A 114,388-nucleotide genomic window follows, 5' to 3' on the forward strand; every position below is an offset into this window, starting at 1 on the left:
GACGCCTCGGGGGCCCGGCCGGCCCTCGAACTGGTCGACGCGGAGGGGGCCGGGGTGACCCTGCGCGGGCCCTCCGTGGACTGGACCGGCTGGCGGGAGCTGAACCTCCCCCTGCCCGCCACCGCCGAGCGGCCCCTGGCCCTCACCCGGCTCTCGGCCGAGGGAACCCGCCCGGGCCGCCTGGTCCTGGACACCCTCACCGCCCCGACCCCGCCCACCGGGCCCGCCGTGCCCGGCCCCGTCCGCCCGGACCCCGTCGTGGCCTCCGCAGCCGACGTACGGGCACGGCCTTGGCGGTTCGCCGTCGCCCCGGCCACCGCCCCGGGGACGGCCGTACCGGCCGGGACCGCGGACCTCGTGCTGACCGGCGCCGAGCTGCGACCGTTCGTCCACCGCGGCGTACGGTTCCTGCCGCTCGACACCACACGTCGGACCCTCGACGGCGGCGGCCTCGCCCGGATGCGCGCCCTGACCGCGGCCCTCGGGGCCGCCGCCCGGGAGCCGTACACGGGGGCACTGGCCGTAGTGGCGCCGTACGCCCCCCACGCCGTCGACCGCAGGGAGGCGGCCCTCCTGGCCGGGCGCCTCGCGGAGTTCCGGCGCGGCACCGGCAAGAACGCGGTGCTCATCACCCCCGGAGCGCCCCGCTTCACCGCCGGCCGCAGCGAGGGCGTCCCGACCGTCGCCACGATCCGTACGGCCCGGACCGTGTTCGGCGTCGACGCCTTCCCGCCGCCCGGCCGCGACTGGCTGTCGGTGCGTCAGGAACACCCGTAGCGCGTCGGGAACCTCCGTGGCGGACCCCGGGAACGCGGCCCGTACATGCGGGGGACCGCACGGCCCTGGCCCCTCGTGCGAGCCGCGACCTACCATGCCCGCGTGGACCCGAACCCGGACCCGACCCCCGACGGGAACCCCGACGCGCCCCCCGACGGAAACCCGGAAGTGGACCGGCAACTCGTGGCCCTGGCGCGCTCGGCAGAGCTCACGCCGGCGTTGCTGTGGCGGCTCCTGCGGCATCCGGAGGCCCGGCGCGAAGCGGCCCGCGTTCGGCCGGACCTGACGGAGGACATGGCGGCGGAGATCATCGCGTGGGGGTCTGCGCGGTCGCTCGCCATCAACGCGGGCCTGCCTCCCGCGGTCCGCCGACGGTTGGCCGCCGACCCGCAGGAAGCGGTGCGCGCCGCGCTCGCGGCGGCGGCGCCCGACGATCCACCGGGACTGCTCGCGGGACTGGCCGCCGATCCGTCCGCGTTCGTACGGCGCTTCCTCGCCTCCAACGGCTCCCTGCCCCCGCCCGTCCTCGCGCGGCTCGCCGGGGACCCCGAACCCGAGGTTCGTGCGGAGATCGCGGCCTGGCAGCCGGACGCCCCGCAGGAGATCCGCGTCGCCCTGCTGACGGACCCGGAGGCAGCCGTCCGTTCCAGGGCCTGCCGGGCGTACGCGCCGCCCGCCCCCCTCCTCCCCGCCCTGCTCGCGGACCCGCGGACGCGGCGGGAGGTGGTCAGGCACCTCGAACTCGCCCCCGACCTCGCGGGACGGCTGGCCGGGGACCCGGACAAGCACGTACGCGCAGAGTTGGCCCGCCGGCACCCGGACCTGCCCCGCCCCCTGCTCGACGCCCTCGCCACCGACCCGGAACCGGCGGTCCGCGCCGCGATCGCCGGACGCCGGGAGACCCCGCCGGCGGTACGCCGGTCCATCGAGGCCGATCTGCGCGCCGGCGTCGACCGGTTCCTGGCCGACCCGGCCGGGGCGAGCGCCGAGGACCGGGCCCGCTACGCCGCGTCCTTCGGCCTGCACGGCTGCCCGCCGCCCCGCCCACCTGACCCCGTCCCGCCGCAGCCCTCCCGAGCGGAGGTGGAGGCACTCCTGACCCGGGCCGGCCTGTGAACGGGACCCCGACGGAACGGCCTACAGCCGGACGAGGGTGACCTCGGTCGCCTTCACACTCGTCCAGACGGACGCTCCGTCGATCACGCCGAGTTCGGCGGCCGCCTCCGGGGTGATCTCCGCGACCAGGTCGGGCGCCTCGGCCGAGGCGATCAGCACGCGCAGCCGACTGCCCACGGCGGTGATCTCGCGGACCGTGCCGGGCCACACGTTGCGCGGGCTGCCGCTCGGGCGGTCCCGGTGCACGGACACCGCCTCGGGGGCGATGATCGCGAGGGCCTGCGCCCCTTCGGGCAAGGTCTCCGCGACCACCAGCCGGCCGCCGGCCGCGAGGGCGAGGCCGTCGGCGGACGCGGTCCCGGGCCAGGCGTTGCGGCCGAGCATCCGCGCCACCCAGGGGGACCTCGGATGCCGGGTGACCTCGGAGGGCGCCGCGTCCTGGAGGGTCCGGCCGTCGGCGAGCACGAGGACCCGGTCGGCCAGCGACACCGCCTCGACCGGGTCGTGGGTGACGATGAGGCAGACGCCACCGAAGCCGGCCAGGTGGGTGCGCAGCGTGTGGCGCACCCGGGCCCGGGTCGTCTGGTCGAGGGCGGCGAGCGGCTCGTCGAGCAGCAGCAGTCGGGGGCGGGCGGCCAACGCCCGCGCCAGGGCGACGCGTTGTGCCTGACCGCCCGACAGTTGGGCGGGCTTGCGCCGGGCGAGGTGACCGACCCCGAGCCGGTCCAGCCAGGCCTGCGCCTCGCGGCGGGCGGCCGCCCGGTCGGTGCCGCGCGCGCGGAGCCCGTACGCCGTGTTCGCGAGGGCGGTCAGGTGCGGGAACAGGGCCCCGTCCTGCGGGACCCAGGCCACCTGCCGCCGGTGCGGGGGCAGCGCGGTGACGTCCGTGCCGCCGAGGGTGAGCACGGCGTGGGCGCGGGGCGTCAGGCCGAGCAGGGCGCGCAGCAGGGTGGTCTTGCCCGCGCCGTTCTCTCCGACGACGGCGATGGTGGTGCCCGGCGCGGCGTCCAGGGTGAGCTCGTTGAAGCCGGTCACCTCGGCGTGCAGCGGCCAGCGCCCCCCGTCGGGCTCCACGGACCCGCCGGCGCCCTTCGCCCCGTCGGGTCCGCCCGTGGTCACCGGCCGGTCCGGGTGCGGGGCGGCGGGTTCCTCCGCCACGGGCGGCACCTCCGCCGCGTCGCGGGCGACGGGGGTACCGGTCCATCGGCCGCGCAGGGCGATCAGGACGCCCATGGCGATGGCGAGCAGCAACAGCGACACCGAGGTGGCGGCTTCCGGCTGGTCCTGGAGCAGCAGGTAGACCTGGAGGGGCAGGGTCTGCGTGGTGCCCGGCAGGTTGCCGGCGAAGGTGATGGTGGCGCCGAACTCGCCGAGTGCGCGGGCCCAGGTGAGGGCCGCGCCCGCGATCAGCCCGGGGGCCACCATCGGCAGCGTCACGGTGAAGAAGACCCGGACCGGCGAGGCGCCCAGGGAGGCGGCGGTCTCCTCGTAGCTCTGCTTGAGGCCGCCGAGCGCGCCCTCCAGGCTGATGACGAGGAAGGGCATCGCGACGAAGGTGGCCGCGACGACGGCGCCGGAGGTGTGGAAGGGCAGCGTGATGTCGAAGGTCTCCTCCAGCCACGGCCCCAGCAGTCCGCGCCGCCCGAAGCCGAGCAGCAGGGCCACGCCGCCGACGGTCGGCGGCAGCACCATCGGCAGCAGGACCAGCGAGCGGACGAGGGCCTTGCCCTTGAACTCGACGCGGGCCAGCAGCCAGGCGAGCGGCACGCCGAGGACCAGCGACAGCCCGAGCGCCCAGAGGGACACCACCAGCGACAGCTTGAGGGCCTCGACGACCCCGGGGCTGGTGAGGTGGGTTCCGAGTTCCCCCCACTGGGTTCGGGTGAGGATGCCGATCAGGGGCAGCAACAGGAACCCGATGGCGAGCAGCGCGGGAAGCGCCAGCGTCACGGGCGGCCGGTTGCGGGTACGGAGTCTGCTCATGGGGGTTCCTGGCTGGAGCTGCTGGGACTGCGGGGACCGGTACCGGAGGGTGCCGGGGACGAAGCCTACGAAGTACGCGCGGCGCGGGCACGAACCTCGGGCACGGCGCTCGCGACGGGGACGCCGTACGGCGCCGAGGGGGGCTGCCCGTCCCCCCGGACCGGGCAGCCCCCCCCCCGAGGACCTGTCGTCGTACGGCGTGGCGGTTACGGCTGCTGGAAACCGGCGTCCTGGAGGATCTTCTGCGCCTCGGGGCTGTTCAGCCAGGTCACGAACGCGGCAGCGGCCTCGGCGTTCTTGGACTGCTTGAGCGTCGCGGCCGGGTAGGAGGCGACGGCGTTCTGGTCGTCCGGGATGTCGACCGTGACGACCTTGTCGCCGGACTTGGCGGAGTCGGTCTTGTAGACGAGGCCGGCGTCGGCCTCACCGAGCTCGACCTTGCTCAGCACGGCGCGGACGTTGGGCTCCTGGGAGACCGGCTTCACCTCGACCTTCTGGGCGTCGAGGATCTGCTTGCTGTAGCGGCCGACGGGGACCTCGGGCGCCGCCAGGACGACCTTGAGCTTGGTGTCGGCCAGGTCCTTCAGGTCGTCGACCTTGAACGGGTTGCCCTTGCCCGTCGCGATGACGAGACGGTTCTTCGCGATCACCGCGGGGTCGTTGGTCTCGGCCTTGAGGCCGTCCATGGTCTTGGTGTCGGCGGTGACGAGTGCGTCGGCCGGGGCACCCTGCTTGACCTGGGCGGCCAGTTCCTGCGAGCCGGCGAAGGAGAACGTGACCTTCGTGCCGGGGTGGGCCTTCTCGTAGGCGGCGCCCGCGGTCTTGAAGACGTCGGTGAGCGAGGACGCGGCGAGGACGGTCAGGTTCGCGGCCTTGGCCCCGACCGGCGCGGAGGCCGAAGCGGAGGCGGCGGCGGACGCGCCGGTGTCGGTCTTCTTGTCGTCGCCGCTGCCACAGGCGGACAGCGGCAGGAGAAGGGCGGCGGTGAGCGCGGCGGCCGCGGTGCGGCGGTTGAGCATCGGGGACATGGCTGGGTGCTCCTCGGTCGGGTCGGCGGCCGGCAGGGCGCCGGAACCGCGTGGTGGTGACCCGCGCCGGTGACGGGCGGAGCGGGTGGGGAGGTCTGGGGAGAGCGGGATCGAGAACTGAGGAAAAGAGCGGGAAGCAGGAGCGGAACGCGGGGCGCGCCGTGCCGGATCAGGCGCGGTCGACGTGCACGCTGGTGGACTTCACGCGGGCGGTGGCCCGCATTCCGACCTCCAGCCCCAGTTCTTCGACGGCCTCGCGGGTCAGCAGGGAGACCAGGCGGTGGGGACCCGCCTGGATCTCGACCTGGGCGGACACGTCACCGAGCTTGACCGCCGTGACGATGCCCGGGAAGGAGTTGCGCACCGAGGTGTACGGCTCCCCGTCCTCGATGTGCGCGCCCTGGCCCATCTCCACGGAGAAGGAGGCCAGATCGCGGCCGTTGATCAGGCGACGGCCGGCCTCGTCGCGATGGGTCGCGACCCGGCCGGCGTCGGCCCAACGGCGTGCCGTGTCCGGGCTGACGCCCAGCAGGCGCGCCGCCTGTCCGATGGTGTAGGACTGCATGTGCGACAAGGTAGGGGCATGGCTTGGGCATTTGCAATTCGTTTGGGATGATCTCCATCGCAGATGCCATGCGCATTGTGTTATCCGCCAAAAGTCATTCCGTCTTCGGCTGCCGTGCTCGGTAAAGTCGGGGCATGGCTGACGAAAAGACGCAGGAGCCGTCGACGACGGCGACGCCCCCGTCCGGGGCGGCGGAAACGGGCAGCGCCAGGGTGGACGCCTGGATCTGGTCGGTCCGGCTGACGAAGACCCGTTCCGTCGCGGCGACCGCCTGCCGGGCGGGCCACGTGAAGGTCAACGGGGAACGGGCCAAACCCGCGCAGACCGTGCGCGCGGGCGACGAGGTACGGCTCTTCCACGCGGGCCGCGAACGCATCGTGGTCGTCCGGCGGCCCGTGACGAAGCGGGTCGGTGCGCCCGTCGCCGCCGAGTGCTTCATCGACAACAGTCCGCCGCCGCCCACGCCCGTGGAGGCCGCCGTGGTCGGCATCCGCGACCGGGGGACGGGTCGGCCGACGAAGCGCGACCGCCGGGAGATCGTGAACCTGCGCGGCCGCTGACGGTCCCGCCGCACCGGCGCCGCCCGGCCCGAAAGGGCCCGGGCGGCGCCGGTGCGTCCGGCTCAGCACCGTCCGGCCGGGCCCGGGCCCGGGCCGTCTCCTGCGGACCCCGCCGGTCAGGCCTTGCGGTACGCGTACGCCTCCCCGGCCGCGGCCACGACCGCCTCCAGGTCCGCTCCGGCCGAGGCGGCGACGACCGCCGCCACCGCGCCCTCCACGAAGGGCGCGTCCACCAACCGGCACCCCGCGGGCAGCTCGTCCTCCTCCAACAGCGACTTCACCGTCAGCACCGAGCTGCCGAGGTCCACCAGCAGCGCGACCCCCGCGCCCCCGTCGACCGCCGACGCGGCCGACAGGATCAGGTCCGCGCTCGTGCCCAGCCCGCCGTCCGGCGTACCGCCCGCCGGGGCGATGGGTGCCACGGCCCCGCCCCCGGCCAGTCCCCGCGCCAGCTCCGCCACGGACTGCGCGACGGCGGCGCTGTGCGACACCAGCACGATCCCGACCAGCGGCCCGGCGCTCACGCGGCGCCCTCCGCGGTGTCGGCCAGCGCGTCCAACAGCAGGGCGGACGAGGTGGCCCCCGGATCCTGGTGCCCGACGCTGCGCTCGCCGAGGTAGCTGGCCCGGCCCTTGCGGGCGATCAGCGGCACCGTCGCCCGGGCGCCGTTCTCCGCGGCGTCCGCGGCGGCCCGGTACGAGGTGCCCAGCGCCGCCACCCCCGGCAGCAGCGCGTCCAGCATCGTCTTGTCGCCCGGCGCCGCGCCGCCCAGCCCGGCCACCGCGGCCACACCCGCCGACAGGGCCTCGCTCAGTTCCTCGTCGGAGACCTCGGCGGCTTCGCCGAGCTCCTTGCCGGTGCGGCGCAGCAGCGTCCCGTACAGCGGCCCGGACGCCCCGCCGACCGTGGAGATCAGGGTCCGCCCGGCGAGCTGGAGCAGGGCGCCGGGCGGGGCCGCCGGTTCGGCGCCGGCCAGGGCGCCCCGTACGGCCACGAACCCGCGCAGCAGGTTGCTCCCGTGGTCGGCGTCCCCGATGGGGGAGTCGAGTTCGGTCAGCCGGTCGGCCTCGCGTTCCACCGCCGCAGCGGTGGCGTCCATCCAGCGCCGGAAGAAGTCTGCGTCACGCACCGGGTCTCCTCGCCTCGCCTGGTACCCGCCTGGGCCCGTCCCCTCCACCCTACGACCGGGCCTCCGCCCGGCGCCCGCGACGCAGCGCCGCATCGCGCACTGCGCGGGGACGCGGGCGTGGGGCAGGGGCGCGCGGGACAGGTCAGGGGAGGGCAGGGGAGGGCGCCCTCGGGCGGAACCGGCGGCGACCCGGGTGCGGCCGGGGCACGGTACCAGCCTTTCGGGGGGTTCCCCGGATGTCTATCCGATGGTGATTGCCTTGATGTCCCGTCACCACGGGCGGCACTAGCGTCCCTTGGCACCCGGGAGTGCGGATGCGTCCGGGCGGCCCGTCGTGGCCGCCGGTGCGGCCCGCAGCCCTCCTGGCCCCCAGAGCAAGGAGGTACTGTGCCGTCACTGCGTCGGTCGTCCGTCGGCAGCATGTCGCTCGCTTCGAGGCACGTGATCGGGACGGGCATCGTCATCGGTGCCCTCGCCTTCACCCTGATCGCCTTGCTGATCCCCGTGGACAAGTTCGGCGGTACGTCCGCCTCCGCCGCCACGGCCACGGCGGATGACGACGGCGCCGGAACCCTGAGCACGGCCTTCGGGCCGCTGACCCCCGCGGACCGGGACTTCGTCCGCAAGGTCCGGCTCGCCGGTCTGTGGGAGCTCCCCGCCGGCCGCCAAGCCCAGCAACGACCCACTCGCCCCACGGTGAAGACCGCCGGTGAGCACCTCGTGGAGGGTCACACCGAACTGGACCGCCGGGTACTGGAGGTGGGTCAGGCCCTCGGCGTCGAACTGCCGGACCGGCCCAGCACGCAGCAACAGGACTGGCTCGACCAGCTCGACCGGGCCCAGGGCGCCCAGTACGAGCGACTGTTCGCCCAACTGCTGCGTCGGGCACACGGCAAGGTCTTCGCCCTCGTGGCCCAGATCCGGTCCCAGACCCGCAATTCCATGGTCCGCGCCCTGGCCACCGATGCCAACGCCACCGTTCTGGACCACATCTCGGTCCTGGAGGACACCGGGCTGGTCGATTTCGACGGCCTCGCGGACGCCTCACCGGCTCCCTCCACCGTTTCCCGATCGACGAAGTGAAGTGATCGCATGAGTCAAAAGGGCCACAAACGCCGTCTCCGACCCGCCCACAAGGCCCTCGCCGTGGTGGCCGCCCTCGTCATGGGCGGCGGCGGGGTAGGTCTCCTCGCCCAGGGCGCGTCCGCCGGGCAGGACGACAGGGCGGCGATGACCGCCACCATCGACTGCCCCGACGTCGGCGACAAGCTCCGCGACGTCCCGGAGCAGGCGCGCAAGGAGGTCGACGAGAACCTCGCCCAACTCGACACCCAGGTCGCCGACGCCTACGCGAAGCTCTCCTCCGGCCGGGCCAAGGGCAACGCCCTCCTCGGCGACCTGAAGAACCAGCGCGGCCGGACCATCGGCCGCCTCTCCGACGCGATGGCGAAGTCGGGCTCCCGCCCCCAGGGCCTGGACCCGCTCAGCGCCTGCTCGATGCAGGAGGCCCCGGCCGCCGACGCCGCGGACGTGAAGAACGCCCAGGCCGCCGGTGCCGCGCCGGCCGCGAACAAGGGCGCCGGCGGGCCGGCGCGCAGCGACTTCGTGGCCATCGGCACCGTCCGGCCCAACGTGCGCAAGCCCGCCGCCCGCGGTGGCGCGTCCACCGGAACCTTCTCCGTGCAGTGCGGGCGCAACGAGAACGGCCACTTCAACCCGGACAACGTCATCGTCGCGCCCGGCGTCAGCAACGGCGCGCACCACATGCACGACTACGTCGGCAACAGGACCACGGACGCGTTCTCCACCAACAACAGCCTCGCCGCGTCCGGAACGACCTGCACCAACGGCGACCAGTCCACCTACTACTGGCCGGTGCTGCGGCTGCGCAACGGACAGAAGGAACGGGACGCGGCCGCGCCGGGCGGCGGTCAGGACGGGAACGTCGGCACGATCCTCCAGCCGAAGCAGGTGACGATCGACTTCAAGGGCAGCCCCGCGAGCAAGGTCACCGCCATGCCGCGGTTCCTGCGCGTCATCACCGGTGACGCCAAGGCGTTCACCAACGGCACGGCCAACGCCAACGCCTCGTGGAGCTGCACCGGGTTCGAGAACCGGCAGTTGAAGGACAAGTACCCGATCTGTCCCAAGGGCAGCGACGTCGTGCGCACCTTCAACTTCCAGAGCTGCTGGGACGGCCGCAACACCGACAGCGCCAACCACCGTACGCACGTGGCGTTCGCGGACAAGAACGGCTCCTGCCCGAACGGTTTCAAAGCCATCCCCCAGCTCGTGCAGCGGATCGTGTACGGGGTGCAGCCCGGCGCGAAGTTCGCCGTGGACAGCTTCCCCGAGCAGTTGCACAAGCCGGTGACCGACCACGGTGACTTCATCAACGTCATGTCGGACGGCCTGATGGCCGGCGCGGTGCGCTGCATCAACGGCGGGCGCACCTGCCGCTGAGAACCTCGGGGTGCACGCCTCCCCTCCCGCGCGTCACCTCGAGAGCGGTGCCGGCCCGAAGCCGACTTCGGGCCGGCACCGCGCGTTCGCGCGTCCGCGCGGAGGAGGGGAATACGCGCGCCCGGGCGGCGGCGGGGCCGTGGGAGCGGCTCGGGTGGGAGTGCCGGGCGAGCTGTCAACCCCGTTGAGTGGGCGAGGTCGTACGGGTCCCCGCAGGCCCTCGGTGAATCCGGCGCGTCCCCCCAGGGGGCGTGCCTCCGTACGGTTGCCAGGCCCCCGACGGGTTCCGAGTGCCCCACTGACCCCGTACGTCCCACCAGGGCCCTCCCGTAGCGCCCGGAGCGGGCCCCACCGCCTCGGCGGGGGAAAGCATCGGCGCCCGGACCCTCGGGGGAGGGACCGGGCGCCGGGAAGTCTGTGGGGGGAGGTGAGCGGAAGCGGTGTGGGGGAGGGTTACAGGCCGTTCACGCGGGCCATGCGGCCCACGCCGAGCGGTCCGAAATCGGTGGCGACGGCGCGCGCCCTGCGGCCGACCCGGGAGTGCTGGCGGCGGACCTGGGCCATGAGGCGGCGGCTGCGCAGGGCCAACTCCAGTTCGAAGCGGGTGCGGGGGTCGCGCAGTCCGGGCCCGAAGAGCTTCTCCAGCTGGCGCATGCGGTAGCGGACCGTCTGGGGGTGCACGCTCAGGGCCTTGGCGGCCTCGGGCGCCCCACCGCCCTCCAACCAGGCGAGGAGGGTCACTTCGAGGCGCTCGCTCTGGCGCGGGGTCAGGCTGGCGAGCGGGCGCAGCCAGCGGGCGGCCAGGGCGTGGGCCAATGGCTCGTCCTGGAGGAGCAACAGGGTCGAGAGGTGGTCGTCGACGAAGACCGCCCGCGCCTCCAGGCCGGTCCGGGCGGGGGCGAGGGTCAGGAGCCGCAGCGCCCAGCGCAGTGAGGACGCGGTGTCCCGTACGGCGACGGGATGCCCGACGGCGGCGACCCGGCCGCGCAGCACGGCCTCCAGGGCGGTGCGCGCCTCGGGGTCGGGGCTGGGGACGAGCAGGCAGGGCTGGGCGCCGGCCAGCCCGGGGAGGCCGTCGTCCAACGCGGCGGCCAGCTGCTGGACCTCTCCGATGGTGGTCATGGCGATGGCCCGGACCGCCGAGGGGAGGGGCCAGTTGGCGGCCGCGGCCAGTTCGGCCAAAGCCAGGTCAGACATGGACATGTCACCCGTAAGGGCGGTGAAGAGCTCACGCCGGGCGCGTTCGGTGGCGGGGCCGGGCCCGCTCGTGGGGACGACGGTCAGCGGGGCGGACCGGCCGCGCCGATGCGGCGTCCCGTGCTCATCCGGAGCGGAGCCCGCCGCGGGGCCGTCCCCGGGCCCGCCGGCGGGGCCGGAGTCGGGCCGGGAGGCGGGGCGCACCGGAACGGGTGGTCCGCAGTTCTCTGCCGCCGCGTGGTCCGTCTCCGGGCCGGCGCACTCGTCCTCCACTCCTCCCCCTTCGACCGGACGGTCGTGATGGGGCACCGTGGACTCGCGGTAGCCGAGAGTGGTGAGCAGGCCCGCCTCCACCTGTCGTCTGACCACCTCCTCGCCGACCTCCTCGACCAGTTCGGCGAATCCGGGGATGCCTTCCCGGAGTTCCTCCACTATCCCGGCGGCCAGCGCGGGTAGTTCCCTTCGTAGGACGCGGGTCCATTCGCCGCGAGGGCGGGACCAGATGCGGTTCAGAAGTTCGCACATTTGTTACCTCGTTCATGCCGGGGTACGGCCTGTCCCGTGGAGGGGTGACCAGCCTCGTGGAAGCTGCCTCCCTCCCCCTCGGCGCCAGTGCCGAAAGGGGAGTCCAGCACCTCTACTCCCTCCAGGAGCGTGCCATCCACTTGCAGTCCCGCAGCTTTGCCTCGATTTTGCCGACGGGTAGGTGTGGCGGCCGACAAGACGTGAGCCCGGTCGGCACCGCACCGTTGGAAGGGAATCTTCCGGGGGTGTTCGAGCTGATGATGCCGTGGCCGCGAGAAGTTGTCACGATTAGATAAATACTGTGGAGGGATTGCGAACCTCCACGATGCTTCTGCACTCCGGCCCCCGCTCCCGGCCGGCGAGGCATCCATCTCCCGCCCGCCGCGGAGCAGTTCCGACGACTACCCCCGGGCGCCGAGTGCGAGGTGGAGTGCTCGGGCCCGGGCGTATGGGAGAACCCGATGCCCCTGTCCCAGACCCGTATGCCACGCTCTCACCGGGCCCGACGCACCAGACGGCATGCCGGTGCGGCCCCCACCGAGGCCGGTGGCCGAAGGGCCTTCCGACGCCCGCCCCTGTTGTCCGCCGCCGGAGGCCCGCACCCCGCGGCCGTATGCGCCGCCGCCTTCGCCGCCCTGCTCGCCCTGGCCGTCGCGGCCAGGGCGGGCGCCCTGACGCGCCTGTTCGACTTCCTCGACTACGGCGCCGGCGTCCTCTCCCTCGTGTCGCTCACCTCCGCCGTGCTGTGGGGCCTCGCAGCCACGGACCGTACGTTGCTGACCTCCGGTCACCGGATCCTCGCCCAGGGGGCCCACCGCGGTCTCGCGGTCTCGGGGCTCGGCTTCCTCGCCCTGCACGTCTGGGTCAAGATCGCGGAATCGCAGACCGAGGCCACCGCCGTGTTCCTACCGTTCACGGACCGGGAACAGCCCGTCCTCATCGGACTGGGCACCCTCGCCGGCTACCTCTTCGTCTCCGTCGCGGTTTCCGGTGCGGTGCGCAGCGCCTTCGCCACCAAGGGCCGGTCCATGTGGTGGCGGGCCCTGCACATGGGCGCGTACCCGGCCTGGGGGGCCTCGCTGGTACACGGGTTGAAGGCGGGCCGTCCGGCCAGTGCGTGGGTGACCGTGGCGTACGGGCTGTGCCTGGCCGGCGTCGCGGGCGTGCTCTTCCTGCGGATGCGGGCACGGTTGCGGGCGGCCCCCGCGCGCCCCGCCGCCGCGCCGCCCACCGCTCCCCAGTCGCCGGGCCAGGCGCCGCCGCGCAACCCGAAGCCCTTCGTGCGCCAGCCCGCGGAGCAGTCCGGGGAGCGACTCACGGCCCGCATCGCGAGGCAGTTGGACCGCCGCTCCGGATCTGCCGCCGCCGAACAGGAGGCCGTGCTCGCCGCGTTCGCGGAAGCGGCCACGGCCCCGATGCCCCCGGTCCGGCCCGCGTACGTCGATGCTCCCGCCGGACAGGGCGCCCCGCCCCAGTTCCCGTTCACCCAACCTGACGTCCCCCAACCGGTCTTCACGCAAACGGCCTTTTCGCAGCCCCTTCCCGCCGAACCCGCCTTCGCGCCGGCCGGCGTCGTCCCGCCCGCCTTCACGCAGAACGCCTTCGGCCAGAACGCCTTCGGGCAGTCCGGACCGGCTCAGCCGAACTTCGGGCAGCCCGGATTCGGTCAACCCGGTTTCGGTCAACAGGGCTTCGCTCAACCGGGCTTCGCTCAACAGGGCTTTGCTCAAGCCGGCTTCGGTCAGCAGGGCTTCGACCAAAGCGACGTCGGTCAATCCGGTTTCTCCCAGCCGGGGTTCGCGTCCACCGGTCCCGCGCAGCCTCCCGCCGGCGCGCCGGGCGTTGCGCCCTCGTTCGCCGGACAGCCCGTCGGACGGGAGCAGTTCGCCGTGCCCCCGGTGATCCCGCTGCCGGGCATCCTCTCCCAGGGTGCGGACCCGCTCGCCGACACCCTGCTGATACCGACGGGGGCCGTCGGCCCCGTGGTGGCCGCGCGGGCGGCCCCGCCGTCCGGGCCCGAAAGGGCCCCCTACGCCATGATGTTCATCCCGGGCGGCACCGCCGCCACGAACGACCGCCCGGGCGCCCCGTTCGACGGCGGACGGGGACGCGCATGACCGGCGTGACCCGGCCGGCCCTCGGCTGCGTCGGACAGCCCCGCCTGCTCGCCGGACTCGACACCGCCACGCGCCTCGACCGCGAGGCCCACCTGAGCGTCCACGGCCCGCTGCCTCCGTACCGCCCCGACGAGCTCACGGAACTGGCCGAGCGCATCGACCTGCGGGGCCGGGGCGGAGCGGGATTCCCCTTCGCCCGCAAGCTCCGGGCGGTCACCCGGACCGCCGCCGGCCGCGAGGGGCGCACCGCCGTCGTCGTCAACGGCAGTGAAGGGGAGCCGAGTTGCCTGAAGGACACCGCCCTGCTGCTGCACGTCCCGCACCTGGTGCTCGACGGAGCGCTGCTGGCCGCCGCCGCCCTGGGCGCGGAGGACGTGGTCGTCGGCGTCACCCGGGACGACGTCGAGCAGTCGCTGCGCGCCGCCGTCGCCGAACGCGGGCCGGTCGGCAGCCGGGTCCGCGTCGCCCGCCTCCCCGAACGCTTCGTGACGGGCGAGGGAACCTCCCTCATCAACGGCATCGAAGGCGGTCCCGCCCTCCCGTCCGGGCGCAAGGTGCGCACCAGCGACCGGGGCCTCGGCGGCCTGCCCACACTGCTCTCCAACACCGAGACCTACGCCCAACTCGCCGTCGCCGCACGGCTCGGCGCCGACGCCTACTGCTCGGTCGGCACGCCCGCCGAACCGGGCACCATCATGCTCACCGTCGGCGGCGCCACCGCCGTCGAGGTGCCGACCGGGACCTCCCTGGCCTACGTACTGGAACTGTGCGGGTCGGATCCCGGCCAGGGAGTCCTCGTCGGCGGCTACCACGGCCGGTGGTTGCCCCCTGCGGCGGCGCGTTCCGTGGCGCTGTCCCGCCAGTCCCTCGCCGCGTACGACGCCGTACTGGGCGCCGGCGCGGTCCTCCCACTGCCCGAGGACACCTGCCCGGCGGGCGAAGTGGCCCGGGTCACCCGCTGGATGGCGGACGAATCCGCGGGGCAGTGCGGACCCTGCGTCCGAGGGCTGCCCTCGCTCGCCGACGCGGTGGAGAAACTCGTGGGCGGCGGAGGGCGGGGCGCCCTGGAGGCCGTGGAGGCCCGCATGCGCGCCGTACGCGGCCGCGGCGCGTGCAGCCACCCCGACGGCACCTCCTCCTTCGTGGCGTCCGCGCTCGCCACGTTCCCCGAGGAACTGCGCGACCACGCCCTGGGCAGCGGATGCGGGCGCCGCGTCCTGGGAGCCCTGCCGCTCCCGGCCGACGAGAACCCCGAACGCCTCGTCGTGGACTGGACGCTCTGCAAGGGGCACGGTCTGTGCGTCGACCTGCTCCCCGAGGTCGTGCGGCTCGACGCCGACGGGTACCCGTCGCAGGCCGTCATGCCCGTACCCGGAAGGCTGCGCCCGAAGGCCCTGCGCGCCGTGCGCCGCTGCCCGGCCCTCGCCCTGCGCATTCAGGAATGAGCCCGCTGTGAACGGGTCGCGCGATACGGAGTTCAGGCGTTAGCGCGATCTGACAAATTCACGGCCATCCGAATTCGGCGGACACCGCAGGCCCTATGAATGACCGAGGACGCAAAAGCGCCGGGCAGGAACCGAAGGAGTGATCGTGATCAGCAAGCGTCGTGCGATATCTGTCGGATCGGTGGCCGCGGTACTGATGTTCGCGGCAGGCTGCGGGGGCGGTACGACCGCCACCGGAAACGTGAATTCCGTACAGCCGGTCGGAGACGGAAAAGCCATCGGGAACGGGAACGACTCCGGATACGGATCGGGCGGATACGGATCGGACGCCGCGGCCGGCTCGGGGTCCGGGTACGGATCGGCGTCCGGGGGCTCCGCCGCGGAGAAGGCGGGCGCCGCCGGGAAGCTCGCCGTCCGGGCCATCGCCTCGGTGGGCAGCGTGGTCACCGACAGCGCCGGCGCCACCCTCTACCGCTTCGACAAGGACACGCCCAAGCCCCCCAAGTCCTCCTGCGACGGGGACTGCGCCACGGTGTGGCCGCCGGTCCCGGCGGACGACGCCACCGCCTCGGCGGGTATCGAGGCCGGCCTCCTGGGCGAGGTGACCCGTACCGACGGCAGCCGCCAGCTGACCCTCGCGGGCTGGCCCGTCTACCGCTACGCCAAGGACACCAAGCCGGGCGAGGCGAAGGGCGAGGGCGTCGGCGGTACTTGGCACGCCCTGGCGCCGGACGGGAAGAAGGCCATCGACGCGAAGGGCGGTGCGAAGGGCGGCGGCGCGGGCGAGGGGGCCGACGAGGCGCCGGGCAACGCCGAGGGCGGGGCGACGGGAGGAGCGACCGGCGACGCGGCGAAGCCCGGGACGGGCGACCAGGGTGGAACGGGTGGCGCGAAGCCCGGAGCCGCCGTCGAACTCGCCGTCGCGTCCAACGAAAAGCTCGGCAGGATTCTCGTCGACGGAAAGGGAAACACCCTCTACCGGTTCGACAAGGACAGTGCGTGGCCGATGAAGCTCGGCTGCCTCGGGGCCTGCCTCGATACCTGGAAGCCCGCGCCGGTCGTGGACAAGACGAAGGTGTCGGGAATTCCCCAGGAATGGATCGGATCGGTGAAACGACCTGACGGCAGCATGCAATTGACGATCGACTGCTGGCCGGTCTACACGTTCACCGGTGACACCGCTCCCGGGCAGACGAACGGCCACGGCAAGCAGAACCTCTGGTTCGCGGTCAACGACGCCGGCAAGAAGGTCGCGCCGGTCCAGTAGGCCCAGCCGGAGGTGTCCACCCAGTCCGCGCCGGACCCCAGTGAGGCAGACGTGTCCGACTCACCCCGCATCACCGCCCGCCACCTCCTGCCGTGTGCCGTCGTCCTGCTCGCCTCCCTGTTGTGCGGCGGGTGCGCCGGTCAGCACGAGAAGGCGGACCAGGGCGCCGGGACCACGCGCCAGGACCTCCCCGGAGACCTCGGCCCGGTGTCCACCGCCCGCACCGCCACCCTCCAGGAGATCGCCGCCGTCCTCGGCTGCACGGCCGAGGTCACCGTCGACGCGGAGGAGCTCAAGGAGGCGGCCTGCGGGGCGGGGCCGGATTCCTACCGCATGACGACCTTCGCCGCCGACCAGGGCCAGCGCGCGTGGCTCGCGGAGTCCGCGATGTACGGCGGCACCTACCTCGTCGGCAACCGCTGGGTCGTCACCGCCGCCACCGCCGAAGCCCTGGCGCCCCTGCGCGAACGCCTCGGCGGCACCGTCACGAACGGCGCCTCGCACGCCGCGCCCGGGCCGACGGAGGGCCACGCGGGGGAGCACGGCGCGGAGGGCCACGACGCCGGCTCCGAGGGGCCGGCCCCCCGAGCCGGGGGCCACGACGCCGGAGGCCACGGCCCCGGCTCCGCCCCGCCGGAGCCCGCCGCCCCCTGAGCCGTCCGCCCACGGGGCGCACCCGTACCTCCCACCGGGGTCTCCTACCAGGCCCCGGTGGGAGTCCCGGCGCGTACGGCGGGCTCCGCCCTCCCGGTGGCGGGACCCGGAACCGGCCCGGGCGAGCGGCCCGGGCGAGCGGTGCAGGCGCCCGCGATCAGCACCGCCGAGGACGCGTTCCGCGCGTCAACGATGGGTCGGATGTCACTCGGGTGGCTGAATGGCCAATCCGCCGACCGGATGGCACCGAAGACCGGGTGTGAGGATCAACCGCAGCACCTTCGCCCGCACCGCCTCGGCGGCGCTGAGCGGCCTGCTCTCCGGCTACGCGGCCTTGGCGGTCGCCGAGCCGGTCTCGGCCGCCGTGCGCCCCGAGGCCGGTCCGGTCACGGCGGTGGGCGGCGCGGCCATCGACCGGACGGCCACGGTCAAGGACTGGGCCATCCGTCAGTTCGGGACCGCGGACAGGCCGGTCCTCCAGCTCGGGATCCTCGCCACCCTCGGCCTGCTCGCTGTGGCGCCGGGCCTGCCGGCCCTGCGCCGCCGGCGCACCGGCGCGGCCGGGGTGCTCCTGTTCGGCCTCGTCTGCGGTGCGGCCGCCCTGACCCGCCCGGACTCCACCGGCCCGTTCGACGCCCTGCCCTCGCTGGTGGGCGCGTTGGGCGGCGCCGGGTTGCTGTATTTCCTGATCGGGCGGCCGACCGTCGTGCGGCAGGAGAGCGCCGGGGCGGACGGCTGGAGCCGCCACGGCTTCCTCGTCGCCGCCGGGGCCGCTGCGCCGGCCTCGACGGCGGCGGGTGCGCTCGGTCGACAGCCGAACTCCTCGCGGGTCCGGGGCGCCGAGGCGTCCCGGGCCGCCGTCGGGCTGCCCGCCCCCGCGCTGCCCGCCCCCGCGTCACCGGCCACCCCACTGCCCCGCGGGCCATCCCTGCGCGTCCCGGGCATCACCCGCTTCACCACCCCCGACGCGGACTTCCACCGCGCCACCGACGGCACGTGCGCGCTCCGGACCGAGCAACGGGCCCGGACCATCCCCGACGGCGCCCGCGGATGGCACTCGGCCGTCGTCGGCGTCGCCTGAGCCCGGGTCGACCGGGCCGCCCCCCGAACCACCTGTCCCCGCTTCTTCCCCCGCTTCCTTCCCTCCCGTTCCTCTCCCCTTCCAGACCGTTCCTTTCCGCCAGTGAAAGTCCACAGGAGAACCGTGATGAACACCCGTCAGTTCCGTCGTACCGCTGTTGCCGTCACCGCGGCCGCCGTCCTTCCCTTCGCCCTCGCCGCCTGCTCGGAGTCCGGCAAGGACTCCGCCGCCGGTCCGGCCGCGGACACCACCGCGTCCCAGGCGGCCACGCCCGAGGCCTCCGCCGCGGCCGACGGTCCCTTCGGCCCGGCCTGTGCCGGCGTCCCGAAGGACGGCGCGGGCAGCTTCGACGGCATGGCCAAGGACCCGGTCGCCACGGCGGCCTCGAACAACCCGGCCCTGTCCACGCTGGTCGCGGCCGTCAAGCAGGCCGGCCTCGTCGACACCCTCAACAACGCGAAGGACGTCACCGTCTTCGCCCCCACCAACGACGCGTTCGCCAAGATCCCGAAGGCCGACCTCGACAAGGTCCTCGCGGACAAGGCCATGCTGACCAAGATCCTCACCTACCACGTCGTGGGGCAGAAGCTCACCCCGAAGCAGCTGGAGAACGGCTCCTTCGAGACCCTGGAGACGGGCAAGATCACCACGGCCGGTTCCGGTGAGGCCTACAAGGTCAACGACACCTCCGCCGTCGTCTGTGGCAACGTCCCCACGGCCAACGCGACCGTCTACATCGTCGACACCGTCCTGATGCCGAAGTAGCGCCGGCGGCGCGTACGCGCCCAACGCGGCGCATCTGAACGGACGCTGCGTGGCCCCGGGGAATGGGCCGCGCAGCGTCCTCCGTACGGCCCCGAGCCGTCGGGCCGTTGCGGCCCCGAGCCGTCAGACGATCCGGTCGGCGGGCCTTCTGGCGGCCTGGGCCGCCGCGTGCAGGGAGCGCAGGGCGAGCAGGAGCACGCCCACGTCGTCGAGGTAGACCGGGTCGGGGATGAGGTCCACCGGGGAGATGGTGTAGACGACCGCGACCCAGAACAGGGCCTTGTCGCGCAGCGGGATCCCGGCGTCCAGCAGCAGCTTCCGGGCCGCGAACACCCGTACCAGCAGTACCGCGGCCACGATCGCCAGGGCGACGGCGAGGACCGCCGCGATGACCAGCCAGACTTTTCCGTCCATGGGATCCCCTTACCCGCTCAGGCGCCCTGCTCCCGCAATCGGCGGCCGACTTCCCCCAGACCGACCGAGAGCGCGTCGAGCTGCTCGGGGGTCAGGACGTCGACGAGGATCTCCCTGACCGTGCTCACGTGCCCGGGGGCCGCTTCCTCCAGCCGGGCCCGGCCGGCGTCGGTGAGGACGGCGAAGACCCCGCGGACGTCGGAGGGGCAGCTGCGGCGCCGGACCAGTCCGGCCTTCTCCATCTGGGTCACCTGGTAGGTCAGCCCGCTCTTGGAGTTGATGAGCCCGTTCGCGAGCTCGGTCATCCGCAGTTCCCGGTCGGGCGCCGCGGCGAGCCGTACGAGGATCTCGTACTGGGGGTGCGACAGCCCGGAGTCGTCCTTGAGCTGCTGGTCGAGACGTCGGTTCACCAGGGCGGAAGCGGCCAGGAAGCCGTTCCAGGCCCGCATCTCACGCTCGTCCAGCCATCTCGTCCCGTCCATGGCCCCAGCCTACACGGGTTGTTCCAATTTGAATCAGTGGCTAGGGTCGGGGCTGCCGGTTCGAATTTGAACTACTCCTGCCGAGCCGGCCCGACCGGAAGGAACCCCCCATGACCAGCGCCTCCGCCACCTCGACGAAGGCCCCGGCCACCGCGCCCTACGACGCAGGACTCCTGCTCCTGCGCGTCGTGCTCGGCCTGACCGTCGCCGCCCACGGAACCCAGAAGCTCTTCGGCTGGTTCGGCGGCGGCGGGATCGAGGGCACCGGGCAGTTCTTCACCTCCGTCGGTTACCCGGCCGGAGACGCCATGGCCGTCATCGCCGGCCTCACCGAGACCCTGGGCGGCCTCGGCCTCGCCGCCGGTCTGCTCACGCCGCTGGCCGGAGCGGCCGTCACCGGCACGATGATCAACGCCCTCGCCGTCCACGGCACCGGCTCCTTCTTCGCGCCCGAGGGCATGGAGTACGAGCTGCTGCTGGCCGTGGCCGCCGCCGCCCTCACCCTCACCGGCCCCGGCCGCCTCGCCGCCGACCGCGCCCTGCCCGTGGCCGCCCTGCGCTCCCACGGCCTGAAGCAGGGGGCGTTGGCCCTCGCCCTGGGCATCGTCCTCGCGGCCGTGACGCTCTTGATCCGCAACTGATCGCGCGAGCTGATTGGCCCCGGGAAATTGGGGGAACAGCGGATGAATGACGCACCCCACACAGGCGATCGAAGACTACGCACTCATCGGCGACCTCATGACCAGCGCACTGGTCGGCCGGGACGGGTCCATCGACTGGCTGTGCCTGCCCCGCTTCGACTCGGCCGCCTGCTTCGCCGCCCTCCTCGGTGACCAGGAGAACGGTCACTGGCGCATCGCCCCGAGCGGCGTCGCCGACGGAGAACCGTGCACGCGCCGCGCCTACGTCGACGGCTCCCTCGTCCTGGAGTCCTACTGGGAAACCCCGGACGGCACGGTCAAGGTCATCGACTTCATGCCGCAGCGCGACACCGCACCCGACGTGATGCGGATCGTCGAAGGCGTGTCCGGCCGGGTCACCCTCCACAGCACGCTGCGCCTGCGGTTCGACTACGGCCACGTCGTCCCCTGGGTCCGGCGCAGCGAGGGTGACCGGGTCGCCGTCGCCGGACCCGACTCGGCCTGGTTCCGCAGCGAACCCCCCGTCCGCACCTGGGGCGAGGAGAACAGCACCTGCTCGGAGTTCACCGTCGGCGCGGGGGAGAAGGTCGCCTTCGTGCTGACCTGGCACCCCTCCCACGAGCCGCGCCCCGCGCCCGTGGACCCGTACGCGGCACTGGAACAGAGCCTCGCCGACTGGCGGGAGTGGGCTTCCCAATGCCACTACGAGGGCCCCTACAAGGAGGCTGTGATCCGCTCCCTGATCACCCTCAAGGGCCTGACGTACGCGCCGACGGGGGGCATCGTCGCCGCCGCGACGACCTCCCTGCCGGAGGAGCTCGGCGGGGTCCGCAACTGGGACTACCGCTACTGCTGGCTGCGCGATTCCACCCTCACCCTCGGCGCCCTCCTCGCCACCGGGTTCCTCGACGAGGCCCGCGCCTGGCGGGCCTGGCTGCTGCGGGCGGCGGCGGGCGACCCGGCCGACCTCCAGATCATGTACGGGATCGCCGGCGAGCGACGGATGCCCGAGACCGACCTGCCGTGGCTGCGCGGGTACGCCTCCTCCGCGCCGGTGCGCGTCGGCAACGCCGCCGTGGACCAGCTCCAGCTCGACGTGTACGGCGAGGTCATCGACTCCCTCCACCTCGCCCGCTCCTCCGGACTCCCCGCGGAGCGGCACGCCTGGCGGATCCAGCTCGCCCTCCTCGACTTCCTCGAGAAGAACTGGCGCCGGCCCGACGAGGGCCTCTGGGAAGTGCGCGGACCGCGCCGGCACTTCGTGCACTCCAAGGTGATGGCCTGGGTGGCCGCCGACCGGGCCGTCCGCACCCTTGAGGGCGACCCCGGGATCCCCGGCGACGTGGAGCGCTGGCGGGCCATAAGGGACGAGGTCCACGCCGACGTCTGCGAGCACGGATTCGACGCCGAACGGGGCACCTTCACCCAGTACTACGGCTCGCGCGAGCTCGACGCGGCGACCCTGCTCATTCCCCGCGTCGGTTTCCTGCCGCCCGACGACCCGCGCGTGATCGGCACCGTCGACGCGGTCCGGGAGGAGTTGGGCCGCAACGGCCTGGTCCGCCGCTACAGCACCGAGGGCCCGTCCGTGGACGGGCTGCCCGGCGACGAAGGGGCCTTCCTGGCCTGCTCGTTCTGGCTGGTCGACGCCCTGCACATGACGGGCCGGGGCAAGGAGGCCCGGGAACTGTTCGAACGACTCCTGGGCGTGTGCAACGACGTCGGCCTGCTCGCGGAGGAGTACGACCCAGTCGCCGGACGCCAACTCGGCAACTTCCCGCAGGCGTTCAGCCACGTCGGCCTGGTGAACAGCGCCCTGACCCTGGCCGGCCGGGACGTGGCGCAGTGAGCCGGCCGCACTGACGCCGGTCGGGACCGCCGTCGGGTGGTCCCGACCGACGTCCGTGGCCCGCGCCCGTAGCAGCCGCCACCGCCCTACGGAGACTTCGTGCGGGACGCGAGGAGGAGGGCGATGTCGTCGGGCCGGTCGGCCGTGCTGCCCGCCTCGCCGACCAGCCGGTCGGCCGTCTCCGTCAGCGGGGACGGCCGGGCGGCCGCCAGGGCGGCCCGCAACCGCTCCACGCCCGCGTCGATGTCCGTGCCCGGCGTCTCCACCAGCCCGTCCGTGTACAGCGCGAGCACCGCGCCCGGCTCCAGCAGCAGCTCGGTCACCGGATACTCCCCGCCCGCGTCGATGCCGAGGACCACCCCGCCCGGCAGGTCCAGCACCTCGGTACGGCCGTCGGCGTGGCGCAGCAACGGCTGCGGGTGGCCGGCGCGGACGGCCAGGGCGCGGCCGGATTCCGGGTCGAGCACGACGTAGCAGCAGCTGGCGAACTGTCCGGGGTCCAGATCGATCAGCAGTTGGTTCGTGCCCCGCATGACCTCCTCCGGCGTGTTGCCGCTGAGCGCGAAGGCCCGTACCGCGCTGCGCAGCTGGCCCATGGTCGCGGCGGCGGACACCCCGTGACCCTGGACGTCCCCGATCACCAGGGCCAGCAACCCCGCCCGGGTGACGATGACGTCGTACCAGTCGCCGCCCACGTCCATGCCGTCGGTCCCGGGCAGGTACCGGGCCACCGTGGCCACGTTCGCCAGCACCGGCAGCCGGTGCGGCAGCAGGGCCGCCTGGAGCCCGCGGGCCAGCGCCGCCTCGTTGTCGTAGCGCCGCGCCCGTTCCAGGGCCTGGGCGATCAGACCGGCCAGCGCGGTGAGGACCGTACGCTCCTCGGGGCTGAAGCCGCGCGGGGCGTCGAAGCCGAGGATGCAGGAGCCCACCGGGCGGCCGGAGGCGATCAGCGGGAGGAACGCGCGGGCTCCGACGTCCGCGTCCATCGGGATTCCCGGGTAGGCGGCGGCCAGGTGTTGCATCGACTCGAAGAACATCGGCCGGCCGGAGGTCAGGGTCTCCACCCCGGGCAGCCGTATGTCCAGGGAGACCCCGTCGAAACGGTCGAGGAAGCCGGAGGGGAAACCGGTCTCCCAGGCGAGGTACAGGTGCCGTTCGTCGAGGAGGTAGATGGCCAGCTGGCGGCCACCGAACGCGGGCAGCAGCTCGTCGGTGACCACGGCCGACACCTGGCGCGCGGTGACCGCCTCGGTCAGGGCGATGGCGAGGGCCACCGGCCGGTACAGGGCCGCGGCGCGGTCGGCCGGCGAACCCAGCCCGGAGCCGGGACTGGCCACCGACTCCGGCGCGTAGGCCGGTTTCTCGGCGGTACCGATGGTCACCGTGACCCCGCCCGGCCCCGGGAGCAGGCCCACCGACAGCCACTCCCGCTCGGGATCGATCGTGCCCCGGGCGGCGAAGTGGACCGGCTCGACCGACAGGAACACGGCCCTGAGGTGGTCCTCGTAGGCGGGATGCCCCAGCCAGGGCAGGGCCTCCCACAGGACCCGGCCCCGCAGCAGGCTCTCGCCCAGGCCGAGCAGTTCCTGGGCGGCGGTGTTGGCGAAGCCGATCCTGCCCTGCCGGTCCACGGACAGGACCGCCTGCGCGAGGTGGTCCAGTGCCTCCCGGGCGTCTCCGGGAGCCATGGGTGACGGCAGGCAGATCGGGTCCGCGTTCCAGGACACCCGCTCGCCGTCGGCCGCCAGCGCGGCCAGGTCCCAGGCGAGCCGGTCCGCGGCCCTGCGCAGCCGTTCCCGGTCCTCGGTACCGACCGGCACCCCCGGGGTCGCCGGCCGCATCACCAGCAGCACCCCGAACCGTTCGGGCCCCGCGGTGACGGGCTCGTAGAGGGAGGCGAACGTGAACGGCAGGCCGGCCATCAGTTGCGGGAAGCGCCGCATGGACGCCTCCCCGTCGTGCAGGTGCACCGACTGGCCGGAGCGGTAGGACTCGGCGACCGGATACGGCCGGTTCACATGCATCCGCCACCAGGGCCGGAACAACTGCCCCGGCAGCCCGGCGAGCACGGCCATCCGCAACATGCCCTCGCTGTCCGAGCGCAGGTACACGCCGCCCGCGAACCCGCCCAGGTCCTCCACGGCGCCGACGGCGGCACGCGCGAGCAGCCCGGCCATGGCGCCGGAGGCTGGGCCGCCGCTGTCCGGTCTCGCCGTCACACAGTCAGCATGCGCCATCGCCGCCGCGACCTGCATCCCGGCGGAGCCGGCCGCCCGCGGATCCGCCCGCCCGTCTCCCTGCCCCCGCCCCGTACGCCGTACCGACTGACCCGAACGCATCCCCCGTCCGAGGGACGCACCCGGCACCCCGGCCGTCACCCGGCCGGCGGCGGGGAGGCATGCCGGCATGCACCAGCCGTACGACACCCTCGCGCACCCCGCGCCCGGCACGGCCTTCTCGGCGGCCGACGCCTTCACGCTCCGCACGGCCCTCGACGCCCTCGGCGGGGTCCGCGACCTCGACACCCTCGACGTCGCCTGCGGCCACGGCGGCTCCGCCGGGCTGCTGGCGAGCGGCGGAGCCCGGCGGACCGTGGGCGTCGACAACTGCCCCGACCGCGTCCGGCTGGCCCGGGAGCGGCACGGTGCGGGCGCCCCGGGCCCGGTGGAGTACGTCGTCGCCGACGCCGCCTCCATGCCGCAACTCGGCCCCTTCGACCTCGCCACCGCCGTCTACCTGTTCAGCCACGCCCCCGACCGGGCCGCCCTGCACGCGATGTTCCGCGGGATCCGGGCCAACCTGCGGTCCGGCGGTCGGCTGCTCTCCCTCGTCCGCAACCCCGGCGCCTTCCCGCGCGTGGACTGGTCCCCGTACGGGATGCGCATCCTCGACCGGGTGCCGGACGGGGAGGCGCCGGCGCTGCTGAAGGCGCAGTTCCTCACCGAACCGCCGCTGCACTTCGAGTACCGGGAATGGGCGCACGCCGACTTCGCCGAAGCCGCCGTCGACGCGGGCTTCACCACGGTGGGCTGGCAGCCCAGCCGCACCCCGCCCGCCGACGCCTCCCGCGACGAGGCCTACTGGACGGCCTACCGCGCCTGGCCGGTCAGCTCCCTGATGACCTGCACGGCCTGAAGCGAAGGCCCTCCGATGCCGCCGACACCGGTGCGGGTGGGCGACCGTACGACGCTAGGCCGATCCGTCCGCGGCCGATGCCCGCACCAGTTCCACGATCCGGTCCCGGGCCGTCCGGCCCTCCGGGACCGGCATGAGGGGGTAGCCGTGCGGCAGGCCCGGCTCCTCCTGCCACTCCACCTCCACCCCGGCCTCGCGGGCACGGCGCAGCAGCTCCCGGCTGTCGGTCGTCAGCACGTCCCGGGTGCCGGTGAACACCGTCATCGGCGCGAGTCCCGCGAAGGAGCCGTGCAGCGGACTCACCCGGGGATCGTCGGGGGCGAGGACGCCCGCGTACAGCCGGCCCGCCTCCAGCAGGCCCGGGCGGGCCAGCATCGGGTCGCCCGCCTCGATCGCGGCCTGGCCCGGATGGCTCATGGTCAGGTCCAGCCAGGGGGAGATCAGCACGATCCGGGACGGCTGCGCACCGGTGCGCTCGCGCAGCCGCTGCGCGGCGGCCAGCGCCAGCCCGGCGCCCGCGGAGTCCCCGATCAGCACCGTGCCGCCGGCGCCCCCGCCCTCGATCAGACCGCTCAGCAGGTCGGCGGCCACCGGGACCGTCCGGTCGGCGGTGCCGCGCGGGGCGAGGATGTACGCCGGTACGACGACCCGGGCCCGCGCCCGGGTCACCAGGGTGCGGATCATCGACCAGTGGGGTCGGACCAGCTCGTTGATGTACGCGCCGCCGTGCACGTACAGCACCCGTGTCACGGGCTCCTCCCCGCGCGGGGAGACGTCGTACACGGGCCAGGCTCCGACGAAGGTCCGCGAGACCTCGGCGACCCGGCCCAGCGACCGCGGCGGCAGGTGCGACGACGGCCTGCGGGCGGATTCCGCCACCCGGGCCCGCACCGCTTCCGCGCTGGCGAACCGTCTTCGCCGCCCCGTCGCGATCAGCGCGGCCGAAAGCGCCCTGCTGCGCAGACTCGGCACGCCCCTCACCTCCCCTTTTCCCCTGCCCCGGATCCCGGTCCCGGGCCCCTGCCCCCGTCACCCGAGGAGCATAGGCGTGAAGCTGCGCTGTCGACCCGCTTAAGAAAGTCTCGATGGACCGATCACCTTCCGAATCGGCACATTGGTGCACGTCAACGACGCCACCCGGACCCCACCGGCCCCGGCGCCCCCTTCCGCATGCCTGGAGCCACCCCATGAAGGCACTCGTCAAGCACAAGGCCGAGCCCGGGCTGTGGCTCATGGACGTTCCCGAGCCCGAGTACGGCCCCGGCGACGTGCTGATCAAGGTGCTGCGGACCGGCATCTGCGGGACGGACCTGCACATCCGCTCGTGGGACGGCTGGGCGCAGGGCGCGGTCAAGACCCCCCTGATCCTCGGCCACGAGTTCGTCGGCGAGGTCGCGGCGCTCGGCGCGGACGTCCGCGACATCGAGCTCGGCGCCCTGGTCAGCGGCGAGGGCCACCTGGTGTGCGGAAGGTGCCGCAACTGTCTGGCCGGCCGCCGGCACCTGTGCCGCAGCACGATCGGCCTCGGCGTCGGGCGCGACGGCGCCTTCGCCGAGTACGTCGTCCTGCCCGCGCAGAACGTGTGGGTCCACCGGACGTCCGTGGACCTGGACGTCGCGGCGATCTTCGACCCGTTCGGCAACGCCGTGCACACCGCGCTGTCCTTCCCGTTGGTCGGCGAGGACGTCCTGATCACCGGCGCGGGCCCGATCGGCATCATGGCGGCGGCCGTGGCCCGGCACGCCGGCGCGCGCAACGTGGTCATCACCGACGTCAGCCCGGAGCGGCTGGAGATCGCCCGCAAGGCGGGCGCCACCCTCGCGGTGAACGTCGCCGACTCCTCCATCGCCGACGCGCAGGCGCAGCTCGGCCTGCGCGAGGGCTTCGACATCGGCCTGGAGATGTCGGGCCGCGCCGAGGCCATGCGCGACATGATCGACAACATGACCCACGGCGGCCGCATCGCCATGCTGGGCCTGCCGGCGCAGGAGTTCGCCGTCGACTGGGCGAAGGTCGTCACCTCGATGATCACCATCAAGGGGATCTACGGCCGCGAGATGTTCGAGACCTGGTACGCGATGACGGTGCTGCTCGAGGGCGGGCTCGACCTGTCCCCGGTCATCACCGGCCGCTACTCGCACCGCGACTTCGAAGCCGCCTTCGACGAGGCCGCCACCGCCCGCAGCGGCAAGATCATCCTGGACTGGACGGCCTGAGCCGGCTCAGGATCGCGCCACCCCCTGACCATCTCCCTCCGGCCGGGCCCCGCACACCCTCCCCCCTCCGCGGGGCCCGGCCCCCCTTCGCCGCACAAGGAGCACCGCACATGTTCGAGTCCGTCCGCGACGACCTGCGCACCACCCTCGACGAGATCCGCGCCGCGGGCCTGCACAAGCCCGAACGGGTCATCGGCACCCCGCAGAACGCGGCCGTCGCCGTGACCGCGGGCGGCGCTCCGGGCGAGGTCCTGAACTTCTGCGCCAACAACTACCTCGGCCTCGCGGACCACCCCGAGGTCGTCGCGGCCGCGAAGGACGCACTGGACCGCTGGGGCTACGGCATGGCCTCCGTCCGCTTCATCTGCGGCACCCAGGAGGTGCACAAGGAGCTGGAGGCGCGGCTGTCCGCCTTCCTCGGCCAGGAGGACACCATCCTCTACTCCTCCTGCTTCGACGCCAACGGCGGCGTCTTCGAGACCCTCCTCGGCGCCGAGGACGCGGTCATCTCCGACGCCCTCAACCACGCCTCCATCATCGACGGCATCCGGCTGTCCAAGGCCCGCCGCTTCCGCTACGCCAACCGCGACCTCGGCGAGCTCGAAGCCCGTCTGAAGGAAGCCACCGAGGGCGGCGCCCGCCGCAAGCTCGTCGTCACCGACGGCGTGTTCTCCATGGACGGATACGTCGCCCCCCTCGCCGAGATCTGCGACCTCGCCGAGCGCTACGACGCCATGGTCATGGTCGACGACTCGCACGCCGTCGGCTTCGTCGGCCCCGGCGGCCGCGGCACCCCCGAACTGCACGGCGTCATGGACCGCGTCGACATCATCACCGGCACCCTCGGCAAGGCCCTCGGCGGCGCCTCCGGCGGCTACGTCGCCGCCCGCGCCGAGATCGTCGAGCTGCTGCGCCAGCGCTCGCGCCCGTACCTCTTCTCCAACTCCCTCGCCCCGGTGATCGCGGCGGCCTCCCTCAAGGTCCTCGACCTGCTGGAGTCGGCCGGTGACCTGCGCGAGCACCTCGCGGCCAACACCGCGCTGTTCCGCTCGAGGATGACGGAGGCGGGCTTCGAGATCCTGCCCGGCGACCACGCCATCGCCCCCGTCATGATCGGCGACGCGGCCGAGGCGGCGAAGATGGCGGAGCTGCTGCTGGAGCGCGGCGTGTACGTGATCGGCTTCTCGTACCCGGTCGTCCCGCTGGGCGCGGCCCGCATCCGCGTGCAGCTCTCGGCGGCCCACTCGACGGCCGACGTGGAGCGCGCGGTGGACGCCTTCGTCGACGCCCGCTCGGCTCTCGCCGCTGCTCAGGGCTGACATCATGGGGGCGTGATCGACCCCCGCCGGCTGCGCATCCTGCGGGCCGTGGCGGACCACCGTACGGTGACCGCCGCGGCCGCAGCCCTGTACCTCACCCCGTCCGCCGTCTCCCAGCAGCTCGCCGCGCTGGAACAGGAGACGGGCCACACCCTGCTCACCCGCAGCGGCCGGGGCGTACGGCTCACCGCCGCCGGGGAGATCCTGCTGGGCCACGCCCACGAGGTGCTGGCCCAGCTGGAGCGCGCCGAGGCCGAACTCGCCGCGTACGCGGGCGGTGCGGCGGGCGAGGTCACCGTCGCCGCGTTCGCGACGGGCATCGCCGAGGTACTGGCGCCCGCCATCGCCCGGCTGGGACGGGAACACCCGGGCATCAGGCTCCGCGTCCGGGACGCGGAGGGCGACCAGAGCCTGCCGATGCTGCTCGACGGGGAGGCGGACGTCGCCCTGGCCGTCGAGTACCGGGGCGGACCCGGCGCCGACGACGCCCGGCTGTCGGTGCTCCCGCTGTACGCCGAACCCTTCGACGCGGTCCTGCCCGCCGGTCACCCCCTCGCCGACCTGCCGACCGTGGCACTGGCGGACCTGTCCGACGCCGACTGGGTGGGGCAGTACCCGGGCAACCCCTGCTACGACGTGACCCTGCTGGCCTGCGAACTGGCGGGCTTCCAGCCCCGGTTCGTGCACTCCTCCGACGACTTCCGCGCCGTCACCGCCCTGGTCGGGGCCGGCGCCGGCGTGGCCCTCGTCCCGCGTTCGGCGCTGCGCGGCATGGACCTCAAGGAGTCCCGCGTCCTGCCCGTCGCCGGGCCCGCCGCGACCCGCCGCGTCTTCGCCGCCACCCGGCGCGGCGCCGAGTCCCACCCGCTGATCGCCCCGGTCCTCGCCGCCCTGGTCCGTGAGGCGGAGCGGCTGCCGACGCACTGAGCCGGGGTCGCCGGCAGGGCGGGGACGGGGCCCGGGGCGGACGGGTCGTACGGCTCGTCCCGTGCGGGTCCGGCCGTCGCCGTCGCTGATGCCCGGTCACAGCACCGGGTCACCCGGTTCCCGTCGTCACTCGTTCTCCGTCAGGATGCGGAACGCCTCGTGCCGTACGTCGGGTCGCGGATGCCGGCGCAGCGCGCGCAGCAGCGCCCGCCACTCCTCGGGCCAGCTCAGCACGGTGCCCGTCCCGGCCACGAGGGCGGCGGCCAGCAGGCCGGCGCCGACCCGGCCGTCACGGGCCAGCCGGTCGGCCACCGTCAGCAGGGTCGCGGCGTGCCGCGGCAGCGCGCGGTGCCCCCAGTGGGGCCGCATCCGCCCCGCCACCTGCCCCGCGACGACCACGCCGGCGTCCTCCAGAGCCGCCGCGAGGTCGTCCATGCGGCGCGTGAGGTCCTCCGGTTCGGTCCGGAGGTCGACCAGGGAGTACAACAGGTCGGCGCGTTCCGAAGCGAGCAGGGGTTGCCCCGCCAGCTGTCCGGCGAGTGCCTCCAGCAGCTCGGGGCCGCTGTCGTGCGTGACGGACGGTCGCACCAGCGAGCGCAGTCGTTGCAGGGCCGGCAGGTCGCGGTCCTCTGCGGCGTCGCGACCGCCCTCGGGGCCGTCCAGCGAGGCCAGCAACTCGGCGACCGCGCCGTGCAGCACGCTGCCCGGGGCCGCGCCGCCGAGCGGGTGCGGCAGCGTCGAGGAGGCCAGGTCGCGCAGCACCGAGGCCACGCCCGCCCAGCGCGCCCGCCGGTCGAGGTCGCAGACCGTACGGGAGAGCCGTACGGCCAGTCCGGGGGCGTACGCGGCCCAGTCGCCCAGGCTCCGGATCGTCGAGTGGCCCGCGAGGCCGCTCGCGGTGTGCGTCAGCACGGCGTCGTACAGCGAGTCGACGAGGGCGGCCCAGCGGGCGCGATGCTCCCGCGGCAGTTGCCGGGGGCCGACCGCCACCAGGGCGGCGAGCACGGCGGGGTCGCCCTCGCGGGCGGCCTCGTCGAGCAGGCGCCACGCCTCCGGGACGCCGAGCAGCACGGGCAGGGCCCGCACGACGGTGGAGCGGACGTCCGGGTGACGGTCGGGAGCCCGGAACGCCTGCGCCAGCAGGGCCGTCGTGCGCCGCGGGGGCAGGTGCAGGGCCGCGAGACGTATCGCCTCCTTCCTGGAGGTCACCTTCGCGGGCTGCTCACCGGTCAGCAGCGGGCCGAGCAGCAGGGCAAGTTCGGAGGGGGCGGTGAGGTCGGCGGCGCGCGCCGCCGCGTACACGGCGACCCGTGCCCGGTCGGTGCCGGCGTGCTCCAGCAGGACCGCCACGGCGTCCCGCGGTCGGTCGGTGCGGGCCAGCGCGCCGAGCGCGGCCTCGGCGAGGACCACGTCCGGGGCGTCCGCGTGGGCCGACACCTGCGCGTACCCCAGCTCCGGGACCGGGGCGGCGGCCCGGATCGCCGCCGCCCGGTCGGCGAGCGGGAGGGAGACGTCCGCGGCAGCGGTGGCGGCGATCCGCAGGGCCGCCGCCTGCTGGCGGGGCAGCCACCGGCCGCCGTGGTCGAGGTCCGGGAGCGGGCGCCGGGAGCCGGGCGGCAGGAACCGGCCGTGGGGCGGGGCGTCGTCGAGCAGTGGGTCCAGCAGGTCCGTGCGCGACCGGGACACGACGTCGAGTACGGGCGGCAGGACGACCGCCGAGGGTTCCAGGGCGATGATCGAGGCCACCCGCTGTCCACGGGTGCCGGGCGCGTCCAGCCGCAGTTCCACCGCCGCCCGGAACGTGGCGTCGTCACCCCGCTCCAGCGCGGTGACCAGCATGTCCTGAAGGGCGGGCATCCGCCTGGCCCGGGGCCCGAAGGCGCGGGCCAGGCCCAGCAGGAGGCGGAAGTCGGCGCGTGCGGCGGCGGCTTCGAGCCAGGGGCGCAGGGCGTCGAACACCTCGTGTTCCTGGCCGCGGCGCAGGACCCGGTACAGGGGGCCGAAGGAGGGGACGCCCTCCAGGCCGGTGATCCGGCCCAGGGTGCCCAGGGCCCAGGACGACAGCGCCGTGTCCCGACCGGTGGCGTGCTCGACCAGTACGCGTTCGGCGAGCGTGCGCAGGGCCGTCCGGCTGCCGGCCGAACCGTCCGGTGCCTCCAGGGCGTCGGCGGCGATCCGTTCCAGCGCCGCCACGTCATCGGCGTCGAGGACGCGGGGCGCCGCGGTCGCCAGGGCCTGTAGCGCGGCGCGGCGCACCGGGTCCCGGTCGTTGCGCAGGCGCCGCGTCGCCTCCAGCATTTCGACGATCGCCGCGCGGTCCCCGTCGCGGGTGGCGCCCGCGACGAGCAGCGGCCAGGCGATCTCCCGGTCGTCGGCGTCGGACCGCCGGACGGCGGCGAGCAGGGCCGTCCGCGACCGCGCGAACGGGCCGTGGCCGAGCAGGGCCAGGTCGTCCCACCAGCACTCCTCGGCCGGGTCGAGCTCGGCCTCGGTCCGTCGTACGGAGGCCCAGCGCTGTTCCCGCGGCAGCAGGGCGAGCACGTCCACCTGCGGCCACGTGCCCGGCGCTTCGGGGGAGGTTTCCGCGTGGAAGGCCTGTCGGCGGCCGGGGGGCAGGGCCTTCAGGAGCGCCGCGTAGTGCCGGTCGCGGTGTCCCCAGTGGCGGCCCAGTGCGGTCAGGGACGCGGGTGCGGCCCGGGCCAGCCGGCGCATCACCCGCGGCGGCGGCACCGGCTCGTAGCGTTCCTCGCGGCGGTCGGGGGAGACGATCCAGCGGACGACCCGCTCGGCGTCGGCGTCGACCAGGGCGCCCAGCCCGTCGTGCAGCGGGTGCGGCAGGCCGGCGGGCCCGTACCGTTCCAGCAGGTCCAGCACCCGTGCGGGGCGTCGCGGCGCCAGGGCCGAGACCGCTGTGGCGTGCACCCGCCACCATTCGTCCCGCTCGCGGCCGGGAGGGAGTTCCGCCAGGGCCGTCCCGAAGTGGTCCAGCACCGGGTCGGGGTGGCGGCGCGCGAAGCCCGGCCAGCCGTTGACGGCGTGCGCGAGGGAGGGCAGGTGCCGGGCCACGAAGGACGCCGAGCAGGCCGGTAGGAGCCGCGCCGCCTCGGCGTCGCCCCACTCGCCGCGCAGCCGCTCGACCAGCCGTTCGGCGAGCGCGGTCCGGTCGCCGCAGAGCAACAGGCGGGCCAGCCGGTGCCGCAGCGCGCTCGGGGCGTCCTCGTACGCGGCTTCGATCGCTCCGTCCGGGACGGGCAGGCGGAGGGCCGCGCGCAGGGCGTAGGAGGCCACGCACCGGTCGGGGTCGGCCAGGCGCGCGGTGAGGAAGCCGGTGTCCTGCCCGGCGAAGGCCGCGAGTGCGGCGAGGCGTCGCTCGTACGGCCCGAGTGCGTCCAACTCAGCCAGGAGCGGCGCGAGTTCCCCTGCGGCGGCCAGCCGGTGGGCGGTTCGTGCGGTGAGGGTGAGGCGTGCGGGGAAGGACAGCGGTTCGAGTACGGAGAGCAGCTGCTCCGCGGTGGTGGGCATCCGGCGATTGTGCCCGGGGTGATCCGTACGCGCGATCGAATATGGCGGGGCCGGGGCGTTGCCGAGGGCGTGCTCGGCCTCCGGACGGGGGCAGGCATCCGCCCGTACCTGCGCGGCGTTCCCGGGGCGTGTTCGGCGTCCCCGGCGATGTGCGCGGCGTTCGGAGGGGAGGCGGCCCGCGTTCGGAGGGGGTGTCGCCGGCGGCCCCCGGGCGTGTTCATGCTCCGGAGGGGAGGTGGCCGCCGTCCGCCCGGGGCGCGTTCGGCGTCGCGGGGGTGCGCGCGGACGGGGTGCGGCAGGCGGCCGTGCGGGTGGGCTCGGGGCCGGGACGGGGCCCGCGCCGTCTCCGAAGGTCAGACGCGGACCACCTGGACCCCCGCCGCCTCGAACTCCGCGGCGACCTCGGCCGGCAGGCCGGTGTCGGTGACCAGGACGTCGACGGCGGCGGTCGGGCAGATGCGGGCGAACGCGCGGACCCCGAGCTTCGAGGAGTCCGCCGCGACCACCACCCGGCGTGCCCGCTCGCACAGCAGGCTGTTCACCGCCGCCTCGTCCTCGTGCCGGGTGGCCGCCCCGTCCGTCGGGTCGAACGCGTCGACCCCGAGGACCGCCGTGTCCACCGTGAGCCGGCCGAGCGTCTGCTGGGCCAGCGGGCCCGTGAGCTCGTACGACTGAGGCCGGGCCACCCCGCCCGACACCACGATCTTGAACTGGGGTCGGATGACCAGCTCGCCCGCGATGTTCAGGGCGTTGGTGACCACGGTGAGCGCGGGGGAGCCCGTGGCCAGGTCCGGGCGGGCCGCGAGCGCGCGGGCCACCTCCGTCGTCGTGGTGCCGCCGGTCAGGCCGATCACCTCGCCGGGGACGATCAGCGCGGCGACCGTCTCGCTGATCCGCTGCTTCTCGGCGGCCCGGCGCGACGTCCGGTAGCGCAGGGGCAGTTCGTACGACACCCCGTGCGGCACCGCCCCGCCGCGCGTGCGGACCAGGAGCTGCTGCTCCGCGAGCTGGTCCAGGTCGCGGCGGATCGTCGCGGCGGACACGCCGAGCACCTCGGCGGCCGGCTCCACCTCCAGCCCGCCCCGCTCCACCAGCAGGTCCAGCAGTCTCTGCCAGCGTTCCTTGCGGGTCATGGCGCCCTCCCGAGTTCTCCCCTGGCCGCCGCTTCGGCCCAGTCGTCGAGATTAACCCAGGCCGCCACTCCGAAGATGCTTGAAGTTGCGCGAAAGAGCCCGCTACCTTGCAGGAACACGCACCCAACGCGCAGGGAGCCCGCATGAGTCACGTCGCGAACGAGTTGGCCACGCAGCCCGAATGCTGGGAGCGGGCCGCCGAACTGGCCCCGTCCCGGCGGGCCGTACTGCCGAAACCCGGGGAACGCACCGCGATCGTCGGGTGCGGAACCTCGTACTACATGGCACAGGCCGCCGCCGCGCTGCGCGAGGAAGCCGGACAGGGCGAGACCGACGCCTTCCCCGCTTCCGAGTTCCCCCGCCACCGGCGCTACGACAGGGTGGTGGCCCTGACCCGCTCCGGCACCACCACCGAGGTGCTCGACCTCCTCGCCGGGCTGAAGGAAGCCGAGGTGCCCACCACCGCCGTCATCGGCGATCCCGACACTCCGGTGATCGCCCTCGCCGACGAACTGGTCGTCCTCGACTTCGCCGACGAACGCTCCGTCGTCCAGACCCGGTTCGCCACCACCGCCCTCACCCTGCTCCGGGCCCACGTCGGCGCGCACACCCCGGCCGCCGTCGCCGACGCCCGCACCGCGCTCGCCGCCCCGCTGCCGGCGGGAGCCGAGACCCGGGGCCAGTTCACCTTCCTCGGGCGCGGTTGGAACGTCGGCCTGGCCCACGAGGCCGCCCTCAAGATGCGCGAGGCCTCCCTGTCGTGGGCCGAGTCCTACCCGGCCATGGAGTACCGGCACGGCCCCGTCAGCGTCACCGGCCCCGGCTCCGTCACCTGGTCACTGGGCGGCACCCCCGACGGCATCGCCGAACTGGTCCTCGGCACGGGCGCCGCCTGGGTGGCCGGCACCCTCGACCCGCTCGCCGAACTGGTCCGCGTACACCGGCTGGCCGTCGCCGTCGCCGCGCACCGGGGCCTGGACCCCGACGCGCCCCGCAACCTGACCCGCTCGGTCGTCCTCACCCACGCCGAGGGAGCCGTCCGATGACCCTCACCACCACCGGGACCCTCGTCGCGGACGCGGCGGCCGCCGGCCGCGCCGTGGCCGCCTTCAACATCATCACCCTGGAGCACGCCGAAGCCGTGGTCGAGGGCGCCGAGCGTGCCGGGCTCCCCGTCGTCCTCCAACTCAGCGAGAACGCCGTGAAGTTCCGCTCCGGCGCCCTGTTGCCCATCGCCCGCGCGGCCGTGGCCTGTGCCGAGGCCGCCCGGGTGCCCGTCGGCCTGCACCTCGACCACGTCAAGAGCCCCGACCTGCTGCGCCGGGCCGTGGACGCCGGCTTCGGGTCGGTGATGTACGACGCCGCACACCTGCCGTACGCCGAGAACCTGGAGGCCACCCGTTCCGCCGCCGACTGGGCCCATGTCAACGGGCTGTGGATCGAGGCCGAACTGGGCGAGGTCGGCGGGAAGAACGGGGCCGCCCCGCTGGACCCGCACGCGCCGGGCGCCCGCACCGATCCGGACGAGGCGCGCAGGTTCGTCGCCGACTCCGGGGTGGACGCCCTGGCCGTCGCCATCGGCAGCAGCCACGCCATGACCCGCCGCACGGCCGCACTGGACCACGCACTCCTCGCCCGGCTCGCCAAGACGGTCGACGTACCCCTGGTCCTGCACGGCTCCTCCGGCCTGCCGGACTCCGAACTCGCCGCGGCGGTGGCCGGCGGCATCCGCAAGGTCAACATCGGCACCGCCCTGAACGTGGCCATGACCGAAGCCATCCGCGCCCACCTGACCCCGGCGGACCCACGGCCCTACCTCACGGCCGCCCGCACCGCGATGGCGGACACGGCCGAGGCTATGATCGGCGCCCTGAACTGACGGGACGAGGCGTCGGGCGCGCCCGGCCGTGGCGGACCCGGTGGCCGGCGGCGGGTGAGCGGGGGCGGGGACCATGGACGACCAGCGGGACCGCGCCCCCGGCCGTGGCGAGCGCCGCCGGTTCCTCGCGCTGACCGGCGGGGCCGCGCTGCTGCTCGCCGCCGCCGGCGCGGCCGCCCTGTGGCCCGACGCGGAACCGGAGTCGGAGCCCGACCGGCGGCGCGTGCGTACCGACACCGAACCGCTGAACCGCCGCTTCGAGCAGGCCCTCGGGCCGCTCTCCGATCCCCACTGGCTCGGCTACGACGTCGACGCCTCCTCCGCCGACCGCTTCCTCCCCGGACCGGACTCCCGGATCCGGCTCGTCGGCATCGCCCGGACGCGGCCCGGAGCCGCCTCGCGGATCCTCGAAGGCTCCGGGCACGCCTTCGTTCCCGCCGGGCTTCCCGACCTGCCGGCCCGCCTGCGCACGCACGTGCCGACCGGTGCGCGATGGCAGGGCAGTCCGGGGTTCGACACGGCCGCGAACCGGCCCGGGCCCTCGGTCGTACCGTCGGGCACCTACCGCCTCGACGCGGCCCGCGACCTCGCCTGGTTCGACGTCGTCCTCCTCCACACCTGAGTGGACCGCCTGGGCGGACCGCCTGAGTGGGCCACCGGGGCGGCGTCCCCGGAACATCCCACTGAGCGGGAGGACGGCGGCCCGGGCATTGAAGACGCGGGGCGGGCGGTGTTTCGTCGGACGGCCGGGACTTCGCCGACCGAAGGGCACCGCCCATGCCACAGCCCTACCTCCCCACCCGTTTCGGGGTGTTCCTCGCCCCCTACCACCGCCCCGATCGCGACCCGGCGCTCCAACTCCGCCGCGACCTGGACCTGGTGGCAGCGCTCGACCGGCTCGGGTACGAGGAGGTGTGGGCCGGAGAGCACCACTCCGCCGGCTACGAGATCATCGCCTCGCCGGAGCTGTTCCTGGCCGCCGCGGCCGAACGCACCAGCCGGATCATGCTCGGCACGGGCGTCAACTCACTCCCGTTCCATCAACCGTTGATCCTCGCCGACCGGATCTGCCAGCTCGACCAGCAGTCCCGCGGCCGGGCCGTGCTCGGTGTCGGCCCCGGGCAACTGCCCTCCGACGCCTTCATGACGGGCGTCGACCCGCGGCGCTCCCGGGCGATGATGTCCGAGTCCCTCGACGCGATCGTCCGGTTGCTGCGCGGCGAAACCGTCACCACGGCCACCGACTGGTTCACCCTGGAAGAGGCCCGCCTCCAGCTCGGGCCCTACCGGGGCAGGGAGTTGGAGGTTGCCGTCGCCTCCGCCGTCTCCCCGACCGGCGCCGTCCTCTCCGGCCGCCACGGAATCTCCATGCTCTCGCTCGCCGCCGCCGACCCGACCGGATTCGCCACCCTCGACACCAACTGGGCGGCCCACGAACGGGCCTGCGCCGAGAGCGGGCACCTCCCCGACCGCACGGGCTGGCGACTGGTCACCCCCGTGCACCTCGCCGAAACCCGCGAAGCGGCCCTGAAACAAGCGGAATTCGGCGCCCCCGACCTGGTGGCCTACATCGAGGCGCTCGGCGGCAGCAGACTCGAAGGCTGCGCCACCCCCGCCGGGGCCGTCGAGCGCTGGACCGCAGAGGGGCTGCCCACCTTCGGACGGGCCGTCATCGGCACCGCCGAGGACGCCGTCGAGCGGATCGCCGAACTCGCCGAGAAGACGGGCGGCTTCGGCACCTTCCTGATCCTCCAGCTGGACATCGCCGAACCCGCCGCGGCCCTGCGCAGCCTGGAGATCTTCGCCGAACGCGTCGTCCCCCGGCTCACCGGAACCGCCGAGGCGCGTCGCGCGAGCCTCGACTGGGCCGCCCGCAACAGCGAGCGCTTCGTCGGAGCCCTGCGGCAGGCCACCTGGGAAGCCGTCGCCCGCAAGGGGGAGGTCCGATGAGGGCGGCGGTGTTCCAGGACGGGCGGTTCACCGTGGGGGAGCACCCCGATCCCGTACCCGGCCCCGGGCAGGCCCTCGTCGAAACCCACGCCTGCGGGATCTGCGGGTCCGACCTCAGCGCCGTCGCGCACACCGCGGAGTTCCTGCGGGCCTCCCGGGACAGTGGCACCACCGGCTTCCTCTTCGACCCGGCACGCCCCCTGGTGATGGGCCACGAGTTCTCCGGCCGGGTCCTGGCCTACGGCCCGGGCGCGAGCGGACCCGAACCGGGCACCGGGGTCGTCGCCCTGCCCTGGGCGCTCGACGCCGGCGGGGACGTCCGTACCGTCGGCTACAGCAACGAATTCCCCGGCGGGTTCGGCGAGCGGATCGTCGTCCAGGCGCAGGCCCTCCTGCCGGTCCCGGGGTCCCTGGACCTGACGCTCGCCGCGCTCACGGAACCCCTGGCCGTCGGCTTCGGCAACGTCGCCCGCAGCTGCGCCGGGCCGGGCACCCCCGCCGTCGTGATCGGCTGCGGGCCCGTCGGGCTGGGCGCCGTCGCGGCGCTCCTGGAGCGCGGCGCCGGACCCGTCGTCGCCTCCGACCCGTCGGCGCTGCGGCGGGCGTCGGCGGCCCGGCTCGGCGCGCACGCGGTGGTGGACCCGTCCGCGGACGGCGCCGATCCGATGATCCGGTGCGCCGAACTCGCGGGACCCCGGCCGCTGCCGCCGGTGGTGGTCAACTGCGTGGGCGTGCCCGGCATGCTGGACCGGCTCCTGCACACGGTGCCCCGCGGCACCGAGATCCTCCAGATCGGCGCGGTCATGACGCACGACGCGATCCGCCCCGTGGTCGGCATCTACAAGGACGTCACCCTCCGGATGTGCCTCACGTACCCGCCGCGGGAGTTCGGCGCCACCCTGGCCCGTCTCGCCGACGGCCGCCTCGACGCGACGGCCCTGATCACCGGTGAGGCGGGGTTCGGGGGCCTGGACGCCGCGTTCGCCTCCCTGCGGCGGCCGGAGGAACACGTCAAGGTCCTGATCCGCCCGGGCCGCACGGGCGCGGCCGTCACCGCCCCGGCGCGGGACCGGCCGGACACGGCGGGCGGCGGGTCGCGGTGAGGGCCGTGCCCGCGCGACCCGGCGGCCGTCCCGGGCGTCGTACGTCCCCCTCGCCGGCCTGCCCGGCGGCGTTCGGGCGGTCGTTCGGGTCGGCGCGATGATGGGGGCATGGACACCGAACGTCTGCTGCTGCTCGCCCCGCGCCCCAACGACACCGCGCCCCGCCTCGGCGCGGCAGCCACCCGTCGGGGGATGCGCGCGCTGACCGCGACGGACTGGCAGGTGCCGGCCGGGACGCCCGACGGCGTACGGGCGCACCTGTACGGCGGGCCGCTGCTCGCCGACTCGGTGGCGGGGGAACTCGGCGTCCTCGCGCTGGAACCACCGGTCGACTGGCTGGCCCGACTGCCCCGGGCGCTGTCCGGGCGGCAGGTCGAATCCGTCACGCTCGCGCAGGCACGCCGGCTGCGCAGGCCGGCCTTCGTCAAGCCGCCGACCGACAAGTTCTTCCCGGCCCGGATCTACCCCGACGGCTCGCGGCTGCCCGGACCCGACGCCTTCGACGACGACCTGCCCGTACTGGTCAGCGACATCGCCGGTTTCGCCCGCGAGTACCGGCTGTTCGTCCTGGACGGCGCGGTGCACACCGGCAGCCGTTACGCCGTCGGCCCCCTCCTCGATCCGCTTCCGCTCGACGAGGACCCGTACGCCGCCGGGGTGCGGGCCTTCGCCGTCGAACTGCTCGCGGATCCGGCCTGCCGGCTGCCCTCGGCGGCGGTGGTCGACGTGGGCCTGCTCCAGGACGGTGGCTGGGCGGCCGTGGAGGCGAACCCGGCCTGGGCGAGCGGGGGTTACGCCTGCGACCCGGAGCGGGTGCTGGACGTGGTGTGCCGCGCGGCGGGCCCCGCCGCGCAGGCGGCGGTGGCGGACCGGGCCTTCGCCCGACCGGTGCCCGGGGGTGGTCCGGCCAAGCCGTGACCTGGGCCGCCGCGCCGTCGGTGCGTCCGCGCCCGTACTCCCGGCAGTCCGGGCCTTCCGAATTCTTGTAACGGGTTCTAGTCTGACCGCCGCCACCACAGAGACCGGCTGGACCGCGAGACTCCCGGAGGGGCCGTGCACCTCGAATACACGCCTGAGCAGCAGCAGTTGCGCACCGAACTGCGTGCCTACTTCGCCGAGCTCGTGCCGCGGGACGTCTACGCCCGCTACGAGGACCCGGCCGCCCAGAAGCGTTTCTACCGGGAAACCATCCGCCGGCTCGGAGCGGACGGCTGGCTCGGCGTCGGGTGGCCCGAGGAGTACGGCGGGCGAGGCATGTCGCCCATGGACCAGTTCATCTTCTTCGACGAGGCCGCGCAGGCGGTCGTCCCGCTGCCGCTGATGGCCCTCAACACCGTCGGCCCCACGATCATGCAGTTCGGCACCGAGGAGCAGAAGGCGTACTTCCTGCCCCGGATCCTGGCCGGTGAGATCGACTTCGCCATCGGGTACAGCGAGCCCGACGCCGGCACGGACCTGGCCGCGCTCAAGTGCAAGGCCGTGCGCGAGGGGGACGAGGAGAGCGGCACCTACGTGGTCAACGGCCAGAAGATCTGGACCACCAACGGCGACACCGCGGACTGGGTCTGGCTCGCCGTCCGCACGGACCCGGACGCCCCCGCGCACAAGGGCATCACCATGCTCCTCGTGCCGACCGCCGACCCGGGGTACTCCTGCACCCTGATCAACACCCTCGCCTCGCACGACACCACCGCCAGCTACTACGAGGACATCCGCGTCCCCGCGAGCCGCCGCGTCGGCCAGGAGAACAAGGGCTGGCGGCTGATCACCAACCAGCTCAACCACGAGCGGGTCACCCTCGCGGCCCACGGCACCATGGCGATCCGCGCCCTGCACGACGTACAGCGCTGGGCCGCCGGTACCAAACTCGCCGACGGCCGCCGGGTCCTCGACCTGCCCTGGGTGCGGGGCCGGTTGGCCCGCACCCACGCCCGTCTCGATGCCATGAAGCTGCTCAACTGGCAGATGGTGAACGCCGTACAGTCCGGCACGCTCACCCCGCAGGACGCCTCCGCCGTCAAGGTCTACGGCTCCGAGGCGCGCAGGGACGCGTACGCCTGGCTGATGGAGGTGGTCGGCGCGGCCGGGTCCCTCAAGGACGGCTCCGCCGGGGCGGTCCTGCACGGCGAACTCGAACGCGGCTACCGCAGCGCCGTGATCTTCACCTTCGGCGGCGGCAACAACGAGATCCAGCGCGAGATCATCTCCTGGATCGGCCTGGGCATGCCCCGCGTCCGCCGCTGACCCGGTGTGACGGCGGACGTGGTCCGTGCCGCGGGCACCCCACGGGCTCCGCCCTCACGACTCCCGGAACTCTCGCGACTCTCGGAACGGGACGGGGCTGCGCGTCTCTTCGTGGTCGGGCTCCGGTAGTGGACCCCGTTTCTTTCCCGCAGCGGGCAAGGAAACCAGCAGCACGGCTGCTCCGAGGAGGGTGATGACCGCGATCCAGCCCGCGCCGACGTGCATGGCATGGATGAACGCGTCATCGGCGGCCCGAGCGAGAGCGGGCCGGTGGATGGCGGCGGCGACGTGGCGGGCCTGTTCGGCGGAGACGCGCGCCTGATCCCGGACCGGACCGGGTGCGCCCTCCAGCGAAGGTTCGATGGCGCGGCGGTACACGATCGACAGGATCGTGCCGCCCACCGCGATGCCGATGACGCTGCCGGTTTGTCGCACGGTGTTGGTGACGGCCGAGCCCGCACCGGCCCGTTCCAAGGGCAGGTCGCTGAGCAACGCGGCCGTGACGGGGCCGATCACCATGCCGATCGCGAGCCCCTGGAGCAACAACAGGATCTCGATGAGGGCGAGCGGAGTGTGGAGTCCGAGGAACCCGTACCCACCCATGGTCAGCGCGGCCATGGTCAGCGCCGGCACGGTGACCAGGCGTAGCGACAGGCGCCGAACCAGGCGGGGGGCGAGGGACGCCCCCGCGAGCGCGCCGAATGCGGTCGGGACATTGGCCAAGCCCGCCTTCATCGGCGAAAATCCGAGCGCGCCCTGTAGGTAGAACGCGTTGTAGAAGGTGATGGCGGCCACGGCGAAAAGCAGCAATCCGAGCGCCGCATTTCCGCCCCCGAAGGTACGTTGCGCGAGCAGTCGCGGATCAAAGCCGGGCACCTTGGCGCGCAGTTCGACGCATGCGAATGCGGCCAGCAGAACCAGACCCGCCACGATCGGCGCCCAGACGTCGGTAGGGCTCCACGCGGCCACCTGCCCCGCTCGGATCAGCCCGTAGGCCAACGCCGCGAGCCCGCTGGTCGACAGCAACATTCCGGCGGGGTCCAGAGCCCGCGGATCGGGGCTGCGGAAGTTCGGAACCAGCACGACGAGCCCGACCAGGGCCACTATCGCGACCGGGACATTGATCAGAAAGACCGAGCCCCACCAGAACCGATCGAGCAGGAATCCTGCCAGCACCGGGCCCACAGCCATTCCGACACCGGCCGACGTCGAGAAGACGCTGATCGCGGCGGTGCGCGCGGGGCCGGTGAAGGTCCACATGAGGATGGCCAGGTTGGCGGGCGTGATGAGCGCGCTGCCCACCCCCATGGCGGCCCGAGCCGCGATCAGCTGCCCTGCGTCGCCGGCGTACGCCGCCCACAGCGAGGACCCGGCGAAGATCACCAAGCCGCCGGCGAACACGGTCCGGTGACCGAACCGATCGCCCAACGCGCCTGCGGTGAACATCAAGGTGGCGAAGGCCAGCGTGTACGAACCGGTCGCCCATTGCAGCTGACCGGGATCGGCCCCCAGTCCGCGGACCGGGTCCGCAAGGGTCTCCAGCGTGATACTCAGGACGGTATTTTCCAGCCACATCAGCAGCGAACACGACATGAGAACGGAAAGAATCAATTGTTGCCTGAACTTCGGCAACGTCACAGGCGCGGTCATGAACACCTTCGGATAGCGATCTGCGGGAACCGAACGACTGGACCATAAGCAAACTCCACGACACCGTCAAGCTTGGAATTCTTTATCAACTCTGTTGCGGTTGAAGGGATTTCATGTCCTCGACTGGATTTGCCGGCCGGGCAATTTCGTGCCCTGCGACGGATGTGCGGCCTGAAGGAATGTGGAAATTCCGGGGGGTTGTGGCCGATCGGATTTCATGCCCTCGCCGGTGGCGCGGTGCTGTGGAAGACCATCCGGCGAAGTGTCCGATCAATATCGCGGCCGGGTGCCGACCGGCGTCCGCGGTGACGCCACTTCCGTATCGCGGCCCGTCGAGCCGCCTCTACTGTGGCGACGTGATGACTCAGGTGATCGTTCTCAACGGTGGTTCCAGTTCGGGGAAGTCCGGGATCGTGCGGTGTCTGCAAGCCGTCCTGCCGGGACCGTGGTTGGCCCTCGGGACCGACACGTTGGTCGACGCGATGCCCGCGGACCTGCGGGCGTCGGACGCCGGGATCGAGTTCGCACCGGACGGAGAGGTGATCGTCGGTGCGGAGTTCCGGACGCTGGAGGCGGCGTGGATCGCGGGCGTCGCCGCGATGGCCCGGGCAGGTGCGCGGGTCGTCGTCGACGAGGTCTTCCTGGGCGGAGCGGACTCGCAGCGGCGTTGGCAAACGGCCCTGCACGACGTGCGGGTGCTGTGGGTGGGCGTCCGGTGCGACAGCGCGGTCGCCGCCGGCCGCGAGGTCGCACGCGGCGATCGGATCACGGGGATGGCCGCGTCCCAGGCCGACCTGGTCCACCGCGGTGTGGCCTACGACCTGGAGGTGGACACCACGCACGCGGAGGCGATGGACTGCGCACGCGCCATCGCCGCACACGTGAGCTGATGGGCGTCCCGGTGGTCCGCCGCCACGAGCGGGACGCCGTGGCGATCAGCCGGTCATGACCCCGTGGGGGACAGGTGGGTCGGGGGAACCTGGGCGTCGGTCCGCGGTGGCGTGAAGCCCGGGATCCGCTGCGCCGGCGTTCGGTGGTACCTCCTGATACGTCCGTGATCGGGCGTGCTGCGCAAAGGTGTACCGCACGGTTGTGAAGTCGCGCGGCGGCCGTCGAGGCGACCTGGGGCCGCCCGTTCGAGTCAGGATTCAGGTGCGGGGGGCCGACGGCTTCCCCGCCCGCCGAACCCCCCTGCGCGAGGGATTCGGCGTCCATCCCCTTGGACCCGCCGCGGCTTCGCCATGCCCGTGTGCGGTGAGCAACGGGACCCGTACCGCTCCGACCAGGGGCCGAACAGCCCGACCCGCTCGACGGGTGGCGCCGGCAGTGACGCGCAGCCCCGCCGGCCACACCGGATCCCAGGAAGACATCATGAGCTCAACTGCCTCACCGCGCGCCGAAGCGCGCACCATCCTCATCATCGTCGCGATCGTGCAGTTCGTCATCGGCGGCTGGTTCTCGTGGTCGGCGTCCCGCACGGCACCGCACGACCTGCCCGTCCTCGTGGTCGCCGGCCGGGGTGCCGACCAACTCGCCGAGCGGCTGCGCGCGGGCGCACCGGGCGCGTACGAGGTCAAGGGCGTCGACACCGTCGAGGCCGCGGACGCCGCTCTGCGTCAACGCAGGGCGTACGGAGCCCTGTCGCTCACCGCGACCGGTCTCGAGCTCCACCTCGCCTCCGCCGCCTCGCCGGCCGTCGCGCGGAACCTGGCCGGCCGGGCGCAGGAACTCGCCGCGGGGCCCGTCCGCACCACCGACGTGGTGCCCGCGGACCCCGACGACCCGCACGGAGCGGGCCTGGCCATGGGGTTCCTGCCGCTGCTCATCACCGCCGTCATCGCCGGTCTGCTCTTCGCCCTCAAGGTGCGGTCCGCCGCCGCCAGGTTCCTGGGCGTCGTCGGGTTCGCGGTCGCCTCGGGCCTGCTCAGCTCCCTCATGCTCACCCACCTGAGCGGCGTCCTGCCCGGTGACTACTTCGTCAACGCCGGCATCGTCGCCCTGCTGGAACTCGCCATGGTCGGTGTCGTCACCGGTCTCGGTTCGCTGATCGGAGCGCCCGGCATCGCCGTCGGCGCAGTCCTCATGTTCGTCGTCGGCAACCCGCTCTCCGGCCTGACCTCGGCGCCGGAGATGCTGCCCCAACCGCTCGGCGCTCTCGGCCGGTTCCTGCCCGCCGGCGCCGCCGCCGGTCTCCTGCGCACCGCCGGTCCCTTCGGCGGGGCGGGCGCCGGAGGCCCCGTACTCATCCTGCTCGCCTGGGCGTTGATCGGTTTCGGCCTGCTTTGGGCGAGCTCCCGCCGCAAGCCGGTCGTCCCGCCGCAGGGCGCCGCACGCGACCTCGCCCCCGCGGGCGAGCAGCGGCCCGAGACGGCCCCGGTGTACTGACCTCCCGGCGCCGCCCACCGCCGGACGCGCGGGTTCCCGTCCCTGTCGAGGACGGCGGTGGGCGGGATCGTGTGCGTACGTTCCCGCGACCCCGCGACCCCGCGACCCCGCGACCCCGCGACCCCGAACCGATCGGACCGGTCGAGGCTGCCGGGTCAGGTCGACAGGCGTCCGCCGTCCGGCTCGCGGCGTTCGTCCCCGGGCAGCATCCCGGTGGTCGCGATCAGGTAGCCGAGCTGGGCGCGGCTACGGCTCCGCAGGGCGGCGGCGATGCGGCTGACGTGGGCGGCGACCGTGCGTCGGCTGGTGCCCAGCCGACGGGCGATCGCCTCGTCCGTGTGTCCGGCGACGAGCAGGCGCATGACGGCCCGCTGGATCTCGTCGGCGATACCGGGTTCCACGGTGCGCGAGGAGCGCGGATCGCAGGAGCGCGGAGCGAGCGAGGTCCCCCGCTCCCACGCCTCCTCGAAGACCTGGACGAGGAAGGAGACGAGGGACGGCTGTCTGATCTCCAGCGCGGAGGTGCGGGCCCCGATGCGGCCCGGTACGTAGGCCACGGTCCGGTCGATGATGATCAGCGGGTCGATGACGTGGTCGAGGGTGCGGACCTCGCAGCCGGCTCCGACGAGGCGCTCGATGTGGCGCAGGGTCGCGGTGTGGGTCCGTACGGCGTGCTGGTGGAGGGCGCGGTGTCGGGCCGGTCTGCGGACGTGGTCGAGTCCGTCGAGGTCGTAGGAGAGCCGGGAGCCGCCCGGTTGAACGGTCATCAGCTCCTCGCGGCACTCGCGGACCGCGTGGGCGAGGGTGGCGTGGATGGCCTGCTCGCCGTCGATGGTCGTGGCCCAGCCCGTGTGTTCGCGTTTCGCCGCCGTGTAGATGGCCCCGACCGGTACGAAGCTGTCCGCGATCGCCTGGGCGTCCAGGCGCTGCTTCTCCAGCGACTGCTCGATGGGTCGCACCAGTTCGGCCTTGGCGACGTCCGGCGATACGGGCACCAGCACGGTGGGGTCGTCCGGCGGCGGGACCAGCAGCCCCATCCGCAGCAGACAGGCCGGTGCGCCCTCCCGGTCCGTACACCCCTTCACCACGGCCTTGCGGTACACGGTCAGCCCCTCACCGCATACGCCGCTTCCTCGGTCCGCGGAGTCGCCACGATGACAACATTCCTCCGGGTACCGCCCTGCGTGATCCTGCATGGCCCCATTATGCACTTCGAAATGAAGCCAATTGGGCGATATCGTTCGGTACTTTGATGCTCGTACCCCATCTTGACCATGGAACCGTGGTGGGTGTGAGGGGGCGCACCGACTCGGCGTACCGGCCTCCCTGCCGGCGGCCGTCCCGGCGGGTCCGCCGGCGCCGCGTCCCACGCCTGAGCCCGGCCCCCGCCGGGTAGGCTCCCAGCCCCGGAACGGGCCGGGCGGTCGCGGCGGGAGGCGGACCATGGACGCAGTGCCGTACGGGGACGCCGACCCCGGCCTCTACGGGCCGGACTCCGTCACCTGGCAGTGCCACGGCGACCCGGTCATGTGGATCGCCGGGGTCCGCGCCCTCTACCTCCAGGCCCTGCACCCGCGCGCGGTGCGCGGCGTGATGGCCAACAGCGCCGCCTTCGACGGCCCGGGCGGCCGCGCCGACGCCTGGGGGAGGCTGCTGCGCACCGCCGACTTCGTCGGCACCCTCACCTACGGCACCACCGAGGCCGCCGAGGCGGCCGGAGCCAGGGTCCGCGCCATCCACCGCAGGCTCTCCTTCACCGACCCCGGCACCGGCGAACGCTTCCCCGTCGACGACCCCGCCCTGCTGCTCTGGGTGCACTGCGCCCAGATCGACAGCTTCCTCCACGTCCTGCTCCGCTCCGGCGCCCCCCTGACCCCCGCGCAGGCCGACCGGTACGTGGACGAGAACCGGGTGAACGCCCGCCTCGTCGGCCTCGACCCGGCCGACGTGCCCGCCGACACGGCGGCGCTGGCCGCGTACTTCGAGAAGGTCCGCCCCGAACTCGCCGCGGGCGCCGACGCGCGCGCCGTCGACGACTTCCTGCGCGCGCCGCCGGTCCATCCCCTTCTGGTCCCTGGCCGAAACCTGTTGTGGGGCCCCCTCGCCGCGATCGCCTACGGCTCCCTACCGCCCTGGGCGCACGCGCTCTACGGCAGACCCGCGCCGCCTCCCCGCAGCACCACCCGACGCCTGCGTCGCACAGGTCGCATGCTGCGCAGCATTCCCGCAGGTCTGCGATGGCAGCTGCCGCCAGGTCACATCTTGAAAGCGATGCGTCGACTGGGCCCCGGGAGCCGCCCCTCCGCGTACACACTGCGTACATCAGCGGCCATACTGGACCGGCCGGGGAGGGCGTGGCACGACGACGGGGGCGACTTCAAGACATGGCGGAGTCCAGACTGATCCAGGGCCGGTACCGGTCGCTCGATCTGATCGGGCGCGGTGGCATGGGCGAGGTGTGGCGCGCCCGTGACGAATCGCTGGGCCGGCAGGTCGCCGTCAAGTGCCTCAAGCCGGTCGGGCACGACCAGGACGCCCACTTCACCCAGGTCCTGCGCGAACGCTTCCGCCGCGAGGCCCGCGTCGCGGCCTCCCTCCAGCACCGCGGCGTCACCGTCGTCCACGACTTCGGCGACGACAGCGCGGCCGGCGGCCCCCTCTACCTGGTCATGGAACTGTTGGAGGGCCGCAACCTCAGCCAGCTGATGGAGGACAACGAGGCGCGCCCGCTCCCCGTCGACGTGGTCCTCGACATCGCCGAGCAGATGGCCGCCGCCCTCGGCTACACCCACGACCAGGGCGTCGTCCACCGCGACCTCAAGCCCGCCAACATCATGCGGCTCACCGACGGCACGGTGAAGATCTGCGACTTCGGCATCGCCCGCCTCGCCCACGACATCGGCTTCACCGCGAAGCTCACCGGCGGCGGCATGGCCATGGGCACCCCGCACTACATGTCGCCCGAACAGATCGCCGGCGGCGAGGTCGACCACCGCAGCGACCTGTACTCCCTCGGCTGCGTCCTCTACGAGATCGCCACCGGCGCCCCGCCCTTCGACCTCGGCGACTCCTGGTCCGTGCTCGTCGGCCACCGTGACAACACGCCGGTACCGCTGCGCGAGCACCGCCCCGAGTTGCCCGCGCACTTCGAGCAACTCGTCCTGGAACTCCTCGCCAAGCGCCCCGAGGACCGCCCCGGCGACGCCCGCCACCTGCACCGGCGCCTGATCGAGGCGCGGTACGGGCCCGTGGGCCCGGCGGCGGTCCGGGCCCCGCTGCCCGCGTGGGCCGAGGGCATGACGGCCGGCCGCAAGGCCGGCATCGAGGCCCGGCCCGCCAGCGGCGCATGGGCCGTGCTCACCGGGTCCTGGACGGCCGCCCGCCCCGCCGGACGGACCGCGCACACCTCCGGCGAGCAGCGCATCACGCGGCCCGCGCCCGCCGAGGACCCCCGGCTGACCAGCGTGTACGGGCTGCCGCGCGCGCCCCTGCCCGCCCCCGGCGACCCCGGGCACCCCGACGCGCTCGCCGCCGGGCACACCCGCGCGTTCGCCCTCAGCCGGGCCGGCCGCAACGAGGAGGCCCTCGCCGTCTACGCGGCCGTGGCCCGCGGCCGGGCCGAGGTGCTGGGCCCGGACCACCCCGACACCCTCGCCGCCCATCAGGAGGAGGCGTACGAACTGTCACGGCTGCAACGCCACCGCGAGGCGTACGAGATCTACGGCGCCGTCCTCGCCGCCCGCACCCGCGGCATGGGGCCCCGCCACCCCGACACCCTGCGCTGCCGGCACAACCTCGCCTGCGCCCTGGGCGCCCTCGGCCGCCACGCCGACGCCCACGCCGCCGCCGTCGAAGTGGCCGCCGACCGGGCCGCCGTACTCGGCGCCGAGCACGCCGACACCCTGCTGACCCGCTACGAGGCCGCATACGCCCTCGGCCGCCTCGGCCGCTGGGAGGAGGCGCTGACCGGTTTCCGGCACGTCGCCGCCGCCCGCGAACGCACCCTCGGCCGCGACCACCCCGACGCCCTGGCCGCGCGCTACGAGACCGGCATCGCACTGGGCCGCACCGGCCGCCCCGCCGAGGCCCTCGACGTGTTCCGGGCCCTGGTCGCGGACCGCACCCGGGCCTACGGCGCCGCCGACCCGGAGACCCTGCGCGCCCGCCACGTCCTCGGCGTCAACCTGGGCCGCCTGGAGCGCTGGGAGGAGGCCGTCGCCGAGGCCCGCGAGGTGGGCGCCGCCCGGGCCTCGGCCCTGGGCGCGGAACACACCGACACCCTGGTCAGCCGCCGGGAACTCGCCGTCGGCCTGGGCCGGCTGGGCCGCTGGGACGAGGCGCTGCCCATCTACCGGGACCTCTCGGGCATCCGCGAACGGTCCCTCGGCGACGAGCATCCCGACACCGCGCTCGCCCACGCCGACGAGGCACACTGTCTGGAGCGGCTGGGCCAGGTGTGTTACCAAGAGCCATGACAGCCACCACGGGCTCCACCGGTTTCGCGCACGACGTGTACGACGCGGTCATCGTCGGAGGGGGCCACAACGGCCTGGTCGCCGCCGCCTACCTGGCCCGGGCCGGCCGTTCGGTGCTGGTCCTGGAAAGACTCGGACACCCCGGCGGGGCAGCCGTCTCCACCCGCCCCTTCGTCGGTCTCGACGCCCGGCTGTCGCGGTACTCGTACCTCGTCTCCCTGCTCCCCGCGAAGATCGTCCGCGATCTGGGCCTGCGGTTCGCGGTCCACCGACGCACCGTCTCCTCGTACACGCCCGTCGAACGCGCCGGCCGCCCGGGAGGCCTCCTCGTCGGCGGCGGCGAGGCCCGCACCCGGGAGTCCTTCGCCCGGCTCACCGGCTCGGACCAGGAGTACGAGCGCTGGCGCGCCTTCTACGGGACCACCACCGAAGTCGCCCGCAAGGTCTTCCCGACCCTCACCGAACCCCTGCCCACCCGCGACGAGCTACGGGCCCGGATCGGCGACGAGGACGCGTGGCGGATGCTGTTCGAGGAGCCGCTGGGCCGGGCCGTGGAGCGGCACTTCGAGGACGACCTGGTCCGCGGGGTCGTCCTGACCGACGGCCTCATCGGCACCTTCGCCGACGCCCACGACCCCTCCCTCGCCCAGAACCGCTGCTTCCTCTACCACGTCATCGGCGGCGGCACCGGTGACTGGGACGTGCCCGTCGGCGGCATGGGAGCACTCACCGACGCGCTGGCCGACGCCGCGCGGACCGCCGGCGCGGAGATCGTCACCGGGCACGAGGCACTGCGCATCCACCCGGACGGCTCCGCCCCGGCCGAGGTCACCTTCCGCACGGAGGCCGGGGAGGGCAGCGTCGCCGCCCGCACCGTCCTGGTGAACGCCTCGCCCCGGGCGCTCGCCGAACTCCTCGGCGAGGACCCCGGCGCCGGACCGGACCCGGAGGGCGCCCAGCTCAAGGTCAACATGCTGCTGAGCCGACTGCCCCGCCTCCGGGACACCGCCGTCGACCCCCGCGAGGCGTTCGGCGGTACCTTCCACATCGCCGAGGGGTACGAGCAACTGCGACGGGCCCACGCGGAGGCGACCGCGGGCGAACTGCCCTCCGTACCGCCCTCGGAGATCTACTGCCACTCGCTGACCGACCCGTCGATCCTCGGCCCGGAACTCGTGGAGCAGGGCTACCAGACGCTCACCCTCTTCGGACTGCACACCCCGGCCCGGCTGTTCGAGAAGGACAACCGGCAGACGCGCGAGGTCCTGCTGACCGCGACCCTGGCCCAGTTGGACGCCCACCTGGACGAGCCCATCACCGACTGCCTGGCCTTCGACGCCGACGGCCGACCCTGCATCGAGGCCAAGACCCCGATCGACCTGGAACGCGAACTGCGCCTGCCCGGCGGCCACATCTTCCACCGCGACCTGTCCTGGCCGTACGCGGACGCCGGCGCCCCGGGCCGCTGGGGCGTGGAGACCGCCCATCCCAACGTCCTGCTGTGCGGGGCGGGCGCCGCCCGCGGCGGCGGCGTCAGCGGCATCCCGGGCCACAACGCGGCGATGGCGGCCCTGGGTCGCTGACGCCACGCGCCCGGGGGGACCGTGGAGGTGCCGGACGCCGGTCGGGCGGACGATCAGGCGGTGGGTCAGGCGGACGGTTCGATGACCACGATCGGGATCTCGCGGTCCGTCTTGGCCTGGTACTCCTCGTACGCGGGCCAGTGGCCGACCATGATCGGCCAGAACGCGGCGCGCTCCTGCGAGGTCGCGGTGCGGGACGTGCCCCGCACGACCTTCGGGCCGACCTGGACGCGGACCTCGGGGTGTTCGGTGAGGTTCCGGTACCAGAGCGGGTGCGCGTCGTCGCCGCCCTTGGAGGCGACGACCAGATAACGGCCCCCGTCCTCACCGTAGATGAGGGGGGTGCGGACGGGCTTGCCGGAGACCCGGCCGAGGGTGGTGAGCAGGAGGGTCTGCGTACCGTTCCAGTGGTGGCCCTCCGCCCCGCCCGAGCCCACGTACAGCTTCACGTGGTCCAACTGCCAGGTGCCTTCCCGGGGGTCGCTCGGGTGGTCCCAGTCGATGTCCGTGGTCATGGGCTTCGCCTGCCTTCGTGTGAACGGTCGATGAGTTCGACAACGACGCTCAACGCCCCCGGGTGCGCCGGTTATGCCGGGTGCGGCGCCGGGCCGCCCGGAAGGGTGAATCCGTCGAAGAGGTCGTCCAGGGCCCGCCGCGCCGCACGGGCGGGTGTCGCCCGGAGGGCGAGGTCGCGGGCGGCGACGGCCACGGGGTGCGTGAGGGCCGCGATCCGGCCGGCGCGACGGGAGCGGACGCGGAGGGCGTCGGTGCGGGCGAGCCGGGCCCGGGTGTACGCGGCGAGCGCCGCCGGCGCGGGCAGCGCGTCCAGCAGGTGGGCCAGGACGACGGCGTCCTCGACGGCCTGGCAGCCGCCCTGGCCCAGGTTGGGGGTCATGGCGTGCGCGGCGTCGCCGATCCAGGCGACCCGGCCGTGGTGCAGGCGGGGGAGCGGACCGGCCAGGTCGTACAGGTCGTGCTGGAGCACGGCCGCGGGGTCGACGCGCTCCAGCAGGGCGGGGATCGGGTCGTGCCACGTGCCGTGGTGGCGCAGCAGCTCGGTACGCACGTCCCCGGGCCGATACCCGGCCGGGACGACGGCGGTGGCGTAGAGGTAGGTCCGACCGTCGGCGAGGGGGACCGCCCCGAAGCGTCGGCCGCGCCCCCAGGTCTCGGCGGCCTCGGTGACGGCGCCGCCCGACGGGAGCACGGTGCGCCACGCGGTCTCCCCGCTGTAGCGCAGGCCGCGATGGCCGGGGAAGTACCGCCGGCGCAGCGGGCTGTGGATGCCGTCGGCGGCGATCACCACGTCCGCGGCGAACTCCCCCCGGGAGGTACGGACCACCGGCCGGTCCCCGTCGGCACCGGTGACCTCGGTGACGGCGGCCCCGTACCGCAGGGCGTCCGCGGGCAGGACCGCGGTCAGGGCGGCGGCGAGGTCGCCGCGGTGCACCGCGAGCGGCGGACCGCCGTAGCGGACGGTCATGGTCGCGGTGTCGGCGCGGCTGAGCCAGGCGCCCGACGGCCGGCGCAGCCCCATCGCGGCCGGCACGGCCCCGCCGCCGTCCCGGGTGGCGTCGAAGCCGATGGCGTCGAAGGCGCGCAGGGCGTTGGGGGCGAGGACGATGCCCGCGCCGACGGCGGACGGCCCGTCGGCCCGTTCGCAGACGGTGACGTGCCAGCCCCTTCGGTGCAGGGCGAGGGCGGCGGTGAGTCCGCCGATCCCGCCACCTGCGATGACGGCCCGGCGTCGGCGTTCGGGCATGGCACGGCCTCCTGTTGCTCGCGGGACCACTCGCAGATCTCCGAACCTCTACATCCGTAGAGGGCGCACCGTCACTCTACAGCTGTAGAGTGACGACATGTCCACCCCCGACGCCCGGCCGCCCGCCCCCGACCGCAGGACCCTCATCGCGGACACCGCGATCGGCCTGGTGGCCGCCGGAGGGTTGCGGAGCCTCACGCACCGCGCCGTCGACGGGGCCGCGCGGCTCCCGGCGGGCAGCACCTCGTACTACTTCCGTACGCGAACGGCGCTCATCGGCGCCTGCTACGGGCGCCTGGTCGAGCTGGACCTCGAAGACCTCGAAGGGCGCGACGGCGACGCCCAGGCCGGCCCGCTCGACCGGGACGGGGTCGCACGGATCCTCGGCGCCCTGCTCCACCGCTGGCTCACCGAAGGCCGCGCACGCCAACTGGCGCGCTTCGAACTCAGCCTGGAAGCCGCCCGGAACCCGGAACTCGAACCCGAACTCCACCGGGCCGGTCTGCGCGCACGGGCCCGCGCGGCCGGCGTCCTCACGGCCCTGGGCGCGGCCCGGCCGCAGGAGTCCGCCGAACTGCTGGCGGCCTGGACGGACGGCCTGCTCTACGACCGTCTCGCCGGCTCCCTGGCCCGCTCCCGTCCCGCCCCGGATCCGGCCGAACTCACCGCCACCGTACGGCGGATGCTCGACGCGGTCCTGGCGCCGTGAGCGGGCCGGGCCACCGGCCGGCCGTCTAGGATTCCGCCATGATCGCTGAACTGCAGTGCGTGGTCCTCGACTGTCCCGATCCGCTGCGACTCGCCGAGTTCTACGCGGCGTTGCTGGGCGGCGCCGTCAACCGGCCCGACCCGCGGTGGACGGTGGACGAGCGGTGGGCCACCCTCCACACCCCGACCGGGGCCGTCCTCGCCTTCCAGCAGGCCCTCGACCACCAGCCGCCCGCCTGGCCCGACCCCTCCCGCCCCCAACAGATCCACCTGGACCTCGCCGTCACCGACATCGACCGCGCCGAGGAGCAGGTGCTCGCCCTCGGCGCCACCCTCCTCGACGCCAGCCGCGACGCGGAGGGTTGGCGCGTCTACGCCGACCCGGCCGGACACCCCTTCTGCCTGATCAACGACTGAGGCCCCCGCCCCGGGCGGAGACCTCCCGCTACGGGGTCGGAAAGGTGAGCCGGGGCGTGTCGGCGCCGATGTGCAGGACAGCGTCCGACGCGTCCGCGGTCGCCCGATCGAGCGGGGAATAGCCCTGTTCCGGGCGGATGTCGGCCCGGGTGCGCGCGGCGCCGAGATCGCGGGCCGGGGTCAGGCCCCAGGCGTCGACCCGGCGCTGCAGGAGGCCCTCGTACGTGTCCGGTTCGGGCTCGGGCAGGCCGAGTTCCTCGCTGAGGCCGAGGCTGCCGGCGACGTAGGCGTACCGCTCACCCAGCAGGGAGCCCACGATCGCGCCGGCCCCCGACCACACGAGGTCCCCGTCGGGCAGGTGCCAGCGGCTCGGGTTCCGCTGCAGGTGGAGGTTGTGGGAGAAGACCAGGGTCGGTCCCCGTCCCGCCTCGATGGTGCGGATGGCGAGCAGGTTCTGCGCCATGAGCGCGTCCCGGGCGGCCAGTTGGCGCGTGAACCGGGCGTGCCCCTTGCCGGGCAGCGCCGACGTCCTGTGGTAGCGCAGCAGGCCGACTCCGGTGGTGAGGTGCGCCTCGGCCCGGAACCAGGCGGCGCGCGAGGTGGCGGCGATCAGCTCCGGTGCGCGGGCGTGCAGCGCGAGGAGCAGGTCGTCGGCGATCGCCCGGAGTCCGTCCGCCTCCGGGCTCGACCCGATCGGCGCGGCCGGGTCCGTGGCCGCCTTCGGGTCGCTCCACCGTTCGTCGGGGCCGGCGAGGCGGTCCAGGTCGAGGGCGTCCGGATCGAGACCGTTCGGATCGAGGGCTTGCCGATCGAGGCCGGGCCTCAAGTAGTCGCGTACCCGCACGAGATGGGGGCGGGGGCTCGGTGCGCCGGTCATCTCCGTCGGGATGTCGAAGCCGTGGAAGGCCAGCCGCTCCCGCGCGGGCCGGCCCTCGTTGTACGCGCGCATCCAGGCGACCAGTCGCCTGTTCGCCTCCAGTGCGCCGAAGCCGTGGGTGAAGCCCTCGGCCATCACCGCGTCGAGGGTTCCCACGCCGTCCCGGACGAAGTCGTCGACGGCGAACGCGGTCACCCGGTCGGTCTCCAGGGCGATCGACCGGAAGCCGAGGCCCACCAGCCGGGCGAAGAGCGCGTTGCGGGCCCGCGCGAAGACCGTCGCCCGGTGGGTGGGTTCGCCCAGCGCCAGCAGCTCACACGACGGGGTCACGAAGTCTCGGATGTCCTGAGTCATGTGCCACAAGCGTATCCTTGAAAGTCCGGTGGAGACTTTCGGCCGGCGAGTACCGGGAAAATGCGCCGATCCGGGTCCACAACCTTAAAACAGGGGGAACCCGCATGAGACCGGCCGACCTCGCGCGCGAGCACGGCATCTCGACCCAGGCCGTCCGCAACTACGAGCGGGACGGGTTCCTCCCACCGGCCGCGCGCACGCCCAGCGGCTACCGGATCTACACCGCGCGCCACGCGGCAGCGCTGCGCGCCTACCTCGCGCTCGTTCCCGCCTACGGACACCGGGACGCGGGCCGGATCATGAACGCGCTCCACCACGGCGGCCCCGACGGCCCCGACGCGGCGCTGGCCCTCATCGACCGCGGCCACGGCAGCCTGCTGCGCGACCGCGACACCCTCGACGCGGTGAAACGGGCGGTGGACCACCTGACCGCCGACCCGGGCGCTGCCCCGGGCGACCCCGCGACGGGCCCCGGCCCCCGCACCGTCGGCGAGCTCGCGCACCGGCTCGGCGTCACCCCGGCGACGCTGCGCACCTGGGAGGTCCTCGGCATCCTCACCCCGACCCGGGACCCCGCCACCGGGTACCGCGCCTACCGCGCCGACGACGTCCGCGACGCCGAACTCACCCACCTGCTGCGGCGCGGAGGCTACCCGCTGGACCACATCGCCGCCGTGGTCCAGCAGGTCAGGGGCGCCGGCGGCGCCGAAGCGCTGTCCGACGCACTCGCCGACCTGCGCCGCCGACTCACGGCCCGGGGCCGCGCCATGCTCGCCGCGGCGACCCGCCTCAGCCCCTACCTGGACCTCCTCGACGACGCCGCCGCGCCGCCCCGGGAGCCCCAGGCCGACTCGGGTCACCAGGCAGTGTCTGACGAATGATCACGGGCTGGTTCGCGGAGCCGGAGGACACCTCCGTCAACTCGCCTCGACCTGCCACGAGATCGGTTTTCAGGCGGGCCTTGGAGGTCGCACAAATAGGCGACAGTCAGGACGGCTTCGCGGGCGTGCGCTCCAGCTGGTGGACCGTCCCGGTCGAACTGTGGCCGGTCATCGAACCGTTGCTGCCCGAGCCGGGGCCAAAGCTGGTTGCGGGCCGACCAGCGATGATCCAGGACCGCGCTGGCAGGCACCCGTGTATCTGCTCACCAAGCACCTTGAGGTCGACACGGCGAGCGTCACCCCTGCGGGGGACGCCGCTCAGTACAGCCTCATTCGCGCGGGGGGAGCAGTTCGGCCCCCGGGGATGATCCCTGGTTGTGCCTGCTTCACGAGGATGAAGCCATGAAGCTGGAGATCCTTCACACGCCCCCGCCCGTCAGTGACACCGAGCGGCCCGTTCCCCGCTGGGCTATGCGCCTGGCCCATGCGCTTCCGCTGCTTCTGCTGCCGTCGTGCCTGTGGCGGCTGCCCTTCGCTCTGCACTTCGACATGGGGCAGGTTCAGGAGGCCGGCATGCCGGCCTATTGGGTGAGCGTCCCGTATGTTCTCGGGCTCAGCGTGTTATCGGAAGCGATCGCGATCTTGACCATCGGGCTGGTCCGAGGCTGGGGAGAAGTGGCACCCGCCTGGATCCCGATCATCGGCGGCAGGCGCATCCGACCGATGGCGGCCACCGTCCCCGCTGTCCTCGGCGGATTGATTCTCACCCTTCTGTTCACCACTATCCCGATCGGCAACGGTCGTGAGCTCACCCCCTACGGCATCATCGACACTGTCGAATACACCAACGATGCCTGGGAGACGCTTGCGACGTTGTGCGTCGCCCCCATCGCCGTATGGGGTCCCATCACCATGGCTCTAGCGATTGCCCACTACCGCCGCCGGACCGCGCCGGCGCCGGGTTAGCTTGGCTCGGAAGATCATCATCCAGACCGCTGTGAGGGGGCCACGGCCGTCACGTACTTGATGCTCGCGCGCCTACCCGAAGGGGGCTTGGGCGACTTCGACGCTATGGAAGCGCCATCCTGCCACTCCTTGCCGAGTGTGGAGGGCGTCCTCAGCGCCGACCGCGCACGCTGGACGATCGGGTCGAGGCCCACCTTGTGACCTTTCCCAACGGCGAGGTTCTCGCTGCCTTCCGAGCGGATCCCCGGCGTTCTACCGCTGCACCGTTGCTGGAGTCATCCGGGGCAGTGGTCGAACTACTCGCGGTGCGCGACGTGCAGTGAAGGGGTGGGGCGGCAGATGAGCAGGCACGGACTCCGTGATCACGGAGTTGCGACGCTCTTTGATCACTGGGGAGACCTGTGCCTGCACTGCCGCCATGGCTGACCGAGCCGCTATGGGACCGATTCGCGGCTCTGCTGCCAGGGCGCCCGGAGTTCGATCCGGCCCATCCGCTGGGCTGCCACCCACGCCGGATCGGCGACCGGATCGTCTTCGACAAGCTGCTGCAGATCCTGCGGTTCGGCTGTTCGTACGAGGCGATCGCGGACGCGACCTGCTCAGCCACGACCATCCGCAACCGTCGGAACGAATGGATACGCCTGGGCATCTTCGCCCGTCTGAAGCACATCTCACTCGACGCCTACGATCGCATGGTCGGCCTCATCCTGGACCAGATCGCCGTCGACGGCTCCATCACCAAGGCCCCCGGCGGGGGCGAGGCAGCCGGACGCTCCCCGGTGGACCGGGGCAAGCAGGGCCTGAAACGCTCGCGCATGACCGACGGTTACGGTATCCCGCTCGGCCGCGTCTTGGCCGGAGTCAAGTGCCACGACTCCCCACTGCCGGCCCCAACCCTCGATCTTCTGACGGACCTTGGGTCGCTGCCAAACGAGATCACTGTGCACCTCGACGCCGGCGCCGACACGATCATCATCGTGCGTAGCCTGATCCACCGAACCCGGACCACCTACCGCTGGGACAGCCGGCCACAACGCCGACCATGAGCCGGCCCCTATCCGCGCGACCTCTTAGACATCGTTTCTTTTGGCGTGGTCGTTCGTTGAACGGTGCATGGCGGATCTGGTTGAGCGGTTGGTGCCGGACGAGTTGTGGGTGTTGTTCCGGCGGGTGGTGCCGCCGACGGAAGTAATACGTCCGCAGGGTGGGGGCCGACGGCGTGCCGGTGACCGCGAGGCCCTGGCCGGGATCGTCTTCGTGGCGACCTCGGGCTGCACCTGGCGCCAGCTCCCACCGGTGTTCGGTCCGAGCTGGCAGACGGTCTACCGGCGCTTCGCTCAGTGGAGTCGGGCCCGTGTCTGGGCCCGGCTCCACCGCGTCATCCTTGATGAACTCGGTGCCCGCGGACAGCTGGACTGGTCGCGGTGCGCGATCGATTCCGTCAGCCTGCGGGCCGCAAAGGGGGGCCACTGACGGGACCGAATCCGACCGACCGCGGCAAGTTGGGATCGAAGATCCACCTGATCACCGACAGGAACGGACTGCCGCTGTCCCTGGACTCTCCGGCGCGAACATGCACGACAGTCAGGGCCTGGAGCCTCTCGTGCTCGGCATCCCACCGATCCGGTCCCGCCGCGGCCCCCGGCGCCGACGGCCGGCGAAGCTGCACGCCGACAAGGGCTACGACTACGGCCACCTGCGCCGATGGCTCCGCCGGCGTGGAATCCGTCACCGCATCGCCCGCAAGGGCATCGAGTCCTCACACCGGCTGGGCCGACATCGCCGGGTCGTCGAGCGAACCGGGTCCTGGCTGGCCGGCTGCCGAAGGCTCCACCGCCGCTACGAGCGCAAGGCTGAGCATTTCCTCGCCTTCGTCGGCATAGCCGCAGCCCTCACCGGCTTCCGCCGACTCACCAAGTCACACGACGTCTTGGTCAGTTCGAGGTAGCGCTAGCGCTGACTGAGCATCGGCTCGACAACCTCCGAGAAGGCGCCTGACAGGCGGTACCGGTCAACCGAAGTCACCTATCCATAGGATATTTTGACTGGCCTTCTGTCTCACACGACATCTATAACGAACCAAGGGAGAACATCATGAGCATCACCAGGACCGCACGTAGGACGCGGGTCAAGGTCGCCGCGTCCATCGCGGCCCTGGCCGCGGGCTCACTCATACTCACCGCCTGCAGCGGAAGCAGCGACAGCGCCAGCAAGCTCGACGGTACCTACTACGTCAAGGACATCAACGGCACGTCCCACCTCGGCCAGCTGGTCGTCAAGGGCAACAGTGTCTCGCATCATGAGTACGACTGTGATGGTGTCTACCAGAAGCCGGGCGTGACCAGCACCGGCGAGTTCAACAAGGATCAGTCCCAGATCATCTGGACGGTCGTCGGAGACGACACCCGCAACGAGCGGACCGGCAGCGAGTCCGTCGCAACCAGCGAAACCTCGATCAGCATCAGCGGTAGCGCGTACGTGCGTGACAACTCCGATGCTGGCAAGGCTCTGCTGGACGGCTTCAAGACCAAGTGCAAGAAGTAGCGTCGACGTCCCGCTCGGCCGGCGAAGGGCATCGCGTCCACGGGCTTCTGTCCTTCCTCGTCTGGTCAAGCCTCTGACGCCTGCTCCTGAAGCTGCTGCGCCCAGTAGTCCTCGATGGTCTCCGGCGGCTGGTCGTACTTCGGGGCATGCTGCTCGACCAAGATGTCGTGTGACTTGGTGAGTCGGCGGAAGCCGGTGAGGCTGCGGCTATGCCGACGAAGGCGAGGAAATGCTCAGCCTTGCGCTCGTAGCGGCGGTGGAGCCTTCGGCAGCCGGCCAGCCAGGACCCGGTTCGCTCGACGACCCGGCGATGTCGGCCCAGCCGGTGTGAGGACTCGATGCCCTTGCGGGCGATGCGGTGACGGATTCCACGCCGGCGGAGCCATCGGCGCAGGTGGCCGTAGTCGTAGCCCTTGTCGGCGTGCAGCTTCGCCGGCCGTCGGCGCCGGGGGCCGCGGCGGGACCGGATCGGTGGGATGCCGAGCACGAGAGTCTCCAGGCCCTGGCTGTCGTGCATGTTCGCGCCGGAGAGTCCAGGGACAGCGGCAGTCCGTTCCTGTCGGTGATCAGGTGGATCTTCGATCCCAACTTGCCGCGGTCGGTCGGATTCGGTCCCGTCAGTGGCCCCCCTTTGCGGCCCGCAGGCTGACGGAATCGATCGCGCACCGCGACCAGTCCAGCTGTCCGCGGGCACCGAGTTCATCAAGGATGACGCGGTGGAGCCGGGCCCAGACACGGGCCCGGCTCCACTGAGCGAAGCGCCGGTAGACCGTCTGCCAGCTCGGACCGAACACCGGTGGGAGCTGGCGCCAGGTGCAGCCCGAGGTCGCCACGAAGACGATCCCGGCCAGGGCCTCGCGGTCACCGGCACGCCGTCGGCCCCCACCCTGCGGACGTATCACCTCCGTCGGCGGCACCACCCGCCGGAACAACACCCACAACTCGTCCGGCACCAACCGCTCAACCAGATCCGCCATGCACCGTTCAACGAACAACCACGCCAAAAGAAACGATGCCTTAGTCCGCCGACCGGGTCCACCCGACGGCTTCGAGGCGGGTCGCGTCGGCCGGGCGGTCCTCGGCGAACAGCAGGCGGCCCGGTTCCGCCACGCGGAGGACGTCCACGTACACCCCCCGCCCGACGTAGCGTCCGGTCGCCGAATGGCGGAACCGGAGCCGGACCTCACGGCCCGGCCCGGCGGGCAGGGGCGCCTCCAGCCGGTGCCACATGCGGCCCGACCAGCCGCCCGCGGAACCCGTGGGCCACTGCTCGGACGTACCGCCCGTGGTCCGTACGGTGGTGAAGGGCAGGGGTTCCCAGGTCTCCCCGTCGACGCAGACCTCCAGGTGGAACGCACCGGCGCCGGGAACGGTGTCCCACCACACGGCGCAGCGCAGTCGGGCGGTCCCGGTGGTCGGGGTCAGCGGTGGCAGCGTCAGGGTGCCCGAGCCGCCGGTCTCCATGCCCGAGTACCAGGCGGGGCCGCCGTGCTTCGTACGGACCGGCACGGCCCGGGCGAAGCGGTTGCCGACGGCGACCCGGGGCGCGCTGCCCGCCCGCCACGTCCGTACGGGGTGCACGGAGTTGCCGAGCAGGATCAGGAAGGAGTCGGTGGAGGGGTCGAGCACCAGGGAGGTGCCGGTGAAGCCGGTGTGTCCGGCGGAGTGCGGTGTGGCCATCGCGCCCATGTACCAGTGCTGGTAGAGCTCGAAGCCCAGGCCGTGGTCGTCGCCGGGGAACGCGGTGTTGTAGTCGGTGAAGAGCAGTTCGACGGAGGCGGGGCGCAGGATCCGCTTGCCCGCGTAGACCCCGCCGTCGAGCAGGGCGCGGGCGAGGACGGCCAGGTCCCAGGCGGTGCCGAACACCCCGGCGTGGCCGGCGACGCCGCCGAGGGCGTGGGCGTTCTCGTCGTGCACCTCGCCCCACACCAACCCCCGGTCGAGCCCGGACCAGGGAGGGCGCTGCACCTCGGTCGCGGCGGTGACCCGGCGCCAGGACAGCGGGGGGTTGTAGCGCGTGCGGTGCATCCCGAGCGGAGCGGTGATCTCGTCGTGGAGCAGGACGTCCAAAGTGCGAGCGGTGATCCGTTCCAGCAGCAGTTGGAGCGCGATGAGGTTGAGGTCCGAGTACCGGTACACCGTCCCCGGCGTCTCCTGCGGACGCACCGACCACAGCAGCCTCAACCTCCCCTCACGGGTGGGTTCCTGGTAGAACGGCGCCCACGAGCGCAACCCCGAGGTGTGCGTGAGGAGCTGTCGGACGGTGACCAACTCCTTGCCGCCGCCGGTGAACTCCGGCAGGTAGCGGTCCACGGTCGCCTCCAGGTCCAGGCGTCCGCGCTCCATCTGCTGCACGGCCAGGATGGAGGTGAACAGCTTGCTCAGGGAGGCCAGGTCGAAGACGGTGTCCTCGGCCATCGCGATCCGTTCGGCTGCCGGGAACTCCCGGGGCCGGTCGGTCCGTCCGTCGTAGTCCGCGTACCGCACCGCGTCGCCCATCGCCCGGTGCAGCGCGATCGTCCGGCCCCGCCCGGCGAGGACCACCGCCCCTGCGTAGTAGGGGCGTTCGGGGGAGGGGCCGAGGAAGCGCCGGGCCTCGTCCGCGACGCCCTCCAGGTGCTTCTCCAGCAGCCCGGCCTGCCGGGCCGACCCGTACCGCAGCCGGAGCCCTTGCAGGGCCCGCCGCTCGGCCGGGTTCCCCGCGGCCCCGGCGCCCTGGCCGGGCAGTGCGGCGTGCAGGACGAGGACCCCGCCGAGCGCCAGCAGCCGCGCCCCGAGCCGCCGCCGGCTCAGGCCGCCGCCGCCGCCGTCACCACCGACACCGACGCCGTCACCACCGACACCACCGCCGCCGCCGTCACCCGGGCCGGCGTCGGTCGGCGGCCCGGGCGCGTACGTTCCCCGCGCCCCAAGGGGTCGTGTCCCGGCGGCAGTCGGGGGCCCCGCGGGGGGCGGTACCCGGCCCGTGCCGTCGTCGTGATCCGTGGCCCGTGGAACCGTGCCACGAGGCACCCCGTCACTCGTCGCCGTACCGCCCATGTCCGGCCCTCCTGTTCCTGCCCGCGCACGCTACTGGGTATCTGCCCGCCCACCCGGCACCCTCCGCACCGACCGGCCCGCAAAGAATCTGACACTGCATCAGAAAACCCCTTCCCTCGACCGCCGCCCTGCGGCATCCTCACGCCCATGGAGACGGAGCTGAGCAAGAAACTGGGCATCGAGCACGCCATCTTCGGCTTCACGCCCTTCCCCGCGGTCGCCGCGGCCATCACCCGCGCGGGCGGCCTGGGCGTGCTCGGCGCGGTGCGCTACACCGCGCCCGACGAGCTCAAGCGCGACCTCGACTGGATGCAGGCGCACACCGACGGCAAGCCCTACGGCCTCGACGTCGTCATGCCCGCCAAGAAGGCGGTCGACGGCATCTCCGAGGCCGACATCGAGGCGATGATCCCGGCGGCGCACCGCGAGTTCGTCCGCGACACCCTCGCCAAGCACCACGTACCCGAACTGGCCGAGGGCGAGGCCTCCGGCTGGCGGATCACCGGCTGGATGGAGCAGGTCGCCCGCAACCAGCTCGACGTCGCCTTCGACTACCCCATCAAACTCCTGGCGAACGCCCTCGGGTCCCCGCCCGCCGACGTCATCGCGCGCGCCCACGACCACGACGTCCTCGTCGCGGCCCTCGCCGGCAGCGCCAAGCACGCCCGCCGGCACGCCGAGGCGGGCATCGACATCGTCGTCGCCCAGGGCTACGAGGCCGGCGGCCACACCGGCGACATCGCCACCATGGTCCTGGTCCCCGAGATCGTCGAGGCCGTCGCCCCGCTCCCGGTACTCGCCGCCGGCGGCATCGGCAGCGGCGAACAGATCGCCGCCGGACTCGCCCTCGGAGCCCAGGGCGCCTGGCTGGGTTCCCTCTGGCTCACCACCACCGAGGCCGACCTGCACTCCCGCGCCCTCACCGAGAAGCTCCTCGCCGCCGGCTCCGGCGACACCGTCCGCTCCCGCGCCCTCACCGGCAAGCCGGCCCGCCAACTGCGCACCGAGTGGACCGACGCCTGGGACGACCCCGACGGCCCCGGGGCGCTCCCCATGCCGCTCCAGGGCCTGCTGGTCGCCGAGGCCGTCTCCCGGATCCAGAAGCACGAGGTCCGGCCGCTGCTCGGCACCCCCGTCGGCCAGATCGTCGGTCGGATGAACAGCGAACGCGGCGTGCGGGCCGTCTTCGACGAGCTCACCACCGGCTTCGAACGCGCCATCACCCGCATGAACCGGATCGCCGGCCGCACCTGAGCGTCCGGCGCCCGGGCCGTCACCGCCTTCCGCCCGGGCCGTCACCGCCTTCCCCGGCGCCCGGGACAGGGCCGGGGGTCACCGGAGCGAGCAGAGGAGCGAGCAGCAGCATGACCGACCAGCAGCAGGGCCAGCCCCCGAACGGCTTCTGGGCCCAGGCCGCCGCCGATCCCGACCGCACCGTCCTCGTCGCCCCCGACGGCGAGGAGTGGAGCGCCGGCCGGCTGCACGCCGACGTCAACCGCCTCGTCCACGGGTTGCGCGCCGCCGGGCTGGAGCGGGGCGACGCCTTCGCCGTCGTCCTGCCCAACGGCGTCGAGTTCCTCACCGCCTACCTCGCCGCCTCCCAGGCGGGTTTCTACCTCGTCCCGGTCAACCACCACCTCGTCGGACCCGAGATCGCCTGGATCGTCTCCGACTCCGGCGCGAAGGTCCTCGTCGCCCACGAGCGGTTCGCGGACGCGGCCGGCGCCGCCGCCGACGAGGCCGCACTGCCCGCGGAGCGCCGCTTCGGCGTGGGCTCCGTCCCCGGCTTCCGCCCGTACGCCGAACTCCTCGACGGACGGCCCGCCTCGGCGCCGGACGCCCGCACCCTCGGCTGGGTGATGAACTACACCTCCGGCACCACCGGCCGCCCCCGAGGCATCCGCCGGCCGCTGCCCGGCAAGCTTCCGGAGGAGACGTACCTCGGCGGGTTCCTCGGGATCTTCGGGATCCGCCCCTTCGGCGACAACGTCCACCTCGTCTGCTCGCCGCTCTACCACACCGCCGTGCTCCAGTTCGCGGGCGCGTCGCTGCACATCGGGCACCCGCTCGTCCTGATGGACAAGTGGACGCCGCGGGAGATGCTGCGCCTGATCGACGCGCACGCCTGCACGCACACCCACATGGTCCCCACCCAGTTCCACCGCCTGCTCGCCCTCCCGCAGGAGACCAAGGACGCCTACGACGTCTCCTCGATGCGGCACGCCATCCACGGCGCCGCGCCCTGCCCCGACCACGTGAAGCGGGCGATGATCGAGTGGTGGGGCCACTGCGTGGAGGAGTACTACGCGGCGAGCGAGGGCGGCGGCGCCTTCGCGACGGCCGAGGACTGGCTCAAGCGACCGGGAACCGTCGGCAAGGCCTGGCCGATCAGCGAACTCGCCGTCTTCGACGACGACGGCAACCGGCTGCCGCCCGGCGAACTGGGCACCGTCTACATCAAGATGAACACCGGTGGCTTCAGCTACCACAAGGACGAGGGCAAGACGAAGAAGAACCGCATCGGGGACTTCTTCACCGTCGGCGACCTCGGCGTGCTCGACGCGGAGGGCTACCTCTTCCTCCGCGACCGCAAGATCGACATGATCATCTCGGGGGGCGTGAACATCTACCCCGCCGAGATCGAGTCCGCCCTCCTCACCCACCCGGCCGTCGCGGACGCCGCCGCCTTCGGCATCCCGCACGACGCCTGGGGGGAGGAGGTCAAGGCGGTCATCGAGCCCGCAGAGGGGTTCGAGGCGGGTGACGCGCTGGCCGCCGAGATCCTGCACCACTGCGAACGGCGGCTGGCCGGCTACAAGCGCCCCAAGTCGGTCGACTTCATCGAGACGATGCCCCGCGACCCCAACGGCAAGCTGTACAAGCGCCGACTGCGCGACCCCTACTGGGAGGGCCGCGACCGGGCGCTGTGACGGACCGGGCGGGGGCACCGGCCCCGGCAGGCACTTCGGCGCCGGCGCCTCCCGGCCGGCTCAGACGCCGACGGCCCCGTCGATCCGCTCCCGCAGCAGATCGGCGTGGCCGTTGTGCCGGGCGTACTCCTCCACCATGTGGATCAACACCCAGCGCAGCGACACCGTCCCCCGCCACCCGTCGTACCCCTCGACGTCCAGGTCGGCTGCCTCCTCGGTGAACCGGTCGGCGAAGGCCACCTCCTCGCGCCAGGCCGCCCACGCCTCCTCCACCGCGTCGGCCCCCTCCCGCGCGCCCTCGAAGTCCCCGTCGGGATCCGCCGGCGAGGAGAAGCGGGGCGGCGCGTCCCGATCGGCCAGCACCCGCCGGAACCAGCGGCGTTCCACATCGGCGAGGTGGCGCACCAGACCGAGCAGCGACAGCGTCGACGGCTCCACGGAACGCCGGGACAGCTCCGCCACCCCGGCGCACTTCAGTTCCAGCGTCGCCCGCTGCGCGGCGAGGACGCCGGCCAGCACGAGCCGTTCCGCCCCCGTCGCCGGGGTGGTGAACCTGGGATCGTCCTCGGCGCCGGTGAACAGCCCCGCTCTCCTCCGCACGCTTTCCATCCGCCGATCATGGACCGGAGGGGCGCCCGCGCGGAACCCCCGGGCGTCCCGCACCGCCCGCCACGCCCAAACATTTCGTGAGAAGTGCCACGTGGGGGCCCTTGATCCGCGCCGCGCACCGCACCGGAGGAACAGTTCTGGCAACTTGGCACATATGAGTACGGCAACCCACAGATCCCCCCTGACCGACTGGACCGTCGTGGTCCCCGTGGTGGCGCTGGTCGCGCTCGTCTTCAGCTGGGGACGTGACCTGCCCGGACTCGCGGTGCTCCTGGTCTCCCTCTGCCTGGCGGGCGCGGTCCTGGCGGCCGTCCACCACGCCGAGGTCGTCGCCCACCGCGTCGGCGAACCCTTCGGCTCCCTCGTCCTCGCCGTCGCCGTCACCGTCATCGAAGTGGCGCTCATCGTCACCCTGATGGCCGACGGCGGCCCCAAGACCTCCTCCCTCGCCCGGGACACCGTCTTCGCCGCCGTCATGATCACCTGCAACGGCATCGTCGGCCTGTCCCTGCTCGTGGGAGCCCTGCGCAACCGGGTCGCCGTGTTCCACGCCGAGGGATCCGGGGCCGCCCTGGCGACCGTCGCGACCCTGGCCACCCTCAGCCTCGTCCTACCGACCTTCACCACCAGCAAGCCCGGCCCCGAGTTCTCCACCGCCCAGCTGACCTTCGCGGCCGTCGCCTCGCTCGCCCTCTACGGGCTGTTCATCGCGGTCCAGACGGTCCGTCACCGGGACTACTTCCTGCCCGTCGACACCCACCGCATCCGCAAGGAGGCCGCCCGCGCCGCCGCCGCGGCCGCCGCCGGTGAGGAGGACGAGCACGCCGATCCGCCCACCTCCCGGGCCGCCCTGGTCAGCCTCGGGCTGCTGCTCGTCGCGCTCATCGCCGTCGTCGGCGACGCCAAGGCCGTCTCCCCGACCATTGAGAAGGGCGTCGCCGACGCGGGCCTGCCCAACGCCGTCGTCGGTGTGATCATCGCCCTGCTCGTACTGGCGCCCGAGACCCTGGCGGCCGTCCGCGCCGCCCGCCGCGACCGGGTCCAGACCAGTCTCAACCTCGCCTACGGCTCGGCCATCGCCAGCATCGGCCTGACCATCCCGGCCATCGCCCTCGCCTCGATCTGGCTCTCCGGACCGCTGATGCTCGGCCTCGGCCCCATCCACATGGTGCTCCTCGCCCTCACCGTGGTCGTCAGCGCCCTCACGATCGTGCCGGGCCGCGCCACCCTGCTCCAGGGCGGCGTGCACCTCGTCCTGCTGGCCGCCTACCTGTTCCTGGCCGTCAGCCCCTAGACAACCCGCTCCGCACGCGCCCCGGTGGGGCCGGGAACACCGGCCCCACCGGGGCGCACCGCGGCGGCGGTCAGCGCCGCTCGCGCGGCCACACCACCTTGAGTTCCGGCGAGCTCAGGATGTCCCGCTCGCAGAACCGCGAGGTCACCCAGCGCTCCTGGGAGAACAGCCGGGTCTGGTCGGCGTGGAAGGGCGAGGTCGGGTTCGACGACTGGCCGTACGTCAGCAGGGTCCGCGCCACCGGGCAGCGGCTCCCGTCCCAGCCGACCGCCTGCAGGTGACTGGAACCGTGGACGACCTCCGGATATCCGCCGGCCGCCGCGTTCCACGGCGCCTCGATCTTGTTCCAGACGCCGAGCGCTTCCGAACCGCCGCCCACCGGCAGCTTCTGCCCGCCGCGCACCACGAACTGGTGCTCGCCGAGCGGGGCGTCCAGCGCGATCCCGGCCGCCCGCAGTTCGGTGACCGTGTCCGCGAGGGCCCGGCCGATGCCGGGGGCCGCCCGGTTGAGCGTACGGGGCGTGCGGACCGGGTCGGCCGCCGAGAACGGCACCAGCCACAGGTCCTTGACCGGCGTCGCCGCGGTCAGCTTCCGCCAGAACCGGTCGAAGAGCAGCGCGCCGCGGCTCGTGCTGTCGGCCGTCCGGTCCCACGACGCCAGTACCCCGCAGGCCGCCGAGACGTCCACCGGTACCCCGTCGCCGCCGGCCGCCGTACCGCCGGGCAGGGCCGCGCAGGCCCGCGCCGCGTCGGCCGCCGCCAGGTCACCGGCCGGGACCCGGTTCGCGTACTGCTGCCGCTCCAGGTCACCGACCGTCAGCCGCCCCCGCGAGGCCATCGCCGACACGTCCTCGACGGCGCCGCGCGTGCGCAGCGAACGCTGCGTGCCGACGTTGCCCCAGACCCGCTCGTAGCCGGTCAGCGGGCGGTCCGCGTTGGCCAGCCAGGCGCTGTCGTTGGAGTTCTCTGCGTACGGGGCTCCCCGCAGCGTCGGCGCCCTGCCCGGCCCGAACACCCCGGGCTGCACCGCGTCCGGGTCGCTGCCGGGCGCGCAGTCACCGCGCGAGCCGTCCAGCACCGCGAGCCCCGAGGCCGGGTACGTGGCCCGGCCGAGCGGGGTGGAACAGCGCGCGGCGAGCTCGTCGGTGATCCTCGGCAGCACCTGGGACTGCGTGAACAGGGTGTCGCCGCCCGCGTCGGCGGCGACCGTGTTGACCCAGGGCAGACCCTGGGTGCGCCTCAGGGCGTCCTGGACGCCGGCGACCGAGCGGGCCTTGCCCATGGCCAGCGCGGTGTCGGAGCCGCGCAGGTTCGCCGCGTTGGGGTCGGCCAACGCGTAGGCCGTCGTCGCCGTCCAGGGCAGCGGCAGGGACGGGCCGAGGTCCGAGACGACCGGCCCGTAGCGGGTCCACCACTGGCTGCGGACGACCGGCGCCCCGCCGCCCGCCACCGGCACCCCGACCTTGCGCTCCGTCATCCGCTCCGGCTCGCCGTCGACGAGGTAGACCGTCGGGTCGGCCGGGTCCAGGGCGAGCTGGTGCAGGTTCAGGGGAGTGCCGGTGGCCACCGTGTGGCTCCAGGCGACCTTCTCGTTGAAGCCGATGTTCACCACGGCCGTGCCGAGCAGGGAGCCGCCCGAGACGTTCAACTCGCCCGGAATGGTCTGCTGGGACTGCCAGAACCTGCGCCCGCCCTGCCACGGATAGTGCGGGTTGCCCAGGAGCAGGCCCCGGCCGTTCGCCGTGGTCGCACCGGCGAAGGCCACCGCGTTGGACCCCATGTCGTAGCGGGTGGTGTCGAACAATTGGCGGGCCGCCTCGGCGGCCGCTCCCGGATCGGGCGCCGGGGGAGCCGTCGGCCCCGTACCGGCCGGGGCGGGCGGCCGGGCCGACACGATCCCGTCGACCCCGCGACCCTGGCCGCCCAGCACCGACACGGCGAATCCCCGGGCGGCCACGTCGGTGGCGGTGACGGGCCGCACCCAGGCGGCGCCCCGGCACGCCGGGTCCGTGATCCTGTTCTGCGCCAGCCAGGCGTTGTACCCGGCGGCCCACCCCCGCATCAGCTCGCGCACGTCCTTGCCCGGACCGGCCGGCGCGGGCGTGGCCAGCAGCCTCTCGACGGTCCCGGCCTCCCGTACGCCCCTGAAGTACAGATCGCTGGACAGGTTCTTGGAGGCCGAGGAGAGCGAGCCGTCGGGCGCCGCGTCCGGGCCGAAGAAGCGCGAGCGTTCCCCGGCGACGGTCAGGAACCCGTCGGCGAGCACGCAGACCTGGTCGGCGGCCTGGGCCCAGCCGGTACCGAACCCGAGGTGCGCGTAGTCCCGCGCCAGGATGTGCGGGATGCCGTTCTCGGTGTACCGGATGACGGCGGACAGGCCCCCGCCCGAGGGGGCGGACCCGGGATCGGGACCGGTCGTGGCGGCGCCCGCCTGCGGCGCCGCCGCCGTCGCCGCGAGCAACGCGGCCCCGGTGACGGCGAGGCGGCGCAGGAGCGGGCCGGTACGGCGGCGGCGACCGGTGGAGGCGCGCGGAACGGAGCGCGGAACCGAGGGCGGAACCGCCGGTGGAACGGAGCGCGGGACGGACGGCGGGACGGAGCTCAAATCTGACCCCCAAATGGCCTGCGGGTGGGCGCACTTGCCCGCGGTACAGGCCGCGCCCCCGGGCCCCCACACTCACGCAGGTCGGCCGACGGTCTGTCAACATGCCGTTCGGTATCCCGGACGGCGCGGCGCTGTTGACCGCACGCGCGCACCGGGGTGAGGATCACGCCATGACGGCAGTGCGGGACAACACGGTCGACGGACTCCTCGCGGACAGCGCACGGCGGGTACCCGACCGCGTCGCCCTCCGCTACCGGGAGCGGAGCTGGACGTACGCGGAACTCGACGCGGCCGTCTCCACCGGGGCCGCCGTGCTGCGCGGTCGCCACGGGCTGGTGGACGGGGACCGGGTCGCGACGTTCGCCCACAACAGCGACGCCTACCTGATCGCCTTCCTCGCCTGCGCCCGGGCCGGTCTGGTCCACGTACCGGTCAACCAGAACCTCACCGGCGAGGACCTCGCGCACATCCTCGACAACTGCACCGCATCCCTGGTCCTCGCCGACCCGGACCTGGCCGCCCGGATCCCCGCCGGTACGCCGGTACGGCCGCTGGGCGACGGACCGGACTCCTTCCTCGATGCGCTCGGCGAGCCCCTGCCGTTCGAGCCGGTACGGGACCCGTCCCGGCTCGTCCAACTGCTGTACACCTCGGGAACCACGGCCCTGCCCAAGGGCGCGATGATGACGCACCGGGCCCTGGCGCACGAGTACGAGAGCGCCATCGCCGCCCTGGACCTGGACGGGGAGGACCGCCCCGTCCACTCGCTGCCGCTCTACCACTCGGCGCAGACCCACGTCTTCCTGCTGCCCTACCTGGCGGTCGGCGCCCGCAACACCGTGCTGGACGCGCCCGCCGCGGAAGCGATCTTCGACCTGGTGGAAGCGGGCCGGGCGGACAGCCTGTTCGCGCCGCCGACGGTGTGGATCGCACTGGCCAACCACCCGCAGTTCGCGGAGCGGGAACTGGGCGCGCTGCGCAAGGCGTACTACGGGGCGTCGATCATGCCGGTGCCCGTACTGGAACGCCTGCGGGACCGACTGCCCGGCCTCGGCTTCTACAACTGCTTCGGGCAGAGCGAGATCGGCCCGCTCGCCACGGTGCTGCGGCCCGAGGAACACGAGGGACGGATGGAGTCGTGCGGCCGGCCGGTCCGCCACGTGCGGGCCAAGATCGTCGACGAGGACGGCGTGGACGTCCCGGACGGCACGGCGGGCGAGGTGGTCTACCGCTCCCCGCAACTGTGCCTCGGCTACTGGAACGACCCGGCTGCCTCCCAGGAGGCCTTCCGCGACGGCTGGTTCCGCTCCGGGGACCTCGCCGTACGCGATGGCGACGGGTACTTCACCGTCGTCGACCGGGTGAAGGACGTCATCAACTCGGGCGGCGTACTGGTCGCCTCCCGGCAGGTCGAGGACGCCCTGTACACCCACCCGGGGGTGGCGGAGGCGGCGGTGATCGGACTCCCCGACGAGAAGTGGATCGAGGCCGTCACGGCAGTGGTGGTGCCGCGCGGGGAGGTGACCGAGGCCGAACTGATGGCCCACGCCCGTGAGCGGCTGGCCCACTTCAAGGCCCCGAAACGGGTGGTGTTCGCCGAGGCCCTGCCGCGCAACGCCAGCGGCAAGATCCTCAAGCGCGAACTCCGCGAACGCCTCACGCGGTCGACCGGCTGACCTCCCGACGCGTCGTGACGTCGTGACGCCGTGACGGCCCTCGCCGGCTGCTCCACGACAAAGACCACCACCGGCGGCGCTCCGCCCCCGAACGCCGCGGTGTCGACGTCGCCGTCCGCTCCGGTGCCTCCCGTCGCCCGGCGAAGCGGTCAGTGAGCGGTTCCACCGGGATCCGGGGTTCCGTGACCGGCGGCCAGGACCCCGCTGCGCCGCAGTCGACGCAGGGTGAGGTCTTCGTGGACGAGGCGGCCCACGAGGGCGCCGCCGTAGACGACGAAGCCGACGCCGACCAGCCAGGACTGGACGACGAGCAGCGTCCCGAACGGCCCGTACGTCACGGCGTTGGAGGCGATCAGCGGGGAGAACACCAGCTGCGAGAAGACCCGCAGGCCGAGCAGGCCGAGGCTGGTGGCCACCGCTCCCGGCAGCAGCGCCCGCCAGCGGACCCGGCCGCCCAGCAGGAGCCGCCCCGAGGTCCAGAAGAACAGGCAGGTGCCGACCACGTCGCCGATGGTGCCGAGGACCGCGCCGACGGCGTCGTCGGAGGGGGCCGGGATGCCGACGAGCAGCGCGAGGTAGCAGACGAGCAGGGCCAGCCACACGACGTGGCGCCACATGGTGTGCCAGCGGGCGGTCGGCACGTCCCAGACCTTCTCGTATCCGGTCTGCACGGCGGAGCCGAAGGTCAGGCCGAACACCGCGAGGGCGGCCAGACCGAAGGCGGTGGTCCGCTCCAGGGCCAGGTCGGCGGCCCCGAACAGAGCCTCCACGCGGGCGCGGGAGGACGCGGTCACCCCGAGGGCCTGCCCGAGCCAGCGCCCGAAGCCCGAGCCGCTGCCGGGCGCCGCCGCCGATACGACCACCAGCAAGGGCACGAGGGTCAGGAACCCGAGCGCCGCGAAGCCCATGGCGCGGTGCATCAGCTCGATCTCCCGGCCGCGGCTCCAGGCCAGCCCGGCGGGGGAGCCCTGGAGCCGGTCGTAGAGCCGCCGAAGGATCGAGGTCACGCCTCATGCACTACCCGGGTCGGCCCGCCCGCTCCCGGGAGCGGCCTCGAAATGGGCCCGAAGGGGTGGTTTCGGATGCCCGTCAGCGTGGCGCGGCCTCCCCTCCCTGACTCACGTCGCGGAGGTCCTTCAGTCGCTTGATCTTGCCGACCGAGCGCTCCAGGGTCTCCGGATCCACCACCTCCACGGCGACGGAGACCCCGACGGAGTCCTTCACGGCCCGGACCACCTCCGCTGCCGCCGCCTCGCGCTGCCCGGCCCCGGCCTCGCGGCGCGCCTCGACCCGTACGGTCAGGGCGTCCATCCGGCCCTCGCGGGTCAGCCGCAGCTGGAAGTGCGGGGCGAGGGCGGGGGAGCGCAGCAGGATCTCCTCGATCTGGGTCGGGTAGAGGTTCACCCCCCGAAGGATGATCATGTCGTCGCTGCGGCCCGTCACCTTCTCCATCCGCCGGAAGGCCGGGCGGGCCGTTCCGGGCAACAGCCGCGTCAGGTCCCGGGTGCGGTAGCGGATGATCGGCATGGCCTCCTTGGTGAGGGAGGTGAACACCAGCTCGCCGGTTTCGCCGTCGGGCAGCACCGCCCCGGTGAGGGGGTCCACGACCTCCGGGTAGAAGTGGTCCTCCCAGATGTGCAGGCCGTCCTTGTGGGAAGCGAACTCCTGCGCCACACCCGGCCCCATCACCTCCGAGAGGCCGTAGATGTCCACCGCGTCGATGCCGAGCCGTTCCTCGATCTCGCGGCGCATTTCCTCCGTCCAGGGTTCGGCGCCGAAGACGCCCGTCCGCAAGGAGGTGGAGCGCGGGTCGATGCCCTGACGTTCCATCTCGTCCAGCAGTGTGAGCATGTAGGAGGGGGTCACCATGATCACCTCCGGACGGAAGTCCTGGATGAGCCGGACCTGGCGGTCCGTCATCCCGCCGGAGGCGGGGACGACCGTGCAACCGAGGCGCTCCGCGCCGTAGTGGGCGCCCAGGCCACCGGTGAAGAGGCCGTACCCGTAGGCGACGTGGACGATCTGGCCGGGCCGGGCGCCGGCCGCGCGCAGCGACCGGGCGACGACATCGGCCCAGGTGGACAGGTCCCCGTCGGTGTAGCCGACCACGGTGGGGCGGCCGGTGGTGCCGCTGGAGGCGTGGATGCGGCGGACCTCGGAGCGGGGGACGGCGAACATCCCGAACGGGTACTGCCCGCGCAGGTCCGCCTTGGTGGTCATCGGGAAGAGGGCCAGGTCGGCCAGGGAGCGGCAGTCGTCGGGGTGCAGTCCCGCCTTCTCGAAGGCCTTCCGGTAGAAGGGCACCCGTTCGTACGCGCGGTGCAGGGTGGCCCGCAACCGCTTCAGCTGGAGCGCCGCCAGCTCGTCGGCGCCCAGCCGCTCGCCTTCGTCGTGGAGATCCGCGTACGCCGTCATGCCGTCACCTCACCGAGAGCCAACCGAACGTTCATTCGGTAGAGTGCCGGACGTGGCGGGGTAAATCAATGACTCGAACGAGTGATCGTTGCGGTCGTCTCCTGAGCGGCGCCCGCTCCGGCGTCGGCGTACGGTCGAAAGAGGTGCCCCGTAGAGGAGGCGCGAAGGGAGGCGGCGGGCATGTCCGTCATCGACCCCGCGGTATCGGTACGGCTCAGCGCGTCCGAAGCGCGCCGGCTGGCCGGGCTGCTGGCCGAGGTGGCCCACCTGCTGGAGGACCCCGGTCCGCAGCGGCTCGTGGACGCCCAGGCCGAAACGCTGGGCCAGGGCGCGGGCCGCCCCGAACTCGCCGGCTGGGCCCGCGGCGTCGCGGCCGAACTCCGCGCACAAGTCTGAACTCCGCGCACAAGTCTGACCGGCGGCGATCGACGAGCGGCTGCGCAACTGCTCGATGGATCGGGCTTCAGCTGGTTCTGGTTCCATGGCCGGACCGTGGCGCGCCGACCTCAGCGCTGGTGCCAGACCAGCGTGTAGCGCCAGAACAGGCAGCGACGCAGCCGTGCGCCGGGCAGTGCCTCACGAGCGTCGCGCACGATGTCCGCGAAGGTCATGGTCGCGGGTCGGGTCGGGGCGGTCATCGAGGTCGGTCGCGGTGACGTGCGGCCCTTGTTCTTGATCCATGCCATGGCGACATTCGACGGAATGGCGAAGGCGTCGATCAGGTAGTCGCTCCGGGACCGTGGGCGGTAGAGACCGACGACGACCAGGATTCCGCCGGGCGCCAGGTGCTGTCGGAAGCGGGCGAGGGCGTCGCCGAACGGCAGGTGATGGATGGTGGCGACACATGTGATGACGTGGTGGGGGCCTGCGGGGATGTCGTTCAGCGCGTCTCCGACGGTGAAGGTCACCGCGGCTGCCGGGGTGGTGAGTTCCCGCGCGCGAGCGACGATGGTGGGGTCGACGTCGATGCCGTGCACCGTTCCAGCCCGTGAGGCCAGGAGTCTGGCGAGGTCACCGCTGCCGGAGCCAATGTCCAGGGCGCTGTTGAAGCGTCTCGGGAGCCGGCGCAGGATCCGCCGGTGGTAGTGGGCGTTGTGGTCCCAGGGGTGGGAGGCGTGGAACCGTTCAAGTGATCGAAGGACGCGGGGCAGCAGTGTCGTCATGGGGTGAGTCCATCAGAGGTTGATCGTCCGGGGCACCGCCCCCGGGGACGGTGGGAGATGGCGACGACGCGGTCGGCGGTCGAGCCGGGTCATCGGCTCGCGGTCCCTCGGCAGGGTGTCCGGGCAGGTCCGCAGCTCCGGCACGTACGACGGGTCGGTGCGGAAGTGGTCGCAGCCGACGCAGCCCAACCGGCAAGCCCCCGCGCGCCGCGGGGCCCGCGGGGCGGCACCGCCCCGCGGGCCCCGCGGCGCGCGGGCAGCCGCCGCCGTACCCCCTCAGCCCGTGGCGTCCGCCTCCGTCGCCACCGTCTTCGCCCAGCGGTAGTCCGCCTTGCCGCTCGGCGAACGCTGGATCGCGTCGGTGATGACCAGCTGGCGCGGGATCTTGTAGCCGGCCAGCCTGGTCCGGCAGTGGCTCTGGATCGCGTCCAGCGTCGGCTCCGCCGCCCCCGCCCGTACCTGCACCACCGCGGCGACGTGACTGCCCCAGGTCGGGTCCGCGACGCCCGCGACCAGCGCGTCGTACACGTCCGGATGCGACTTCAGCGCCTGCTCGACCTCCTCCGGGTACACCTTCTCGCCGCCCGTGTTGATGCACTGCGAACCCCGACCCAGGACCGTGACGATGCCCGCCTCGTCGACCGTCGCCATGTCGCCGAGCAGCACCCACCGCTCCTCGCCCTTGCGGAAGAAGGTCTCGGCGGTCTTCGCCGGGTCGTTGTAGTAGCCCAGCGGGACGTGGCCGCGCTGCGCGAGACGCCCCGGAACGCCCACCGCCACCGGCTCGTACGTCACCGGATCCACCACTCGCGTACGGTCGTTGACCTCCAGCCGGAAGCCCCGCTCGGGGCCGGAGTCGCTGGTCGCCTTGCCGTTGGAGCCGGACTCCGAGGACCCGAAGTTGTTCAGGAGCAGCGCGTTCGGCACCAGTCGCTGGAATTCGGCGCGCACCGTCTCCGACATGATCGCCCCCGAGGAGGAGACGCTGAACAGCGAGGACAGGTCCGTCCCCTCAAGGGGTCCGTTGAGGGCGTCGATGAGCGGGCGCAGCATCGCGTCGCCCACCAGCGACACGCTCGACACCTTCTCCTTCTCGATGGTGCGCAGGACCTCCTCCGGGACGTACTTGCGGTGGATGACCACCCGTTGCCCGTAGTTGAAGGCGATGAACGAGGTCAACGTCGAGGTGCCGTGCATCAGCGGGGGCGCGGGGAAGAAGGTCAGGCCGGCGCCGCGGGAGGCGACCCGCTCGGCCAGTTCCTCCGGCCGTTTCACCGGTTCCCCGGTCGGCTCGCCGCCGAAGAGACCCGCGAAGAACAGGTCCTCGGCCCGCCACATGACGCCCTTGGGCATCCCGGTCGTACCGCCGGTGTAGATGATGAACAGGTCGTCGGCGCTGCGCGCCGGGAACCCGCGGTCGGGGGAGCCGGCCGCCTCCGCGTCCCGGTACGCGACGGGCTCGATCGTCGGCCGCGGGGCCCCCTCGGGCGCCTCCCCGACCCGGACCAGGTGGCGCAGCTTCGGCGTCTGCGGCAGGGCGGCGGCGACCCGCTCCGTGAACTCGCCCTCGAAGACCAGCGCGGCGAGGTCGGCGTCGTTGTAGAGGTAGACCAGTTCCTCCTCCACGTACCGGTAGTTGACGTTCACCGGCACCAGGCGGGCCTTCAGGCAGGCCAGTACGGTCTGCAGGTACTCGACGCCGTTGTACATGTGCAGGCCCAGGTGCTCGCCGGCCTCCAGTCCGTTGTCCAGCAGGTGGTGGGCCATGCGGTTGGCCGCCGCGTCCAGTTCGGCGTAGGTGAGCCGGCGCTCCGCGCCGGTACCCGGGTGATCCACGTACACGAGGGCCTCGCGGTCCGGGACCACGTCCACGACCGACTCGAACAGGTCGGCAAGGTTGTACTCCACCGTTCCTCCTGACCCTGTGACATCTGGTGCCGGGCCCGTGTCCGGGCCCGTGCCGGTCCGCTTCGGCGGTCATTACAGCGCCGCCGCACGGAAGTGGGAAGGGAGTCGGCCAAGAAAACTGACTGTGTGTCAGAAAACTATTGAACTGCACCCGCCCCTACTGCAACCTGTTCTAGGTCTTGAGACGGGAGGACGGCAATGGGTGGGACGGAACACCTCACCGTGGAACGCCACGGAGCCACACTGGTACTCACCATGAACAGACCGGAGGCGAAGAACGCGCTCTCGCTTCCGCTGTTGGTGGGGCTGTACGACGGCTGGTTGGAGGCGGACGCGGACGACGGGATCCGCTCGGTGGTGCTGACCGGGGCGGGCGGAGACTTCTGCGCCGGCATGGACCTCAAGGCCCTCGCCGGCAAGGGCATGGACGGTGACCGGTACCGCGACCGGCTGAAGGCGGACCCGGACCTGCACTGGAAGGCGATGCTGCGCCACCACCGGCCGCGCAAGCCGGTGATCGCGGCCGTCGAGGGGTACTGCGTCGCGGGCGGCACCGAGATCCTCCAGGGCACCGACATCCGGGTGGCCGGCGCCGGGGCCACCTTCGGACTCTTCGAGGTCAAGCGCGGCCTGTTCCCGATCGGCGGCTCCACGGTGCGGCTGCCCCGGCAGATCCCGCGCACCCACGCCCTGGAGATGCTGCTGACCGGCCGCCCCTACCCGGCGGAGGAGGCGGCCCGGATCGGTCTGATCGGACGGGTCGTGCCCGACGGGACCGCCCTGGAGGCGGCCCTGGAGATCGCCGGACGGATCAACGCGTGCGGGCCCCTCGCCGTCGAGGCCGTCAAGGCGTCCGTCTACGAGAGCGCCGAGCTGACGGAGACGGAGGGCCTCGCGGCCGAACTCACCCGGGGCTGGCCGGTCTTCGACACGGCCGACGCGAAGGAAGGGGCCCGGGCCTTCGCCGAGAAGCGCCCGCCGGTGTACCGCCGCGCCTGACCCCGTCCGATCCGCGCTCCTTGCCCTTCCCTCCTCTTCCCTGCCCCTCCTTCACCTCCCGCCCCCTCCCGCCCCCTCCCGTCCCGACCCGTTCCCGGAGAATCGGAGACCCCCATGACAGCCGCCGCGTCCCCACCCGAGGTGCTGCGCGCGCCCCTCGTCGTCGAGTTCCCCTTCACCCGGTCGCTCGGCCCCGTCCAGAGCGCCTTCCTCACCGGGCTGCGCGAAGGCGTCGTCCTCGGCGTGCGGACCTCCGACGGCAAGGTGATGGTGCCGCCGACCGAGTACGACCCCGTCACCGCCGAGGAGATCCGCGAACTCGTCGAGGTCGGCGCCACCGGCACCGTCACCACCTGGGCCTGGAACGGCGAACCCCGCCCGCAGCAGCCCCTCGCCACCCCGTTCGCCTGGGTTCTGGTCCGGCTCGACGGCGCGGACACGGCGATCCTGCACGCCCTCGACGCCCCCGGACCCGACGCCGTCACCACCGGCATGCGCGTCCGCGTCCGCTGGGCGGAGCGGCGCACCGGCGCCATCACCGACATCGCGTGCTTCGAACCCGACGAGAGTCCCGACGAGGGCCCGTACCGGGGCCCGGACGGGGCCCGGGCGAAGGGCCCGGTCGACGGGCGGCACGCCGCCCCCCACGACGGGCTCTTCGCCGACGCCGTCACCGGCATCGTCGCCGAGGCCCGCCTGGACTACACGTACAGCCCCGGTCGCGCCCAGACCGCCTACATCGCAGCCCTCTCCGAGCGCAGGACCGTCGGCGAGCGCTGCCCCTCCTGCCACAAGGTGTACGTCCCGCCGCGCGGCGCCTGCCCCACCTGCGGGGTCGCGACCACCGACCGGGTCGAGGTCGGCCCGGCCGGGACGGTCACCACCTACTGCATCGTCAACATCAAGGCCAAGAACCTCGACATCGAAGTCCCGTACGTCTACGCCCACATCGCCCTCGACGGCGCCGACCTCGCCCTCCACGGCCGGATCGGCGGCATCCCGTACGACCGGGTCCGCATGGGCCTGCGCGTCGAACCCGTGTGGACGGACGGCGGCGGCTACCCCGACCACTACCGCCCCACCGGCGAGCCGGACGCGGACTACGACGCGTACAAGGAGCTCATCTGATGCCCGCCACGCCGAGGCCGCAGAGCACACAGAGGCCGCAGAGCACGCAGAGCGGGCCGATCCCGCAGGGGACACGAGGGACGCAGCGGTACGCGCGCGAGGTGGCCGTCGTCGCCTTCGCGCAGAGCGACCACCGGCGCCGCAGCGACGAGCTCAGCGAAGTCGAGATGGTCATGCCGGTGCTCCACCAGGTGCTCGCCGCCACCGGCCTCAAGGCCGGCGAGATCGGCTTCACCTGCTCCGGTTCCAGCGACTACCTCGCCGGCCGGGCCTTCTCCTTCACCATGACCCTCGACGGGGTCGGCGCCTGGCCCCCGATCTCCGAGTCCCACGTCGAGATGGACGGTGCCTGGGCCCTCTATGAGGCCTGGGTCAAGATCCAGACCGGCGAGGCGGACACCGCGCTCGTCTACTCGTACGGGAAGTCCTCCCCGGGCCCCCTGCGCGACGTCCTCACCCGCCAGCTCGACCCCTACTACCTCGCCCCGCTCTGGCCCGACTCCGTGGCCCTGGCCGCCCTCCAGGCCCGGGCGCTGATCGACGCGGGCGAGACCGACGAGGCCGCCCTGGCCGCCATCGCCGCCCGCAGCCGGAGCGCCGCCGCGGACAACCCGCACGCCCAGCTGACCGGCGAGGTCCCGCAGGGCGACTACCAGGTGGCGCCGCTGCGCACCGGCGACTGCCCGCCCATCGGAGACGGCGCGGCCGCCGTGATCCTGGCCGCGGGCGACGTGGCCAGGCGGCTCTGCGAACGCCCCGCCTGGATCACCGGCATCGACCACCGCATCGAGGCCCACGGACTCGGCCTGCGCGACCTCACCGACTCCCCGTCCACCCGGCTCGCCGCCGAACGCGCCGGGGTCTTCGAGGCCCCCGTCGACACGGCGGAACTCCACGCGCCGTTCTCCTCCCAGGAGGTCGTGCTCCGCAAGGCCCTCGGCCTCGGCGAAGCCGTCGACGTCAATCCCTCGGGCGGCCCGCTCGCCGCCAACCCGGTCATGGCCGCGGGCCTGATCCGGATCGGCGAGGCCGCCGCCCGGATCCACCGCGGCGCGTCCGACCGGGCCGTCGCCCACGCCACCTCCGGGCCCTGCCTCCAGCAGAACCTGGTCGCGGTCCTGGAAGGAGACCCCCGTTGAGTACGACGAGCACGACGGGCAAGGAGCCGGTGGCCGTCGTCGGCATCGGCCAGACCAAGCACGTGGCCGCCCGCCACGACGTCTCCATCGCCGGACTGGTCCGCGAGGCCGCGACCCGCGCCCTCGCGGACGCCGAACTGACCTGGGCCGACATCGACGCGGTCGTCATCGGCAAGGCGCCCGACTTCTTCGAGGGGGTGATGATGCCCGAGCTGTACCTGGCGGACGCCCTCGGCGCGGTCGGCAAACCGATGCTCCGCGTGCACACGGCGGGCTCCGTCGGCGGCTCGACCGCCCTCGTCGCCTCCAACCTGGTCGCCGCCCGAGTCCACCGGACCGTCCTCACCCTTGCCTTCGAGAAGCAGTCCGAGTCGAACGCCATGTGGGGCCTGTCCCTGCCCGTCCCCTTCCAGCAACCGCTGCTGGCCGGCGCGGGCGGCTTCTTCGCCCCCCACGTGCGCGCGTACATGCGGCGCACCGGCGCGCCCGACGCGGTCGGTTCGCTCGTCGCCTACAAGGACCGGCGCAACGCGCTGAAGAACCCGTACGCCCACCTGCACGAGCACGACATCACCTTGGAGAAGGTCCAGGCGTCACCGATGCTCTGGGACCCGATCCGCTACTCGGAGACCTGCCCGTCCTCCGACGGCGCCTGCGCGATGATCCTCACCGACCGGGCGGGCGCGGCCCGTTCGCCGCACCCGCCGGCCTGGCTGCACGGCGGCGCCATGCGCAGCGAGCCGACCCTGTTCGCGGGGAAGGACTTCGTCTCCCCGCAGGCCGGCAAGGACTGCGCGGCCGACGTCTACCGGCAGGCCGGGATCACCGACCCGCGGCGGGAGATCGACGCGGTGGAGATGTACGTCCCGTTCTCCTGGTACGAGCCGATGTGGTTGGAGAACCTGGGCTTCGCGCAGGAGGGCGAGGGCTGGAAGCTCACCGAGGCCGGGGTCACCGAACTCGACGGGGACCTCCCCGTGAACCCGTCGGGCGGGGTCCTGTCCACCAACCCGATCGGCGCCTCCGGCATGATCCGCTTCGCGGAGGCGGCGCTCCAGGTTCGCGGTCGGGCGGGTGAGCACCAAGTGCCGGACGCTCGGCGGGCGATGGGCCACGCGTACGGCGGCGGGGCGCAGTTCTTCGCGATGTGGGTGGTGGGGTCCGAGCCCCCGACCTCCTGACCGGCGGCGTTCGCGGGCGAGCAGGGCGGCGGTCCCGCCGGGCGAGCCGTCGGTGGCCGGCGGGCTGCCGCCCGGTGGCCGCACGATGGCCGCGGGGCGGCGGATCGCGGCCCGCCCGACGGGTTGCGCGGGCGGCCTGTGCGGCACCCGGCCCGATGGCTACCCTGGGCGGCCGGACGACGTACCGGGAGGAGCACGCACGTGGCCGAGAGCATGACTTCGCGACCCCTCGCAGGCTGGGGCAGGCCCGACCTCGATCTCAGCGGCGCGGACTGGCAGCCGGGCAGCCGAGGGGTGGGCGACGTCCAGATCGCCTTCGTCGAGGGGTTCATCGCGATGCGCAACGGCGAGCGCCCCGACGTTCCTTCGGTGATCTTCGCGCCGGACGAGTGGCGCAAGTTCGTGGTGCAGGCGGGGGTCGGGCGGTTCGGCCCGACCTGACCGGGTACGGCCGCCGACCCGACCGCGGTCCCGGTCGGGTCGGACCCCGTCCGAGCGGACGCCCGGGACTGCCCCGGGAGCGGGATCCGCCGCTCCCGGGCCCGCCCGCGCCCGGACACCCCGCGGGGCGGCCCGGGTCGGACGGGCGTTAGGGTCGCCGCCATGCGACGCACCACCATCGACGGGATCCCCGTCCACCGGATCCCCTCGACGGGCCCGCTCCGGTTCGGCCTGCGCTTCGGCTGCGGAGTCCGCGACGAGACGTACAGGTCGCTGGGCGCGAGCCAGTTCGTCGAGCGCCTCACCATGGAACGGGCGGGTGCGGACGCGGGCGCCGGCCTGGTGTCGTACGGATCGCTGTCCGACCTTGAGGAAACCCGGTTCTACGGCTCGGGCGCCCCCGAAGAGGTGGCGCGCTTCCTGGAGTCGGTGTGCCGGACCCTGTCCGACCTGCCCCTCGACCGGCTGGACCACGTCGCCGGCATCCTGGAGATCGAGAACACCGCGCCCGTGGACGTCCGCGCGGCCCAGGCGCTGAGCGCCCGCTACGGGGCGCGGGGCATCGGGCTCGCCGGGCAGCGGGGCCCCGGGCCCCGCGCGCTCACCGCCGACATGGTCCGGGAGCACGCCGCGAGCTTCTTCACGCGGGGCAACGCCGTCCTGATGCTCAGCGGCCCCTACCCGGAAGGGCTGCGGCTGCCGCTGCCCGAGGGCGCCCGACCCCCGCGCCCCGCGCCCCGCCGGCTGACCGGCCACGTCTGGGCGCAGCGGGACACCGACGGGATCGCCCTCGCCCAGGACACCCCGATCGGCTCGGCGGCGGCCCGCATGGGCCACTGCCTCCTGAGGGAGCGCGCCGACCGGCTGCTGCGCGAACGCCTCGGCATCAGCAGCCACGTGGAGATGGTGGAGGTCCAGCGCGACGCGCTCTCCATCGAGCGGATCATGGTGCTCGACGCGGCCGACGGGAAGGAGGAGGTGGCCGCCGCCGTCCTGTGGGGCGAAGCGGTCCGGCTGGCCCAGGAACCGCCCCTCGCGAGCGAGCTGACGGAGTACCTCACCTGGCTCCGCCGGACCTGGACGGAGCAGCCCGATCCCTGGGCCCGACTCCAGGAGGCGTCGAACACCGACCTGTTCGCAACCCCCTACCTCGACGACGCGACCTCCTTGGCGGTACTGGAGCGGGTCGGGCCGCAGGAGGTGAGCCGCGCCATGCGGGCAGCGCTCGAAGGGGCCCTGTTGGTCGTTCCGCACGGGGTGCACCCGCCGCTGACCGGGTTGGACGGGCGCCGCCTGGCGCACACCGCCGTCTGCGAGGTGTGGGACACCCCGCTCCCGCCCGGCGAGGTCTTCCGCCGGCCCCTGCGCGTCCGGGCCAGGGACCGCGGGGCGCGCGGCGACCGGCTGGTGCTGACCCCGTACTCGCTCGTCCACGGTCACGACGACTGGTACCACGAGTACCGGTTCGACGAGGTGGTGGAGCTGGAACAGTGGGGCTGGGACCGGACCGTCATCGCCCGCTGCGGCTGCTCCCTGGACCTCGTGCGCGGCTCCCACACCGGCGACGAGCGGGTACGGGCGGCCCTGGACCGCGCCGTCCCGTCCTCCCGCATCCGCGTCCGGACGGCGACCCGGTAGCACCGCCCCGTACCCCGCCTCCGCTACGGGGACGCCCCGGCCGGTGGCCGCGACGGTCGCAGCCGCTCCACCAGCAGCGGCCACCGCACGGCCGCCACCAGCGTCCACACCAGCGCCACCGGGCCCCAGCCGGCCGCGGCTGCGCACAGCCCCGCCACCAGGACCAGCGGCGGCCCCACCAGCAGCAGGGTGCGGGCCGCGCCCCGCCCCGAACACGACGCGGCCACCCCCGCGATCAGCAGGTACAGCCCCAGGGTCGCGCACAACAGCCAGCGCACGGCCGCCGGTGGGGAGCCGTCCGCGTACGCCACCAAGTCACCGGCCGCCGCCGCGAACGCCGCCACCGACCCGGCCACGAAACAGTGCAGCGGCAGCACCAGCCGCAGCGGCAGGGCCTGCGCCGCGAGCAGCGGGATCCCGTCCGTGCCGTGCCGCAGCGACAGCGACCACAGCTGGAGCAGCAGCACGAAGGCGCCGACGGCCACCCCGCACAGCGTCCGGTCCCACTCCGCCTCCGAGGCCGCGTCCACCATCTGCGCGATCGCCTCGCCCAGGACGATCAGCACGAAGAGGCCGAGCCGCTCACCGAGGTGCGGCGCGTCCGTCACGGCAGCGCGCGGCTTGGGCCGGACCGGCTCCCCGCGCGCCGCGCCGGCCGCGTACTCCTGCTCCACGCGCGCCGTCACCTTCTGCGCGGTGACCGTGAACATGACGGCCAGATCGATGGTCAGCCCCAGCGCCCACAGGGCGTAACGGACCGTCCCGTCGCACCACATCGACACGATCCACGGCGTCAGCCCCAGGCCCACCTGGGTGATCGGCAGGTCGGCCACGTACTCCCCGCGCCGCCCCCACGCCTTGCCCGCCAGCGACCGCACCAGGATGTAGGCGAGCGCGAAGGCCCACGCCTTGTCCTCGCGCACGCCGTGCACCGAGGCCGCCATCACCGCCATGCCGAACATCCCCGCGAGGACCGTACGGGTGCGGGCCCGGTCGCCGGTGACGTTCCCGTACACCGTGAACAGCATCCAGCCCGTCCAGAAGGCCAGGAACATCACCGTGTACAGGGCGAGATCGGCCCACCCCGGGCCCCCGCGCAGCAGGTGCGCCAGCTGGGCGACGCCGGCCACCGCCGTCAGGTCGAAGAACAGCTCCAGCCAGGAGGCGTGCCGTTCGCCCGGCTCGTTCGCCACCGGGGCCGCCGATTCGGTCATATCGGGATGATAGGTAGGCTGGGCGGATGAGCGGAGAGAGCGACCTGCGGAAACTGCTGAGCGGCATGCGGCCCGAACTGAACGAGGGCCGGTACGTCTTCTGCACCCTGCCCGCGTCCACGCGCGCACCCGACGGCCTCACCCCCGTCGCCACGGTCCTGGAGCCCGAGGGCCTCACCCTGGTCCTGCGCCAGGAGGACGCCGACGCCGCCGGACTCGCCTACGACTGGACGGCCGGTTGGATCACCCTGCGCATCCACTCCGCCCTGGACGCCGTCGGCCTGACCGGAGCCTTCGCCGCCGAGCTGGCCGCCCACGGACTCAGCTGCAACGTGGTCGCCGGCTACCACCACGACCACCTGTTCGTGGCCGCCGACCGGGCCGCCGAAGCGGTCTCCGTACTGGAGGAACTGGCCACCCGTTCGGCGGAATAGCGAAATCCGAAAAACATTCCGATCTTTCCCGAGCTCGGGCCTTCCCCGGCGCACGCGCGGGCGTACGCTGATCCTCCGAACAGGCCTGGGGGGTACCAGCCATGACGGACCGCCGGACCCGGACGCGGCGCACCATATTCGAACGCGAAGCGGAACTCCTCGCCGTCGACGAGGCACTCGACCGGCTCACCGACGCCGGACCTGACGCGGGCGGCGCCCTGCTCGCCCTCTCCGGCCCGGCCGGCCTCGGCAAGACGACACTGCTCGCCGAAGTGCGCCGCCGGGCGCTCGCCCGGGACTGCACCCTGCTCGCCGCCCGCGGCGGGGAACAGGAACAGAGCCAGCCCTTCCACGTCGCCCGCCAGCTCATCCAGCCCCAGCTGGCCGGCCGCTCCGAAGCCGCCCTGCGCGACGCCCTCGGCAGTTGGTACGCCATCGTCGGCCCCGCCCTCGGCCTGTGCGCCCCCGAGGGCGCCCCGCCCGACCCCCAGGGCCTGCGCGACGGGCTCGACTGGGTCCTCACCCACCTCACCGTCCAGCGCGCCCCCGTCGTCCTCGTCCTCGACGACGCCCACTGGGCCGACGCCGAATCCCTGGGCTGGCTCGCCGCCTTCGCCCCGCGCGCCGAACACCTGCCGTTGCTGCTCGTCGTCGCCTACCGCCCCGACGAACTGCCCGCGCACGCCGAGTCCTTCCGTACCCTGCCCGGCCGCGCCGGACAACGCCCCCTGACCCTCGCCCCGCTCAGCGCCGGAGCCGTCACCACCCTGGTCCGCGAGGCGGTCGGGGAGCACGCCGACGACGCCTTCTGCCAGGAAGCCTGGACGGTCACCACCGGCAACCCCTTCGAAGCCGTCGAACTCACGGCCAAGGTCCGCGACAAGGGCCTGGCCCCGGTCGAGGCCAGCGCCCCCCTGCTGCGCGACCTCGTCGCCGCCCAGCGCGGCAGCGGCCTCGTCGCCCGCCTGCACAGCCTCGGGCCCTCCACCGTGCGCTTCGCCTGGGCGTGCTCCGTCCTCGGCACCGCCATCCCGCAGCGGATCGCCGCCCGCGTCGCGGGCCTCGGCGCCGAGGAGGCCGCCGACGCCACCCAACGGCTGCGCGACGCCCGCATCCTGTCCGCGGCGCCCGAGGACGAGGACGCCGGACTGGAGTTCGTCCACCCGCTCATCGCCACCGCCATCTACCGCGGCATCCCCGACGCCCTGCGCGTCGCCCTCCACGGCAAGACCGCCTCCGCCGTCGTCGACGCCGGACTGGGCCCCTCCGCCGCCGCCCGCCACCTGCTGGAAACCCAGCCGGAGAACGACCCCTGGGTGGTCCGCACCCTGCGCGAGGCCGCCGCCGACAACCTGCGGGCCGGCGCCCCCGAGGCCGCCCGCCGCCAACTCGCCCGCGCCCTCCAGGAACCCCCGGACTTCGACGAACGCGCCGCCGTGCTCTACGAACTGGGCTGCGCCTCCCTGCTCACCGAACCCGCGAACACCGTCAACCACCTGCGGGCCGCCCTCGCCGAACCCTTCGACGACGAGGCCCTGCGCCAGGGCATCGTCATCCGCCTCGCCCAGGTCCTCTCCCACAGCGACCTGCTGTCCGAGGCCTCCGAACTGCTCGCCCGGGAGATCCCGCACACCCAGGACGCCCGCGCCCGGCTGCGCCTGCAGTCCGAACAGTTCATGTGGGACGCCTTCAACGCAGCCGAACCCGACTCCCCGGCCCGCTCCCGCCGCCTGACCAAACTCGCCGAGCACCTCACCGGCCGCGACCTCACCGAGCGCTACATCATCGGGCTCCGGGCCTGGGACGCCTGCCTGCGCGGCGAACCCGTCGAGGTGGTCCTGCACCACGCGGACCGGGTCCTGGAGGAGCACTTCAGCTGGGCCCACGAGGACCGCGGCTTCGAGGTCCCCGTCCTGACCGCCATGGTCCACATGTACGCCGACCGGCCGGGCCGCGCCGAGGAACTCTTCGAGGCGGGCACCGCCGAGTTCGAACGCCAGGGCTGGTACGGCGCCCACCTGTCCTTCGCGCACAGCCTGCGCGGCTACATCCGCTACCGCCGCGGCCGGCTCGTCGAGGCCGAGGAACTGGCCCGCACCGGCCTGCGGCTCGCCGAACGCGTGGGCCGCCGCACCCCCGTGCACTGGTACGCCATCGCCATCCTCGTGACCACCCTCATCGCCCGCGGCCGGACCGACGAGGCCTGGGAACTGGCCCACGAACACGACTACGGGGAGCCCTTCCCGGCCGCCGTGGTCTTCCCCGACTCCCAGACCGTGTACGCCGAGCTGCTGCTCGCCCGCGGCGACCGCAAGGCCGCCGTCGCCGAACTCGAAGCCGTGGACCGACGGCTCACCCCGCGCGGCATCCAGAACCCGTCCTGGTGCCCCTGGCAACTGCACCTGGCCCGGGCGGTCGCACCCGAGGACCCGGCCAGGGCCAGGGCACTGGCCGCCGAGGCCCTGCGCCGGGCCCGCGCCTTCGGGGCGCCCTCCGGCATCGGACAGGCCCTGCGGGTCTCGGCCGACGTCGCCGCCCCGCAGGACCGGTTGCCGCTGCTGCGGGAGGCGGTCACCCTGCTGGCGGCCTCACCGGCCGGCTACGAACTGGCCCTCGCGCTGGCCGCGCTCGGCACCGAGTTCCAGGACCGGGCCGTCCTCACCCGCGCGCTCCTCACCAGCCGCGAATGCGGCGCGGACGCCCTCACCGCCACCCTCACGAACCGGCTGCTCACCCTCGGTGGGGAGCTGCCCTGCGGCTCCTCCTGGGAGGACGAGCCGACCCCGGAGGAGCTGAGCGCCGCCGAGGCCGTGATCGGGGGCGTCCCCTCCCAGGCCGGCCCCGAACTCTCCGCCGTCTGCCGCAAACTGGGCACCGACCCGGCCGGCCTCGCGGACGCGCTCGCCTCCTTCGCCCGCGGGGCGAGGTGAGCCGGGGGGACGGCCGGCCCGGACCGCGCTCCGCCGCCGCGCGGCCGACGGTGTGGAGGCGAGCACGGCCGGCTCCGGAGAGTGCCACTCCCGCCCCACCGATCCCCCCGGTCCCGCAGGTCCGAGCCGCGAACGGGCCCGACCGCGCGACCACCCCCGTCCGGTAAGGAGCGGATTCCTCCAAAGGTCCGTACCCGCAGGTCCGCGATCCACCGGCCCGGCCCGACCCCGGGGCCCCCGCGCCGGAAAACCCGCGCGGCCACGTACCATGGCGACATGTCCTTCCTCCGCCGCCACCGCGCCGCCACACCCGCCGGCCCGGACTTCGACGTCCTGGCCATGGACCCGGGGGACTGGCCGGGCAACCTCGGGGCCGGGCTGCTCCCCGCCCCCGACGGCAGCTGCCAGGGCGTCTTCCTGCGCTACGACCTGTTCGGCGGCCGCGGCCCCGCGATGATCATCGGCAATCTCCCCGAGGGCTCCCCGGCCCGGGACCTCGCCGAGGGCGAGGTCCCCTTCGAGGTGGCCCAGCTCCTCGACGCCCTCGAGAACGAGGAGGAGGTCGAGGTCACCGGCTCCGAGGACTGCCCCGTCATGCAGGGCGACAACCTCCTCATCGTCCGCAAGGTCAAGCTCTCCGAGAGCCGGATCTCCTGCGTGCAGTTCGACCGCAGCGACAACGTCCTCGTGACGATCGCCAGCTGGGACCGGCCGATCACCGACGACCTCTACGCGCTGCTCAAGCCGCTCCCCGCCGAGCTGTTCCAGCAGGGCTGAGCCGGCCGGAACCGCACGGCGCGAGGGCTACGGCGGCCCGGTCCGCGTCAGGAGTCCGCGATGTCGTTCGCGGCCACGTAGCCGAACGTCATCGCGGGCCCGATCGTCGATCCGGCGCCCGCGTAGCTGTGGCCCATGACCGCCGCGCTCGCGTTGCCCGCCGCCCACAGCCCGCGGATCACCGAGCCGTCCGGCCGCAGCGCACGCGCCCGCGCGTCCGTCACGATGCCGCCCTTCGTCCCCAGGTCACCGGGCACGATCTTGAACGCGTAGAACGGCGGCACCCAGACCGGCGCCAGGCACGAGTTCGGGTGCACGTTCGGGTCCGTGTAGTAGTGGTCGTACGCCGTGTCACCCCGGTGGTGATCGGTGTCGGTGCCGTTCCACGCCTGGGCGTTGAACCGGTTGAGCGTCGCCCGCAGCGCACCCGCCGGTACCCCGATCTGGCCGGCGAGGGCGTCCCAGGTCCACGCCTTCTTCGCCGCTCCCGCCTCGTACCAGGAGTTCGGGAAGGGCAGGGTCGGCAGGATGTCCTTGAACAGGTACTTGTTGCGGTAGTGCTGGTCCACGATCAACCAGGCGGGGATGTGCGAACCGGCGGCGCCCCGGTCCTTCTCGTACATGACGTGCACCACGTCGCTGTACGGGGCCGCCTCGTTCACGAACCGGGCCCCCGCCCGGTTGACGATCAGACCGCCGGGCAGCGTCCGCTCCGCCAGACAGAAGTACGGTTCCCCGGGCAGCGGGATCGACGGCCCCCACCAGGCGTCCTCCATCAACGCCAGCTCGGCCCCGGCCCGTTGGCCCGCTCGGATGCCGTCGCCGGTGTTCTCCTTCGCGCCGACGGACCACTGGGTCCCGATCGGCTGCTGCTGGTACTGCGCCCGCATCTGCGCGTTGTGCTCGAAACCGCCGGAGCCGACGACGACCCCCTTGCGGGCCCGCACCACGCCCCGTACGCCCGCCTTCTCCACCACCACGCCCGTGACCGCGCCGCCCTCCTGGACGAGGTCCACCAAGGGGCTGTTCAGCCACATGGGAACCCCCGCCCGCTGCAGTCCGGCGCGCAGCCCGGTGGCCAGCGCCTGCCCCATCGTGAGCGGCTTCTCCCCGCGCAGGGCGGCCGCCGTGCCGCGCGCCAGGCACTCGGCGGACACCGCGAGTCCTTTCGCGCTGACCGCCGCGAGGTTCAGCCACTTGTAGTCCTGGCTGAACACGACCATGCCGGCGGGCACCGGCATGTACGCCGGGTTCAGGTGCGCGAGTTCGGAGCCCAGAACGTTTCCGTCGATCTGGTCCGGCTCGATGGAGCGGCCGTTCGGCAGCCCGCCGGGCAGGTTCGGGTAGTAGTCGCTGTAGCCGTCCATGAAACGGAACCGCAGCGGACTGTTCGCCATGACGAAGTCCAGCATCCGGGGCCCGTTCGCGAGGAACGCCTGCTGCCGGTCGACCGGCACTCCGGGACCCACCACCGCCGCGAGGTACGTCGCCGCCTTCTGCGGGGTGTCCGGCACTCCGGCGCCCAGGATCACCGAGTTGTTCGGCAGCCATATGCCGGCGCCTGACCGGGCGGCCGAGCCGCCGAAGGTCGGCGCCTTCTCGACGACCAGGACGCTGAGGCCCCGCTTCGCGGAGGTCAGGGCGGCCGTCATCCCGGCGGCCCCCGACCCGACCACGACGACGTCGTACTCGCCGAGCGGAGCCCCGTCGGCCCGCGCGGCGGCCCCCGGCAACACGGTGGCGGCGAGCACCCCCGCGCCCGTCCCGGCGAGGACGGTCCGGCGGGAGGGCGGGGAGGGGCGCGACGGCAGGGAGGGGGCGGGGCTTTCGGTCATGGGTGGCTCCAGCGGGAGGGGAGGAGTGCGGCGGCTCCAGCATTTCTGATGCTGAGTCAGAAAAGGTGTTCGGGGGATCATGTGATGTCAAGGGACGCGCTGCCGCCGGCGCCCGCCGCCCGTCGGGAAACCGGGTCGGGGGGAGCCCGTAACGCGCCTCCGATCAGGGGGAGTCGGCGGCGAACGGACCGCCGGCGCCGAAGACTGCGCGGGCGAAGCGTTCCCCGATGAGGCGGTGCGTGGCGGCGTCCGGATGCAGGTCGTCGGGCAGGGGTCGTTCGGCCTGATCGGCCTCGCCGTAGAGGGCGAGCCCGTCGAGGTGGTGCAGGTTCGGGTCGTCGGCGGCCCGCTGCCGCACGATCCGGGCGAGTTCCTCCCGGATGACCCGGAGCGTCAACTTTCCGGCGGCGACCTCGGTGGGGTCTCCGGTGGCCGTGAACCGCGGGTTCCCTTCACCGATCGCGTCGAGGTCCATGGCGGTCGGCCCGGGGGTGCGCTCGTGGAGGGCGCAGTGGATCGGCGAGACCACCAGCAGCGGGGTGGTGGGGTGCCCCTCGCGGAGGGTGTCGAGGAAACCGTGGACGGCCGGACCGAAGGCGCGCAGCCGCATCAGGTCGGCGTTGACCAGGTTGATGCCGATCTTGACGCTGATCAGGTCGGCCGGTGCGTCGCGCATGGCGCGGGCGGTGAACGGGTCGAGCATGGCGTTGCCGCCGAGCCCCAGGTTGACGAGCTCCACCGCGCCCGCGGCGGCCGCCACGGCCGGCCAGGTTCCGGTCGGGGTGGCGGCGTTGGAGCCCTGACTGATCGAACTGCCGTGGTGCAGCCACACCTTGCGGCCGTTCGAGGGCGGAACGCGGACCGGGGCGTCGGTGCGCAGGGCGAGGAGCCGGGTGGTCTCGTCGTGCGGCAGCCAGATCTCCACGCCCTTCTCGTCGCCGCTCAACCCGGCGAACCGGAGGGTGGCCATCGGACCGGGGCGGGTCACCACCGTCCCGGCGGTCATGTCGATGGTGAGGACGTCGCCGTGCGGGGCGCGGGCCGCGCCCGCGAGCCGGCCGTTCACCAGGAGCTCGTACACGCCGTCGGGGAGCGTCGGCGCCCCCGTGTAGACCCGCTTGCCGGCGACGACGTCGAGTTCGACGGTGGTCGCCCGGGTGCGGAAGGCCAGCCGTACGCCGGACGGCTGCGACTCGGCGAGGGCCGGCCCGCCCGCGGGGATCTGTCGTCGGGCCCGCGCCGGCAGCCGGTGGGGGAGCGCGCCGCGTTCGGTCTGCTCCAGGTCGAGGGCGCCGCGCAGCAGCTCGGCGGTGACGGGGGTGGTGATCCACCCGGCTTCGGTGTTCACGTCGCGCTCACTTCGGTCAGGGGGTGGTGGGCCAGGTGCGCAGCAGCACGTCGAGCGCGTCGAGGATCCGGGTCCAGCTCTCCTGGGAGCCGGGTGCGCTGTGGTCGAAGCCGCCGGCGCTCTCCAGCGTCACGTAGCCGCTGAACACGCTGCCCAGCAGCCGCACGGCGTGCGTCTCGTACGGCTCGGCCAAGCCGTACCCGCGCAGGACCGACCGGGTCAGCCGCGCGTGCCGGACGGCGGCGTCGGCGCCGGCGGAGTTCGGGTCGAGCGGGAAACGGGCGGCGACGAAGCGGCCGGGGTGGGCGAGGGCGTAGTCGCGGTAGGCGTGGGCGAAGGCGACCAGGGCGTCCTTGCCGGCCCGGCCGGCCACGGCGTCCGCCGCCCGGTCGGCGAGCTCCTCCAGGGCGAGCGCGGCGATCCCGGTCTTGAGGTCGTGGGCGTTGCGCACGTGCGAGTACAGGCTCGCGGTCCTGACCCCGAACCTGCGGGCGAGTTCCGCGGGGGTCGCCCGCTCGAAGCCGATCTCGTCGGCCAGCTCGGCTCCCGCCCGGACCAGGCGTTCCGTGGTCAGTCCCACCCGTTCCGCCCGCGCCGCCATGTCCGTCCTCCGCTCCGCGCCACCGCCCGCCGGCAACGCCTATCAGGAGTATGTATTTGCCTAATCCATTTAGGCAAATTAGCGTGTACGTCATGAAGCCGCTGACCGAGCAAGAGATCCGCACCGCGTTCGTCAACTGCACCAAAGGTGAGGCGAAGCGCCTGTCGATCCCCCGTGACCTGGCGGAGCGGCCCTGGGAGGAACTCGACTTCCTGGGGTGGCGCGACCCCCAGGCCCCCGACCGCGCCTACCTCGTCACCCTGCTGGACGACCGCCCCGTCGGCGTTCAGCTGCGCTCCTCGACCGGCGGCGCGGGGCAGGCACGGCGCAGCATGTGCACGGTGTGCCTGACCACCCACACCGGCGGCGTCTCCCTGCTGGTGGCACCCAGGGCGGGCAAGGCCGGACAGCAGGGCAACTCGGTGGGCCTCTACATGTGCGACGACCTCGCCTGCTCGCTCTACCTGCGGGGCCGCAAGGACGCGGGCGTCGGCGGCCGGCTCCAGGAGTCGCTCACGCGGGAGGAGAAGATCGCCCGGACCGAGGCGAACCTCGCCGCGTTCCTCACCAAGGTCACCGCCTGACCCGAAGCTCCGCTCACCCGCGTGCGAACGCACACGCTCCCGTGTCCCGCACACGGGGTGCGGGACACGGGAGCGTGGCTGAACCCGCGGACCCGGGGCGTCGGGTCAGCGCGTGCCGACCGCCGCACGGACGGCCCTGCGGGCCATTCCGGCGTCGTCGTGGAGCCGGCGCAGCAGCAGTCGCTGCTCCTCGCCCGAGGACAGGGCACCCACCGGCAGCGGCTGACTCGGGGCCGTCGCCAGCATCGAGCGCTGCACCGCCGTCTCCGACATCCGGATCTCCCGCGTCAGCACCAGCATCAGGTTCACCAGGAAGGCGTCCCGGGACGCCGGGCCGGCCGACTGGGCCAGCCGGCTGATCTGGCTGCGCGCCGCGGGGGCGTCACCCAGCACCGTCCACAGCGTGGCCAGGTCGTATCCCGGCAGGTACCAGCCCGCGTGCTCCCAGTCGAGCAGCACCGGCCCGGCCGGGGACAGCAGCAGGTTCGACAGCAGGGCGTCACCGTGGTTGAACTGCCAAGGGGTGCTCGCCGGCCGGAGCCCGTGCAGCAGCTTCTGCAGGTCCCCGAAGTCCCGGTCGGTCAGCAGGCCCAACTGGTGGTCCCGGGCGATGCGCCGCGCGTAGTCCACCGGCTGCCCGAACAGCTCGATCGGCGGACGCCACTGGTTCACCCGGCACACCGCGCCCAGCGCGGCCCGTACGTCGGCCCGCGGCGGGGCCTCCACGGGGTGCCGCTGGAGCGCCGCCACCCGGCCCGCCATCCGCTCGACGACCAACACGCAGTTCTCGGGGTCCGCGGCGATCAGCCGGGGTACCCGCACCGGCGGGCGGTGCCGGACGAAGGTCCGGTACGTCGCTATTTCGTGCCGGTACCGCTCGCGCCACTCGGGCGAGTGATCCAGTAAAACCTTCGCCACCGCGGTCATCCGACCGGTCGTCCCCACCAGCAGGACCGACCGTCCGCTGCGCCGCAGCACCTGGACGGGAGTGAACTCCGGACAGATCCGTTGCACCGACGCGAGCGCGGTGCGCAGCTGCGCACCCTGCGGTCCCGACAGGTCGATCCGTCCGCTGAGCGGCTGTGACCCGGCCCCCGGCATCCGCCGGGCCCGCAGGGCGCCCTGCGCCGGGGCCGTGGGACGGGCGGGGTCGAGGTAGGGGCCGCCGCCCGCCTGGAGCGTGCGGTGCGGCCGGACCGGGGCGGACACGGAGGACGTGGCTGCGTACATGGCGTTTACGGTTCCCTTCGTGCGCCGACGAGTTGCGTACGCCACCCCGCCGATCCCGGCTTCACCCTGGGGAGTTCCGCCGGTGACCGGGTCGGGGAGGCGCATTCCTACCTGACACCGGGCGGCCCATGGCGAACCATCGGGCGTGCCCTGGCGAAGCCTGGCGAATAGTCGCTGGGCATCTGACGGGGGGCTACTGTCAACTCAGCCGAGAACCTGGGGGCTTGACGTGAGCAAGGGACCAAACACCCGTCTGAACGACCTGTTCGGCCTGGCCGGCTGGTCGAAGGGCGAACTCGCGAGGATGGTCAACAGGCAGGCGGCCTCCATGGGCCACCACCAGTTGGCGACCGACACCTCGCGGGTGCGGCGCTGGATCGACATGGGGGAGACCCCGCGCGAACCGGTACCCACGGTACTGGCAGCCCTGTTCACCGAGCGGCTCGGTCGTGTCGTGACCATCGAGGACCTCGGGTTCGTACGGCAGCGGCGCACCACGAAACGGCAACCGGACGGGGCGAAGGAGAACCCCGACGGAGTGCCCTGGGCGCCCGAACGCACAGCCGCGGTCCTCACCGAATTCACGGGAATGGACCTCATGCTCAACCGTCGCGGTCTGATGGGCGCGGGAGCCGCGCTCACCGCCGGCTCAGCCCTCAGCAACGCCATGTACGACTGGCTGCACACCGACCCCGCCGCCGCCAAGGAAGCCCGGAGCTTCGGCGGTGAGGCCCACCACGCCGATCCGGCGGGCTACGACCGCTACGAGGCCGCCCCGATCGGCTCCCAGGAGATCGAGGCCCTGGAACGCTCGGTCGAGGTCTTCCGGGCCTGGGACGCCTCCAGGGGCGGCGGGCTCCAGCGCAAGGCCGTCGTGGGCCAGCTCAACGAGGTGGGCGGCATGCTCGCCTACCACCACCCGGACCACCTCCAGCGCCGGTTGTGGGGGGTGGCGGCGAACCTGGCGGTGCTCGCGGGCTGGATGTCGCACGACGTCGGCCTGGAGCCCACCGCCCAGAAGTACTTCGTCATCGCCGCGCACGCGGCGCGCGAGGGCGGCGACCGGCCGCGGGCCGGCGAGGCCCTGTCCCGGGCCGCCCGTCAGATGGTGCACCTGGGCAAGCCGCACGAGGCCCTGGACCTGATGAAGCTGGCGAAATCGGGTTCCGGCGAGCAGACCCTGCCGCGCACCCGGGCCATGCTGCACACCATCGAGGCCTGGGCCCAGGCCGCCATGGGCAAGGGCCAGGCCATGCGGCGCACGCTGGGCGAGGCCGAGGACCTCTTCGTCTCCGACAAGGGCGACGTACCGCCGCCCTCCTGGATGCAGCACTTCGACGAGGCGGACCTGCACGGCATGCAGGCCCTGGCCTACCGGACGCTGGCCGACCACGACGCCTCGGCGGCCCCGGTCGCCGCGCGCCACGCCAAGCAAGCACTGCGGTTGCGCGGCGACGGCTACCAGCGCTCGCAGACCTTCGACTACATCTCCCTGGCCTCGGCCTGCTTCATCGCCGACGATCCGGAGCAGGCCGACCGCTACGCCCGCCTCGCGCTGGTCTCGATGAACGAGACCTCCTCGCACCGGACCTGGGACCGGCTGCGCGAGATGTACCGGCTCACCGTTCAGTACGCCGGTCACGCGCGGATCGAGGACCTGCGCGAGGAGATCGAGCTGGCCCTCCCCAACAGCCCCGCGCCGCGCGCACCGCGCGGCACCGGAGTCTGAGGGGGTCGCCGGTGCCCGATGCCGGGGACGAGAAGGGCCGCGCCGTCCGGCGCGGCCCCTGATGCCCCACGTGCCCGTGGCGTCGCGGGGTCGCCTTCGCCGGCCGCGCTTTCGTCGGACGGTGTCGCTCGCCGATCCGCCGGCCGGCGTGCCCGCCGACCCGGGGTGGGTCAGTCGCCTATCCGGGCGACCAGGATGCAGGCGTCGTCCTCGCGCTCGCTCTCGCCGAACTCCTCCGTCACCATCCGCACGCAGTCGCGGGCGGACCGGGCCGCGGAGAACCGGGGCGCGAGGGCCAGCAGCCGCTCGGTCCCGTCGGTCCGGCTGAACTCGATGCTGCGCGGGGTCAGTCCGTCGGTGTGCAGGACGAGCACGTCGCCCGCTTCCAGTCGTTCCTCGGCCTGCCCGTAGACCGCTCCGGAGGTCGCTCCCAGCAGGACGCCCTCCGGCGGGAGCAGCGGGCGGCCCTGGCCCCGGCGGAACAACAGGGGCGCGGGGTGGCCCGCCTGGGCCCAGGACAGGACGCGACGGACGGGGTCGTAGCGGCAGCAGACGGCCGAGCCGAGCGCGGGTTGGACGGAGGTCTCCAGCAACTGGTTGAGCCAGCCCATCAGGGGTCCCGGTTCGATCCCGGCCATGGCCATGCCGCGCAGGGCGCCGAGCATCATCGCCATGCCGGAGGTCGCGCTGACCCCGTGTCCCGTCAGGTCACCGACCGTCAGGAGGGAGCGCCCGTCCGGTAGTTCGAGGGCGTCGTACCAGTCGCCACCGATCAGCGCGCTGGTCGCGGAGGGCAGGTAGTGGGCGGCGACGTCCAGCGTGCCCGCGTTGTCGTGCGGGAACCGCAGGGAGCCGCGCCACGGGGGGAGCACGGCTTCCTGCAGCTCGACCGCCAGCCGGTGCTCGGTCTGCGCGATCTCCCGCCGGCGTTGCAGCGAGTCGTGCGACTCGCGTACCGCCCGCTGGCTCCGGCGCAGTTCACTCACGTCCCGCAGCACGGCCCACATGGAGGCCGTGCAACCGTCGGAGTCGAGTACCGGCTCGCCCCTCATGTGCAGCGTCCGGACCCGGCCGTCGGCCCGGACGATGCGGAACTCGCCGTCTATCGGTTTGCCGTCCACCAGACAATCGGTGACCATCGCGGTCAGCGTCGGCTGGTCCTCGGAGAACAGGGTGGAGCCCAGTTCGTCGAGGGGGAGCGCGCCGGCCTCGGGGGACCGACCGAAGATCTGGAAGAGCTCCTCGGACCAGGTCACCTCGTCGGTCAGCAGGTTCCACTCGGCGCTGCCGACGCGCGTCGGACGGTCATCGGCGGTGGCCTCGGGGGCCGCCTGCGGGGCTTCGACGGGCTCCGGCGCCGGCGGCAGACCCTCCTTGAGCTGTCCGAGGTGCTGGCGGAGGTCGTCGAGGTGGTGCACCGCGAGGTCGCACAGCGCGCGCTGCCAACGCCCCTGGGCGTCGTCGTCGTCCACGACGGTGTCGCGGCGCACCGCGTCCACCTCGCCCCGCAGCCGGCGGGTCTGTGAGATCAGTGCGTCCACCGACCCCGGCTCGGGCGGCTGCGCGGGAAGGTCCGCGTACAGGTGGGACGGCATGAGAACTCCGATACAGGCGCGGCGCGGCCAGGTCTGAAAGAAGGACCGGTTACGACTGTTGCACAGGGCGAGTTGGGCTGTAAGCCGTTTGGCAACATCCGTAGCGGTCTTGCGCAGGGCATATGCCAGCGGCGATCCGGGACCTCGCGCCGTGTGCGAACGAATTCGGTCCGCCCGTGGTGTTACCGGCCGGAAACCGGCTTTCGGGAGGGGCGCGTTCGATCGTTTGGCCGAGTCGTGAGACCCGTGTGCGCATGCGCCCGCGTCGCCCGACGCGTCGGACGCACCCCCGGGTTACCCCCCGAACGAAGGACCCCCTGCGTGGTGATGACGCGGTCCTGCGGCCCTCGCTCGCGCCTCCGGCTTCCCACCCCCCTGCGTGATCGCTACGCTACGCGTCGGTAACGAGCCGGGGCGGTCCGCCGCGGCGGACCGGGCAGGGTGGGGGACACCACGACATGACAGCGCAGAGCCGTGCGGACGGCGGGACCCGAGCACCGAGCGGCGCCGGCGGGCGGACCCGCCGCTCCTTCCTCACCCACCTCGTCGCCGCGCCCACCCTGGCCCTGATCACCCGGGCGGGCGTCGACGTCCTCGCGCCGCAACCCGCCCACGCCGTGATCCCGAGCCTGCCGGCCATCGCCGACCTGGTGGACCTCGGCGACCTGTTCATCCTGGCCGGCGCGCCCACGTCCGCCCTGCTCGCCCTCGCCGTGGACACCGACGGCACCGTCCGCTTCCGCCTGCCGCGCGAGGAGGTCGGGCAGGGGCTCACCACCGCCGTCGCCATGCTCGTCGCCGAGGAACTCGACACCCCGCTCGCCGGCGTCCGCGTCGAGCTCGACGACGCGCGCCCCGAGCTGCTCTTCAACCAGCTGACGGGCTCCTCCAACTCCATCCGGTCCCTCTACGGTCCGGTGCGGCAGGCCGCGGCCACCGCCCGGGCCCGCCTCGTCGCGGCGGCCGCCGCGGGCTGGGGCCTGCCCGCCTCCCGGCTGACCACCGCGAACGGCGCCGTCCGCGCCCCCGACGGCCGCACCGCGAGCTACGGCAGCCTCACCGTCGCCGCCGCCTCCCCGGCGCTGATCGTCCTCGGCGCCGCCCCGAAACCCGCCGCGAAGCACGCCCTGGTCGGCACCCCCACCAGCCGCGTCGACGCCCGCGCGATGGTCACCGGGGCCCAGCGATACACCCTCGACCTCGACGTGCCCGGCGCCAAGCCCTGCGTGGTGCGCCGCCCGCCCACCCTCGGCGGCGGCGTACGCGGCGTCGGCAACCGCGCGGCCGTCCTGGCCATGCCGGGGGTGCTGGAGGTGGTGACCGTCGCCACCGGTGTCGCCGTCGTCGCCGAGACCTTCGGGCAGGCCATCGACGCCAAGGCCGCCCTCCAGGTCACCTGGGGACCCGGGCCCGCCGACCACCTGTCCGACCCGCAGATCCGTACGAAGCTGCGCGCCGCCGTCCCGCCGCTGTTGGTGCCGCCGCTGCTCACCCCCTACGTGGACGCGGAGTTCGACTTCGCCTTCGTCAGCCACGCCCCGATGGAGACCAACTCCGCGATCGCCGACGTGCGGGACGACCGGGCGGAGATCTGGTCGGGGCTCAAGTCGCCCATCGTCGCGCGCCAGTCCATCGCCGCGGACCTCGGTCTGCCGCTGGACAAGGTGAAGGTGCACGTGGTGCAGGCGGGCGGCTCGTTCGGCCGCCGGCTGTTCTTCGACACGGCGCTGGAGGCCGCCCGGATCTCCAAGGCGTGCCGCCGACCGGTGAAACTGATGTGGACCCGGGTGGACGACACCCGGCACGGCCGGATGCGGCCCGCCACCCACCACCGGATCCGCGCCACCCACCTGCTGGGCGAGGTGCTGAGCTTCGAGCACCGGGTCGCCGCCGCCGAGACGGACTTCCGGCACGGGCTCGGCGAGATCATCACCGCGACGGCGGCGAGCCTGCCGCTGGGCCTCGGCAACGCCACCCTCGCCCAGACCCTGTTCCACACCACGGTCAAGAGCCCCTACCACTTCGGGCTCACCACCCAGGCGCTCACCGAGGTGCCGACCGGCATTCCCACCGCCTCGTGGCGTTCGGTCTACTCGGCCAACACGAGGGGCGCCGAGGAGATCGTCGTCGACGAACTCGCGGCGGCCACCGGCAAGGACCCGTACCGTTTTCGCCGGACCTTCCTCAAGACCGACGCCCAGCGGGCCGTCCTCGACAAGGTGGCCGCCGAGGGGGAGTGGGGCCGCGCCATGCCGGCGGGTTGCGCGCAGGGCATCGCCTTCCACGAGGAGTACAAGTCCCGTACGGCCGTTCTGGTGGAGATCGACGCCCGGGACCGGGAGCGGGTCCGCGTCACCAAGGCGGTCATCGCCGTCGACGTCGGCCTGCCCGTCAATCCGCGCGGGCTGGAGGCCCAGATGATCGGCGGTCTCACCGACGCCATCTCCACCACCCTGCGGGCCGGGTTGCACCTGGACAAGGGGCTCCCGCTGGAGGGGAGTTACAGCCAGTTCCACTGGGCGCAGCAGCGCGACACCCCGCGGGACGTCCGGGTCTTCGTGTTCCCGGCGACCGGCGGGGAGCCGGGCGGCGCCGGTGAGCTCGGGGTGCCGGCCGCGGTCGGCGCGATCGCCAACGCCTGGGCCCGCGCCACCGGTTCCAAGCCCCGCAGCTTCCCCCTCGACTTCGACGTCGACTTCACCCCCTACCCGCGCTGACCGCTGGAGTACGCCGTGCCTTCGCACACCTTCATCGTCAACGGGCGCAGCGTCACCGTCGACGCGCCCGACAACCTGCCCCTGCTGTGGGTGCTCCGCGACATGCTCGGCGTCCACGGGCCGAAGTACGGCTGCGGGGTGGACGTCTGCAAGGCCTGCACGAGCCACCTCGACGGGGTGGACGTACGCCCCTGCGTGGTGCCCGTCTCCGCCTGCGCGGGTCGGACGGTGACCACCATCGAGGGGCTGGCGGACGGGGACGTGCTGCACCCCGTGCAGGAGGCCTGGCTCGAACAGGACGTCGCCCAGTGCGGGTTCTGTCAGCCCGGGCAGATCATGGCCGCCGTCGCCCTGCTGCGGCGGACGGCCGAGCCCACGGACGAGGACATCGACGCCATCGCCAACATCTGCCGCTGCGGAACGTACTTCCGCATCCGTGAGGCCATCCGCAGCGCCGCCGCCAGGATGTGAGGTACGGCCGGGGGCCGGCCCGTCGGGGCCGGCCCCCTCACGACGGGCCGCGTCGTGCCGTCGTCAGGTCAGCAGCTTCTGCTTGGCCTGCTGGAACTCGGCCTCGCTCAGGTCACCCTTGGCCTTGAGCTCGGACAGCCTCGCCAGTTCGTCCGTGGTGTTCTTGCCGGTGGTGCCGGCCGCGTCCCGGATGTAGGCGTTGAACGCCTGCTGCTGTTCCTGTGCGTGCTTGATCTCGCGCCTGCCCATGTTCCGGCCCCGGGCGATCACGTACACCAGGACGCCGAGGAACGGGATGAGGATCAGGAACAGCAACCAGGCCGCCTTCACCCAGCCGCTCATCTCGTGGTCGCGGAAGAGGTCCACGACGATGCGGAAGAGCAGGACGATCCACATCACCCAGAGGAAAATCCACATCACGGTCCAGAACGCGCCCAGCACCGGGTAGTCGTAGGCGAGATAGACGGATCCGTCCACGGCCGTCCTCCTTCCGTTCGGGCGACCGCTCGCGTCCGTTGCCCGAGGCGGTCGACGTGATCACCATCGCAGCGGCCCTTCAAGATCGCCACCGGAACGGACGTCCGGGCCGCTTCCCGGAAAACCGGTGCGAAATGGTCGATCATGCCGGAATGAGGCGTATCAATGCGAAACGCGTGCTGGTCGGTGAACCCCTCGACACCGCGCGCCTGGGTGAGACCCTCCTGCCGAAACGGCTCGCCCTGCCGATCTTCTGCAGCGACCCGCTCTCCTCCGTGGCCTACGCCACCGAGGAGATCTTGCTGATCCTCGCCCTCGGTGGAGTCGCGCTGCTCCACCTCACGTGGTACGCGGCCGCCGCCATCGTCTTCCTCCTCGTGGTCGTCATCGCCTCGTACCGGCAGACCTGCCACGCCTACCCGGGCGGCGGCGGCGCGTACGTCGTCAGCTCCGAGAACCTGGGTCCGACCGCGGCCCTGACCGCCGCCAGCGCCCTCCTCGTCGACTACGTGATGACCGTGGCCGTCTCCGTCGTCTCCGGGGTCGCCGCCATCACCTCGGCGATGCCCGCCCTCAACGACCACGAAGTCGGCCTGTCCGTGGCCTTCGTGGTCCTGCTGACCCTGATGAACCTGCGCGGCGTACGGGAGTCGGGGCGCGTCTTCGCCATCCCCACCTACGGCTTCGTCCTCGTCATCTACGTCATGTTCGCCTTCGCCGCCGTCCGCATCGCGACCGGGGACACCATCCGCGCCGAGTCGGCCGAGCTGCCCATCACCGCCACCGGCACCTACACCGGCCTCGCCCTGGTCTTCCTCGCGATGCGCGCCTTCGCCTCCGGCTGCACCGCCCTCACCGGGGTCGAGGCGATCAGCAACGGCGTACCCGCCTTCCAGAAGCCCAAGGCGAAGAACGCGGCCAACACCCTCGCGGTGATGGGCGTGCTGTCCGTGACGATGTTCGTCGGCATCACGGTGCTCGCGATGTCCTACAAGGTGCACGTCGCGGCCGACCCCACGGAACTGGGCCTGCCCCCCGGCACCCCGATGTCCACCGCCCTCGCCCAGATCGGCCGGGCCACCTTCGGCAGCTGGCACTTCCTCTTCTACCTGCTCCAGGCCGTCACCGCGGGCGTGCTGATCCTCGCCGCGAACACCGCCTTCAACGGCTTCCCGATGCTCGCCTCGATCCTGGCCAGGGACCGCTACGCACCCCGCCAGCTCTTCAACCGCGGCGACCGCCTCGTCTACTCCAACGGCGTCGTCCTGCTCGCCCTCGCCGCGATCGCCCTCATCGTCGCCTTCGACGCCGAACTGACCCGCCTCATCCAGCTGTACATCATCGGCGTCTTCGTCTCCTTCACCCTCTCCCAGTCCGGCATGGTCCGGCACTGGCGCAAGGAACTCGCCTCACCGGCGACCCCGAAGGAGGAGCGGATCCACATCCACCGCAGGCTCGCCATCAACGCGGTCGGCGCGGTGATGACCGCCGTGGTCCTGGTGATCGTCCTGCTCACCAAGTTCACCCACGGCGCCTGGCTCGTCGTCATCGCCATGCCCGCGCTGTTCCTGGGCATGAAGGGCGTGCGCCGCCACTACGACCAGGTGGCCCGACAGGTCGCCGTCGCCCCCGGAGTCAAACCGCGCCGGATGGCGCGCCACCACGTGGTCGTCCTCGTCGCGAACGTCCACGCCCCCACCCTCAAGGCCCTCGGCTACGCGCAGGGCCTGCGGCCCGACACCCTGACCGCGCTCTCCGTCGCCGCCGACGAGGAGGACGCGCAGCGGCTGCGCCGGGCCTGGGCGGAACACGACCCGGGCATGCCGCTGAAGGTGCTGCACTCCCCGTACCGCGACGTCGTCGGGCCGGTGCTGGCCCACCTGGAGGCGGAAGCGGCGGCCGAGGGCACGGACATGCTGTCGGTGGTCATCCCGGAGTACGTGGTCGGGCACTGGTGGGAGCAGCCCCTGCACAACCAGAACGCGCTGCGGCTCAAGGCCCGGCTGCTGTTCACCCCGGGGGTCGCGGTGATCGACGTGCCGTACCTGCTGGAGTCGGCCCGGCATGCCGGGCCGGAGGAACCGCGGCCGCCGGGGGCACCGGGGGATCCCCGGGACCCGAGCTCGCCGCAGGACCCGAGGCCGCCTCGGGAGCCGGCGGGGCCGGGGCGTTAGGTCGCTGGGTCACGGCGGCGTGCGCCAGCGCCAGCTCCACCACGTGCGCCGGGTCCGACAGGGCCCGCCCGGTGAGCTGCTCCAGGCGGCGCAGCCGGTTGGAGACCGTGTTGCGGTGGCAGTACAGCCGCTGCGCGGCGTACGTCGTCGAGCCCTGGCAGGTCAGCCAGGTGCCCAGGGTGGTCAACAGGATCCGGCAGTCCTCCGGGGGCAGGGCCAGCACCGGTCCCAGCACCACGCGGCGCAGCCGGGCGGCGAGTTCCGCGTCGGCCGCGACCAACGCCCCCGGCAGCCGCTCGTCCAGCAGGGCGGTGGCCGGACCGCCGGAGCGGGGCGCCGTGCGCAGGGCGAGCCCGGCCAGCCGGCGGGCCCCGGCCACCTCATGGGGGTCGGTCACCACCGGGCTCACCCCGGCGCGCACCGCGAGCGGGCCGAGGAGCTCGCGCAGCGACTCCAGCGGATGGTGACCCAGCTCCGCCAGGCCGGTCTCCCCGTCGGCGCGCAGCCGCCACAGGATGCGCGGGGTGGTGGCGGTGCCACCGACCCCGCCGGGTCTGCCGGCGGTCGGCACACCGGGTCCGCCGGGCTCGGCCGCGCCGTCGCCGAGCACGATCACGGCGAACCGGCCCCGCGCCGGCAGCCCGAGCCGGTCGGCGGCCTCCGCCGCCGTCCCCGTACCGTCGAGCAGGGCGTCGAGCAGGGCCGCGCGGCGCTCCCGCTCGCGCTCGCCACGCACCCCCTCGGCCCGGTGGTACCCCTCCGAAGCGGCGTCCGTCATCCGGTCGAGTACGTCCCACAGCGCGGGCGCCCCGGGCAGCAGCCGGGGCAGCGCGGCCCGGTCGTGCGCGGCCACCGCCTCGGTGAGGTTCTGCCACAGCACCCGGCCGCAGCCGCGGTAGACCCGGTGCAACGAGGCGAGCGGCACCCCCTGTTCGGCGCGCAGGGCGCCGACGGCCCGGGCGTCGGAGAGGTCCGGCGGCAACCCCCGCGCGCCACGGACCAGACCCTCGACGGCCTGGCGGAGGGTGTGGTGGATGCGCTCGCGCAGCTCGCCCCGCCCGAGCAGTGCGGCGTAGGCGGGGTCCTCGGTCAGGGTCCGGTCGGCGAGCCGGTCCGCCGCGACGGCGATCCGGCGGTCCAGGTCCTCACGTATCTCCTCGATGATCCGCTCCATGTCCGGCAGCGTGACACGGGGGAGGGGGCGGTGGGGAGGGGCCGGAGCCCGCAGGTCGGCTAGCGTGGGCTGAGCACTGCAGGTGCAGTGCTCACGAAGACCTGCCGCCCACACCCCGGGGACCCCATGCGCCAGAACCCGCAACGCCGCGCCGCGCTGCTCGACGCCGCGATCGAAGTGCTGGCCCGCGAGGGCTCGCGCGGCCTGACGCTGCGCGCCGTGGACGCGGAGGCCGGCGTCCCGACGGGCACCGCCTCCAACTACTTCGCCCACCGCGGCCAGTTGCTCGTACAGATCCTGCACCGCACCCGCGAACGGCTGGTCCCCGACCCGGCCGACCTGGCCGGGCCGCTCGACACCAAGGTGCTCCTGCGGCTGCTCCTGGAGCGGATGCGGCGCGAGCGCAGCGTGCACGTCGCGATGCTGGAGCTGCGGCTGGAGGGCACCCGTCGGCCCGAACTCCAGGCGGAGATCGTCGGCTTCCAGAAGCTGGAGCTGGCGGCGAACGTCACCTGGCACCTGGACGCGGGCCTGCCCGGGGACCGCGAGGGCGTGGTCCTGCTCTACCTCGCGATGCTGGGCCTGATCGTGGACGACCTGACCGCGCCGACGATGCTGGACGAGGCGGAGACGGACCGCCTCCTCGAGGTGATGGTGGAGCGTCTGCTCCCGGTGCGCCGGGCGGACTGACCATCGGCGCCATCCGGGGCCGTCACCAGGTCGCCGACGCGCGGGCACCGGCGTTCGTGCCGCGCACCCGGTAGCGGACCGGTCGCGGCGCGTGGCCCTTCGCGATCGAATGTGGCGGCCAATGAATACATGCTTGATCAGAAACGAACGGGTTCAGGCCAAGCTGTCACTCGGGACCGCGCATGTTCCAGCGGAAAATGCCAGAACGCCCTTTCGCACTGTGGAACTTGAGTAAGTTCCCTCCTGTCGCGCCGCACGACCGTGCACTCAGCACGTCCGGCCGGGAGGGGAGCCCGCGTGCCCGGGATCGACGAATGCCTGCTCGAAGCCATGGCCCTGCCTGGTGCGCGTGGGGCCGCGCTGGTCGACTGGAGCAGCGGACTGGCCCTCGGCACCGCCGGGGACTCGCCGGTGGGCGATCACGAGACCACCGCCGCCGAAACCGCCGAACTGGCCCGGGCGGCGGCCGAGTACGAGTCGTTCGCCCCCGCGGCCGGCATGCCGGAGGACACCGGTGGACCGGGCTCCGGCCCGCCCGTGGAAGACCTCATCGTCACCACCCGTACCGGATATCACGTCCTGCGCTTCGTCGAGACGAGCTTCGACAGCAGCGTATTCCTCCACCTGTGGCTCGACAGGACCGACGGCAATCTCGCCTTGGCACGGCTCAGGCTCCGCGCACTGGCCGAAGGACTGGTGCTCAGATGACCACCGCGGTATCCCCCCTGCTCACCCGACTCGCGGCCGAACGGGCCACCGGCGCCCTCCTGCGCGACCGGGGGACCCTCTTCCTGGAGGACGGCAGGATCGTGCACGCCGAGAGTCCCTCCACCCCCGGGCTCGACGTACTCCTCACCACGGGCGGCGGCCTCGCGCCCGAACGGTGGAACGAGGCCATCTCCGCGGCCGGCGCCCGCCGCCAGGTCGCCCGCTTCCTCGTGGACAGCGGTGGCATGGCGGGCGGAGAACTTGAGATATGTCACCTCGCCGCCATCTTCGACGCCGCGTTCTTCGCGCTCTCCCCGGGCAGCGGTCCCTCCCGGTTCCGGCGGGGCGCCACCCACTGGATCGGCTCCGTCCGCTCGGTGGCCGCCGCCGCCGTCGAACGCGAGACCCGGCGCCGCCGCGAACTGCTCGACGCCGTCTGGCCGTATCCGCTGCTGGACACCGCACCGGTCGTACCCCGGGCCGCGGCGCCCGGACAGACGGTCACCGCCCGCCAGCGCCTCCTCCTCCAACGGGCGGACGGCATACGGACCCCCGCGGACCTGGCGTGGGTACTGGGCCGGCCCGCCTTCCACACCCTGCTCGACGTACGAAGACTCGCTGCCGCGGGACTCGTCGAGACCCCCCACGAGGCGCCGGTCCCGGAACCTGCCCCGACCCTGCCCGACTGGATGACCCAGGCCCAATCCCCGGACGTGGCACTGCTCCGCCGGCTACGCGACGCACTGGAGGCAAGCCTGTGAGGCTCCCACTGCGGCCGGTCCTGCGCGCCGACCGCCCCGACCGAAGGCAGCCCGAAGGGAGGAAGGGCGACATGGGCCCGTCGATGGTGACCGCCGAGGCCGAGGCCGAGATACTCGCCGAGCTCCGTCGTCTGCGGGCCCGCGTCCCCCAGCTCACCGGAGCCCTCGCCGCCAGCTCCGACGGCCTGGTCCTGGCCCAGGACAGCGCCGCCACCGAGACCGAATCCGTCGCGGCCCTGACCGCGGCCGCGCTCGGTGTGGCCCAGCGGCTCAGCGACAGCACCGGCCAGGGCGCGTTCCGGGAACTCCTGGTCCGCGGTGAGCACGGGTACGTGGCCACGTACGCCGCCGGCGAGGCCGCCGTCCTCACCCTGATCGCCGAGACCCGCGTCAACGTCGGCCGCCTCCATCTGGAGGCCCGCCGGTCCAGCCTGCACATCACCGAACTCATAGAACTCAGCCTCGGCCGTCGGGGCCCCGCGGCGCCGTCCTCCGGCGCCCCCGGGCCGTGACCGGCGCGGACCGGGCCCCCCGCCTTCCCCCCAGCGGTAAACGAAAGCAAACGAGCGACCGGCACAGGTCGACGTGACAGAAGAAAGAGGAACAGTCATGGTCAATGTGGAGACCGCACTCAAGGAAGCCCTCACCACCATCGACGGCGCGCTCGGCGCGGCCCTCGTCGACTACGGCAGCGGCATGGCCCTCGGCACCGTCGGCGGCGGCAAGGACCTCGACCTCGCCGTCGCGGCCGCCGGCAACACCGACGTGGTGCGGGCCAAGGTGCGCACGATGGAGATGCTCGGCCTGAAGGACGAGATCGAGGACATCCTGATCACGCTCGGCGGTCAGTACCACCTCATCCGGCTGATGAAGGGGCGGAACTCGGAGGGCTTCTTCCTCTACCTCGCCCTGGACCGCGTGCGGGCCAATCTCGCGATGGCCCGACACCAGCTCAGGAAGATCGAGCTCGATCTGGAAGTCTGACGGCTGCCCGGGAGGGCCGCGACGTTGCGGAGGCGGGCGGTTGAATTCTTTGCCGTCCGCCCCGGCGGACACCGGGATATGTCCGGGATGGGCTGAATTTATCATCCCGTTACAGAGTAAGATGCTGTAATCGGCTGATCAACAACTCATCAACAGAGCAAAAAACGCTGGAGAACCCGCCACCCATGCCCCCGCGCCTGAGCATCGTCGTCCCCGTCTACAACGTCGAGCTCTATCTCGACGAGTGCCTCGAATCCATCGCCGCTCAGACGTTCGACGACTTCGAGGTCGTCCTCGTCGACGACGGGTCCACGGACTCCAGTGCGGCGATAGCCGAGGCCTTCGCGGCTCGCGACGCACGTTTCCGATTGGTCCTCCAGAAGAACGCGGGGCTCGGCGCCGCCCGCAACGTCGGAGCCCGGCACGCGTCGGAGGGCACCGAGTACCTTGCCTTCGTCGACAGTGACGACACCATGCCCCCGGACGCCTACCAGCGGATGGTCGACACCCTCGACGAGACCGGGTCGGACTTCGCGGCGGGCAACGTCGAGCGTTTCCGCTCCGTCGGCAAGCAGCAGTCCTGGGGCCACCGCGCCGCATTCGCGAAGGACCGGCTGAAGACCCACATCTCCAAGTTCCCGGCGCTGGTCACCGACCGCACCGCGTGGAACAAGGTCTACCGGCGCACCTTCTGGGACGCGCACGGCTTCCAGTACCCGGAAGGCATCCTCTACGAGGACGCGCCCGTCAGCATCCCCGCCCACTACTTCGCCACCAGCGTCGACGTCCTCAGTGACGTGGTCTACCACTGGCGGGTCCGCGAGACCGGCGAGCGCTCCATCACCCAGCGCTCCACCGACCCGGTGTCCGTCATCGACCGCGTGACCTCCGTCCGCCTGGTCCGCGAGGCGCTGCTCGGCAAGTCCGGCGAGAAGTACGCCCGCTACCTGCGCGACTACGACCACAACGTGCTGGCCGAGGAACTCCCCCTCATCTACAAGTACGTCGACGAGGGCGGCCCCGACTTCCGCGAGGCCTTCGTCAAGGAGGTCGGCGGCCTCGTCCGGGAGATCGGCACCGGCCCCTGGCACGACCTCACCGTGGCCGACCGCCTCAAGGCGTACCTGGCGCGCGAGGGTCGCGTCGAGGAGTTCATCGGCCTGCTGCACCACCAGCGGGACTACAGCTACAGCGTGCCCGTCAAGGGACTGGCCCGCCCGCAGGCCGACTACCCCTTCCTCCAGGCGCCCGTTCCGCCGAAGCTGCTCACGCTCGGCCCGCGCGAGCGCCGCGTGGTCAGCCGACTGGAGCACGCCTCCTGGGCCGACGGCAAGCTCCTGCTGCGCGGCTACGCGCTGCCCGGCCACCTGGGCGCCGAGAGCCGGCTGGGCTCCCGCAAGGTGCTGGTCTTCCGCGAGAGCGGCAAGCGCCGCCGCAACGTCGTCAGCACCCGCACCGTCGCCTCCCCGATGGCCTCCGTCAACGCCCCGCACCTGGCCCTGCGCCATGCCGACTGGGCCGGCTTCACCGCCGTCGTCGACCCCACGGTCTTCCAGTCGGGCGGCACCTGGCGTGACGGCATATGGTCCACCTCCATCGCCGTCACCGGGGCCGGAGGCCTCCACCGGGCCCGCCTCAAGGGGGGCGACCACGACAGCGGGCACACCCCGCCCGCACACTGGGTCACCCCCGACGTGCGCATCCTGCCGATCATCTCCCGCTCGCTGACCGTCCAGGTCGAGGTGGTCCGGGCCCGCGCCCTGGACGTACGCCTCCTCGACGACGCGACCCTGGAAGTGGCCGGTGAACTGGCCGCCGAGGTCGGCGCCGGTGCCACGCTGCACGCCGAGCACAAGGTCAGCGGTACGGTCCTCACCGTCCCGCTGACGACCCCCGAGGGCGGCGCGGCCCGTCCCGGCGGCCGGGTCCCCTTCACCGCGGCCATCGCGTTGGACCGGCTGAGCGCCGTACCGGCGCCCGAGCGGCTGCCCGGTGAATGGACCCCCGAGCCCTGGGCCCTGACCGTGGTCCGCGCCGACGGGACCAGCCACCCGCTGGCGCACGACGAGCGCGGCGGCTTCACCGCCCTGGTCGCCACGCTGCCCGGGGACACCGACGGACGCGCCGTGTTCGCCAAGCGCGCGGCGAGCGGCCACCTCATCCTCTCCGTCCAGGTCCCGCCGCCGCTGGTCGACTCCGTCACCACCAAGGACGGCGTCCTGACGCTGAGCGGCACCTTCCGGCTGCCCGCGTCCGCCGCCGACGAGCCCCACGAGCTGGTCCTGCACAACCACAACGGCGTGGAGTTCAGCTACCCCGTCACCCGTGACGGCGACCGGTTCGAGGCCTCCTTCGAACCGGTCCTGCCCGTGCCCTACGCGGGCCGCACCACCATTCCGCACGGCCGCTGGTGGCCGACGTTGCGTCCGGTCAGCGAGGGCGGCGTCACCGCCGGGCTCCTCGGCGTCGAGCGCGGCGCACCCGTCCAGCTGGTACCGCCCGCGCTGGGCTCCGGACCGCACGCGATCACCGTCGAAGGCCGCCGGATGCGCGTCGAGGCGCGCTTCCACGACCGCATGGCGCTCGTCGTCGACCAGCTGCTCAGCCCGCACGACCGCTCCCGCTACGCGCAGCGCATCGCCCGCGACGTGACCTACCCGGCGCAGCGGAACCTGCCGGTCAAGGACATGGTCGTCTACGACGTCTTCCAGGGGCACGGCGCCGGCGACGCGCCCCGCGCCATCCACGAGGAACTGGTGCGCCGCGGCGAGAAGTTGGAGCACGTCTGGCTGGTGCGTGACGGCCGTGTCGAGGTCCCGTCGACCGCGCGCGCCGTCCAGCACGAGAGCCTGGAGGCCTGGGACGTCCTGGCCCGCGCCCGCTACTACGTCGTCAACGACAGCGTCCCGAAGACCTTCCGGCGCCGTCCCGGCCAGACCGTCGTCCAGACCTGGCACGGAACCCCGCTGAAGAAGATCGGCTACGACTTCACCCACGACTACTACACCAGCCCGGACGTCCTGGAAGGCCTGCGGCACGACAGTGACCAGTGGTCGCTGCTCGCCTCCCCGAGCTCCTACGCCACCACCGTCCTCAAGCGCGCCCTCGGCTACGACGGCGAGATCATCGAGGTCGGCAGCCCCCGTACCGACGCCCTGGTGCGGCCCGACGCGGAGCGGGTGGCCGCCATTCGCAGCCGGCTCGGTCTGCCCGAGGGCAAGAAGGTCGTCCTCTACCTCCCCACCTGGCGCGAGAACCAGGAGAGTTGGAGCGGCGGCTACAAGCTCGACCTGCGGATCGACCTCGACGCGGCCCGGCGCGAGCTCGGTGAGGATCACGTCCTGCTCGTCCGCGGCCACTACCGGGTGGCGGAGCAGGTCCGTGACGGCGTCCGCGACGGGTTCGTCATCGACGTCGCGAACTGGCCCGACGCCGCGGACCTGCTGCTCGTCGCCGACGTGCTGATCTCGGACTACTCCTCCGCGATCTGCGACTACGCGCTCACGGACCGCCCGATCCTGCTCTTCGCCTACGACCTGGAGCACTACCGCGACACCCTGCGCGGCTTCACCTTCGACCTGGAGAAGAAGGCGCCGGGCCCGCTGCTCCGGGACTCCGCGAGCCTGATCGAGGCCATCCGGAACGCCGACGCGCTGGGCGCCGAGTACGCCTCCGCCCGCCAGGCCTTCCGTGACGAGTTCTGCGACCTGGACGACGGTCGGGCGACCGAGCAGGTCGTCGACCGCATGCTCGGGAAGTAACCCACAGGAGTGAACCGACAGACCGGCCCCGCGCCCACCGATGAGTTTCGGGCGCGGGGCCGGTCTGTTGGTGTGGGACGCGAGGTCCCACCCACTGCGACGGGAGGCAGTCATGGTCACCAAGGGTTTCACCACGTGCCTGTGGTTCGACGGCAGGGCAGAGGAGGCGGCCGACTTCTACCTGTCCGTCTTCAAGGACGGCAAGCTCGGCAGGATCGGCCGCTACACGGACGCGGGACCCGGCGCGGCCGGTGACGTGATGGTCGTCGAGTTCGAGATCAACGGACAGAAGTTCATCGGCCTCAACGGCGGCCCGCAGTTCACCTTCAGCGAGGCCGTCTCCTTCCAGATCCACTGCGCCGACCAGGGCGAGACGGACCACTACTGGGCCGAGCTGACCAAGGACGGCGGGGAGGAGGGCCCCTGCGGCTGGCTCAAGGACAGGTTCGGGGTGTCATGGCAGGTCACGCCGACCGAGGCCCTCGACCTGGTCTCCGACCCGGACCCGGAGCGGGCCGCGCGGGCCATGGAGGCCATGTACGGGATGAAGAAGCTCGACGTGGCCGAGATGCGCCGGGCCGCCGACGGCGGCTGACGGCGACCGGCGCAGCCTGCGAATGACGGCGCCCGGCGCTGCCCGTGGCCGATGGCGACCCGGGCTCCCCGCGGCGGACGGCGACCGCCGGCTCCGCCGCCCGCGGCCGGGGCCGCGCGGGCTCAGGAGCTCTCGGCGGCGATCCGGGTCAGCAGGGCCGGCAGCGCGGTGCCGATCGGCTCGCGGACGACCTCGTCGGCCAGCGCGTCGTACGGGGTCGCCTCCGCGTTCACGATGATCAACCGGGCACCGGCCTCGGCAGCCATTCCGGCCAGCGAGGCGGCGGGCTGGACCTGGAGGCTGGTGCCGACGGCGATGAAGACCTGGCTGCCCTTGGCCACGGCCACCGCCCGGCCGAGCACCTCCGGGTCGAGCCGCTGCCCGAACATGACGGTGGCCGTCTTCAGGATCCCGCCGCAGGCCGGACAGGCCGGGTCGGGCTCCCCGGCGGCCACCCGGGCCAGCACCTCGGACGTCTCCGACCGGGCGGCGCAGCCCGTGCACACCACCGACCGGGCCGTCCCGTGCAGTTCGAACACCTTGCGGGCGGGCATCCCGGCCGACTGGTGCAGCCCGTCGACGTTCTGCGTGATCACCCGGACCGGAGTGCCGCCGCGCTCCAGTTCCGCCACGGCCAGGTGCGCCGCGTTGGGCTGCGGGGCGGCGGCCCACACCTCGGCGCGCATCAGCCAGGACCGGCGGCGGATCTCCGGATCGGCCATGTAGGACGAGTACGTCACGAGCTTTTCGGCGTCGGGATCGCGTCGCCACAGCCCCTGCGGCCCCCGGTAGTCCGGAATACCGGAATCCGTGGACATTCCTGCCCCACTGAACACTGCGACGAGCGGCTTTCCCATGCGGCGACCCTACGCAGCGCCCACCCGCCGTCGCGACCCCATTTGGCGCAGCCCGTTCCCGCCAGGTGCGGCCGGGGCGCCACGCCGGCCCAGGACGTGATCCCGACCCCCGTCGGAGCGGGGCCGAGCCGATCCGATGACCTCGACCGCGCGGGCCGAGCCGTGGTGCGCCGGGCGGCCGGTTCCCGTTCCGGGTCCGGGCGGCTCTGGTACAACACCGGGCATGACGGGATTCGAGATCACCGGCGCCGGCGCCGCCGACATGGAACTGATGCGCTCCTGGGCCGATGCGGAGGGCTGGAACCCGGGGGACCACGACCGGTTCGCCTTCGCGGCCGCCGACCCGGAGGGCTTCCTCGTGGGGCGGCTCGACGGGGAGCCGGCGGCCTGCGTCTCGGCCGTCCGCTACGGCGCCGGCTTCGGCTTCATCGGCTTCTACATCACCCGCCCCGACCTGCGCGGCCAGGGCTACGGCATCCAGGTGTGGCG

The 114,388-nt window shown here is 73.3% G+C and carries 94 protein-coding genes and 3 pseudogenes (2 of these 97 only partly in view); 63 read left to right on the forward strand and 34 right to left on the reverse strand.

From position 1 onward, the window contains the following. Window positions 1–777, forward strand: the 3' portion of a protein-coding gene (locus ACFY0I_RS08925) for a phosphodiester glycosidase family protein (RefSeq protein ID WP_388892238.1). 2,808 nt of this gene lie to the left of the window's left edge; only the last 777 of its 3,585 coding nucleotides appear in the window; its start codon lies beyond the left edge, outside the window; its stop codon occupies window positions 775–777. A 102-nt stretch (window positions 778–879) separates the two neighbouring features. After that, complete coding sequence (locus ACFY0I_RS08930) at window positions 880–1,893, forward strand: hypothetical protein (protein WP_388892251.1); 1,014 nt, start codon at window positions 880–882, stop codon at window positions 1,891–1,893. A gap of 21 nt (window positions 1,894–1,914) precedes the next feature. Here the strand turns inward: ACFY0I_RS08930 and ACFY0I_RS08935 are convergent, their stop codons facing one another. The 3 genes from ACFY0I_RS08935 to ACFY0I_RS08945 form a co-directional block, all read right to left on the reverse strand. Further along, the gene (locus ACFY0I_RS08935) at window positions 1,915–3,876 is read right to left on the reverse strand and encodes an ABC transporter permease (RefSeq protein ID WP_388892257.1); all 1,962 of its coding nucleotides are present in this window, start codon (window positions 3,874–3,876) and stop codon (window positions 1,915–1,917) included. A gap of 206 nt (window positions 3,877–4,082) precedes the next feature. Next, a complete protein-coding gene (gene modA, locus ACFY0I_RS08940) occupies window positions 4,083–4,904 on the reverse strand; it encodes a molybdate ABC transporter substrate-binding protein (protein WP_388892259.1) in 822 nt (273 codons plus the stop codon). A gap of 169 nt (window positions 4,905–5,073) precedes the next feature. Next, entirely contained in the window at window positions 5,074–5,469 is a 396-nt protein-coding gene (locus ACFY0I_RS08945) for a molybdopterin-binding protein (RefSeq protein ID WP_388892262.1), read from the reverse strand. 134 nt (window positions 5,470–5,603) lie between these two features. Between ACFY0I_RS08945 and ACFY0I_RS08950 the strand changes: the two genes are divergently transcribed. Then, entirely contained in the window at window positions 5,604–6,029 is a 426-nt protein-coding gene (locus ACFY0I_RS08950; protein ID WP_388892265.1) for an RNA-binding S4 domain-containing protein, read from the forward strand. Window positions 6,030–6,145: 116 nt separating this feature from the next. On the opposite strand, the gene ACFY0I_RS08955 is transcribed toward ACFY0I_RS08950, so the two are convergent. Both ACFY0I_RS08955 and dhaL read right to left on the reverse strand, forming a co-directional pair. Then, window positions 6,146–6,553: a PTS-dependent dihydroxyacetone kinase phosphotransferase subunit DhaM gene (locus tag ACFY0I_RS08955; RefSeq protein ID WP_388892268.1), complete on the reverse strand. Its 408-nt coding sequence runs from the start codon at window positions 6,551–6,553 to the stop codon at window positions 6,146–6,148. After that, the gene (gene dhaL / locus ACFY0I_RS08960; protein ID WP_388892270.1) at window positions 6,550–7,158 is read right to left on the reverse strand and encodes a dihydroxyacetone kinase subunit DhaL; all 609 of its coding nucleotides are present in this window, start codon (window positions 7,156–7,158) and stop codon (window positions 6,550–6,552) included. Before dhaL ends, ACFY0I_RS08955 begins: the two co-directional genes overlap by 4 nt. Window positions 7,159–7,545: 387 nt before the next feature. Here dhaL and ACFY0I_RS08965 point away from each other — a divergent pair, with 387 nt between their 5' ends. Next, window positions 7,546–8,241 (forward strand): DUF4142 domain-containing protein, encoded by a 696-nt coding sequence (locus tag ACFY0I_RS08965; RefSeq protein ID WP_388892273.1) that lies wholly within the window; start codon window positions 7,546–7,548, stop codon window positions 8,239–8,241. 9 nt (window positions 8,242–8,250) lie between these two features. Next, window positions 8,251–9,621, forward strand: a complete 1,371-nt coding sequence (locus ACFY0I_RS08970) for a DUF1996 domain-containing protein (protein ID WP_388892275.1) — start codon at window positions 8,251–8,253, stop codon at window positions 9,619–9,621. 453 nt (window positions 9,622–10,074) lie between these two features. Here the strand turns inward: ACFY0I_RS08970 and ACFY0I_RS08975 are convergent, their stop codons facing one another. Further along, a complete protein-coding gene (locus tag ACFY0I_RS08975; protein WP_388892277.1) occupies window positions 10,075–11,343 on the reverse strand; it encodes a PucR family transcriptional regulator in 1,269 nt (422 codons plus the stop codon). A gap of 578 nt (window positions 11,344–11,921) precedes the next feature. Here ACFY0I_RS08975 and ACFY0I_RS08980 point away from each other — a divergent pair. The 6 genes from ACFY0I_RS08980 to ACFY0I_RS09005 all read left to right on the forward strand — a co-directional run bounded on the left by ACFY0I_RS08980 (window position 11,922) and on the right by ACFY0I_RS09005 (window position 18,672). Continuing rightward, a complete protein-coding gene (locus ACFY0I_RS08980; RefSeq protein WP_388892280.1) occupies window positions 11,922–13,460 on the forward strand; it encodes a hypothetical protein in 1,539 nt (512 codons plus the stop codon). Continuing rightward, the gene (locus ACFY0I_RS08985) at window positions 13,457–14,905 is read left to right on the forward strand and encodes an NADH-ubiquinone oxidoreductase-F iron-sulfur binding region domain-containing protein (RefSeq protein ID WP_388892283.1); all 1,449 of its coding nucleotides are present in this window, start codon (window positions 13,457–13,459) and stop codon (window positions 14,903–14,905) included. The genes ACFY0I_RS08980 and ACFY0I_RS08985 overlap by 4 nt, the downstream gene beginning before the upstream one ends. A 142-nt stretch (window positions 14,906–15,047) precedes the next feature. Next, window positions 15,048–16,172: a hypothetical protein gene (locus tag ACFY0I_RS08990; RefSeq protein WP_388892794.1), complete on the forward strand. Its 1,125-nt coding sequence runs from the start codon at window positions 15,048–15,050 to the stop codon at window positions 16,170–16,172. Window positions 16,173–16,223: 51 nt separating this feature from the next. Then, window positions 16,224–16,826 carry a hypothetical protein gene (locus tag ACFY0I_RS08995; RefSeq protein ID WP_388892286.1) on the forward strand — a complete coding sequence of 201 codons (603 nt, stop codon included), beginning with the start codon at window positions 16,224–16,226 and terminating at the stop codon, window positions 16,824–16,826. Between the two features lie 259 nt (window positions 16,827–17,085). Further along, window positions 17,086–17,907: a hypothetical protein gene (locus ACFY0I_RS09000; RefSeq protein WP_388892289.1), complete on the forward strand. Its 822-nt coding sequence runs from the start codon at window positions 17,086–17,088 to the stop codon at window positions 17,905–17,907. A 126-nt stretch (window positions 17,908–18,033) separates the two neighbouring features. Next, entirely contained in the window at window positions 18,034–18,672 is a 639-nt protein-coding gene (locus ACFY0I_RS09005; RefSeq protein ID WP_388892292.1) for a fasciclin domain-containing protein, read from the forward strand. 123 nt (window positions 18,673–18,795) lie between these two features. Here ACFY0I_RS09005 and ACFY0I_RS09010 read toward each other — a convergent pair whose 3' ends face one another. Together ACFY0I_RS09010 and ACFY0I_RS09015 are read right to left on the reverse strand one after the other, a co-directional pair. Further along, the gene (locus ACFY0I_RS09010; protein WP_388892294.1) at window positions 18,796–19,086 is read right to left on the reverse strand and encodes a YkvA family protein; all 291 of its coding nucleotides are present in this window, start codon (window positions 19,084–19,086) and stop codon (window positions 18,796–18,798) included. A gap of 17 nt (window positions 19,087–19,103) precedes the next feature. Next, complete coding sequence (locus ACFY0I_RS09015; protein WP_388892297.1) at window positions 19,104–19,568, reverse strand: MarR family winged helix-turn-helix transcriptional regulator; 465 nt, start codon at window positions 19,566–19,568, stop codon at window positions 19,104–19,106. Between the two features lie 110 nt (window positions 19,569–19,678). On the opposite strand from ACFY0I_RS09015, the gene ACFY0I_RS09020 reads away from it, so the two are divergent. Both ACFY0I_RS09020 and ACFY0I_RS09025 read left to right on the forward strand, forming a co-directional pair. Further along, a complete protein-coding gene (locus ACFY0I_RS09020; RefSeq protein ID WP_388892299.1) occupies window positions 19,679–20,209 on the forward strand; it encodes a DoxX family protein in 531 nt (176 codons plus the stop codon). A gap of 46 nt (window positions 20,210–20,255) precedes the next feature. Further along, entirely contained in the window at window positions 20,256–22,058 is a 1,803-nt protein-coding gene (locus ACFY0I_RS09025) for a glycoside hydrolase family 15 protein (RefSeq protein WP_388892302.1), read from the forward strand. Window positions 22,059–22,144: 86 nt separating this feature from the next. Here ACFY0I_RS09025 and ACFY0I_RS09030 read toward each other — a convergent pair whose 3' ends face one another. Next, window positions 22,145–24,133, reverse strand: coding sequence for a SpoIIE family protein phosphatase (locus ACFY0I_RS09030; protein ID WP_388892796.1), 1,989 nt, complete (start codon window positions 24,131–24,133; stop codon window positions 22,145–22,147). Between the two features lie 331 nt (window positions 24,134–24,464). Here ACFY0I_RS09030 and ACFY0I_RS09035 point away from each other — a divergent pair, with 331 nt between their 5' ends. Then, complete coding sequence (locus tag ACFY0I_RS09035; RefSeq protein ID WP_388892304.1) at window positions 24,465–25,193, forward strand: class I SAM-dependent methyltransferase; 729 nt, start codon at window positions 24,465–24,467, stop codon at window positions 25,191–25,193. Window positions 25,194–25,247: 54 nt separating this feature from the next. Here the strand turns inward: ACFY0I_RS09035 and ACFY0I_RS09040 are convergent, their stop codons facing one another. Then, the gene (locus tag ACFY0I_RS09040) at window positions 25,248–26,165 is read right to left on the reverse strand and encodes an alpha/beta hydrolase fold domain-containing protein (protein ID WP_388892306.1); all 918 of its coding nucleotides are present in this window, start codon (window positions 26,163–26,165) and stop codon (window positions 25,248–25,250) included. A gap of 215 nt (window positions 26,166–26,380) precedes the next feature. Here ACFY0I_RS09040 and tdh point away from each other — a divergent pair, with 215 nt between their 5' ends. The 3 genes from tdh (at window position 26,381) to ACFY0I_RS09055 (ending at window position 29,655) form a co-directional block, all read left to right on the forward strand. Beyond that, window positions 26,381–27,409 carry an L-threonine 3-dehydrogenase gene (tdh, locus tag ACFY0I_RS09045; RefSeq protein ID WP_388892309.1) on the forward strand — a complete coding sequence of 343 codons (1,029 nt, stop codon included), beginning with the start codon at window positions 26,381–26,383 and terminating at the stop codon, window positions 27,407–27,409. 110 nt (window positions 27,410–27,519) lie between these two features. Then, window positions 27,520–28,728 carry a glycine C-acetyltransferase gene (locus ACFY0I_RS09050; protein WP_388892312.1) on the forward strand — a complete coding sequence of 403 codons (1,209 nt, stop codon included), beginning with the start codon at window positions 27,520–27,522 and terminating at the stop codon, window positions 28,726–28,728. A 12-nt stretch (window positions 28,729–28,740) separates the two neighbouring features. Beyond that, on the forward strand, window positions 28,741–29,655 hold the full coding sequence (locus tag ACFY0I_RS09055) for a LysR substrate-binding domain-containing protein (RefSeq protein ID WP_388892315.1): 915 nt from the start codon (window positions 28,741–28,743) through the stop codon (window positions 29,653–29,655). 126 nt (window positions 29,656–29,781) lie between these two features. On the opposite strand, the gene ACFY0I_RS09060 is transcribed toward ACFY0I_RS09055, so the two are convergent. Further along, window positions 29,782–33,177, reverse strand: a complete 3,396-nt coding sequence (locus ACFY0I_RS09060; protein WP_388892318.1) for a hypothetical protein — start codon at window positions 33,175–33,177, stop codon at window positions 29,782–29,784. A gap of 353 nt (window positions 33,178–33,530) precedes the next feature. Next, on the reverse strand, window positions 33,531–34,310 hold the full coding sequence (locus tag ACFY0I_RS09065; RefSeq protein ID WP_388892321.1) for a DeoR/GlpR family DNA-binding transcription regulator: 780 nt from the start codon (window positions 34,308–34,310) through the stop codon (window positions 33,531–33,533). 143 nt (window positions 34,311–34,453) lie between these two features. On the opposite strand from ACFY0I_RS09065, the gene ACFY0I_RS09070 reads away from it, so the two are divergent. The 7 genes from ACFY0I_RS09070 (at window position 34,454) to ACFY0I_RS09100 (ending at window position 41,486) form a co-directional block, all read left to right on the forward strand. Then, on the forward strand, window positions 34,454–35,356 hold the full coding sequence (locus ACFY0I_RS09070; protein WP_388892324.1) for an SIS domain-containing protein: 903 nt from the start codon (window positions 34,454–34,456) through the stop codon (window positions 35,354–35,356). Further along, on the forward strand, window positions 35,353–36,189 hold the full coding sequence (locus tag ACFY0I_RS09075; RefSeq protein WP_388892327.1) for a ketose-bisphosphate aldolase: 837 nt from the start codon (window positions 35,353–35,355) through the stop codon (window positions 36,187–36,189). Before ACFY0I_RS09070 ends, ACFY0I_RS09075 begins: the two co-directional genes overlap by 4 nt. Before the next feature lie 73 nt (window positions 36,190–36,262). Next, window positions 36,263–36,811, forward strand: coding sequence for a hypothetical protein (locus ACFY0I_RS09080; protein ID WP_388892330.1), 549 nt, complete (start codon window positions 36,263–36,265; stop codon window positions 36,809–36,811). Window positions 36,812–36,966: 155 nt separating this feature from the next. Then, window positions 36,967–38,139, forward strand: coding sequence for an LLM class flavin-dependent oxidoreductase (locus tag ACFY0I_RS09085; protein WP_388892333.1), 1,173 nt, complete (start codon window positions 36,967–36,969; stop codon window positions 38,137–38,139). After that, window positions 38,136–39,242, forward strand: coding sequence for an alcohol dehydrogenase catalytic domain-containing protein (locus ACFY0I_RS09090; protein ID WP_388892335.1), 1,107 nt, complete (start codon window positions 38,136–38,138; stop codon window positions 39,240–39,242). The genes ACFY0I_RS09085 and ACFY0I_RS09090 overlap by 4 nt, the downstream gene beginning before the upstream one ends. A 108-nt stretch (window positions 39,243–39,350) precedes the next feature. Next, a complete protein-coding gene (locus tag ACFY0I_RS09095) occupies window positions 39,351–40,160 on the forward strand; it encodes an ATP-grasp domain-containing protein (RefSeq protein ID WP_388892337.1) in 810 nt (269 codons plus the stop codon). Window positions 40,161–40,295: 135 nt separating this feature from the next. After that, window positions 40,296–41,486: an acyl-CoA dehydrogenase family protein gene (locus tag ACFY0I_RS09100; RefSeq protein WP_388892340.1), complete on the forward strand. Its 1,191-nt coding sequence runs from the start codon at window positions 40,296–40,298 to the stop codon at window positions 41,484–41,486. Window positions 41,487–41,540: 54 nt separating this feature from the next. On the opposite strand, the gene ACFY0I_RS09105 is transcribed toward ACFY0I_RS09100, so the two are convergent. Beyond that, window positions 41,541–43,136 carry an MFS transporter gene (locus tag ACFY0I_RS09105; RefSeq protein ID WP_388892343.1) on the reverse strand — a complete coding sequence of 532 codons (1,596 nt, stop codon included), beginning with the start codon at window positions 43,134–43,136 and terminating at the stop codon, window positions 41,541–41,543. 359 nt (window positions 43,137–43,495) lie between these two features. Between ACFY0I_RS09105 and cpt the strand changes: the two genes are divergently transcribed. Continuing rightward, window positions 43,496–44,026: a chloramphenicol phosphotransferase CPT gene (gene cpt, locus ACFY0I_RS09110; protein WP_388892798.1), complete on the forward strand. Its 531-nt coding sequence runs from the start codon at window positions 43,496–43,498 to the stop codon at window positions 44,024–44,026. 481 nt (window positions 44,027–44,507) lie between these two features. Beyond that, on the forward strand, window positions 44,508–45,521 hold the full coding sequence (locus ACFY0I_RS09115; protein ID WP_388892346.1) for an ABC transporter permease: 1,014 nt from the start codon (window positions 44,508–44,510) through the stop codon (window positions 45,519–45,521). 155 nt (window positions 45,522–45,676) lie between these two features. On the opposite strand, the gene ACFY0I_RS09120 is transcribed toward ACFY0I_RS09115, so the two are convergent. After that, window positions 45,677–46,624: a LuxR C-terminal-related transcriptional regulator gene (locus tag ACFY0I_RS09120; protein ID WP_388892349.1), complete on the reverse strand. Its 948-nt coding sequence runs from the start codon at window positions 46,622–46,624 to the stop codon at window positions 45,677–45,679. A gap of 340 nt (window positions 46,625–46,964) precedes the next feature. On the opposite strand from ACFY0I_RS09120, the gene ACFY0I_RS09125 reads away from it, so the two are divergent. The 3 genes from ACFY0I_RS09125 to ACFY0I_RS09135 are packed head-to-tail and all read left to right on the forward strand — an operon-like array spanning window position 46,965 to window position 51,579. Then, the gene (locus ACFY0I_RS09125) at window positions 46,965–47,924 is read left to right on the forward strand and encodes an oxygenase MpaB family protein (protein ID WP_388892352.1); all 960 of its coding nucleotides are present in this window, start codon (window positions 46,965–46,967) and stop codon (window positions 47,922–47,924) included. Continuing rightward, a complete protein-coding gene (locus ACFY0I_RS09130) occupies window positions 47,906–49,996 on the forward strand; it encodes a tetratricopeptide repeat protein (RefSeq protein ID WP_388892354.1) in 2,091 nt (696 codons plus the stop codon). The genes ACFY0I_RS09125 and ACFY0I_RS09130 overlap by 19 nt, the downstream gene beginning before the upstream one ends. Further along, window positions 49,993–51,579, forward strand: coding sequence for a phytoene desaturase family protein (locus ACFY0I_RS09135; RefSeq protein ID WP_388892356.1), 1,587 nt, complete (start codon window positions 49,993–49,995; stop codon window positions 51,577–51,579). The genes ACFY0I_RS09130 and ACFY0I_RS09135 overlap by 4 nt, the downstream gene beginning before the upstream one ends. A gap of 65 nt (window positions 51,580–51,644) precedes the next feature. On the opposite strand, the gene ACFY0I_RS09140 is transcribed toward ACFY0I_RS09135, so the two are convergent. Together ACFY0I_RS09140 and ACFY0I_RS09145 are read right to left on the reverse strand one after the other, a co-directional pair. Continuing rightward, window positions 51,645–52,094, reverse strand: a complete 450-nt coding sequence (locus ACFY0I_RS09140) for a nitroreductase family deazaflavin-dependent oxidoreductase (protein ID WP_388892358.1) — start codon at window positions 52,092–52,094, stop codon at window positions 51,645–51,647. 71 nt (window positions 52,095–52,165) lie between these two features. Beyond that, window positions 52,166–53,341, reverse strand: coding sequence for an FAD-dependent monooxygenase (locus ACFY0I_RS09145; RefSeq protein ID WP_388892360.1), 1,176 nt, complete (start codon window positions 53,339–53,341; stop codon window positions 52,166–52,168). Window positions 53,342–53,438: 97 nt separating this feature from the next. On the opposite strand from ACFY0I_RS09145, the gene ACFY0I_RS09150 reads away from it, so the two are divergent. Both ACFY0I_RS09150 and ACFY0I_RS09155 read left to right on the forward strand, forming a co-directional pair. Continuing rightward, window positions 53,439–54,050, forward strand: a complete 612-nt coding sequence (locus ACFY0I_RS09150) for a TetR/AcrR family transcriptional regulator (protein WP_388892362.1) — start codon at window positions 53,439–53,441, stop codon at window positions 54,048–54,050. A 38-nt stretch (window positions 54,051–54,088) separates the two neighbouring features. Beyond that, window positions 54,089–54,466 (forward strand): VOC family protein, encoded by a 378-nt coding sequence (locus ACFY0I_RS09155; RefSeq protein ID WP_388892364.1) that lies wholly within the window; start codon window positions 54,089–54,091, stop codon window positions 54,464–54,466. A gap of 28 nt (window positions 54,467–54,494) precedes the next feature. On the opposite strand, the gene ACFY0I_RS09160 is transcribed toward ACFY0I_RS09155, so the two are convergent. Beyond that, window positions 54,495–55,697, reverse strand: a complete 1,203-nt coding sequence (locus ACFY0I_RS09160; RefSeq protein WP_388892366.1) for an erythromycin esterase family protein — start codon at window positions 55,695–55,697, stop codon at window positions 54,495–54,497. 104 nt (window positions 55,698–55,801) lie between these two features. On the opposite strand from ACFY0I_RS09160, the gene ACFY0I_RS09165 reads away from it, so the two are divergent. The 5 genes and pseudogenes from ACFY0I_RS09165 to ACFY0I_RS09185 all read left to right on the forward strand — a co-directional run bounded on the left by ACFY0I_RS09165 (window position 55,802) and on the right by ACFY0I_RS09185 (window position 60,088). Continuing rightward, entirely contained in the window at window positions 55,802–56,578 is a 777-nt protein-coding gene (locus tag ACFY0I_RS09165) for a TioE family transcriptional regulator (RefSeq protein ID WP_388892368.1), read from the forward strand. A 402-nt stretch (window positions 56,579–56,980) separates the two neighbouring features. After that, on the forward strand, window positions 56,981–57,544 hold the full coding sequence (locus ACFY0I_RS09170; RefSeq protein ID WP_388892370.1) for a hypothetical protein: 564 nt from the start codon (window positions 56,981–56,983) through the stop codon (window positions 57,542–57,544). Window positions 57,545–57,945: 401 nt separating this feature from the next. Next, on the forward strand, window positions 57,946–58,590 hold the full coding sequence (locus ACFY0I_RS09175) for a transposase (RefSeq protein ID WP_388892372.1): 645 nt from the start codon (window positions 57,946–57,948) through the stop codon (window positions 58,588–58,590). Window positions 58,591–58,657: 67 nt separating this feature from the next. Then, window positions 58,658–59,492 (forward strand): annotated as a pseudogene (locus ACFY0I_RS09180) (IS5 family transposase). A 146-nt stretch (window positions 59,493–59,638) separates the two neighbouring features. Then, window positions 59,639–60,088, forward strand: a complete 450-nt coding sequence (locus ACFY0I_RS09185; protein WP_388892374.1) for a hypothetical protein — start codon at window positions 59,639–59,641, stop codon at window positions 60,086–60,088. Between the two features lie 199 nt (window positions 60,089–60,287). Here ACFY0I_RS09185 and ACFY0I_RS09190 read toward each other — a convergent pair. Beyond that, window positions 60,288–61,065: pseudogene (locus ACFY0I_RS09190) on the reverse strand (IS5 family transposase); the annotation flags it as partial. Between the two features lie 40 nt (window positions 61,066–61,105). Continuing rightward, window positions 61,106–63,127, reverse strand: coding sequence for a serine hydrolase (locus ACFY0I_RS09195; protein WP_388892376.1), 2,022 nt, complete (start codon window positions 63,125–63,127; stop codon window positions 61,106–61,108). Between the two features lie 147 nt (window positions 63,128–63,274). Between ACFY0I_RS09195 and ACFY0I_RS09200 the strand changes: the two genes are divergently transcribed. Further along, the gene (locus ACFY0I_RS09200) at window positions 63,275–64,381 is read left to right on the forward strand and encodes a nitronate monooxygenase (protein WP_388892378.1); all 1,107 of its coding nucleotides are present in this window, start codon (window positions 63,275–63,277) and stop codon (window positions 64,379–64,381) included. 110 nt (window positions 64,382–64,491) lie between these two features. Then, window positions 64,492–66,057, forward strand: coding sequence for an acyl-CoA synthetase (locus ACFY0I_RS09205; RefSeq protein WP_388892380.1), 1,566 nt, complete (start codon window positions 64,492–64,494; stop codon window positions 66,055–66,057). Between the two features lie 60 nt (window positions 66,058–66,117). On the opposite strand, the gene ACFY0I_RS09210 is transcribed toward ACFY0I_RS09205, so the two are convergent. Beyond that, the gene (locus tag ACFY0I_RS09210; protein WP_388892382.1) at window positions 66,118–66,666 is read right to left on the reverse strand and encodes a DinB family protein; all 549 of its coding nucleotides are present in this window, start codon (window positions 66,664–66,666) and stop codon (window positions 66,118–66,120) included. A gap of 154 nt (window positions 66,667–66,820) precedes the next feature. Between ACFY0I_RS09210 and ACFY0I_RS09215 the strand changes: the two genes are divergently transcribed. Further along, window positions 66,821–67,960, forward strand: a complete 1,140-nt coding sequence (locus ACFY0I_RS09215; RefSeq protein ID WP_388892384.1) for a calcium:proton antiporter — start codon at window positions 66,821–66,823, stop codon at window positions 67,958–67,960. 70 nt (window positions 67,961–68,030) lie between these two features. Here the strand turns inward: ACFY0I_RS09215 and ACFY0I_RS09220 are convergent, their stop codons facing one another. Further along, on the reverse strand, window positions 68,031–70,451 hold the full coding sequence (locus ACFY0I_RS09220) for a penicillin acylase family protein (RefSeq protein ID WP_388892800.1): 2,421 nt from the start codon (window positions 70,449–70,451) through the stop codon (window positions 68,031–68,033). A 284-nt stretch (window positions 70,452–70,735) separates the two neighbouring features. Here ACFY0I_RS09220 and ACFY0I_RS09225 point away from each other — a divergent pair, with 284 nt between their 5' ends. Beyond that, entirely contained in the window at window positions 70,736–72,241 is a 1,506-nt protein-coding gene (locus ACFY0I_RS09225) for a fatty acyl-CoA synthetase (RefSeq protein ID WP_388892386.1), read from the forward strand. A gap of 149 nt (window positions 72,242–72,390) precedes the next feature. Here the strand turns inward: ACFY0I_RS09225 and ACFY0I_RS09230 are convergent, their stop codons facing one another. Further along, on the reverse strand, window positions 72,391–73,248 hold the full coding sequence (locus ACFY0I_RS09230) for a YhjD/YihY/BrkB family envelope integrity protein (RefSeq protein ID WP_388892388.1): 858 nt from the start codon (window positions 73,246–73,248) through the stop codon (window positions 72,391–72,393). A gap of 82 nt (window positions 73,249–73,330) precedes the next feature. Continuing rightward, on the reverse strand, window positions 73,331–74,656 hold the full coding sequence (gene paaK, locus ACFY0I_RS09235; protein WP_388892390.1) for a phenylacetate--CoA ligase PaaK: 1,326 nt from the start codon (window positions 74,654–74,656) through the stop codon (window positions 73,331–73,333). A gap of 180 nt (window positions 74,657–74,836) precedes the next feature. Between paaK and ACFY0I_RS09240 the strand changes: the two genes are divergently transcribed. Further along, entirely contained in the window at window positions 74,837–75,052 is a 216-nt protein-coding gene (locus ACFY0I_RS09240; RefSeq protein WP_388892392.1) for a hypothetical protein, read from the forward strand. A gap of 110 nt (window positions 75,053–75,162) precedes the next feature. Here the strand turns inward: ACFY0I_RS09240 and ACFY0I_RS09245 are convergent, their stop codons facing one another. Together ACFY0I_RS09245 and ACFY0I_RS09250 are read right to left on the reverse strand one after the other, a co-directional pair. Next, window positions 75,163–75,819: a class I SAM-dependent methyltransferase gene (locus tag ACFY0I_RS09245; RefSeq protein WP_388892394.1), complete on the reverse strand. Its 657-nt coding sequence runs from the start codon at window positions 75,817–75,819 to the stop codon at window positions 75,163–75,165. A 276-nt stretch (window positions 75,820–76,095) separates the two neighbouring features. Further along, a complete protein-coding gene (locus ACFY0I_RS09250) occupies window positions 76,096–77,727 on the reverse strand; it encodes an acyl-CoA synthetase (RefSeq protein WP_388892395.1) in 1,632 nt (543 codons plus the stop codon). Between the two features lie 198 nt (window positions 77,728–77,925). On the opposite strand from ACFY0I_RS09250, the gene ACFY0I_RS09255 reads away from it, so the two are divergent. From ACFY0I_RS09255 to ACFY0I_RS09280, 6 genes are all read left to right on the forward strand, one after another. Beyond that, a complete protein-coding gene (locus ACFY0I_RS09255; RefSeq protein WP_388892397.1) occupies window positions 77,926–78,726 on the forward strand; it encodes a crotonase/enoyl-CoA hydratase family protein in 801 nt (266 codons plus the stop codon). A 114-nt stretch (window positions 78,727–78,840) separates the two neighbouring features. Next, window positions 78,841–79,854 (forward strand): Zn-ribbon domain-containing OB-fold protein, encoded by a 1,014-nt coding sequence (locus tag ACFY0I_RS09260; RefSeq protein ID WP_388892398.1) that lies wholly within the window; start codon window positions 78,841–78,843, stop codon window positions 79,852–79,854. A gap of 101 nt (window positions 79,855–79,955) precedes the next feature. Further along, window positions 79,956–80,993 (forward strand): thiolase domain-containing protein, encoded by a 1,038-nt coding sequence (locus ACFY0I_RS09265; RefSeq protein WP_388892802.1) that lies wholly within the window; start codon window positions 79,956–79,958, stop codon window positions 80,991–80,993. After that, window positions 80,990–82,174, forward strand: a complete 1,185-nt coding sequence (locus tag ACFY0I_RS09270; RefSeq protein ID WP_388892400.1) for a thiolase domain-containing protein — start codon at window positions 80,990–80,992, stop codon at window positions 82,172–82,174. Before ACFY0I_RS09265 ends, ACFY0I_RS09270 begins: the two co-directional genes overlap by 4 nt. Window positions 82,175–82,375: 201 nt before the next feature. After that, on the forward strand, window positions 82,376–82,615 hold the full coding sequence (locus ACFY0I_RS09275; protein ID WP_388892402.1) for a DUF397 domain-containing protein: 240 nt from the start codon (window positions 82,376–82,378) through the stop codon (window positions 82,613–82,615). Window positions 82,616–82,777: 162 nt separating this feature from the next. Further along, window positions 82,778–84,253, forward strand: coding sequence for a hypothetical protein (locus ACFY0I_RS09280; RefSeq protein ID WP_388892404.1), 1,476 nt, complete (start codon window positions 82,778–82,780; stop codon window positions 84,251–84,253). Between the two features lie 23 nt (window positions 84,254–84,276). On the opposite strand, the gene ACFY0I_RS09285 is transcribed toward ACFY0I_RS09280, so the two are convergent. Beyond that, window positions 84,277–85,467 carry a low temperature requirement protein A gene (locus tag ACFY0I_RS09285; RefSeq protein WP_388892406.1) on the reverse strand — a complete coding sequence of 397 codons (1,191 nt, stop codon included), beginning with the start codon at window positions 85,465–85,467 and terminating at the stop codon, window positions 84,277–84,279. Window positions 85,468–85,493: 26 nt separating this feature from the next. Between ACFY0I_RS09285 and ACFY0I_RS09290 the strand changes: the two genes are divergently transcribed. From ACFY0I_RS09290 to ACFY0I_RS09300, 3 genes are all read left to right on the forward strand, one after another. Further along, complete coding sequence (locus ACFY0I_RS09290) at window positions 85,494–85,901, forward strand: ACT domain-containing protein (protein WP_388892408.1); 408 nt, start codon at window positions 85,494–85,496, stop codon at window positions 85,899–85,901. Window positions 85,902–86,002: 101 nt separating this feature from the next. Beyond that, window positions 86,003–88,831 (forward strand): ATP-binding protein, encoded by a 2,829-nt coding sequence (locus tag ACFY0I_RS09295; protein ID WP_388892410.1) that lies wholly within the window; start codon window positions 86,003–86,005, stop codon window positions 88,829–88,831. 276 nt (window positions 88,832–89,107) lie between these two features. After that, entirely contained in the window at window positions 89,108–89,608 is a 501-nt protein-coding gene (locus ACFY0I_RS09300; protein WP_281209983.1) for a hypothetical protein, read from the forward strand. 47 nt (window positions 89,609–89,655) lie between these two features. Here ACFY0I_RS09300 and kstD read toward each other — a convergent pair whose 3' ends face one another. The 3 genes from kstD to ACFY0I_RS09315 form a co-directional block, all read right to left on the reverse strand. Further along, entirely contained in the window at window positions 89,656–91,443 is a 1,788-nt protein-coding gene (kstD, locus tag ACFY0I_RS09305; protein WP_388892412.1) for a 3-oxosteroid 1-dehydrogenase, read from the reverse strand. Between the two features lie 163 nt (window positions 91,444–91,606). Then, window positions 91,607–92,791, reverse strand: coding sequence for a GDSL-type esterase/lipase family protein (locus ACFY0I_RS09310; protein WP_388892414.1), 1,185 nt, complete (start codon window positions 92,789–92,791; stop codon window positions 91,607–91,609). A gap of 16 nt (window positions 92,792–92,807) precedes the next feature. Further along, a complete protein-coding gene (locus ACFY0I_RS09315; RefSeq protein ID WP_388892416.1) occupies window positions 92,808–93,392 on the reverse strand; it encodes a TetR/AcrR family transcriptional regulator in 585 nt (194 codons plus the stop codon). A 92-nt stretch (window positions 93,393–93,484) separates the two neighbouring features. Between ACFY0I_RS09315 and ACFY0I_RS09320 the strand changes: the two genes are divergently transcribed. Next, window positions 93,485–93,976 carry an FBP domain-containing protein gene (locus tag ACFY0I_RS09320; protein ID WP_388892418.1) on the forward strand — a complete coding sequence of 164 codons (492 nt, stop codon included), beginning with the start codon at window positions 93,485–93,487 and terminating at the stop codon, window positions 93,974–93,976. Between the two features lie 105 nt (window positions 93,977–94,081). Here the strand turns inward: ACFY0I_RS09320 and ACFY0I_RS09325 are convergent, their stop codons facing one another. Next, complete coding sequence (locus ACFY0I_RS09325) at window positions 94,082–95,206, reverse strand: aminoglycoside phosphotransferase family protein (protein WP_388892420.1); 1,125 nt, start codon at window positions 95,204–95,206, stop codon at window positions 94,082–94,084. Window positions 95,207–95,435: 229 nt separating this feature from the next. Here ACFY0I_RS09325 and ACFY0I_RS09330 point away from each other — a divergent pair, with 229 nt between their 5' ends. Further along, window positions 95,436–96,935 (forward strand): hypothetical protein, encoded by a 1,500-nt coding sequence (locus ACFY0I_RS09330; protein ID WP_388892422.1) that lies wholly within the window; start codon window positions 95,436–95,438, stop codon window positions 96,933–96,935. Window positions 96,936–97,105: 170 nt separating this feature from the next. On the opposite strand, the gene ACFY0I_RS09335 is transcribed toward ACFY0I_RS09330, so the two are convergent. Next, the gene (locus ACFY0I_RS09335; RefSeq protein WP_388892424.1) at window positions 97,106–98,530 is read right to left on the reverse strand and encodes a PP2C family protein-serine/threonine phosphatase; all 1,425 of its coding nucleotides are present in this window, start codon (window positions 98,528–98,530) and stop codon (window positions 97,106–97,108) included. 458 nt (window positions 98,531–98,988) lie between these two features. Here ACFY0I_RS09335 and ACFY0I_RS09340 point away from each other — a divergent pair, with 458 nt between their 5' ends. Beyond that, complete coding sequence (locus tag ACFY0I_RS09340; protein WP_388892426.1) at window positions 98,989–101,247, forward strand: molybdopterin cofactor-binding domain-containing protein; 2,259 nt, start codon at window positions 98,989–98,991, stop codon at window positions 101,245–101,247. Window positions 101,248–101,262: 15 nt separating this feature from the next. Further along, a complete protein-coding gene (locus tag ACFY0I_RS09345) occupies window positions 101,263–101,718 on the forward strand; it encodes a (2Fe-2S)-binding protein (RefSeq protein ID WP_388892428.1) in 456 nt (151 codons plus the stop codon). A gap of 63 nt (window positions 101,719–101,781) precedes the next feature. On the opposite strand, the gene ACFY0I_RS09350 is transcribed toward ACFY0I_RS09345, so the two are convergent. Further along, window positions 101,782–102,195: an SHOCT domain-containing protein gene (locus ACFY0I_RS09350; protein WP_388892430.1), complete on the reverse strand. Its 414-nt coding sequence runs from the start codon at window positions 102,193–102,195 to the stop codon at window positions 101,782–101,784. Window positions 102,196–102,347: 152 nt separating this feature from the next. Between ACFY0I_RS09350 and ACFY0I_RS09355 the strand changes: the two genes are divergently transcribed. Continuing rightward, a complete protein-coding gene (locus ACFY0I_RS09355) occupies window positions 102,348–104,369 on the forward strand; it encodes an amino acid permease (protein ID WP_388892432.1) in 2,022 nt (673 codons plus the stop codon). Between the two features lie 31 nt (window positions 104,370–104,400). Here the strand turns inward: ACFY0I_RS09355 and ACFY0I_RS09360 are convergent. After that, a pseudogene (locus ACFY0I_RS09360) lies at window positions 104,401–105,543 on the reverse strand (helix-turn-helix domain-containing protein); the annotation flags it as partial. 126 nt (window positions 105,544–105,669) lie between these two features. On the opposite strand from ACFY0I_RS09360, the gene ACFY0I_RS09365 reads away from it, so the two are divergent. The 7 genes from ACFY0I_RS09365 (at window position 105,670) to ACFY0I_RS09395 (ending at window position 113,042) form a co-directional block, all read left to right on the forward strand. Further along, window positions 105,670–106,233, forward strand: a complete 564-nt coding sequence (locus ACFY0I_RS09365) for a TetR/AcrR family transcriptional regulator (protein WP_388892434.1) — start codon at window positions 105,670–105,672, stop codon at window positions 106,231–106,233. Window positions 106,234–106,530: 297 nt separating this feature from the next. After that, a complete protein-coding gene (locus tag ACFY0I_RS09370) occupies window positions 106,531–106,941 on the forward strand; it encodes a hypothetical protein (protein WP_388892436.1) in 411 nt (136 codons plus the stop codon). Continuing rightward, entirely contained in the window at window positions 106,938–107,702 is a 765-nt protein-coding gene (locus ACFY0I_RS09375) for a transcriptional regulator (protein ID WP_388892438.1), read from the forward strand. Before ACFY0I_RS09370 ends, ACFY0I_RS09375 begins: the two co-directional genes overlap by 4 nt. A 71-nt stretch (window positions 107,703–107,773) precedes the next feature. Continuing rightward, the gene (locus ACFY0I_RS09380) at window positions 107,774–108,214 is read left to right on the forward strand and encodes a roadblock/LC7 domain-containing protein (protein WP_388892440.1); all 441 of its coding nucleotides are present in this window, start codon (window positions 107,774–107,776) and stop codon (window positions 108,212–108,214) included. 97 nt (window positions 108,215–108,311) lie between these two features. Beyond that, on the forward strand, window positions 108,312–108,686 hold the full coding sequence (locus ACFY0I_RS09385; protein ID WP_388892442.1) for a hypothetical protein: 375 nt from the start codon (window positions 108,312–108,314) through the stop codon (window positions 108,684–108,686). 185 nt (window positions 108,687–108,871) lie between these two features. Then, complete coding sequence (locus ACFY0I_RS09390; protein WP_388892444.1) at window positions 108,872–112,447, forward strand: CDP-glycerol glycerophosphotransferase family protein; 3,576 nt, start codon at window positions 108,872–108,874, stop codon at window positions 112,445–112,447. Between the two features lie 112 nt (window positions 112,448–112,559). Then, window positions 112,560–113,042 (forward strand): VOC family protein, encoded by a 483-nt coding sequence (locus ACFY0I_RS09395; protein ID WP_388892446.1) that lies wholly within the window; start codon window positions 112,560–112,562, stop codon window positions 113,040–113,042. Window positions 113,043–113,164: 122 nt separating this feature from the next. On the opposite strand, the gene ACFY0I_RS09400 is transcribed toward ACFY0I_RS09395, so the two are convergent. Continuing rightward, on the reverse strand, window positions 113,165–113,899 hold the full coding sequence (locus tag ACFY0I_RS09400; RefSeq protein WP_388892448.1) for an NAD-dependent deacetylase: 735 nt from the start codon (window positions 113,897–113,899) through the stop codon (window positions 113,165–113,167). A gap of 223 nt (window positions 113,900–114,122) precedes the next feature. Between ACFY0I_RS09400 and ACFY0I_RS09405 the strand changes: the two genes are divergently transcribed. Beyond that, window positions 114,123–114,388 carry the 5' end (the start) of a GNAT family N-acetyltransferase gene (locus tag ACFY0I_RS09405; protein ID WP_388892450.1) on the forward strand. 598 nt of this gene lie beyond the right edge of the window, so 266 of the gene's 864 nt are visible here — the first part of the coding sequence; its start codon is at window positions 114,123–114,125; its stop codon lies beyond the right edge, outside the window.

The organism is Streptomyces sp. NPDC001568, assembly GCF_042893755.1.
GTDB lineage: Bacteria > Actinomycetota > Actinomycetes > Streptomycetales > Streptomycetaceae > Streptomyces.

Bases quoted from the DNA above. Each gene is read 5' to 3' on its own strand.
- modA (WP_388892259.1), bottom strand. From the start codon at position 4,904: ATGTCCCCGATGCTCAACCGCCGCACCGCGGCCGCCGCGCTCACCGCC.
- ACFY0I_RS09285 (WP_388892406.1), bottom strand. From the start codon at position 85,467: ATGACCGAATCGGCGGCCCCGGTGGCGAACGAGCCGGGCGAACGGCAC.
- ACFY0I_RS09260 (WP_388892398.1), top strand. From the start codon at position 78,841: ATGACAGCCGCCGCGTCCCCACCCGAGGTGCTGCGCGCGCCCCTCGTC.
- ACFY0I_RS09010 (WP_388892294.1), bottom strand. From the start codon at position 19,086: ATGGACGGAAAAGTCTGGCTGGTCATCGCGGCGGTCCTCGCCGTCGCC.
- ACFY0I_RS09080 (WP_388892330.1), top strand. From the start codon at position 36,263: ATGGACGACCAGCGGGACCGCGCCCCCGGCCGTGGCGAGCGCCGCCGG.
- ACFY0I_RS09240 (WP_388892392.1), top strand. From the start codon at position 74,837: ATGTCCGTCATCGACCCCGCGGTATCGGTACGGCTCAGCGCGTCCGAA.
- ACFY0I_RS09070 (WP_388892324.1), top strand. From the start codon at position 34,454: ATGAGTCACGTCGCGAACGAGTTGGCCACGCAGCCCGAATGCTGGGAG.
- ACFY0I_RS09340 (WP_388892426.1), top strand. From the start codon at position 98,989: ATGACAGCGCAGAGCCGTGCGGACGGCGGGACCCGAGCACCGAGCGGC.
- ACFY0I_RS09245 (WP_388892394.1), bottom strand. From the start codon at position 75,819: ATGACGACACTGCTGCCCCGCGTCCTTCGATCACTTGAACGGTTCCAC.
- ACFY0I_RS09170 (WP_388892370.1), top strand. From the start codon at position 56,981: ATGAAGCTGGAGATCCTTCACACGCCCCCGCCCGTCAGTGACACCGAG.
- ACFY0I_RS09125 (WP_388892352.1), top strand. From the start codon at position 46,965: ATGGACGCAGTGCCGTACGGGGACGCCGACCCCGGCCTCTACGGGCCG.
- paaK (WP_388892390.1), bottom strand. From the start codon at position 74,656: ATGACGGCGTACGCGGATCTCCACGACGAAGGCGAGCGGCTGGGCGCC.
- ACFY0I_RS09115 (WP_388892346.1), top strand. From the start codon at position 44,508: ATGAGCTCAACTGCCTCACCGCGCGCCGAAGCGCGCACCATCCTCATC.
- ACFY0I_RS09365 (WP_388892434.1), top strand. From the start codon at position 105,670: ATGCGCCAGAACCCGCAACGCCGCGCCGCGCTGCTCGACGCCGCGATC.
- tdh (WP_388892309.1), top strand. From the start codon at position 26,381: ATGAAGGCACTCGTCAAGCACAAGGCCGAGCCCGGGCTGTGGCTCATG.
- ACFY0I_RS09355 (WP_388892432.1), top strand. From the start codon at position 102,348: ATGAGGCGTATCAATGCGAAACGCGTGCTGGTCGGTGAACCCCTCGAC.
- ACFY0I_RS09020 (WP_388892299.1), top strand. From the start codon at position 19,679: ATGACCAGCGCCTCCGCCACCTCGACGAAGGCCCCGGCCACCGCGCCC.
- ACFY0I_RS09315 (WP_388892416.1), bottom strand. From the start codon at position 93,392: ATGGCGGCGCGGGCGGAACGGGTGGGACTGACCACGGAACGCCTGGTC.
- ACFY0I_RS09385 (WP_388892442.1), top strand. From the start codon at position 108,312: ATGGTCAATGTGGAGACCGCACTCAAGGAAGCCCTCACCACCATCGAC.
- ACFY0I_RS08970 (WP_388892275.1), top strand. From the start codon at position 8,251: ATGAGTCAAAAGGGCCACAAACGCCGTCTCCGACCCGCCCACAAGGCC.
- ACFY0I_RS09095 (WP_388892337.1), top strand. From the start codon at position 39,351: ATGGACACCGAACGTCTGCTGCTGCTCGCCCCGCGCCCCAACGACACC.
- ACFY0I_RS09015 (WP_388892297.1), bottom strand. From the start codon at position 19,568: ATGGACGGGACGAGATGGCTGGACGAGCGTGAGATGCGGGCCTGGAAC.
- ACFY0I_RS09155 (WP_388892364.1), top strand. From the start codon at position 54,089: ATGATCGCTGAACTGCAGTGCGTGGTCCTCGACTGTCCCGATCCGCTG.
- ACFY0I_RS09030 (WP_388892796.1), bottom strand. From the start codon at position 24,133: ATGGCCGTGCTCGCCGGGCTGCCGGGGCAGTTGTTCCGGCCCTGGTGG.
- ACFY0I_RS09215 (WP_388892384.1), top strand. From the start codon at position 66,821: ATGAGTACGGCAACCCACAGATCCCCCCTGACCGACTGGACCGTCGTG.
- ACFY0I_RS08985 (WP_388892283.1), top strand. From the start codon at position 13,457: ATGACCGGCGTGACCCGGCCGGCCCTCGGCTGCGTCGGACAGCCCCGC.
- ACFY0I_RS09290 (WP_388892408.1), top strand. From the start codon at position 85,494: ATGAGCGGAGAGAGCGACCTGCGGAAACTGCTGAGCGGCATGCGGCCC.
- ACFY0I_RS09300 (WP_281209983.1), top strand. From the start codon at position 89,108: ATGTCCTTCCTCCGCCGCCACCGCGCCGCCACACCCGCCGGCCCGGAC.
- ACFY0I_RS09380 (WP_388892440.1), top strand. From the start codon at position 107,774: ATGGGCCCGTCGATGGTGACCGCCGAGGCCGAGGCCGAGATACTCGCC.
- ACFY0I_RS09065 (WP_388892321.1), bottom strand. From the start codon at position 34,310: ATGACCCGCAAGGAACGCTGGCAGAGACTGCTGGACCTGCTGGTGGAG.
- ACFY0I_RS09140 (WP_388892358.1), bottom strand. From the start codon at position 52,094: ATGACCACGGACATCGACTGGGACCACCCGAGCGACCCCCGGGAAGGC.
- ACFY0I_RS08975 (WP_388892277.1), bottom strand. From the start codon at position 11,343: ATGTGCGAACTTCTGAACCGCATCTGGTCCCGCCCTCGCGGCGAATGG.
- ACFY0I_RS09280 (WP_388892404.1), top strand. From the start codon at position 82,778: ATGCGACGCACCACCATCGACGGGATCCCCGTCCACCGGATCCCCTCG.
- ACFY0I_RS09060 (WP_388892318.1), bottom strand. From the start codon at position 33,177: ATGCCCACCACCGCGGAGCAGCTGCTCTCCGTACTCGAACCGCTGTCC.
- ACFY0I_RS09195 (WP_388892376.1), bottom strand. From the start codon at position 63,127: ATGGGCGGTACGGCGACGAGTGACGGGGTGCCTCGTGGCACGGTTCCA.
- ACFY0I_RS09325 (WP_388892420.1), bottom strand. From the start codon at position 95,206: ATGTACGCAGCCACGTCCTCCGTGTCCGCCCCGGTCCGGCCGCACCGC.
- ACFY0I_RS09390 (WP_388892444.1), top strand. From the start codon at position 108,872: ATGCCCCCGCGCCTGAGCATCGTCGTCCCCGTCTACAACGTCGAGCTC.
- ACFY0I_RS08935 (WP_388892257.1), bottom strand. From the start codon at position 3,876: ATGAGCAGACTCCGTACCCGCAACCGGCCGCCCGTGACGCTGGCGCTT.
- ACFY0I_RS09255 (WP_388892397.1), top strand. From the start codon at position 77,926: ATGGGTGGGACGGAACACCTCACCGTGGAACGCCACGGAGCCACACTG.
- ACFY0I_RS09210 (WP_388892382.1), bottom strand. From the start codon at position 66,666: ATGGAAAGCGTGCGGAGGAGAGCGGGGCTGTTCACCGGCGCCGAGGAC.
- ACFY0I_RS09090 (WP_388892335.1), top strand. From the start codon at position 38,136: ATGAGGGCGGCGGTGTTCCAGGACGGGCGGTTCACCGTGGGGGAGCAC.
- kstD (WP_388892412.1), bottom strand. From the start codon at position 91,443: ATGACCGAAAGCCCCGCCCCCTCCCTGCCGTCGCGCCCCTCCCCGCCC.
- ACFY0I_RS09295 (WP_388892410.1), top strand. From the start codon at position 86,003: ATGACGGACCGCCGGACCCGGACGCGGCGCACCATATTCGAACGCGAA.
- ACFY0I_RS08945 (WP_388892262.1), bottom strand. From the start codon at position 5,469: ATGCAGTCCTACACCATCGGACAGGCGGCGCGCCTGCTGGGCGTCAGC.
- ACFY0I_RS09005 (WP_388892292.1), top strand. From the start codon at position 18,034: ATGAACACCCGTCAGTTCCGTCGTACCGCTGTTGCCGTCACCGCGGCC.
- ACFY0I_RS09375 (WP_388892438.1), top strand. From the start codon at position 106,938: ATGACCACCGCGGTATCCCCCCTGCTCACCCGACTCGCGGCCGAACGG.
- cpt (WP_388892798.1), top strand. From the start codon at position 43,496: ATGACTCAGGTGATCGTTCTCAACGGTGGTTCCAGTTCGGGGAAGTCC.
- ACFY0I_RS09335 (WP_388892424.1), bottom strand. From the start codon at position 98,530: ATGCCGTCCCACCTGTACGCGGACCTTCCCGCGCAGCCGCCCGAGCCG.
- ACFY0I_RS09150 (WP_388892362.1), top strand. From the start codon at position 53,439: ATGTCCACCCCCGACGCCCGGCCGCCCGCCCCCGACCGCAGGACCCTC.
- ACFY0I_RS09130 (WP_388892354.1), top strand. From the start codon at position 47,906: ATGGCGGAGTCCAGACTGATCCAGGGCCGGTACCGGTCGCTCGATCTG.
- ACFY0I_RS09025 (WP_388892302.1), top strand. From the start codon at position 20,256: ATGACGCACCCCACACAGGCGATCGAAGACTACGCACTCATCGGCGAC.
- ACFY0I_RS09050 (WP_388892312.1), top strand. From the start codon at position 27,520: ATGTTCGAGTCCGTCCGCGACGACCTGCGCACCACCCTCGACGAGATC.
- ACFY0I_RS08950 (WP_388892265.1), top strand. From the start codon at position 5,604: ATGGCTGACGAAAAGACGCAGGAGCCGTCGACGACGGCGACGCCCCCG.
- ACFY0I_RS09160 (WP_388892366.1), bottom strand. From the start codon at position 55,697: ATGACTCAGGACATCCGAGACTTCGTGACCCCGTCGTGTGAGCTGCTG.
- ACFY0I_RS09085 (WP_388892333.1), top strand. From the start codon at position 36,967: ATGCCACAGCCCTACCTCCCCACCCGTTTCGGGGTGTTCCTCGCCCCC.
- ACFY0I_RS09185 (WP_388892374.1), top strand. From the start codon at position 59,639: ATGAGCATCACCAGGACCGCACGTAGGACGCGGGTCAAGGTCGCCGCG.
- ACFY0I_RS09320 (WP_388892418.1), top strand. From the start codon at position 93,485: ATGAAGCCGCTGACCGAGCAAGAGATCCGCACCGCGTTCGTCAACTGC.
- ACFY0I_RS09205 (WP_388892380.1), top strand. From the start codon at position 64,492: ATGACCGACCAGCAGCAGGGCCAGCCCCCGAACGGCTTCTGGGCCCAG.
- ACFY0I_RS09135 (WP_388892356.1), top strand. From the start codon at position 49,993: ATGACAGCCACCACGGGCTCCACCGGTTTCGCGCACGACGTGTACGAC.
- ACFY0I_RS09145 (WP_388892360.1), bottom strand. From the start codon at position 53,341: ATGCCCGAACGCCGACGCCGGGCCGTCATCGCAGGTGGCGGGATCGGC.
- ACFY0I_RS09395 (WP_388892446.1), top strand. From the start codon at position 112,560: ATGGTCACCAAGGGTTTCACCACGTGCCTGTGGTTCGACGGCAGGGCA.
- ACFY0I_RS09105 (WP_388892343.1), bottom strand. From the start codon at position 43,136: ATGACCGCGCCTGTGACGTTGCCGAAGTTCAGGCAACAATTGATTCTT.
- ACFY0I_RS09400 (WP_388892448.1), bottom strand. From the start codon at position 113,899: ATGGGAAAGCCGCTCGTCGCAGTGTTCAGTGGGGCAGGAATGTCCACG.
- ACFY0I_RS09200 (WP_388892378.1), top strand. From the start codon at position 63,275: ATGGAGACGGAGCTGAGCAAGAAACTGGGCATCGAGCACGCCATCTTC.
- ACFY0I_RS09225 (WP_388892386.1), top strand. From the start codon at position 70,736: ATGACGGCAGTGCGGGACAACACGGTCGACGGACTCCTCGCGGACAGC.
- ACFY0I_RS09165 (WP_388892368.1), top strand. From the start codon at position 55,802: ATGAGACCGGCCGACCTCGCGCGCGAGCACGGCATCTCGACCCAGGCC.
- ACFY0I_RS09035 (WP_388892304.1), top strand. From the start codon at position 24,465: ATGCACCAGCCGTACGACACCCTCGCGCACCCCGCGCCCGGCACGGCC.
- ACFY0I_RS09075 (WP_388892327.1), top strand. From the start codon at position 35,353: ATGACCCTCACCACCACCGGGACCCTCGTCGCGGACGCGGCGGCCGCC.